This window comes from Maridesulfovibrio sp. (assembly GCF_963677005.1).
GTDB lineage: Bacteria > Desulfobacterota > Desulfovibrionia > Desulfovibrionales > Desulfovibrionaceae > Maridesulfovibrio.
This window is the reverse complement of sequence record NZ_OY781616.1, coordinates 3,287,741-3,403,083: the sequence shown is the minus strand read 5'-3', so window position 1 is coordinate 3,403,083 and position 115,343 is coordinate 3,287,741. Positions and strand designations below refer to the sequence as shown.

83 protein-coding genes (2 of these 83 running past the window's edge) are annotated in these 115,343 nt (G+C 50.0%); 34 read left to right on the top strand and 49 right to left on the bottom strand.

Annotated features, from left to right (window positions below):
* Positions 1 to 1,214, top strand: partial view of a hypothetical protein gene (locus tag ACKU4E_RS14995; protein WP_320171893.1) — the 3' portion only. The gene continues 19 nt to the left of window position 1, outside the view; only the last 1,214 of its 1,233 coding nucleotides appear in the window; the start codon falls outside the window, past its left edge; its stop codon occupies positions 1,212 to 1,214.
* Positions 1,215 to 1,223: 9 nt separating this feature from the next.
* Here ACKU4E_RS14995 and ACKU4E_RS14990 read toward each other — a convergent pair whose 3' ends face one another.
* The 3 genes from ACKU4E_RS14990 to ACKU4E_RS14980 form a co-directional block, all read right to left on the bottom strand.
* Complete coding sequence (locus ACKU4E_RS14990) at positions 1,224 to 2,285, bottom strand: GNAT family N-acetyltransferase (protein WP_320171892.1); 1,062 nt, start codon at positions 2,283 to 2,285, stop codon at positions 1,224 to 1,226.
* Positions 2,286 to 2,443: 158 nt separating this feature from the next.
* Positions 2,444 to 3,553 carry an aminotransferase class I/II-fold pyridoxal phosphate-dependent enzyme gene (locus ACKU4E_RS14985; protein WP_320171891.1) on the bottom strand — a complete coding sequence of 370 codons (1,110 nt, stop codon included), beginning with the start codon at positions 3,551 to 3,553 and terminating at the stop codon, positions 2,444 to 2,446.
* On the bottom strand, positions 3,537 to 4,934 hold the full coding sequence (locus ACKU4E_RS14980) for a hypothetical protein (RefSeq protein ID WP_320171890.1): 1,398 nt from the start codon (positions 4,932 to 4,934) through the stop codon (positions 3,537 to 3,539). The genes ACKU4E_RS14985 and ACKU4E_RS14980 overlap by 17 nt, the downstream gene beginning before the upstream one ends.
* Positions 4,935 to 4,985: 51 nt before the next feature.
* Here ACKU4E_RS14980 and ACKU4E_RS14975 point away from each other — a divergent pair, with 51 nt between their 5' ends.
* Positions 4,986 to 6,170 carry an MFS transporter gene (locus tag ACKU4E_RS14975; protein WP_320171889.1) on the top strand — a complete coding sequence of 395 codons (1,185 nt, stop codon included), beginning with the start codon at positions 4,986 to 4,988 and terminating at the stop codon, positions 6,168 to 6,170.
* Between the two features lie 121 nt (positions 6,171 to 6,291).
* Here the strand turns inward: ACKU4E_RS14975 and ACKU4E_RS14970 are convergent, their stop codons facing one another.
* The 7 genes from ACKU4E_RS14970 to ACKU4E_RS14940 form a co-directional block, all read right to left on the bottom strand.
* Positions 6,292 to 7,155 (bottom strand): YitT family protein, encoded by an 864-nt coding sequence (locus ACKU4E_RS14970; protein WP_320171888.1) that lies wholly within the window; start codon positions 7,153 to 7,155, stop codon positions 6,292 to 6,294.
* A complete protein-coding gene (locus tag ACKU4E_RS14965) occupies positions 7,148 to 8,092 on the bottom strand; it encodes a DMT family transporter (RefSeq protein ID WP_320171887.1) in 945 nt (314 codons plus the stop codon). Before ACKU4E_RS14965 ends, ACKU4E_RS14970 begins: the two co-directional genes overlap by 8 nt.
* 412 nt (positions 8,093 to 8,504) lie before the next feature.
* Positions 8,505 to 9,974 carry a sigma 54-interacting transcriptional regulator gene (locus ACKU4E_RS14960; RefSeq protein ID WP_320171886.1) on the bottom strand — a complete coding sequence of 490 codons (1,470 nt, stop codon included), beginning with the start codon at positions 9,972 to 9,974 and terminating at the stop codon, positions 8,505 to 8,507.
* A 160-nt stretch (positions 9,975 to 10,134) separates the two neighbouring features.
* Positions 10,135 to 10,416, bottom strand: coding sequence for a hypothetical protein (locus ACKU4E_RS14955; RefSeq protein WP_320171885.1), 282 nt, complete (start codon positions 10,414 to 10,416; stop codon positions 10,135 to 10,137).
* Between the two features lie 209 nt (positions 10,417 to 10,625).
* Positions 10,626 to 11,207, bottom strand: a complete 582-nt coding sequence (locus ACKU4E_RS14950) for a hypothetical protein (RefSeq protein ID WP_320171884.1) — start codon at positions 11,205 to 11,207, stop codon at positions 10,626 to 10,628.
* 178 nt (positions 11,208 to 11,385) lie between these two features.
* Complete coding sequence (locus ACKU4E_RS14945; protein WP_320171883.1) at positions 11,386 to 13,275, bottom strand: alkaline phosphatase family protein; 1,890 nt, start codon at positions 13,273 to 13,275, stop codon at positions 11,386 to 11,388.
* A 112-nt stretch (positions 13,276 to 13,387) separates the two neighbouring features.
* Positions 13,388 to 14,941 (bottom strand): BCCT family transporter, encoded by a 1,554-nt coding sequence (locus ACKU4E_RS14940; protein ID WP_320171882.1) that lies wholly within the window; start codon positions 14,939 to 14,941, stop codon positions 13,388 to 13,390.
* Between the two features lie 885 nt (positions 14,942 to 15,826).
* On the opposite strand from ACKU4E_RS14940, the gene ACKU4E_RS14935 reads away from it, so the two are divergent.
* The 3 genes from ACKU4E_RS14935 (at position 15,827) to gcvH (ending at position 18,226) form a co-directional block, all read left to right on the top strand.
* Entirely contained in the window at positions 15,827 to 16,255 is a 429-nt protein-coding gene (locus ACKU4E_RS14935) for an OsmC family protein (protein WP_320171881.1), read from the top strand.
* 45 nt (positions 16,256 to 16,300) lie between these two features.
* Positions 16,301 to 17,725 carry a dihydrolipoyl dehydrogenase gene (gene lpdA / locus ACKU4E_RS14930; protein WP_320171880.1) on the top strand — a complete coding sequence of 475 codons (1,425 nt, stop codon included), beginning with the start codon at positions 16,301 to 16,303 and terminating at the stop codon, positions 17,723 to 17,725.
* A gap of 111 nt (positions 17,726 to 17,836) precedes the next feature.
* Positions 17,837 to 18,226, top strand: a complete 390-nt coding sequence (gene gcvH / locus ACKU4E_RS14925; protein WP_320171879.1) for a glycine cleavage system protein GcvH — start codon at positions 17,837 to 17,839, stop codon at positions 18,224 to 18,226.
* A gap of 147 nt (positions 18,227 to 18,373) precedes the next feature.
* Here gcvH and ACKU4E_RS14920 read toward each other — a convergent pair whose 3' ends face one another.
* Complete coding sequence (locus tag ACKU4E_RS14920; RefSeq protein ID WP_320171878.1) at positions 18,374 to 19,282, bottom strand: cation transporter; 909 nt, start codon at positions 19,280 to 19,282, stop codon at positions 18,374 to 18,376.
* A gap of 4 nt (positions 19,283 to 19,286) precedes the next feature.
* Positions 19,287 to 20,447 carry an HlyD family efflux transporter periplasmic adaptor subunit gene (locus ACKU4E_RS14915; protein WP_320171877.1) on the bottom strand — a complete coding sequence of 387 codons (1,161 nt, stop codon included), beginning with the start codon at positions 20,445 to 20,447 and terminating at the stop codon, positions 19,287 to 19,289.
* Between the two features lie 398 nt (positions 20,448 to 20,845).
* On the opposite strand from ACKU4E_RS14915, the gene ACKU4E_RS14910 reads away from it, so the two are divergent.
* Complete coding sequence (locus ACKU4E_RS14910; protein ID WP_320171876.1) at positions 20,846 to 21,340, top strand: hypothetical protein; 495 nt, start codon at positions 20,846 to 20,848, stop codon at positions 21,338 to 21,340.
* Between the two features lie 91 nt (positions 21,341 to 21,431).
* A complete protein-coding gene (locus tag ACKU4E_RS14905) occupies positions 21,432 to 23,180 on the top strand; it encodes a hypothetical protein (RefSeq protein WP_320171875.1) in 1,749 nt (582 codons plus the stop codon).
* 171 nt (positions 23,181 to 23,351) lie between these two features.
* Here the strand turns inward: ACKU4E_RS14905 and ACKU4E_RS14900 are convergent, their stop codons facing one another.
* The 4 genes from ACKU4E_RS14900 to ACKU4E_RS14885 form a co-directional block, all read right to left on the bottom strand.
* Positions 23,352 to 24,065, bottom strand: a complete 714-nt coding sequence (locus tag ACKU4E_RS14900; protein WP_320171874.1) for a hypothetical protein — start codon at positions 24,063 to 24,065, stop codon at positions 23,352 to 23,354.
* Entirely contained in the window at positions 24,062 to 24,364 is a 303-nt protein-coding gene (locus tag ACKU4E_RS14895) for a hypothetical protein (RefSeq protein ID WP_320171873.1), read from the bottom strand. The genes ACKU4E_RS14900 and ACKU4E_RS14895 overlap by 4 nt, the downstream gene beginning before the upstream one ends.
* A 220-nt stretch (positions 24,365 to 24,584) precedes the next feature.
* Positions 24,585 to 26,327 carry a bifunctional aspartate transaminase/aspartate 4-decarboxylase gene (locus tag ACKU4E_RS14890; RefSeq protein ID WP_320171872.1) on the bottom strand — a complete coding sequence of 581 codons (1,743 nt, stop codon included), beginning with the start codon at positions 26,325 to 26,327 and terminating at the stop codon, positions 24,585 to 24,587.
* Between the two features lie 1,388 nt (positions 26,328 to 27,715).
* Positions 27,716 to 29,149, bottom strand: a complete 1,434-nt coding sequence (locus tag ACKU4E_RS14885; RefSeq protein ID WP_320171871.1) for a metallophosphoesterase — start codon at positions 29,147 to 29,149, stop codon at positions 27,716 to 27,718.
* A gap of 332 nt (positions 29,150 to 29,481) precedes the next feature.
* On the opposite strand from ACKU4E_RS14885, the gene ACKU4E_RS14880 reads away from it, so the two are divergent.
* The 3 genes from ACKU4E_RS14880 to ACKU4E_RS14870 are packed head-to-tail and all read left to right on the top strand — an operon-like array spanning position 29,482 to position 32,276.
* Positions 29,482 to 29,622 carry a hypothetical protein gene (locus ACKU4E_RS14880; protein WP_320172644.1) on the top strand — a complete coding sequence of 47 codons (141 nt, stop codon included), beginning with the start codon at positions 29,482 to 29,484 and terminating at the stop codon, positions 29,620 to 29,622.
* Between the two features lie 53 nt (positions 29,623 to 29,675).
* Positions 29,676 to 30,977, top strand: a complete 1,302-nt coding sequence (locus ACKU4E_RS14875) for a caspase family protein (RefSeq protein WP_320171870.1) — start codon at positions 29,676 to 29,678, stop codon at positions 30,975 to 30,977.
* A 27-nt stretch (positions 30,978 to 31,004) separates the two neighbouring features.
* On the top strand, positions 31,005 to 32,276 hold the full coding sequence (locus ACKU4E_RS14870; protein WP_320171869.1) for a caspase family protein: 1,272 nt from the start codon (positions 31,005 to 31,007) through the stop codon (positions 32,274 to 32,276).
* 64 nt (positions 32,277 to 32,340) lie between these two features.
* On the opposite strand, the gene ACKU4E_RS14865 is transcribed toward ACKU4E_RS14870, so the two are convergent.
* Complete coding sequence (locus ACKU4E_RS14865) at positions 32,341 to 33,228, bottom strand: DUF4384 domain-containing protein (RefSeq protein ID WP_320171868.1); 888 nt, start codon at positions 33,226 to 33,228, stop codon at positions 32,341 to 32,343.
* Positions 33,229 to 33,242: 14 nt separating this feature from the next.
* A complete protein-coding gene (locus tag ACKU4E_RS14860; RefSeq protein ID WP_320171867.1) occupies positions 33,243 to 33,692 on the bottom strand; it encodes a hypothetical protein in 450 nt (149 codons plus the stop codon).
* 478 nt (positions 33,693 to 34,170) lie between these two features.
* Between ACKU4E_RS14860 and ACKU4E_RS14855 the strand changes: the two genes are divergently transcribed.
* The 3 genes from ACKU4E_RS14855 to ACKU4E_RS14845 all read left to right on the top strand — a co-directional run bounded on the left by ACKU4E_RS14855 (position 34,171) and on the right by ACKU4E_RS14845 (position 39,674).
* Complete coding sequence (locus tag ACKU4E_RS14855) at positions 34,171 to 35,214, top strand: lipase family protein (RefSeq protein ID WP_320171866.1); 1,044 nt, start codon at positions 34,171 to 34,173, stop codon at positions 35,212 to 35,214.
* A gap of 584 nt (positions 35,215 to 35,798) precedes the next feature.
* Positions 35,799 to 37,937, top strand: a complete 2,139-nt coding sequence (locus tag ACKU4E_RS14850) for a molybdopterin-dependent oxidoreductase (RefSeq protein ID WP_320171865.1) — start codon at positions 35,799 to 35,801, stop codon at positions 37,935 to 37,937.
* A gap of 45 nt (positions 37,938 to 37,982) precedes the next feature.
* Positions 37,983 to 39,674, top strand: a complete 1,692-nt coding sequence (locus tag ACKU4E_RS14845) for an FmdE family protein (RefSeq protein ID WP_320171864.1) — start codon at positions 37,983 to 37,985, stop codon at positions 39,672 to 39,674.
* Positions 39,675 to 39,918: 244 nt separating this feature from the next.
* Here ACKU4E_RS14845 and ACKU4E_RS14840 read toward each other — a convergent pair whose 3' ends face one another.
* The 8 genes from ACKU4E_RS14840 to ACKU4E_RS14805 all read right to left on the bottom strand — a co-directional run bounded on the left by ACKU4E_RS14840 (position 39,919) and on the right by ACKU4E_RS14805 (position 51,259).
* On the bottom strand, positions 39,919 to 40,533 hold the full coding sequence (locus ACKU4E_RS14840) for a hypothetical protein (RefSeq protein WP_320171863.1): 615 nt from the start codon (positions 40,531 to 40,533) through the stop codon (positions 39,919 to 39,921).
* 72 nt (positions 40,534 to 40,605) lie between these two features.
* Positions 40,606 to 41,928 (bottom strand): FliG C-terminal domain-containing protein, encoded by a 1,323-nt coding sequence (locus ACKU4E_RS14835; protein WP_320171862.1) that lies wholly within the window; start codon positions 41,926 to 41,928, stop codon positions 40,606 to 40,608.
* 1,174 nt (positions 41,929 to 43,102) lie between these two features.
* Positions 43,103 to 44,332 (bottom strand): SEL1-like repeat protein, encoded by a 1,230-nt coding sequence (locus tag ACKU4E_RS14830; RefSeq protein WP_320171861.1) that lies wholly within the window; start codon positions 44,330 to 44,332, stop codon positions 43,103 to 43,105.
* Entirely contained in the window at positions 44,283 to 45,158 is an 876-nt protein-coding gene (locus ACKU4E_RS14825) for a hypothetical protein (RefSeq protein WP_320171860.1), read from the bottom strand. The genes ACKU4E_RS14830 and ACKU4E_RS14825 overlap by 50 nt, the downstream gene beginning before the upstream one ends.
* A gap of 91 nt (positions 45,159 to 45,249) precedes the next feature.
* Positions 45,250 to 47,793: a hypothetical protein gene (locus tag ACKU4E_RS14820; RefSeq protein WP_320171859.1), complete on the bottom strand. Its 2,544-nt coding sequence runs from the start codon at positions 47,791 to 47,793 to the stop codon at positions 45,250 to 45,252.
* Entirely contained in the window at positions 47,783 to 48,922 is a 1,140-nt protein-coding gene (locus tag ACKU4E_RS14815) for a hypothetical protein (RefSeq protein ID WP_320171858.1), read from the bottom strand. The genes ACKU4E_RS14820 and ACKU4E_RS14815 overlap by 11 nt, the downstream gene beginning before the upstream one ends.
* Before the next feature lie 18 nt (positions 48,923 to 48,940).
* Positions 48,941 to 50,035: a hypothetical protein gene (locus ACKU4E_RS14810; RefSeq protein WP_320171857.1), complete on the bottom strand. Its 1,095-nt coding sequence runs from the start codon at positions 50,033 to 50,035 to the stop codon at positions 48,941 to 48,943.
* A 276-nt stretch (positions 50,036 to 50,311) separates the two neighbouring features.
* On the bottom strand, positions 50,312 to 51,259 hold the full coding sequence (locus ACKU4E_RS14805; RefSeq protein WP_320171856.1) for an AraC family transcriptional regulator: 948 nt from the start codon (positions 51,257 to 51,259) through the stop codon (positions 50,312 to 50,314).
* Positions 51,260 to 51,362: 103 nt separating this feature from the next.
* Between ACKU4E_RS14805 and ACKU4E_RS14800 the strand changes: the two genes are divergently transcribed.
* Both ACKU4E_RS14800 and ACKU4E_RS14795 read left to right on the top strand, forming a co-directional pair.
* Positions 51,363 to 51,968 carry a LysE family translocator gene (locus ACKU4E_RS14800; protein ID WP_320171855.1) on the top strand — a complete coding sequence of 202 codons (606 nt, stop codon included), beginning with the start codon at positions 51,363 to 51,365 and terminating at the stop codon, positions 51,966 to 51,968.
* 37 nt (positions 51,969 to 52,005) lie between these two features.
* Complete coding sequence (locus ACKU4E_RS14795) at positions 52,006 to 52,431, top strand: DUF488 family protein (RefSeq protein WP_320171854.1); 426 nt, start codon at positions 52,006 to 52,008, stop codon at positions 52,429 to 52,431.
* A 164-nt stretch (positions 52,432 to 52,595) separates the two neighbouring features.
* Here the strand turns inward: ACKU4E_RS14795 and ACKU4E_RS14790 are convergent, their stop codons facing one another.
* A complete protein-coding gene (locus ACKU4E_RS14790) occupies positions 52,596 to 53,057 on the bottom strand; it encodes a hypothetical protein (RefSeq protein WP_320171853.1) in 462 nt (153 codons plus the stop codon).
* A complete protein-coding gene (locus ACKU4E_RS14785; RefSeq protein WP_320171852.1) occupies positions 53,041 to 55,212 on the bottom strand; it encodes a SpoIIE family protein phosphatase in 2,172 nt (723 codons plus the stop codon). The genes ACKU4E_RS14790 and ACKU4E_RS14785 overlap by 17 nt, the downstream gene beginning before the upstream one ends.
* Before the next feature lie 502 nt (positions 55,213 to 55,714).
* Between ACKU4E_RS14785 and ACKU4E_RS14780 the strand changes: the two genes are divergently transcribed.
* The 5 genes from ACKU4E_RS14780 (at position 55,715) to ACKU4E_RS14760 (ending at position 66,256) form a co-directional block, all read left to right on the top strand.
* A complete protein-coding gene (locus ACKU4E_RS14780; protein WP_320171851.1) occupies positions 55,715 to 57,091 on the top strand; it encodes a TolC family protein in 1,377 nt (458 codons plus the stop codon).
* A 13-nt stretch (positions 57,092 to 57,104) separates the two neighbouring features.
* Complete coding sequence (locus ACKU4E_RS14775) at positions 57,105 to 59,309, top strand: efflux RND transporter periplasmic adaptor subunit (RefSeq protein WP_320171850.1); 2,205 nt, start codon at positions 57,105 to 57,107, stop codon at positions 59,307 to 59,309.
* A 15-nt stretch (positions 59,310 to 59,324) separates the two neighbouring features.
* Positions 59,325 to 63,230 (top strand): efflux RND transporter permease subunit, encoded by a 3,906-nt coding sequence (locus tag ACKU4E_RS14770; RefSeq protein ID WP_320171849.1) that lies wholly within the window; start codon positions 59,325 to 59,327, stop codon positions 63,228 to 63,230.
* A gap of 126 nt (positions 63,231 to 63,356) precedes the next feature.
* Positions 63,357 to 65,654, top strand: a complete 2,298-nt coding sequence (locus ACKU4E_RS14765; RefSeq protein WP_320171848.1) for a tetratricopeptide repeat protein — start codon at positions 63,357 to 63,359, stop codon at positions 65,652 to 65,654.
* Between the two features lie 215 nt (positions 65,655 to 65,869).
* The gene (locus tag ACKU4E_RS14760; RefSeq protein ID WP_320171847.1) at positions 65,870 to 66,256 is read left to right on the top strand and encodes a GNAT family N-acetyltransferase; all 387 of its coding nucleotides are present in this window, start codon (positions 65,870 to 65,872) and stop codon (positions 66,254 to 66,256) included.
* Between the two features lie 294 nt (positions 66,257 to 66,550).
* Here the strand turns inward: ACKU4E_RS14760 and ACKU4E_RS14755 are convergent, their stop codons facing one another.
* The 8 genes from ACKU4E_RS14755 to ACKU4E_RS14720 all read right to left on the bottom strand — a co-directional run bounded on the left by ACKU4E_RS14755 (position 66,551) and on the right by ACKU4E_RS14720 (position 78,442).
* Positions 66,551 to 67,111 (bottom strand): flavodoxin domain-containing protein, encoded by a 561-nt coding sequence (locus ACKU4E_RS14755; protein ID WP_320171846.1) that lies wholly within the window; start codon positions 67,109 to 67,111, stop codon positions 66,551 to 66,553.
* 16 nt (positions 67,112 to 67,127) lie between these two features.
* Complete coding sequence (locus tag ACKU4E_RS14750) at positions 67,128 to 67,730, bottom strand: class I SAM-dependent methyltransferase (protein ID WP_320171845.1); 603 nt, start codon at positions 67,728 to 67,730, stop codon at positions 67,128 to 67,130.
* A gap of 20 nt (positions 67,731 to 67,750) precedes the next feature.
* On the bottom strand, positions 67,751 to 71,746 hold the full coding sequence (locus ACKU4E_RS14745; protein WP_320171844.1) for an acyl-CoA dehydratase activase: 3,996 nt from the start codon (positions 71,744 to 71,746) through the stop codon (positions 67,751 to 67,753).
* A gap of 102 nt (positions 71,747 to 71,848) precedes the next feature.
* Positions 71,849 to 72,340 carry a MarR family transcriptional regulator gene (locus ACKU4E_RS14740; protein ID WP_320171843.1) on the bottom strand — a complete coding sequence of 164 codons (492 nt, stop codon included), beginning with the start codon at positions 72,338 to 72,340 and terminating at the stop codon, positions 71,849 to 71,851.
* Positions 72,341 to 72,376: 36 nt separating this feature from the next.
* Positions 72,377 to 73,687 carry a hypothetical protein gene (locus tag ACKU4E_RS14735; protein ID WP_320171842.1) on the bottom strand — a complete coding sequence of 437 codons (1,311 nt, stop codon included), beginning with the start codon at positions 73,685 to 73,687 and terminating at the stop codon, positions 72,377 to 72,379.
* Positions 73,684 to 74,508 (bottom strand): outer membrane lipoprotein-sorting protein, encoded by an 825-nt coding sequence (locus tag ACKU4E_RS14730; RefSeq protein WP_320171841.1) that lies wholly within the window; start codon positions 74,506 to 74,508, stop codon positions 73,684 to 73,686. Before ACKU4E_RS14730 ends, ACKU4E_RS14735 begins: the two co-directional genes overlap by 4 nt.
* Positions 74,509 to 74,602: 94 nt before the next feature.
* Complete coding sequence (locus tag ACKU4E_RS14725) at positions 74,603 to 77,287, bottom strand: MMPL family transporter (protein ID WP_320171840.1); 2,685 nt, start codon at positions 77,285 to 77,287, stop codon at positions 74,603 to 74,605.
* A 321-nt stretch (positions 77,288 to 77,608) separates the two neighbouring features.
* Positions 77,609 to 78,442, bottom strand: a complete 834-nt coding sequence (locus tag ACKU4E_RS14720; protein ID WP_320171839.1) for an AraC family transcriptional regulator — start codon at positions 78,440 to 78,442, stop codon at positions 77,609 to 77,611.
* 1,027 nt (positions 78,443 to 79,469) lie between these two features.
* Between ACKU4E_RS14720 and ACKU4E_RS14715 the strand changes: the two genes are divergently transcribed.
* Positions 79,470 to 80,954 carry an ATP-binding protein gene (locus tag ACKU4E_RS14715; protein ID WP_320171838.1) on the top strand — a complete coding sequence of 495 codons (1,485 nt, stop codon included), beginning with the start codon at positions 79,470 to 79,472 and terminating at the stop codon, positions 80,952 to 80,954.
* Positions 80,955 to 81,259: 305 nt separating this feature from the next.
* On the opposite strand, the gene ACKU4E_RS14710 is transcribed toward ACKU4E_RS14715, so the two are convergent.
* The 3 genes from ACKU4E_RS14710 to ACKU4E_RS14700 all read right to left on the bottom strand — a co-directional run bounded on the left by ACKU4E_RS14710 (position 81,260) and on the right by ACKU4E_RS14700 (position 90,256).
* Positions 81,260 to 82,000, bottom strand: coding sequence for a 4'-phosphopantetheinyl transferase superfamily protein (locus ACKU4E_RS14710; RefSeq protein ID WP_320171837.1), 741 nt, complete (start codon positions 81,998 to 82,000; stop codon positions 81,260 to 81,262).
* Positions 81,997 to 88,743 (bottom strand): non-ribosomal peptide synthetase, encoded by a 6,747-nt coding sequence (locus ACKU4E_RS14705; protein WP_320171836.1) that lies wholly within the window; start codon positions 88,741 to 88,743, stop codon positions 81,997 to 81,999. The genes ACKU4E_RS14710 and ACKU4E_RS14705 overlap by 4 nt, the downstream gene beginning before the upstream one ends.
* A 187-nt stretch (positions 88,744 to 88,930) precedes the next feature.
* Complete coding sequence (locus ACKU4E_RS14700) at positions 88,931 to 90,256, bottom strand: threonine ammonia-lyase (protein ID WP_320171835.1); 1,326 nt, start codon at positions 90,254 to 90,256, stop codon at positions 88,931 to 88,933.
* Positions 90,257 to 90,953: 697 nt separating this feature from the next.
* Here ACKU4E_RS14700 and ctlX point away from each other — a divergent pair.
* Complete coding sequence (ctlX, locus tag ACKU4E_RS14695; protein ID WP_320171834.1) at positions 90,954 to 91,979, top strand: citrulline utilization hydrolase CtlX; 1,026 nt, start codon at positions 90,954 to 90,956, stop codon at positions 91,977 to 91,979.
* A gap of 478 nt (positions 91,980 to 92,457) precedes the next feature.
* Here ctlX and glmS read toward each other — a convergent pair whose 3' ends face one another.
* From glmS to ACKU4E_RS14680, 3 genes are all read right to left on the bottom strand, one after another.
* Positions 92,458 to 94,281: a glutamine--fructose-6-phosphate transaminase (isomerizing) gene (gene glmS / locus ACKU4E_RS14690; protein ID WP_320171833.1), complete on the bottom strand. Its 1,824-nt coding sequence runs from the start codon at positions 94,279 to 94,281 to the stop codon at positions 92,458 to 92,460.
* Positions 94,282 to 94,322: 41 nt separating this feature from the next.
* The gene (locus tag ACKU4E_RS14685; protein ID WP_320171832.1) at positions 94,323 to 94,931 is read right to left on the bottom strand and encodes an XTP/dITP diphosphatase; all 609 of its coding nucleotides are present in this window, start codon (positions 94,929 to 94,931) and stop codon (positions 94,323 to 94,325) included.
* A gap of 99 nt (positions 94,932 to 95,030) precedes the next feature.
* Positions 95,031 to 96,485 carry an ATP-binding protein gene (locus tag ACKU4E_RS14680; RefSeq protein ID WP_320171831.1) on the bottom strand — a complete coding sequence of 485 codons (1,455 nt, stop codon included), beginning with the start codon at positions 96,483 to 96,485 and terminating at the stop codon, positions 95,031 to 95,033.
* Positions 96,486 to 96,668: 183 nt separating this feature from the next.
* On the opposite strand from ACKU4E_RS14680, the gene rimO reads away from it, so the two are divergent.
* From rimO to ACKU4E_RS14655, 5 genes are read left to right on the top strand one after another with little or no spacing between them, the layout of a single operon-like run.
* Positions 96,669 to 97,982, top strand: a complete 1,314-nt coding sequence (gene rimO / locus ACKU4E_RS14675; RefSeq protein ID WP_320171830.1) for a 30S ribosomal protein S12 methylthiotransferase RimO — start codon at positions 96,669 to 96,671, stop codon at positions 97,980 to 97,982.
* A gap of 47 nt (positions 97,983 to 98,029) precedes the next feature.
* On the top strand, positions 98,030 to 98,263 hold the full coding sequence (locus ACKU4E_RS14670; protein ID WP_320171829.1) for a hypothetical protein: 234 nt from the start codon (positions 98,030 to 98,032) through the stop codon (positions 98,261 to 98,263).
* Positions 98,264 to 98,314: 51 nt separating this feature from the next.
* Positions 98,315 to 99,073, top strand: coding sequence for a glycosyltransferase family 2 protein (locus ACKU4E_RS14665; RefSeq protein WP_320171828.1), 759 nt, complete (start codon positions 98,315 to 98,317; stop codon positions 99,071 to 99,073).
* Positions 99,070 to 99,501: an FdtA/QdtA family cupin domain-containing protein gene (locus ACKU4E_RS14660; protein ID WP_320171827.1), complete on the top strand. Its 432-nt coding sequence runs from the start codon at positions 99,070 to 99,072 to the stop codon at positions 99,499 to 99,501. Before ACKU4E_RS14665 ends, ACKU4E_RS14660 begins: the two co-directional genes overlap by 4 nt.
* Positions 99,479 to 100,576 carry a DegT/DnrJ/EryC1/StrS family aminotransferase gene (locus tag ACKU4E_RS14655; RefSeq protein WP_320171826.1) on the top strand — a complete coding sequence of 366 codons (1,098 nt, stop codon included), beginning with the start codon at positions 99,479 to 99,481 and terminating at the stop codon, positions 100,574 to 100,576. The genes ACKU4E_RS14660 and ACKU4E_RS14655 overlap by 23 nt, the downstream gene beginning before the upstream one ends.
* 56 nt (positions 100,577 to 100,632) lie before the next feature.
* On the opposite strand, the gene ACKU4E_RS14650 is transcribed toward ACKU4E_RS14655, so the two are convergent.
* The 4 genes from ACKU4E_RS14650 to ACKU4E_RS14635 form a co-directional block, all read right to left on the bottom strand.
* A complete protein-coding gene (locus tag ACKU4E_RS14650; protein WP_320171825.1) occupies positions 100,633 to 101,115 on the bottom strand; it encodes a hypothetical protein in 483 nt (160 codons plus the stop codon).
* Positions 101,116 to 101,194: 79 nt separating this feature from the next.
* On the bottom strand, positions 101,195 to 103,039 hold the full coding sequence (locus ACKU4E_RS14645; RefSeq protein WP_320171824.1) for a C25 family cysteine peptidase: 1,845 nt from the start codon (positions 103,037 to 103,039) through the stop codon (positions 101,195 to 101,197).
* Positions 103,039 to 104,085, bottom strand: coding sequence for a lipopolysaccharide heptosyltransferase II (gene waaF / locus ACKU4E_RS14640; RefSeq protein ID WP_320171823.1), 1,047 nt, complete (start codon positions 104,083 to 104,085; stop codon positions 103,039 to 103,041). The genes ACKU4E_RS14645 and waaF overlap by 1 nt, the downstream gene beginning before the upstream one ends.
* 228 nt (positions 104,086 to 104,313) lie before the next feature.
* A complete protein-coding gene (locus ACKU4E_RS14635; RefSeq protein WP_320171822.1) occupies positions 104,314 to 104,712 on the bottom strand; it encodes a DUF202 domain-containing protein in 399 nt (132 codons plus the stop codon).
* A gap of 170 nt (positions 104,713 to 104,882) precedes the next feature.
* Between ACKU4E_RS14635 and ACKU4E_RS14630 the strand changes: the two genes are divergently transcribed.
* Positions 104,883 to 105,122: a hypothetical protein gene (locus ACKU4E_RS14630; protein WP_320171821.1), complete on the top strand. Its 240-nt coding sequence runs from the start codon at positions 104,883 to 104,885 to the stop codon at positions 105,120 to 105,122.
* Positions 105,123 to 105,199: 77 nt separating this feature from the next.
* Here ACKU4E_RS14630 and glpX read toward each other — a convergent pair whose 3' ends face one another.
* Positions 105,200 to 106,183 carry a class II fructose-bisphosphatase gene (gene glpX, locus ACKU4E_RS14625; RefSeq protein ID WP_320171820.1) on the bottom strand — a complete coding sequence of 328 codons (984 nt, stop codon included), beginning with the start codon at positions 106,181 to 106,183 and terminating at the stop codon, positions 105,200 to 105,202.
* Positions 106,184 to 106,473: 290 nt separating this feature from the next.
* Here glpX and ACKU4E_RS14620 point away from each other — a divergent pair, with 290 nt between their 5' ends.
* The 3 genes from ACKU4E_RS14620 (at position 106,474) to fliM (ending at position 110,140) form a co-directional block, all read left to right on the top strand.
* On the top strand, positions 106,474 to 108,219 hold the full coding sequence (locus tag ACKU4E_RS14620) for an N-acetylmuramoyl-L-alanine amidase (protein WP_320171819.1): 1,746 nt from the start codon (positions 106,474 to 106,476) through the stop codon (positions 108,217 to 108,219).
* A 36-nt stretch (positions 108,220 to 108,255) separates the two neighbouring features.
* Positions 108,256 to 108,726 (top strand): ATPase P, encoded by a 471-nt coding sequence (locus ACKU4E_RS14615; RefSeq protein ID WP_320171818.1) that lies wholly within the window; start codon positions 108,256 to 108,258, stop codon positions 108,724 to 108,726.
* Positions 108,727 to 109,159: 433 nt separating this feature from the next.
* The gene (fliM, locus tag ACKU4E_RS14610) at positions 109,160 to 110,140 is read left to right on the top strand and encodes a flagellar motor switch protein FliM (protein ID WP_320171817.1); all 981 of its coding nucleotides are present in this window, start codon (positions 109,160 to 109,162) and stop codon (positions 110,138 to 110,140) included.
* A gap of 83 nt (positions 110,141 to 110,223) precedes the next feature.
* Here the strand turns inward: fliM and ACKU4E_RS14605 are convergent, their stop codons facing one another.
* Positions 110,224 to 111,051, bottom strand: coding sequence for a M15 family metallopeptidase (locus ACKU4E_RS14605; protein WP_320171816.1), 828 nt, complete (start codon positions 111,049 to 111,051; stop codon positions 110,224 to 110,226).
* A gap of 156 nt (positions 111,052 to 111,207) precedes the next feature.
* On the bottom strand, positions 111,208 to 111,594 hold the full coding sequence (locus tag ACKU4E_RS14600; RefSeq protein WP_320171815.1) for a MucR family transcriptional regulator: 387 nt from the start codon (positions 111,592 to 111,594) through the stop codon (positions 111,208 to 111,210).
* A gap of 783 nt (positions 111,595 to 112,377) precedes the next feature.
* Here ACKU4E_RS14600 and ACKU4E_RS14595 point away from each other — a divergent pair.
* From ACKU4E_RS14595 to ACKU4E_RS14585, 3 genes are all read left to right on the top strand, one after another.
* Complete coding sequence (locus ACKU4E_RS14595; RefSeq protein ID WP_320171814.1) at positions 112,378 to 113,796, top strand: mannose-1-phosphate guanylyltransferase/mannose-6-phosphate isomerase; 1,419 nt, start codon at positions 112,378 to 112,380, stop codon at positions 113,794 to 113,796.
* A complete protein-coding gene (locus ACKU4E_RS14590; RefSeq protein WP_320171813.1) occupies positions 113,796 to 114,098 on the top strand; it encodes a hypothetical protein in 303 nt (100 codons plus the stop codon). Before ACKU4E_RS14595 ends, ACKU4E_RS14590 begins: the two co-directional genes overlap by 1 nt.
* Before the next feature lie 133 nt (positions 114,099 to 114,231).
* On the top strand, positions 114,232 to 115,343 hold the 5' portion of the coding sequence (locus tag ACKU4E_RS14585) for a response regulator (protein WP_320171812.1). 145 nt of this gene lie beyond the right edge of the window; 1,112 of the gene's 1,257 nt are visible here — the first part of the coding sequence; its start codon is at positions 114,232 to 114,234; the stop codon falls past the right edge of the window.

Genomic DNA, 115,343 nt, shown 5'->3' with positions numbered 1-115,343 from the left:
GATGGGTGGCTGTCAACATAGGCATGGGCATCGGGGCGGGAATCGTATTCCTGCCCATTCAGGCCGGGCTGGTAGGTCTGTGGACCTTTCTGCTGGCCATAATAATTGCCTATCCGGCCCTGTATCTGTTCCAGCACATGTATATCAATACATTGATTGAATCACGGGATGCATCGGATTACCCGACAACCATCAGCGAATATCTCGGCAGCAAGCTGGGGGCGACACTGGGCATCATCTATTTCGTGATGCTTCTGATCTGGCTCTGCGTGTACAGTGAAACGGTTACAAACGACAGCGCTTCATATATTCAGGCCGCAGGTCTGACCAAAGGACTGCTCTCCGCAAACCACCTCTATGCCCTTATTCTGATCAGCTTTCTGGTTTTTCTGGCTTTTGCAAGCAAAAACCTGCTCTTCCATCTCTCCAAGGTGCTGATCGTCGTCATCCTTTTATCATTGGTCACCCTCGGCGTGATGATCATTCCTCAATGGAGTGTGGAAAACATAAAGGATATATCATCAATCGGTAACATGCTGTGCCAGACCATTGTGACGCTGCCCTTCGCCATGACTTCGATCCTGTTTTTGCAGTCGCTGAGTCCGATGGTTGTCTACGTGCGGTCCGAATACAAGGATATCAATGTTGCCAGGAAAAAGGCCTTTCAGATCATGAACCGCGCCTTTCTGATTCTGGCCGGAGTAGTTTTTTTCTTCGCCTTTTCGTGCACCATGTCCATAACACATCAGGATGCCTACAACGCTTTTGTGGCCAACACGTCTTTTCTGGCAATTATGGCCAAGGTCATACCGGGAACCTTTATTCCGGCTCTGGGAGTGACGATAGATATCTGCGCCGTCACCACATCATTTTTCGGAGTTCTGCTCGGACTGCATGAAGCCTGCATCGGACTATACTTCAACCTCTTCGCCAGTGACAGGCCCAAGGAAACGGTCAACATGGCCAGACTTTCAGCCGGTGTGGTGGGTCTTATTGTGCTGCTAGGCTGGACCGCGACAATAGTCGATTTTCCGATTCTTTACTTCACCAGCATATGCAGCCCGATTTTCGCCGTCATAGGATGTTTTATCCCTGTTCTGCTTGTCTACAAGGTGGATGATCTTGCCAAATACCGGGGGCTGCAGCCGTGGCTGATCGTTTTGACAGGAATTCTGCTGGTACTGTCGCCATTGTTCGCTCTGCTTGGGAAATAGGACGGACAATCAGTCTCCGTACTGCACCGTTTTCCAGTCGGCTTCGACCATATCCAGCAACTCCCGGCTTCCATCCAGATAGAGGCATGGTTTGCTGAAATCCGGGGTTTCGGCCAGTTTCTGAAGGAGCAAGGCATCCCTGTCGAACCACAGGGGCAGCAGTCCGCCGAAGAAAAAACCTTCCCTGCGGGCGGCCTCTACAACCATCGAAGAACCGGGCCGCCACAGGGGAATAAAAAGATGATACGCGGACATGTCCCCGTGCTCCCGCAGCACCTCCGCAAGACTTTCGGCAAAGTCCCGCCCCACGGTCTCCACCTCAACCTTTAACAGCCCTACGCCATCGAAAGCATTGGTTGAAAGCGCGGTTTCCCCGTCGGCTGCAGCGGCTTTCTCTGCGTCCTGGTCCCGCTGAAGTTTCCGATCAAGTCCGGTAAATTCATAGAGATCGCGAAGCTGGGAATCATAGCGGTCAGGCAGATAGACCTCATCAGGGTGATTGTGCAGAAACAGGAAGCTGTCCAGCAGTGAAATACGGCCGTATGAATCTTCATCGCCCGGACGGGGAGGCATGGCTTCGATTTCAAAGGCACACGGCTTGGCGTTGAACCGCTTCACCAGCTTCTGCGGCGTAGCATAATCGCAGACGCTTTGGCCGAAAAGCGCCTCAAGCCCGATATGCTCCGGCGGGTTGTTGTGAATCTTGCTGACCAGACGCAGCCCAAGGGATGTCCCCCGGTAATCGGGGTGAACTATCCAGGAACCGCCTTCCATAATCTTGTTGCTGGGAGCTGATTTGAACAGGGCGTATAAACCGACCACGTCACCATTGGACGTTCGCCCGACGACCTGAAACATATCGTCGCCCTCGTTGATGCGGATCAGTTCATCAGCATCATAAACGGAATCCACGGGGAACATCTCGCCGTAAACGGCATGATACAGACGCGTAACACCTACCGCGTCCTCCGGTCTGAAATAATCCACTTCGAATTTCCGGCCCGGTTCAATAACGTAAGATTCTTCCCTCAGCCTGGCCAGATTCTGCTCTCTACTTCCGCTCACCTGCATTCTCCATTTGCTCAGCCGCCAAAACATGGCCGCTTTACTCTACGGCAGGAATATTTTCCTGACCGAAGGCGTGCGCAAGATACAAAATAGTCCCGGAGCACACAAGCGATGTCGGGAGAAAAAAACACTTCAACATGTTTTATTTACAGAATAAAAATCTATAGAAACAGACTCTTCAGGACAGAACTGAACTCTTCCAGCACCGGCTGTTGCACAAGGCTGACACGAATCCAGTTCGGAAAGCGGAACCCCGTCATGGTGCGCACAAGAAAACCGCAACGCAGTAGCTTTCGCTGCAGCAGAGTGTCCGAGATCGGCGTCCTGATCATGGCATAATTTCCCTCGCCGATAACATGTTCGAAACCGAGCTCAGAGCAGGTTCTGCGGATTATTTCGCGGCCCGTGCGCACCATCTGCCTGGTATCTTCCATGAAAGAAGACTGATCCAGCAGCGCGGCGCGTGCGGCCATCTGGGCAAGAGTGTTCACGGAATAGGCCACGTGTGCGCGGCTGATGACATCGGTCACTTCCTCTCCGGCGCAAAGATAGCCCACACGCAACGCAGCCAAAGCGTACATCTTTGAAAAAGTACGGAAAACCACCAGATTCGGATACTCGTCCAGCAGACGGATACAGTCCGGGTAATCGGGCTGCTCCACATATTCAAAATAGGCTTCGTCTGCCACCACGATGCACCGGCCGTCCACCGCGTCCAGAAAACGGCGCATGGTACTTTCGTCCCAGTAGCTTCCGGTAGGATTGTTGGGATTGCAGACAAAAAGAATCTTTGTTCGGTAGTCCATTGCGGCCAGCATGGCATCCGGATCAAAGCCATGATTTTCGTCCAGTTGGATCAGACGCGCTTCAATTCCGGAGAACTCCGCGACCCATTCATAGACCGCAAAGGTCTTGTCCGCGGTAATGATGTTGTCACCCGGTTCGCAGAAGGCTTTTACAACGCTCGAAATAAGTTCGCACGACCCGTTACCGACCAGAAACCGGCTGCTGTCCGGTCCGAGAACCTGAGAAAGGGTCTCCCGCAGGACCTTGCTGTCGCCGTGGGGATAGACCGGAACCATGCCGGAATCAATCCCCGCCAGCAGTTCGCGCACGGCAGGAGACGGCCCAAGAAAATTCTCGTTGTTGTTCAGCCTGTGCAGGCGGTCGAGTCCATAGCGCAGCATAAGCTCCGAGTCCGGTGGGCTCGGGCGATATGGTTCAAAAAGTCGAATATGTTCCGGGAGAAGGAGATCAAGCTTCAGCGACATAACGAAAAATCAGCGTATCGGACAGCCCGCCGTGCGGCAGCATAAGTTCCGGCCGGAACCCGCTCCGGAGCAGATGTCCGCCCATGGCGGCGTGCCATCTCTTGGACAGGTCTATTTCGAAAAAAATATTCCGGTAACCGGCACCGACAAGGGAGGAGACATGCCGGGCGATATTTTCACCTATGTCTGCGCCGTTCAATTCCGGGTAAAGAAAAACCTCACTGAGACGGGGGCTGAGACGCGCACCCAGAACCGAACTCTTCTGAACGGCCTCCCCTATCTCTTCAGCCGGACGCAGGTCGCGCAGCAGTTCCAGTTCATCATACCGACTGCGCAGAAAATCAGTAAAACCCTCGTGTGTCCATGACGTTGCACCGAAATCCTCCTGAAGCATCCTTCCCCAGACTGAATGCATCACCGGAGGAGCATACTTCTCGAAAGAGAAAGGGAATTCTGCAAGCTTCTCAAATCCCTGCTCAGCCAGAGACCTTGTTGCCAGACTGCTGAACACATTCCGGGCCTTGGTTCTGCCCACGGCCCGCAGCATGGCATTGACCAACTCCGCGGCAACGGAGCCGTCCACTGAAAAATCATAAGGGCCGAAAAATGTTATGCTCTGATCGGAACGCTTTTTCCAGAAAATAATCCCGCACAGACGCCCGGCAGCATCACGGGCTTCCATGGCAACCAGTTCTCCTGCCCGGATCATATCCGCTGCTCTGCCCGGACTGCTGCACCACTCGGGAACCACGCACTCCGCATACAACCCGGCTATGAAGCTGCACGCTTCCAGCAGCACTCCGGCTTCCACATCTCCGGTAAACACCGGCTGTCCCTGCACCCGGACCTTGTCCACCGGGAAAGGCTCCGGCTCAGGGTAAACCTTGTCCACCTGAAGGATTATTTCCATACGCCTTCCTTCAAGCCCCACGCGGAAGCCATCGGACATTCGCGCGGCCAGCAGCAGCGGTAAGGATGTCCAATCCTCTTCATTCCCTTTGGTATCGGGTGATGAAACAAGATTCAAGGCCGAAAGATCAACACCTGCCGAGACAAAAAGGAAGCCTATTTCAACTCCGGTGGAAATCTGCCGTACAGTCATTTCGGTTTCGTCGACTTCGGCAGCGGCAAGAAACAGCAGCAGTTCTTCAGCGCAATGAACAAGCCGCAGAGTCTTGGCACTATCCAGCCCGAAAGCATTCCCGGCCTGCTCGGCCGCAGCCTGTACAAGACCGGCCCAGGCAATACGGGCGGGAAGCTGTAACCGTATGCTCTGCGCAGTGTCAATCACGAAAAACCTCACGGACTGGTTTGAAAAAAACGTGTACCTGACGAACATCTTTACAAAAGTACCGCCGGAGCGGTAATCGCTGTCAGGCATTTGCATCTGCCTTCCGGCGAACCATCATTCCACACATCAAGAGTTGTAACTATGCTTCTTTTTTCCCGAAATGACAAATCCTTGTTTACCCCCGAGTTCTGCATACTCATGGGAGTCTCCTTTCTGGCCTTCTGCAATATCTCACTTTTCTACGGGTTGAACGCCTATCTTGAAACGCAGGGAATTACATCGTTCTGGCGCGGCGTGCTTCTGGGACTGGAACCCTTCACAGCACTGCTGCTCAGACCTTTGATCAGCCCGTTTCTGACCGTACGCAACAGTGTAACGGTGGTCGCAGCCTCTTTACTGATTCTCATGGGAGCGCTGTGTTCGTATTCCATAGCAGGCACAGTCTGGACGCTGGCCATGGTGCGCATTGCCCACGGACTTGGCGTTGTACTGCTGTTCTCCGCGCTGGCAACTCTTCTGGTATCTATACTCCCTCCCGCAAGAATCGGTCAGGGCTTCGGAATATTCGCCATTGCGGGGCTGCTCCCATATGCAGTGCTGCCTCCGGTGGTGGAAAAACTGGTCCCGCTTGTCGGCGGCGAACCGCGAGTCTACGCGCTTTTTTCCCCTGCCCTGCTTCTGGCCATGACCGCGCTGCCTTACCTGCGCAGATGCATTCTCCGGTCGGGACGCGAGGGAGTCGCCATGCTCCAGCGCCCGGGCTATGCTGAATTGCGAGAAAATCTCCGTGCACCGGGAGTAGGAAAACTGCTGATCGCAAACGGACTGCTCTTCACCGCCACCACCGTGGTATTCTTTTTCATGAAAGACAGATTGGTATCGCTCGAAACGCTCAACGCGGGACTGTTCTTCAGCGTATCCACGGCCGCCACCATCGGTGTGCGTGTATTCTGCGGCAGGCTTCTGGACCGTACCGACAGATTCGCAATGCTTTTTGCCATGCTGCTGGCTCTGGCTGCGGTTATCGCCCTATTCAGCTTCATCAATGGTGCAGCCGGGCTCCTGACTCTGGCCGGGGCCTACGGAATGGGTATGGGATTCGCCGTTCCACAGCTGAATGCAGCCATGTTCGACATTTCCCCTCCGCACCTGCGCGGATTCAATACCAACATGATGCTGTTCACAATGGATGCCGGATACGTATCAGGGCCGTTGCTGGCCGGGGGATTGCTGACTGCGGGACTATCCACGACCGGTCTTTTCGCCTGTTTTGCGGTCTGCCCGCTGTTGGGAGGATTGCTGGCCGGGAGTCTGCGCCGCCGTTAAACGGGACATTTCCAGTTGCTTTTACGGGACACCTGCGAAAAAGGAACTGCAACCCTCACGAATCCGGCACAGGCGGCTACCGCAACGCGGTTCGCATTGCCGAGGCAATGCTCTTCAGACATTAATACGCCTTGCGCCGATTGATATTGCTTCCGATGACGCTGAATGTGTTCTCCACAACAAAAATCGCCTGCGGATCGATATCGAACACCAATTGTTCAAGGGATCGCAGCCTCAGATTGTCGGTAATGGAATAGATCATATTCACTTCTTCGCCGGAATATCCTCCCTTGGCCGGAATGAGGGTGGCGTGCATTTTTCTGACTCTTATGATCTCGTGAATTATTTCTGCTGATTTGCGGGAAAGAATACGCACAGCCTTACGCTGGTTGAACATGGAAAGCACATATTCTGTGAGAATGGAACTGATGAACAGCATGACCAGCGAGGCCACGATCTTGTCCGGGGTGAAACGACTCAGGGCAAACCCCATGACCAAAGCGTTGATGACAAAATAAAATACACCGAACCGGACCCCGTAACGTCGATTGAGAATTATGGCGACAACGTCCAGTCCGCCGCCTCCTCCGTAGGATCGGAGAATCACTCCGCTACCGGCCCCCATAGTCGCCCCCGAAGCAATGGCGGCATACATCTCGTTACGGATTCCCAGATCCAGATGCACATAGGAAGTCATTACGGTGATCATGCCCATTGTCAGCAGGTTCAGCCAGAAGAATCGCCTGCTGACGCCTTTCCAGGCAATGACAAACAGCGGGATGTTCAAAAGAAAATACCACCGTGACAAGGATATGTCCGGTGATATTTTCTGCAGAACTACCGCAAGGCCGTAAAGAGCACCGGGCACGAAATCATGATAAGCCGCGATGCCGTTATAACCGACGATGAAAATGAATGCCCCTGCCGCGAGCAGGAAAATATTCCAGGGCAGGGAGTCCGTGATTTGTCTTATTCTGCTATCCATAATTGTTGGCCTTCTGCTTCATGAATTTCGGCGAGTCACCATATAAAGCGAAAATGATACCTGCAAGGATAATCATGCCGCTCACAACCTGATTGAGATTAACAGGTTCATGGATAACAAACCAGGCAACAACCGCACTTGCGGGAGGAAGGGCATAGTAAAAGAGTGCGGTTCTGGAAGCGCCGAGCACCTCCACAGCCATATTCCAGAAAAGATAGCAGAGAATGGAAGCAAATACGGACAGATATATCAGAGAAACAACCAGTCCGTACGTAAAATCAGGAACTACGATTTTGCCTCCGGTCTCCCATATATAAAGGGGAATGATGAACAGAGTTCCAAACATGCAGCAGGACATGAGCAGGGTTGTCTGGCTGATTTTATCGGTAACTTTTTTTACCACCGTGTTGTAGACCGCAGACATCATGGCCGTACAGAGGATGAGCAGATCACCCTGAGCAAAACGCATATGCAGAAGTTTGCCGAGACTTCCGTCAGTAACCAGCAGGGCCACGCCGAAAGTACTTATGACGATCCCCGCGTACATGCAGGTTTTCAGCTTCTCATGCATGAAAAACTGAGCCACAAGAGCCGTCAGAAGCGGAGACATGGTCGAAATAAGCGACATGTTCAGCGCCTCGGAAGTATTCCCGGCAAGAAAGACCAGAGTATCGTAAAGTGAAATGCCGCAAATTGCGATAATGGATAATTCCTTCCACAGCCGGGCGACCTGTGCACGTTCCCGCCAGAAACTCCTGATGCCGAAGGGCAGAAAAACAAGGGTGGCCAGGGACCAGCGCATAAGATTGAGTGTGGCCGGATCAACGGTTCCGGCCAGCCCCCGGGCTGCCACGAAGTTGCCGCTCCAGTTCAATACACCCAGTACTATAAACAGATATCCTGCATTCTCGGTTTTTTTAAATTCATTCCAGTTCACGGAACAACTCCTGAATATAAAATGATCCGCCGACATTCTCGCCGGGCAGACCGGATAGACGGAAAGACGGAGCCGACTGGACATGTATTTCCAAAGACCCCGCCGCATATTCCATTCGTAGTTGCCGGTGCTGTTATCCGGCCAATACGAAAGCTGCGGTTCAAAACAATTGGGAGGCTTTGTTTTGAAAGACCGGCAGCACAATCAGAACGCCCAAAAGCATACGGCGTGCCACCTAGTTAATATTCAGGAATAATTGATTTTTTTAAGAAGAGGATAAGAGGCAAAAAACAAGAAAGGCGACATCTCTGTCGCCTTTATAAAGCAGAATTCCGGGAACAATCCGGTTTCAGCAGAATTTAATAGATGCGACACAGAAGTCGCATACGATAAAAGTGTCGCCCCAATTTTACTATAGACAGTATTTCTTCAGTTTACGCTGCATTGTTCGCATATTAAGACCCAGTTGGGTTGCGGTTATCCCCTTCTTCCAATGATTACGTTCAAGGGCCTTGAGCAGCAGATGTTTTTCAAAGGAATCCATAGCTTCCACAAAAGTTCCGCAGGTCTGCACCATATTGACGGCATCTCCCACATCAACGCATACTTCAGCAGAATGAAAGCCCAGATCGCTGAAGACCATTTCTCCGAAAGTCAGATACCGTTCAAGCACGTTCTGCAGTTCACGCACATTGCCGGGCCAGCTGTGGTTGTCCATGGCCGCGCGTATTTTTCCGGGAATTCTGGGCAGGGAATCTGTCCTGCCCAGATATCTGCCGATAAATTCATTTATCAGCAGCGGAAGATCTTCAATTCTCTCACGCAGGGGCGGAACATGGATGGGCAGTACGTGCAGCCGGAAAAAGAAATCCGAACGCATGAGGCCCTGCCGGACAAGCTCGCTCAAATCGCGGTTGGTGGCGGCAATAAGCCGGAAATTGGATGACCGGGGCTCAGTTCCCCCGACCGGGGTATACAGCTTGCTTTCCAGAGCCCGCAGAAGTTTGACCTGCAGGGAAAGATCAATCTCCCCGACCTCATCAAGAAACAGAGTGCCGCCATCGGCCGCGGCCAGGTATCCAGGACGATCCGAAGTCGCCCCGGAAAATGCCCCCTTCACATGTCCGAAAAATTCGCTTTCCATTAGGTTGGAAGGTATGGCCCCGCAGTTGACCGGCACGTAGGACCCTTTTGAACCGCTCTGCTCGTGGATGGTCTGGGCAACCAGATCTTTGCCGGTTCCGGTTTCACCGAAAATAATTACATTGGAAGAACGTTTGGCAGCCTTCATGATCAATTTGAAGACTTCACGCATGCCGGCGCTTTTTCCGATAATACTTCCGAACTTGAACCGGTCGTCAAGAACTCCGCGCAACCGCTGGTTTTCCTGCTGCAATTCGTATTCACGCAGCTTCTGGGCGCTGACATCAATCATGATGCCTTCAAGAAAAATCGGTCGCCCTTCACTGTCGTAAATGCACTCGCCCTGATCCGAGATCCATTTCTGGCGGTCGGAATCTAGGCATACGCGGTAAAGGAGATGATAAGTTCGGCGGTCCAGGATAGCGGAATTCTGCTCCCTGCGCATGGAGGCAAGGTCGTCGGGATGGGCGAGAGTTTCCATCACGTTTGTTTTCTGGTCAGTGAAAAATTCCGGTTTGACTCCGAAAAGTTCATTGCTGCCCTTACTCACAAAAACAAGGGTGGGGTGCAGATCTTCCGAAAGCGAACAGCGGTAGACCATGCCGGGAAGATTATTGAACAGGCGGGTAAGCTGCAGCTTGCTTTCGCGAAGCTGCTCGTCAGTCTGCCGAAAAGAGCTTACCTGCTTTTCCAGCGTACGACATTGTTCCAAAAGATCGTCATAAGTAGGTCTGTCCATGCCAAACCCTCCATCATCGATGCGAAATGCAGCGACATCAGTGTCGCTTTTTTTGCGACAGTTATGTCCAAGAACATATTAGCGCAAGCAATAATGCATGCAGTACCGGTATTATTACATAGACACTCTGTTAAAGCACATAATTTCCGGATAGTTGCCGTTAACGGCATTCATGAAGACGCCCCAGCCCGAACTCGGAAATGCGATACAGCGAAACCGGCTCGCCTTCATCATTGATGTAGAAACCGTCACCGGAAAGCAATCCTTCTTCCTGCAGATCTCGCAATTGTTCCGCTATACAGGTCATGGAATATTCATTCCCGCCCGGATAACCGGCCGCGACAAGCTCGTGTATCCCTGTAACATCAAGCAGCTCACCGTTACCGAAAATCTTTGTGATAAAAAGCTTTAAGCTGTTCTGTTCATCTCTTAGTTTATTCATGGCCTGTCTCCTTCAAACCGTTGCTGTGCACTGGCTGTAAACATACCCCGGAAGGTACTGAATATACGGAAAATCCGGTCCCGCCCAAGCATTGCATGAACGGGGTCCGGACTTTGAAAGCGAACCGTTACCGATATTCAGGAACAGGCGCACCAGAACCTGAAAAGGTATAAGACTTGGAGGTTTAAGTCTTGTATAAGGACAAACGACTAAGCGCAGTCGTGCTTGTCCCAGGGTTCACGGTTATCACGCTGCAAAGCATTTTCCATGCGGGCCAGAGCTTCTTTGAGCTTGGTCAGTTCCTTGATTTTCATATCGGGATCCTTGAGGACCTGATAAAGAACGGCACCTGTGCAGTCCGCCGGAACAGACTGGTCGGCAACGTAGCAGAGGGTTGCCACAACGTCCTGTGCAGCAACGGAACGTTCTGCTTTACCGGCTTTCTTGTTGATGCCCAGTCCGGCAAAATAGAGACCGTCGTTGGATGCAAGAACGATCAGGGTACGGCGATCAGCTGCTTCAGTAACCTGAGCAAGAGCAGCATCAAGAGCAGCGCCGTCAACGTCACCGAGTTCAACAACGGCAAGGGAGCCGTCCTCTTCAAACAGCTTTGCAATGCCTTCGGGAGCAACGGTGGTTGCGCCTTCGATCTTTGCAACTGCAGCGAGCACATCGCTATTGTTGAATTCTGCTACAGAGGCAGTCTTTTTCATGAATTTCGCAAGCGCTTCGCCGTCGGAATCAACAGCTGCGGAACCGCAGGAAATAAAAATTACTTTTTTATCAGCCATGTTGTTTTCTCCTGAATTAAATCGTTGCCGGGTCCGGTCCTGTCCTTATGAGAGTCAGGAAACGCTGCTACCTCCTATGCCGGGGAAGCAACAGCTACGGACCCTGCCGCCGGTGCGGCCCATAGGAAAGGCCGCACCGGTCACGAGTATTGGGTGTTAACCAATGGGGTGTTGAAAATTAAGATTTGTGGTCCTCGAAAATCTGGTAGCAGACAGCACCTTCGGTATCTGCGGGAACCGGGTTGCCGGTTGCGTGGCAGAAGGTGGGAACAACGTCGGCCAGCCAGCGGGGACGGTCGTATACGTAACCTTTTTTAACTCCGGGGCCACGCCAGATCATGACGTTCTTGAGGGAACCGCATCCGGATTCGCCGGTGGGGAAACCGTAGCCGTGCTCAGCCATGTATTCGGGTTTGAGAACGTACACAACGTCACCGGACTGCTCGCCGCCCATACCGAAGACCTTGGCGTCTTCCTTGGGAATGGCGCACATTACCGGACGTTCGCCGGTTTCGGGATGCTTGTAGTCATAAAGAGCATCGATGATTTCGTTACGTACCTTTTCATAATCTTCGTCCTCGACAATACCGCCGGGGTACTTGGACTTGAGGTTTACGTATACGAACATGTAGCGCTGGGGCACAGCCTTGGATTTCTCGGGAATGAGGTCGTAGTTGAAACCTTCGGATTCTTCCCAAACGGAACCGGCTGCATCGGCGTTGCGGGCCTCATATGCGGTGAGTCCGGCCTGCTTGAGAGCCTCGGCAGTGTTGAGGATCGGTCCGATGGGGGTGGCACCGTGGTCGGAAATGAGACAGGTCAGGGCGTCTTCCGGCAGGCACTCCATCATCTTACCGAGGAATCTGTCTTCGATCTGATAAATGGCGCGTTCAAGGTTGAAGGCGTGTTCTCTGATCTCCTCATCCGCGCTGTCCATTTTGTCGAGGAAGCCGTGATAGAACCAGTCGATGAGGTGAGTGTGCATGTAGAGCAGATCCCAATCGGGATTGTCCTTCATCAGGGTGGTGATAACTTCGGTGATCCATTCGGAGTGGAACTGAGCCAGTTCAATGATGGTTTCATCATCGATGATGCCGTTGGCAAAACCGACAAAGCCCATGTCGTTGGCAATGATGTTCTTGGTGAAATCAACGTTTTTCAGAGCGTCAGCAGGTGCGCAGTAGCCCTGAGTTCCGTTGATGCCGGAGATGTAGAGTTTGAAATCTTCAGCATCGTCGGAAAGCTCCATCAGCTTGCAGCGGAAGTAGCCGGGCTCGGTACGGCCGTCGGACTTGATGATGAAACTGTGTGCTACAACACCGCTCCACTCACGGGGCTTGATGGTGAAGAAAGCTTTGGAAAAGTCTTTTTCCGGGCAAAGTGCAAAGACGTCGTAACCGTCGTCATCGGATTCCCAGGTCAGGCCGTACCAGGTCTGGGGTTCAAGAGGATCCATGGCATGGCCGAAATGCATGGGGATGGCCATTTCCAGAGGTTCCTGATCTTCGATTTCTTCGGGGATATTCTTCCAGCCGTCTGCTTCCTCAAAACGGGCCTGTACGCCGACAGGATAAAAATCGGTGGATACGCAGGATTCGGCACACAGCCATTCCTTGTGTTCGTAGCCTTCGATCTGCCAGCGGTGCTCAGCGGGGGAAAGGCCTTCGCCCTGAACCATGATGCCGTTCTTGAGCTTGGAAGGCCAGGATGTGGGGTAGTTTACAACCAGAGATTTCTTTCCGGCCTTGTCCCATGCGTCCCAGATGGTTTCAGCAGTGAGCATCTCAGAGCCGAAAGCCTGAACGCACTTGGAGAAATGCAGGGATTCTCCCTCATTATAGTAGTAGTAATCCTCCACACCATGTGTGCGGGGGTAAGCACCGGTGCAGATTGTTGCCCAGGAAGGAGGTGTAACTGTAGGCATGTTGAATCCTTCAGTCATATAAGAACCTTCAGAGGCAAATTTTTTGAAGTTGGGCAGTGCACCTTCATCCATCAGAGCTTTGAGCCTTTTGGGGATGGCGCAGTCAAATCCGAGCAGGGCTACTCTTTTAGCTTTGTCTGCCATGACATTTCTCCTTTTAATTTGAATACTTATCTTTTTTAGCACCGCGTAGAGCAAGACCCCTGACCAATCACATCAGGTAAATAGGGGCCTAACCCCGTACGCGGTATTGTTTTTATTTTTTAGGGGTGCAGCACATCATCAGCGCATTGTCTTCCTTGATCATCCTGAACCAGGACACGACCACGAAGGCGATGGGGATGAGCATCAACGCTCCTGAGAAGTTAGCGAATATCTTTACCGGTCCGAGTCCGCCGAGAGTAATGGCCGCCAGAGCCAGGCCGGCCTGAATGGCGGCCCAGTAGAAGCGGTGTCCGCGGGTGGGTTCATAACCGGGAACAAGTCTGGTGGTTGCCGCACAGGAAATGACGTAGGCGCAGGAATCCACACTGGTTGCGAGGAAGATGGTGGAGAACACACAGTATCCGACCAGAACAAATGTTCCGGCGGGCAGAGTGTTGAGCACGGCCACTAGCGCGGCCGGTCCGCCGCTGGCCTTCAGAATGCCTACTGCGTCGACTATGCCGTTAAGCTGGGCGTAGATTGTGTATCCACCGAACACGGCGTGAATCATGTATGAACCTGCAATACCACCGGCCAGGCCCAGTCCGATAACCTGCCGCACTGTGCGTCCGCGGGAAATGCGGGCAATGAACAGGCCCATGAACGGACCGTAGGAAGCCATCCAGAGAGCATAAAAAATGGTCCAGTCCTGCGGAAAGGTTCCCTTGGTATAAGGATCGGTCCAGAAGATCATACCGAAAAAGTTGTTCATCATGTGACCGATTGAGTTGGTGAAGTTGTCCACGATGAACACGGTGGGACCGGCGACAAGGCAAAAGAAAACCATGGCAAGCGCGATGACCACGTTTGCATCGGATAGAATCTTGATTCCTTTCTTGAGCCCCATGGAAACACTGGCGGTAAAGATCACGGCGCTGATGCCAAGTATGATCATTTCCATTGTAAAACTGGGCTCGGTGCCGAGAGTCATGGCCAGGGCGTGGTTTACGATGGGCACGGAAACGCCCATAACCGCAGCATTGGAAAACATGAGGCCGATGATGAAGAACACCTCGATCCCCTTGCCGATGCCGCCGTTGACCTTGTTGCCGAGAACAGGCTCGGCAGCGGAGCTGATTCTGAGAACAGGTTTTTTGCGTTTGTAGAACATGTAGCAGATGGGCAGGGCCGTAACCACATACCAGGGCCAGGTGACCGGTCCCCAGTGCAGCAGCACATAGGACATTGACCACTCGAAAGCCTCACGGCTCAACGGATCTGCAAACTTGGGCGGATAAGCCAGGTTGAACAGCGGTTCCACTATCGACCAGAACATGACCGCTCCGGCAACACCGGAACAGAACATCATGGAGACCCATGAAAAGTTGTTGAACTCGGGCTTTTCATTCTCTTCGCCGAACTTGATATTTCCATAGCCGCTGAACATAAAGAAGCAGGCCAGAAACATCATCAGAACAGTCACCCAGAGATAGAAGGTGCCGGTGTTATGGGTGAAAACGGCATATGCCGTTTTGAGAACTTTTTCACTTGCCTCGGTAAACAGAATCGAACAGGCAATGATACCGATCAGTACCAGTGTTGCCGGGACAAGGATCTTCAAATCGGGGCGGAGATCTGCTCCTGCTCCATTATCATTTGTAGCCATACTTCCTCCCTAAGTCAGTACGCTTGCAACTATTGGTATACAGTCAGTTAATTTAACAGCATTGTTGATTGTGCCACCATCAGCCTTACGGCTGTCCGGTATTAATGCGCTGCAGCTGCATTCCGCCCCACTGAGCAATTTGCGGGCCAAAAATCGAATAGTTACGGAAACACGCGTACCGCTTGTGAAAGTAAGCGCAAAAGCTTATTGCCCTGTTCATGCCGAAATACGACTATAATGTCGTAAAGACCTCCGCAAAAAGCAAATTCCGGCTTTTTCAAAGGAAATACGCACAAACGACATTTCTGTCGGCACAGTGAAATAAATGTCATGTTTTAAAAAGCATGCACTCATGGATTTATACCTGACCGACAGTATCTTCAGTGACAATCAGGCATTATGATAACACCCTGCCGACAGAAACATCTATAATAAGATGGCGACAGGTCCACAGGAGCAACCATTACGAAACCGAGTCACTTTGGCCCACGTTGCGTCCACTTTTAGCTGCAACATGCAGGCTTTGACGCAGACTGATTACAGTTTGCACGGACAACTTTGTCGCTAAAAACAACACGCTGTTATCATTTAACTTTACCCAAAAATCAGGCTGCAGAAAAGCCAAAACCAAATACGGCAAGGCCGAACACGACACGCATGTCACCAGGCCGCAAAAGCATCTGTTCACTACGATATTCACATTTTCTCCAGCCATTACGCGACACAACTGTCGCTTACAACCCCTGATTCCTGTAAAAAAAAACCTCCGCTCTCAACTAAAGCGCGCTTAATTGCCTGCAATAATTAGATATAAGGCCATTGGCACGAATACTGTTAGTGAGGCGCCGACTGAAATTGTCTAAAAAATCACAATGGAGAACAGACATGGCTCAATTAACTGTTTCATATAACCGTGAAGGTGACAAACAGACCATCGACACCGGCTCAAAAGTTCTCGGCGAGATTGTCATCAATCATGAAGGAATACCTGAAGACGAACGCGGCGGCACCGCCAAGCAGTTGCTGGCCTCATCGGCCCTTTACTGTTTCTGCGGCGCGCTGGGCAAAGCTCTTGAAACCCGCGGAGCAGAATATGACCGCATTACCGGCACCGCCACCCTTGAAACCGGCATTGATGAAAAAAAACGCGCCCGTGTAGTCGGCATCACCCTTGATGTGACCGTGCACATGGACGAAGATTTCGGGTTCATCTTTGATCGCGTGGAAAAAATCATGCAGAAAGGCTGTCTGGTTACCGCTTCCCTGCACAATGCTTTCCCCATCACCTACAATCTGCATCTTGAAGAAGACTGATCCGGACCGGCTTTCAGGAACCGAGTTTTAAAAACAGGAGTAACAATGTCATCCATCACGATCATAGGTGCGGGTCCGGGCGGCTACATCGCAGCGTTTGAAGCCGCTCGCCGCGGAGCCTCCGTCACACTGGTCGAAAAGTCCGAAATGGGCGGAACCTGCCTCAACCAGGGCTGTGTTCCGACCAAAACCATCAAGGCCTCGGCTGAAGCCATGGAAACAGCAGGCCGTCTTTCCGAATTCGGAATCACTCCCGCATCCACGGATGAAGCGGTCAGCTTCAAGGCAGACATGGCAGCAGTGGTTGCCCGCAAGGAACGCGTACGCAAGGTTCTCTGCACAGGACTGGAAAAGACCTGTGCCTCCCTTAAAATACGCATTGTCCGGGGTGCCGCCGAATTCGCCGACAACTGTACAGTACTGGTACGCTCCGAAGAAGGCACGGAAGAAATCAAGAGTGACAAAATCATCATCGCCACAGGTTCCGGCATCCTTGATCTGCCTTCACTTCCTGTAGACCACAAACACATTATCAATAGCGATGACGCCCTGAATCTCGACCACGTTCCCGAAAGCATGATTGTTGTCGGCGGAGGAGTAATCGGTTGCGAACTGGCCTTCATCTATCGGGCCTTCGGAACCTCCGTGACCATAGTTGAAGGTCTGGACCGTCTGCTCCCCATTCCTTCGGTGGATGCGGACATGAGTCGCCTGCTCCAGCGCGAGGCCAAAAAACACCGCATCCGTGTAGAACTTGCAAAAACAGTGAAAAGCGCAACCAGTGCAGGCGGCAGGGTTTCCTGTGTGCTGGGACCGTCTCCGTTTGTGGAAGGGGCAACCGGCGAGGACTCCACCATGGAAGCCGAAGTCGTACTCGTCGCCGTTGGCCGCACCCCGAACACCAAAGGGTTGAACCTCGAAGCTGCCGGGGTTGAAACCGATGCCCGCGGCTGGATCAAAGCCGATGGCAAAATGCGCACTTCCGCCGAAAACATATACGCCATAGGCGATGTTCTCGGACCTTCCCGGATCATGCTGGCCCATGTGGCTTCCGCAGAGGGACTGTGTGCCGTTGACAACTGCTTCGGCGAGGAACGGGAACTCGATTACAGCGTAGTACCCGCAGGAATTTTCTCCTCCCCGGAAATCGGAACAGTGGGCCTTACCGAAGACGAAGCAACCGCTAAGGGTTTTGACGTCCGCTCGCAGGTATTCCAGTTCCGTGAACTGGGCAAGGCCCAGGCCATGGGCGAACTGCCGGGCATGTTCAAAATCATCTGCGAAAAGGAAAGCGGCAGAATCATCGGCGCACACATTGCCGGCGCTCACGCCACGGACCTTATCTCCGAAGCGGCACTGGCTGTAAACAAAGGGCTTACCGCAGAAGATCTGGCCCACACCATCCATGCCCACCCCACCCTTGCGGAAGGACTCTACGAAGTCTGCGAGGGCTGGCTCAGAGGCCGCTAGGCGAGCTTTAGCAAAAGCCTCCTGCAGGCAGCACCAAGCGTTTTGGAATCACGGCAACTTTTAACAGGTGATTTAAGATTATCGCCAACGTCCAAACCATAAGGAGACAACATGAGTGAACTTACTTTTCCGGATGACATCCTCTATCATTGTGAACATACATGGGTACGCATTTCAGATGACAACACTGCCGTAGTCGGCATTACCGACTTTGCGCAGGATCAGCTCGGCGAAGTGGCCTTTGTTGATCTGCCTTCCGCAGGTTCAGGCTTTTCGGCCGATGAAGAATTCGGAACCGTGGAATCCATCAAGGCTGTAAGCAGCCTGCACATGCCCATAACCGGAACCGTGACCGAAGTGAATGAAGCCCTTGAAGACGATCCTTCACTGGTCAACACCTCTCCTTATTCGGACGGATGGATGCTGCGCATCACCATCGCCGAAGACGCAGACAAAAGCCATCTGCTGAATCAGCAGGACTACACTGCCCGCCTCAAATAATCCGGGACCGGACCAGATAACAAACGTCTCAGGTTAACCCCCTTCCAGACGACAAAAAAAGGATCAGAAGCGGCCTTCCAGGTTAATGCCGCTCCTGATCCTTTAATAATTCAGGCTTCCACAATGCTCATGAAAATGGAGCCGCTATCACACTTTTGCAGCGCTTAGTTCAGGGGCTACGGTTACAATGGCTCCGGGCAGTTCCGTCTCCAGATCTCGCATGATCGGCAACGTTCTCTTCTGCACATCCGCCATTGTCCTTTCCGGGTGGAATGCAAGATTGATCAGTATAAACAAGTCCTTGCCCGAACGTCTGGCCTTGTATCCGTTGAACCCGTCATAATTATCGAAATATTTGGCCAGCACACGGATTATCTGAAAATGTTCCGGCTCCGGGATGGTCCGGTCCAGTATTTCCGGAAGACTTTCCCGGATCAATCCGTACGCGATAATCAGCATATAACCGATCAGAAAAACGGACCCGATAAGATCCACAATCCGTGCCGACCTGGGATCAGGCAGCCACAGGGTCAGCATCAACACGCCAAGCACCACCGCCGAAGCCACGCTCTTGGCGATGCGAGCGGCTATCTGCGAAGAAACGATGACTGATTTTTCCTTTTCATTGGAACGGATAAAGTCCACCGAGCAGTAATAGTTGATCATCATATTGAGAGTTCCGCCGATAATTGTCAGCATCAAGGCGGTTGTGGAAATAGGAGCGCCCTCATCCATGCTGATGATCCGGGAAAAGATATACAGACTGCTCAGAATAAGGCCGAACGCCACCAGCAGATTTGTTATGCGCTCTATTTTGCCTGTTCCGTATTCAAATTCACTGAATCCTTCCCGGTGGGCCCGTTTCAAAACCGCATAGGTGGCGTATTCAATGGTCAGCAGCAGGGCAAAACGGACTATTTCGGAGAGGGCGGTGAGCGAACCGGAAAGCAGACCTGCCCCTGTAAGCAGAAACAGGACAGAAGTATCAAGGATGATCGCCTTGAGTATGGCCTTTTCCTTGGATCGCTGGTCGGGAGTCAGATCGCATTTCCTCATCATGCTACCTCAGGAAAGTACCGAAATACTGTTCCACAAGCCCTATGCCCTCGAACTCAGCATAAGCGGTGCGCCCGACACAGCAGAATTTCTCAATGGAATTGAAAAGCTGTTTATCCTTGAACTCCACCAGCACATGACCGTCCCGTGCGGAACGTTCCCTTATGGCTGCGGCAAAAACATCATCATGCCAGACCGCCCCCGAGCCCATTACCCGAAAAACTGTCCCTTCGATAAAATCACTTCTTCCGAAGATGCGAATCCTGACTCCGCATCCGGGCTCGATAAGTTCAAGGGTTGCGTCGTCAACCGCTACTTCGACCATAAGGCGGCTGCGATCTATATAGGAAAGGAGCCTATCCCCTTTGGAAACCTCCATCCCGTTCTGCACGTTCACATCCCAGACAACACCACTTTCCGGAATTACAATGGACGCTCTGGACATACGGGCATTTACAGAATCCGCAGCACAGGAATTAGAAGCTGTTTCAGCTTCAGTCATGCGCCGCTTAGTTGCCAGAATGCTCAACTCCAGCTTATTAATCTGCTCCTGCACCTGAAGCACTCCGTCGGACATTTCCTGCGGGAAAAGCCCCTGGGACAACATTTCCCTGCGTTGCTCAAGCTGCTCTATCTCAAGAATAGTGGAACGTACTTTCGACTTGTCGCCGCTGTACTCCGCTTCAACCTGATCGGCCTCCTGCTGGGCGGCAACGGAAGCTTCTACCAGTTTGAGTGTCCGGGAACGCCGCTGTCCCGATTCTTTCAGGTCGGCTTCTTCGGCCGTAAGCCGGGCCTTAAGAATGGCAAGGCTCTGGTCGATATCCCGCGTCATTTTCCGGATGTAGTCCGCAAGTTGTTTTTTATGAGTTGCGAGGATTCCGTTCAGGGCATTCAATTCATGTTCAAGATTTTCATACTGGCCGGTCCTTCGCTGGTTGCCCAGCAGCAGGGCAGGTCTATTCGGACAGATACTGCCCGGTGTCACCGCAAGATCATTGACCGTACCGTCAATAGGAGCTTTCACATCGTACAGATATGCCGTGACTATGCCGTTTCTCACAACAAAACGCTGCATATAGCTAAGGATGGATGGAAGCGGTACCAGCGCAATAAGCAGCAGGACTATCCACGTTGTTTTTCTGCTAGTGAAGTCAATTTTCATAACAACAAAATAAATTTTACCAAGATCTCAGAGCAAATTGAATCGGCCATGGATTCTCCTAAAAAAACAGCCCAGTCGCATTTTCCACCTTACCGGCGACACCCATTGCCCTCCGTCTTTAAAACATCTCGCGCGTGCGCCTCAGAACAGTCAGGACACAGTTCTCCATCATGCCCACACATCAGATGCGATTTTCAGAAAATCCCACCCGGAAAGAGCCACGGCGCAACAGTCGGAATCGAAGGCTACCTTTTTCCGGCAGTTGCGTAAAGTAAGCTCCCCTTCTCGCTGGGCTCTTGGGTATAGAACTATTATTCAGAAAAACATTAAGAGAGTATAAAGAAATATTAATTAAAACCGATGCACAAAATAAGAATAAGTACTTAAGGAGGTGAAATATGGGTTTTGATATTAGAATCGGAACAACCATAGCTGAACAGCTTGACAATTCAGCATTCAAGCTTCCGCAGATAAAACCGGATGTCAGCGATGAAGACTCCGACAGGAAAAATATTGACGGCAAAATCGGCGACACTGTAAGCATCTCCGCAGAAGGTCTGGAAAAATCAAATGAATTGATTGAAAAATCTTCAAAGGAAGTACTCCAGGATGTGTCTAAAGAAGACCAGATGCTTAAAATGATACAGGAAAAAATCAAAGAGATAGAAAAAGAACTCAAAGAGCTGAAACAGAACCCTGAGCAGAACAAGGAAGCAATAAAAATGAAGGAGCAGGAGCTCCAACAATATCAGGGGATGCTTCTGGAAATTATGAACAAGAAAAAAGGCGCCGGAGGAACCCAGCTTGGGGCAGGCGGAGGCACACCGACACAAGGCTCGGCAAGTTCTCTGACAGAAGTTCCTGAAGGAATGCTGTGTGAAGTGCGCTTCTAGAATAAGTTAACATATTATGCAACAGCACTGCCTGCCTCTATTCCACAGCACCCATCGACATCTAAGAAATATAACCCCGGTGGCGGTGGGAGTGTATACATTTATCCTTTTCCTGGGATCACTCTTTACTTTTCCATTCTCAACCGAGCCGTCTGATCTCATGGGAGTTTTTTTCTTAGGGGTCGGTGCGGCCTTGATCATGGAGGCTCTGTCCTTCCTGGTGTTGGTGCCGGCTTACGGCATAGCCATGTTTACAGGGTGGCTTGCAAGGACCGGACTGGGGGGGCTTCTTGTCTGGGCTGCTTTTGATATGAATCTTGCCGGACAGGGAACCGCTATTGCCGCAGCTGTTTTTTATCTTTTGATTATCGGATTTTACGCGCTCACATTCAGCAAGTACAAACGGTTTAGTGTTGTTGCAATCGGCACTGGTGATTCTCTGGATTCCTTTATGAAGGAATTTGAGAATGCCGGGGCCAAGCGTTCCGAGATATTCAAAGATTCCGATGAGGGCCGTCATTATGAACTCAACAATTTTCTGGTAAATTTGAATGTGACTGAGACTGACCGGGATGGCTTTGTTTATGCGGTGGGAAATCTTATCCCCAAAAACCTCAAGTGCATGCAGAAAGTATTTGCGGCAACCAAAGGGATTACATCAATATGGGAAGGCCTTTATTTTCACACCAACTGCCGCGTCACCAATGGGAATATCAAACGGTTGTTTGATGAGCAGGCAGTTTTTGAAGATGCATATATTCTTGGCAACAGTCTTTTGTTTACATTACGAACGAAAAAAGTACTCACCGGGATTCATGGTTCTCCTGCAGAGGAATCCGCGCCCGGTGCCGGACAGGTACATCATGTTACTGTTAGCTTTAACCGGTTTCCTCAGAAAAAAGAATATTTGTTAAATCTAAATACGGCTGAACCGGATATTCTGATAAAGATTAATGTTGTTGAGTCGGAAGAAGGAGAAACCAAAAGAGCGTGCCCTGAATTGCTCGGCGGGAATATTTCCTTTTCCGTTGTCCACGAAGGCCCGCTCGATACCTTTGGAAGTAGATTGATTTTTAAGAAACAAGGTGAGCAGGGCCTGGAGTATTTTCTGATATCCTGTTCTTCTGTAAATGGGATAATTATTAAAGCGGTCAGTGAGTCCGAGGCAAAGAGCTTTCCAGCCGTCTCGGTTGATAAATATCTTGATTACTGGAGCAGTTTTACCCCTCTTGATGCCAACGCTGACAATGAAGAGGTAACTGTTGCGCGTCCCAATATTTTTATGGCTCCGAGAGGTAAAATCATTATTTTAGGGTATGACGAAAAAACGGATAAATACCAAAGAGTAGGCGTTTATAAGTCAGAAAGAAAAGCCGTTACCGAAGCTTTAATAAGAGCAGGTAAATTTCAATCGGAAGTAGGCTGCGGAATATATCAGACCTACAATGAAGATGGCGATCTTCTTTTTGCCACCAATCTGAATCAGCCTGTGGAAAGGCCGAATTTTATAACAAAAATGCTCCGCTATAGTGCCCCGTTTTGGAACGATTTTTTATATGAAGGGTACGGGAAGATAATCCTCGGAAGCTATGTTTTGGCCTTGATTACCGCGATTCCATTATTTTCTTCTTTTATGAAAGAGCACCCAGGCATTTTTTTAATTTATATGCTGCTTCCCCTTGGTTTGGGGACGACCTGTATAATGGCATGGGGGCATCTTTCATATAGGACGACGAGCCGAGGCGGACGTCTTGCATGTGTTTTTCTGGGGATTTTCGGGACAATAATTTTTACAGGGTTTCTGGGGCTTCTTGTTGCTTTACGGGTGAAATATCTCTGAGTACCCGGCCTATAAGCAATAATATTTGTTGCTAAACACTCAATCAGCACTTGTCAGGAGCCTTTTACCGGTCATGTCTCACTGTCTAATGTGTTTTTGAGCTGCAACGGTTCAAATCATCATACATGTGTCTTGTAAGATCACATCCAAATGATTTCTTTTTCGTTTATATTAGATTGCATAATGGATGTACAACTTCGCCAAGGATTCTCCGAGTTCTCCGGCCAGGAAGTATGATCCGATCCATAAAAACACTTTGCATACGACCCATGAAGAATTGACTATCGGCGCAAATCCGAAAAATAAAAAGGCCATGAAAAATGCGCCCACCATCCCAAACATCTGGTCATAAAAGACCTTTCCCATCCCGATACTGTCAGGGTAATATATTGAAACAGTATTTAAAATCTGAAGTACCAATGCAAATAGAAGCATCGAAAAAAACGGGGAGTACTTTGAAAAATGCCCAAAATAAAAATGTCGGTCTTTCAAGGAATATTTCAGACCGTTTTCAAATTTAGCGCTTACTCCAAAAATTTCAGTAACATGTCCGTAGTCAGATTCAACATTCTCTATGTTTATAGATAGTTCCTTAAAATCATCTTTGTCTATACAAAGCCAAAGTCTATGGGCGTTGGACTCGATTATATTCCTGTTTTTTTCTTCCCACATGTAGAGTCTTTTACTGGATCGGAATTTTTTGAACAGCGTTAACGCCATATAGTACAGACTAAATGCTGTAACAATGTCACCTTCTCTTTCCTTGATTATCCCCATTGCATTCAAGGATGAAATATCTCCGGACAGAGAGGCCGCCCTTAGTTGTTCGTAGTTACTTCGGCTATACTTTTTAAAGTGAGGTATATGTTTGTTCGCGAGCTTCATTGGGTGATGAGTCCGAGGATTATTCCAGCTAAAATTATTCCGGTGGGGGCTAGTGTAAGGAGAATAATGTTTTTAAGTCCATGTGTGTGGGTGTCTTCAATAATGTGCAGAACAACTGCTACCGCAAAAGCCCAGCCGGCCGGAACTACAAATCTATCCGGCGGGTAGTCTCTAACGGATAGAAAGGTAAACAAGAACAGTAGCGCAAACGATCCGAGTCTCAATTTTTGAAGTAAATTCGGTTTCAATTTGCCATTCTGAAATCCTATGAGCGAGTGATTTCGGTAGTTTTCTTTCATAGACTATCCAACTGCAACTCCATGATACAGACCTGAGTAAAACCTCTTACTATATAGTATATGTGATGAGTAGTAAGAGGTTCCTCAGGTCTTGGCATAGTCCGTATCGTGGATACCCATTCTCCGGCATTTGAAGAATTATTGATCTATGCCGTATTATGCTTGCGCTTAATAGTTTTGGTTTCAGGAAAACCGTCGTGTACCGCGATTAGTAATGGAACTAGCCGAGTTCCTTTTTGTATCCGGCCATGACCTTGATAATGTTTTCGCCGATGGTCGCGCAGTCCTTTTCGGAAATGTTGGCCAAAGCCACCCGCAGTGACCACGGCGGTCCGGCGAACCCGTCTCCGGGCAGGCAGACGGTCTGAAACTTTCCGGCCAGACGGAACAGGTATTCCAATGCATGCCCCTTGGTCAGCTTGGCCGCAAACTCTTTACCATACATTTGGACAGCAAGTTCCTCAAGATTAATGAGGGCGTAGTAGCGGGTGAGGTTGTCGCCTTTGGGCTCTTCCATTTGCAGCGCCTTGAACAGGGCGGTCCATCGTTTGCGCAGAATATCCATAATGGTTTTCTTGTAGACATATTTTTCATCAAGCAACTCAAACAGAGAGAACAGACACATAGCTGCCTGCTGCGGCCCGGAGAGTCCGCCGGTATGGGCCAGAGCCACCTGCCGGCTGTCCATTTCCAGCCGTTCATAGAATTTGATGGAGCCCGGTTTGGTGGAGGTCAACCGATACCGGATATCCAGTTGCGCTTGTTCTTTTTTGGGCAGTTTGCTGATGATCCTGTCGATGATGCAATTATCATGAACCATTATTGCGCCCAGCCGCCAACCGGTGACACCGAAATACTTGGAGAAGGAATACACTCCAAGAATATTCTCGGGCAACAGTTTGCCGAAGGTGTTGAAGTCGTCCACGAAGCTGGCGTAAACCGTATCCGAAATAATGACCATTTCCGGATTATGGGCCTTGATGGTGTCGGCCATACGTTTAACCGTGTCTGCATTTAGGGATACCGAGGTCGGGTTTGTCGGGTTGACCATGTACAGAGCCTTGACACCAGGGTCCTTGAGTTTGGCGACTTCCCTGTCCGGTATCTGCCACCTCATGGCCTCGTCACCCTTGATATAGACCGTTTCCAGTCCGTAGTCCCTGAGCATCGGCAGTTCCAGATAGGGTGAGAATATCGGGGTCACGATGGCCACCTTGTCTCCGGGCTTGAGGACCATGTTCTCCTTCAGGGAGTTGAAGATGTAGATCATGGCTGCAGTGGCCCCTTCAGTGGCGAAGAGATTGAATTTGCCTTTGGGTGGGTTGTTGGAAAAAACCACCCTGTCCAGGTAGCGGTTGACGATGGCTTCGGTTAGCGGAAAGATGCGCGGAGGGTCGGGATAAAAGTCGCCCTGAATGCCGTCGGTGAGTTGAAAAACAACATCGTCCGGGGGCATTCCGAGTTTTTCGGTAGCGTATTCCAATGCTTGTTTCAGAAAAGCCGCGCCAGGCTGCCCCTGCTTGCCCTTGATGAATTTTTTGAAGTCTGCGGCCACGCCCTTCTGGGCGATGCGTAGGCCTATATCTTTAGCCGGGCTTGTTTTTTCCGCCTGTTCGGCCGCGAAGAGAGTCAGCAGGGACAGTGAACTGCGTACTGTTGTATTGAGGAAATTGGGGTTGCCTCGCCCTGCGTTTATCATGCTGCCGCCATGTTCGGCGCAGGCCTCCTTAGCCATTTCGATGAGCCGATTCTTGATTTCAAAAGGGCTTTCCCGAGACAGCCCTTTCCAATCGGGAGCAGATGCCTGAGCTATTTCGGGTGCGGTCATGCCGATGAGTGAACCGGCCGTTATTGCTGTTACCCCAAAACAAGCGGCGTATTTGAAAAAATCGCGGCGGGAAAGCGCGCCTTTTTGAGTCTGATCAGCGGCTTCAAGAATAAACGGGTGTACGTTTCGGCCCATAACTGGTCTCCTTTTGGATGTGGTGATTCTGGGGAGAGTTGCATAATTGGAAGTTTTGTCAATGGGGTAATCTTATCTTGAGAATACTAAAAGTGTCTCGCAGGATGATCTCCGCTGAAAAATTTAATGCATGCGAGGTATTTTGCTTAATCGTTGAGATGATCCTCTGATATCTTTTTTTGAAGACGCGACCGGCAGCGGTAAAGTACTACAGAATGTGTAGCCAAAATTTTCATCATCCTTGAAGCTGCAGGTGTTATTTGTTATCAAATATTGCTTGGGTTTATTTGAAGAATAAGTTGGTGCGCGGGGGGCAAAAATTCCCCGATTATAAAATATGGGATTTTGCCGTTCAGATGATGAGCGGCCAATGAAGTGAGGTTATTTCTTCACAAGTACGGCGGTAGGAACGAGTCCCGGAGGATACAGATGGGGTGGAAGCTATTGTATCGGACTTTTCATGTTTCTGTAAAATAGTTCTAGTAGTTCTTCCCGTTCCTGTTTCGTTGAGTTTTTTATGAACTCGTTAAATTGTTCAATTGGATGTCCTGTTATCCCTCCACAAATTTTGCACTGACATATATAAAAAGAAATCGATTTGTCAGTGAAGCATCGATGAAGATGATCTGTTATTTGAATTGAACATTTATTTTGTGCAAAACAGGTGCAAAGAGGCAATCCTGTTTTTGCTTTTTTAAAAATTTTTATTATTTTAGACATCGAATTAATTGAGTATGTGTATATATTGAGCAGTTTCATGATTGTTAGAATTACAGCGTTGAGGTTGAAGGTCTTTCAACTTATACTTATTTTAATTGCTGTCAATTAAAACTTTAAATGTGTTAAGCATTCATATGTGTATAATAATGTATGGATGAATGTTTATAGTGCCAAGAATTAAAATAAGTCTTTTCTATATAAAGAAATGCTGTTCGGATGGTTGTAAAATGGGCAGGTTGATTCTCGGTTCCTTTATTTTACTGCGGTTTAGTACAGTTCAACATTGATTTTGTAGGGACTACCTGAAATAAAGATTGTATAAAGATGTTAACCAAAGCCGTTCCTGTTAGACTGTGAATCTGCTCTAAGGCTGGGGCGCACCGGGCATGTTTGTGCCCGATCCGGCTGTGAAAAAGGCTCAGGCCAGGATTTACCATGGAGTAGGTGAACAAAAGTTTGGCCGGGCCTTTCTTGGTCCGCATGGTGGAGTTCATACGCGGCAGGTCTCTCCCCTCAATTGTTCCGTGCGCCTGCGGCTTCCTTCCTATTCATGGATAGTTGCGGGTATACGTGCCACAGAAAAAAACGATTCCAGCAGCAATGTCATTGTTTTCAGTGTGCAGGGCAATGGTGTTCCGCTGAATGATTCAAGCCGGTACAATTCGTTTTTACCGGGCATCTGCATTGACGCTGGTTTGATAGGCCGAGGCACGAATATATTTTGTTGAACATCGGTAAGCCGGCCAGTTGGTTTCGGTGATGGGCGACCGATTGCTTTTTAGATAATAAAAATTGATGTAGTCGGTTTTGGCTGCCCCGCCTGCGACAAGATCATCCGTAAGAGTCTCCATATGCGAACTGTCCAGCGGGCTGAGTCCGTATTGCCTGCTGAATTGGTATTCCAGAGAAAATTTATCAGCGGAATCCAGAGGCAGGTAGTGAGTGGTGTAATCCTCAAGCTGCCATGTAGAGGCAGAAACATGGATTAATCTGTAGCCGGGATTGTTGCCGAAAATAGGTGAGACAGCCGGTTGACCGAGTATAGGGTCCGGGTGTGACGTTCTTGCCTCATCGTATAAAAGACGGAATTCATCCATGTGAGTATGTCCTGAAAAAAAGACCATATCCAGATCCTTGTAACTTTCCATTATCTCCAGAAAACGTTTCTGGTAGTCCGCGTGCCACATAAGGCTTACCCCGGAAATGCGACCATTCGCGTCCATGAAAGTTCTGACGGTCTGAAATACATCAACCCCCGGAGGGACATGGGTGACGACATAAACCTTTTGCCCGGCCTCCTTTGCGGCAGCAAGCTGGTTTTCAAACCAGTCCAGCTGGACGTAAGCAGCATCGCCGGAAGCCGGAGCCGGACGGCGGGTGGAAAAAAGTACGGAGTTGAGGCTGATCAGACGTATATTTTCCAATTCTGAGTCCACCTTATAATACCCTCCGGCTTTGTAGGTCGAGGTGAATTCATCTGCTTGAACCCTGCCTTCCAGCCATTGGTTCATAAAAAGAGAGGCCGTCTCGGACAGAAAGTCTCCGCCTGCGACCAGGTTGTAATCTCCGGCGTAAGCATCGTTGTTGCCCAGGGTGAAAAAAACGGGCTGATTAGGAAAACGGGACTTGATTTGAAGCACAAAAAAACGAACGGTTTTATAAATAAATGATTTCAGAGCCGCCGGGGCCACTGACCCGTAGAGATTATAAAAAGCCGTGTTGAAGCCGTGCCCGAGGATATCGCCCGGAAAAATGACCATAACCGGGGACTGGGCTTCGGACGCGGCAGAATCCAATGCCTTGCTCAACAGAGTGTAATTGGATTCCGAGCCGTATCCCGGCAGATTCGTTTTGCTGGAAGTTTGAAATATTTCGTTCCAATTCTCCGCCGGTTCCGCCACCAGCCGATTGAAAAGAGAGGTATCGCTGAACGGATTGAAGTGTACGTCACTTATTACTACGAAATCCGAAGATGCAACACCGCACCCGCTGTCCGCCCCAAGCAGTAATGGCGCCAGGCAAAGAAGAATTACCGGCACCAGACAGCTCGGAATAATCGGCTTTCTTGCCGCATTCGATAAATTGTATTTGTGGTTCGACATACCGGCTCAGTTACGGCAGCCTGGAGACCGCCGTTCATCCTTTTTATTGTTTTTTATGTCTGAGATCTCGTCAATACCGTGGCTGACTGCCGTCATGCATTTTAGTCCCCGACTTTCCAAATTGATCATTCCGTTTAAACAATCATCAACAGTTGTAATAAAATATTTATTTGAAAATTATTGATATTCTTCTGCTTTGGCGCAGCAAAAAATCAAGAGAAAAAGAACCGCATGCAAACTATCTCAACGCGTAATTAGCTGCAAGATAATAATTACAAAAATAACAAAGTGACACATGCGGCGAGCCCCACAAGAGTCTTGCCACCGCCAAACTGATGGAAAATATGTATTCCAATCCGTATTCAGGGGTGGGCAAGCTTGATGCTCTGCGCAAGGCTCAGCTTGAAGTCAGGAATAATCGGTTCGGGCATCCGTATTACCGGGCTGCGTTCCAGTTGACCGGGGCTCGGTAGTGATGCATATGATGTCTTGATCTATGTACACGATTTCTGCACAGGGAAATGCCATGAATATATTTAATCGGCTGCTTGTCGTTCTTATTCTGATCTTGGGACCTTCCGCATGCTGGAAGGCTTCTTATAACGGCGTAAAGTATGAATCCTATGATGCGGCTTTGGCTGCAGTTAAGCAGGACATCTCGACAAGGCTTGCAGGAGTAAGCTTGTCTGAAAAACGAACAGCTAATGAAATAATTGTTCTGATTCCTTCGGATGCAGAACTGGCTTCACTTTATAGTGATATGCAAGACGGTGCAGTGTCCTATTATGTGAGCTTTTATAAGGAATGGGTGTACGGATACGCCGAGGCCTTGAAGAGAAAAGGCTATTTTTCAAAGATTGAAATACGTGAAGGTGAGAGTCCGGATTTTATCCAATTGGACCCCACCCAACGGTTGCTATACATTGATCTGGACAGCACGGTCCAGAGCGAACGGAGAATGCGCAACAGCGCCGGTGCTGATGAAAAAGTTAATGAGACTGTAACGGGAGGCGGAAATCTTTTTGAGTCTTTTACGGCTTCTGTGATGGAGATAGATGCTAAATGGTCGTCAACTGAATCTTCATCCATGGTTGCGAGCAGAACACCTCCCGATATTCTTCCGGATGTAGCGAGAGGAAATCGCTACGCACTTGTTGTGGGTAATGCTCGGTACAAAAGTGTCCCTTTGCTCAATCCGGCAAATGATGCACGGGCCATGGCAGCAATGCTCAGCAAACTTGGTTTTGAAGTTGATCTCAGGCTTGACGTTTCCCTAAGTGATTTTGACCGTTCCATTGATCTTTTCTATGGTAAGCTGGCTGAGAACAAGGGCGTGGGATTGTTTTATTATGCGGGGCATGGGTTGCAGGTGGATGGAGAGAATTATCTTGTCCCGGTAGATGCCGTGATCAGGACCAGATCCGATGTGCGCTACAAATGCCTTAATGCCGGGAGGGTGCTTGGTAAGATGGAAGATGCTGGCAACCCGACCAATATCATTATCCTCGATGCCTGCCGCAACAATCCTCTTACCCGCGGTCTTGGCAGCGGAATGGCAGGTTTCAACCGCATGGATGCACCGCAGGGGGCCATCATCGCTTATTCCACCGCCCCCGGAAGTGTCTCCTCTGACGGAAACGGGGATAACGGGGTCTATACCAAACATCTTATTAAAAATATGGACATTCCGGGGTTGGACCTGAACAGTATTTTTATTGCCACCCGTTCGGAGGTGCTTAAAGAAACTGCTGGGAAACAGGTCCCGTGGGAATCTTCGTCTCTGACCGGGAAATTTTATTTCAGAAACCCCGAAGGGCAGAAAAAGTAATTTCAGGAAGCTGGGGAGGAGTTTGTAATGAGAAGATTGTCAGTTCTGTTTCCGATCCTGCTTCTTTGTCTGCTCAGTGCGTGCGGAAGTTCAAAAAATATAGGGCCTTCCACAAAGCTGCTTGATCAGGATGCAGCCAATGCCGGGTCGGTCAAGCTTTACATTGCAGATGCCGCAGTTCCGGCCAGTCTGAAATCCAGGATAGAAGGCGAAAAAATTACCGCCGCCACTCGCAATGCTCTCCTTTCAGCAGGTGCAGACCTTGTTGCCTCAAGGGATGAGGCCGATTATCTGGTGCAGAGCAAGGTAAGGAAGGTCTGGGATTCTTTTGACAACATGGTTGATGTTGCCTTGGCTGTCCGGTCAGTAAGGACGGGCAGGATTGTCTATATGGGATTGTATTCCGGAGACAGCCTGATCCAATCCGCTTCCATTTCCAAAATTTCAAGCATGATTGGGGAAAACACCCCGCAGATTTTCGCTTTGTTGAATACCGATTACGCCGAGACCAAACATCTGGCTGTTTTTAAAAAGGACGTGGCAGTACAGCCTGTGAAAATGCCGGTTCTAGAAAAGCCGGTTCCGGCTTGCAAGGAACTCATGCGAGTGCGCGGCAGGCGAACAGCACTTGTTATCGGTAATGGTGCATATAAGAACAGCCCGCTGAAGAATCCGGCCAACGATGCCGCCGATGTGGCCGACTCCCTGCGCAAGCTCGGTTTCAGCGTAATCCGTAAAAATGATGTGAGCCTGCGGGAAATGGATTCCCTTATGACCAGTTTTTATGAGTCCCTGTCCGGAGGCGGGATCGGGTTGTTTTATTACGCCGGGCACGGGGTTCAGGTTAATGGGGAAAATTATCTGGTGCCGGTGGATGCTTCCATCAATTCCGAGTCGGATCTGAAATATGAAGCCATGAATGTCGCAAGAGTCCTGAGCAAGATGGAAGATGCCGGGAATTCCATGAATATCGTGATTCTCGATGCCTGTCGCAACGATCCTTTTGCCAGAAGTTTCAGGTCCGGTACGCGTGGTCTTGCGCGTATGGATGCTCCTGCAGGTGCCATTCTGGCCTATTCAACTGCCCCCGGCCATGTGGCTGCAGACGGGGACGGAGATCACGGAATCTATACCAAATATCTGCTCCGGCACATGATGACACCTGATATAGACATCAACACCGTGTTTATACGCACAAGGACTGACGTTATCAAAGAAACCGGAGGAAAACAGATTCCATGGGAATCTTCCTCGCTGCTCGGCTCATTTTATTTCAGGGAAGAGCCTGAAAAGAAGTAGCCTTGAAAGATTAGGTTCACGGATTGAAGGCGTCACGGAATGGGGCTTTTTCAATCAGGACGGTTTAATTGCTAACCTGCACATCAACCTGTGCTTCGGCGAATTCTGCTTTTGCCGCTTCTTTTCGGGATTTGTTGCCCTTGAGCACTGCAAGTCCGCGAGTCTTTGCCCCGAGATCGCCCCCGCTTTGGTCTATGACCAGAAAACTTCCGGATCTTTGGCCCTGATATCCGGTCATGGGACTTGTGGAAGTGTAGAGAATCAACTTTTCCCTGCCCAGCGGAGGGGTGATCTGCAAGGTAAAGTTGTCATTGTTCCCCGGAATTTCATAGACAACCCCGCCCTTATAGTATCTGGCCTGGTTTGAGGGAGTTACCTCTATGAGATTGCCCTCGGCATCCTTGTATACTGCACGGGCGTAGAAAGGCTTGTTGCCCCTGAAGTAAAATTTCATGAAGTCGCCGGGCTTGTAAACGTCCCTGTCGGTCCACAGTTCAACTGTAAGCGGCGCACGGGGGTTGTTGATACTCTGCTCATGAATGGATTTTCCTGTTGAAGGATCTGCGGGAATAATTTCGGCCTTGATTTTAATCTTGTAGCATTGGTCAAGGAAACCGCCTTTGTCCTTGGACTGGGTCCATCCTTTTTCAAGCTCTTCAAGCACCCTTACTGTGGCCTGCGAATAGACATCGATCAGATCCTTGCTGACCATGCCTTTGTCCACACTGGTTTCCCTTGAGACATAGGTGCTGACCTGTTCGGTGGCGGTCCGTTTGGCATCGTCAAGTGCCATTTGGCGGACCTGGGTGCGGGTGCGGTCAAGTCCGAGACAGGCCATGCCTTCGGCCTCAATCAGTACCGAAGGCTTTGAAATCTGTTTTTCTCCCTCGGCATAGGCACTGCCAAGCAGCATTAACAAGCATGGGATTATCAGAAGAATCTCTTTTTTCATTCTTTCCCCGGACTTTACTTTTCTATCAGGTCTTCAACCAGGTCGCCCAGACCGCCGGTTTTGAGTGGCAGACGCAGGCATACTTCCGCATTGCCGGTTTCCGGGTTGTACTGTTCTCCACATATTGAGGAGAATTTTACAAATCCCTTGGCGCTGGTTTCTATGATATCCCCATGAACCTTGCCTTCCTTCACCAGTGTATTTCGTTTTACCTCGATGCCTTCCACTATTTCGACCATCCGAGCCTGCGCGACAGCCCTTGCAGCCAGCAAGGCCATGGATTCTGAATCTCCGTGTCCGCGTCCAACTGTCTGGAAATAGCCTTTGTAGAAGGCTTGCTCTTTGCTGGAAATTTCAGTGTAGGATGTTTTGAATTCCTGCTCCGGAGGAACAGTGTTCTTCTTGCATGCGGGCAGGACAATTAACAGCAACAGGATAATGCTGACATAGTGTGTAAATTTCATTGTTCGCTCTCATTTCTGTATGTGTAAATTCCCGGTTGAAATTAACTATATTCAGTATCGCGGGAATTGCTCGCAATCAAGCAACAAAATTATATGTGCAATAGAAATCAGCTGTAACTGCATGGAGATGAGTCCCGGAAGTCTTCATCCGGAGATAGCTTTGCGGATTGCAGAAGGTTTTTCCTGAGTTGCTGTCAGCTTGTCATTTTAAGCTTATTCTGTTTATAAATTATTTGTGGTAAATTAATATTATTTGTATGATTGTTTCCATATGTAGCGGTCTGCTTTTGGTGCGAAGGAAAGCCTGTTTTGATATTATCTCGTATTTTTTGTTTTTCTAGCTGAAAATCGCTTCAGGAATCACCTTGGACACAGTGTTCGGTTTGCTGATTGGTCAGCATTGGTTCTCTTCTGTCCCAAGAGGCAATGTCAATCCAAGTCGGAACTCTTATACGTGCAGCAAGCAAGGAGTATAGTTATGAATGCTTTTTTTAAACATAATCAGTTGATGGTAGCTCCGCCTGTCAAACGTGCGGCTTATTCCGACAGAACTGCATGGATCATGGCCGAGCTTTCCCGTCTGGTTTACGAGCGACTGCCCAATGAGCAGGAGCTTGAAGAGCTGATGAACAGGTTGGTTACGGCGATAAAATGTGATGCGAAGAAGTCTGAATTGCTCTCCATTATTTCGGAAACGGCAGCAAGCCTGAATGAAACTCAGGAAAGCCACACCGAAATAATCCTTAAACGCAATCAGTACGAACTTGTTAAGTCATATTCGGTAGGTGGAACGGAAGCCATGATCGTGAAAATTCCACCTAATCCAGAATTTGGTTTTGCCGGAATGTTTGTGATTGTTTTCCGTGGCACCGAGCCTAACTCTATTGCCGACTTGAAGTCGGATATCAAAGCTAATCTGGTCGATGCTCCTGACGGCGGTAGAGTGCATAACGGTTTTTTGAAGGCGTATGAAAAGGTTGCGGATCTACTCAATGAGGATATCAAGAAAGCAGACGGACTGCCTGTGTACATAACAGGGCATTCTCTCGGCGGGGCATTAGCATTGGTTGCAACCCGCTATCTCGGCAGTGACAGTGTCGGCGCGACCTATACCTTCGGAGGCCCAAGAGTTGGAGATGATAATTTTTTCAAGAAAATCAAGACGCCGGTCTACCGGGTTGTGAATGCTGCAGATGGAGTTGCCAGACTTCCCTTTGGAGCCGGGATGTCGATTTTTCTCTCTGTAATACGGTTGATTCCGCTTAACGGGACAAAATGGATTTCAGAGATGATCCGGAAGCATTTTGAAGGATTTACTCATTACGGCAATCTGGTCATGCTTTCTGCCAGTTCTGAACCGGACAAGGTTCAAGTGTATATGAGCCCCAGTATTTTCAAATCAGGACTCCAAATCGTCGTTCCCCGTATGGTGGCGACAATGGGTAAAGCGGCTTTGGCCGACCACAGCATGACCGGGTATTGCCAGAAATTGGGGGCTTATGCTTTGAAGAGAATCAGCTGAAGTGTTGTCTGTGCTCCGGGAATAAAGCCGGAGACCGAACACTAAAGAGTTCTGCCGGATACATCAGGTCGGCAGTTATAGCCGCTTCTGTTGGACTGAAATATCGTCTGATACAGGAGCGGCTTTTCTCTGTCTAAAGGATTGGATGTTTAACGTGCAGCAAAGAGCGGCTTGTGCTGCGAGAATCTCTTCGTTCTTAAATTATGTCTTCAATGTTATAATTTTGTTGCTTGTGCTGCAACAAAAACGCAGCGATGCAAACGTATGTACTTAACTGTATTGCAGCAGAAGGTGATAGCTGATGCATGATTATACTCATTTGTAGAAAAGAGATTTCTTTTTGTAGCGATTATTCTTTTAAAAAATATGGTATGGATTGGGTATGGATTTAAATTTTGCTGGATACCATCCGTGGATACGATTGGGAGAAACAGACACAGTTATTAATTTAATCAGAATTTGTGTTTCGCGTAAAGTTGAAGGCCGAATCAGATCCGCCAATAATGTTTGATGTCGACGACAGCCTTACCGGCCGTCATTGACGGAGTAATCGCAGGCGAATGCTGCGGAAGAAGGAGAGAGACATGGCGAAGACAACAGTTACCAGATCTTCTTGCAGAGGGTGCCATGGTGTGTGCCAGGTGCTTGTTCATCAGGATGAAACCGGGAAAATTGTTCGGATAACCGGCGATAAGGACAGCCCTACAAGCAAGGGGTACATCTGCCCGAAAGGAGCCCTTGCTGCCGATACATTGTATCACCCGGACAGGATAACCCGGCCTATGCTGCGCGAAAAAGGCCGGGGAGAGAAAGCGTGGCGGGCTATAGAGTGGGACGAAGCCCTTGATCTTATGGAAATGCATTTTAAACGCATTATTGAGGAGCATGGTCCCGAATATATTGCTATTGCTCAGGGAACCGGACGGCCCTATACGGAATTCACTCCCCGTTTCTGCAATGCGCTCGGTTCTCCGAATCATGTTTCTCCCGCGCACAACTGCTATGTTCCCAGAAATATCTGCGCCGGAATAACCATGGGATGGTTTCCGCAGCCGGATATATACGGCCGTTCCGGGGTTATGCCCCGTTGTGTCATGGTTTTCGGCAGTAACATAATGGAGTCCGGCGGAGAGGGCGGTTATTGCGGAAAAATGGTCTCCTCGGCTCTTAAGGGGGCGGAGAAGACAATAATTATTGACCCCCGCCGCATAAGGGCCTGCGAGGGCAGTGATTTTCATCTGGCACTGCGCCCCGGATCGGAATGCGCGCTTATGCTGGGCATGCTTAATGCCGTCATTGTCAATGAAGCCTACGACAAGGATTTCGTTGAAAATTATTGTTCCGGGTTTGAGGAATTACGGGCTCATATCCAACAGTTTTCGACCAAATGGGCGCAGGAGGTAACGGGTGTACCTGCCGAGATGATAGAACAGGCGGCCCTGACATTTGCCCGGACCGGTCCTTCAACTCTTATCTGGGGCAACGGAATAGACGAAAGCGTCTGTGCCTTTCAAACAGCAAGAGCGGTTTTTCTGCTGCTGGCCTTGTGCGGTTCCATTGATGTTCCCGGCGGCATGGTTCGCTGGGTTCCGCCTTCCAATCTTCGGGCCAAGTCCCTTATGGTTGACCCGACCATTCAGGGCGGTCAATTCCTTTCACCGGAACAGAAGAAAAAGTGTATCAGCCCCTTCCCTCTTTGTCCCGGCGCACATCCGCCGTCTTTCTGGCAGGCGTGTGTGGACGGCAAGCCTTATAAGCCGAAGGCCATCTGGCTGATAGGTACAAACCCCATCCTGACGCATACGCGTGGCGATATTGTCCGCAGTGCGCTTCGTGATCATATGGAATTCACGGTGACTTCCGACTTTTTCATGACGCCGACGGCTGCCGTTTCCGACCTTGTGCTTCCTACCGCCCACTGGCTGGAGCAGGATGATATCGTCTATTACCATAAGATATGGTGTGTGTTGTCGCGCAGGAAACTGGCCCAGATCGGTGAAACTCGCGATGACCGGGCCGTAATGCTTGATATGGCACACAGGTTGGGGATGGATGAAGCCTTTCCCTGGAAAGATTGGGACGAATATCTGAAGTGGATTCTCGAACCTTCCGGTATGACTTTTGACGAGTTTACCGAAAAGGAAATTCTGTTCGGTGACATGCGGTACAGAAAATACGAGGAAGAAGGCTTCCACACCCCGAGCGGCAAGTTCGAACTTTTTTCCAATGTCATGGCTCAGATGGGGCTGGACCCCATGCCCGTGTACACGGAACCGCCTCTTTCTCCTGTTTCCACGCCAGAGTTGCTTGATGAATACCCGTTCATTTTAATGACCGGATGCAAGTTGAAGCCGTTCTTCCACACGGAAGGACGCAACGTACCGGGCCTGCGCAAACTTCATCCCAACCCCATGGTGGATATGAATCCCGAGGATGCCGAGGCCCTTGGGCTGAAGGAAGGGCAGGCCGTTGAGGTCACCACTCCCCACGGGAAGCAGCGTTTTCTGCTGCATCCTGATAAGCGTCTGCAAAAGGGTGTGGTCCATGCCGAGCACGCCTGGTGGTTTCCGGAACAGGAGGAACCTGAGTTCGGCTGTTTCAAAAGCAACGCCAACATGCTTATCGGAAACGATAACTTCGATCCAATTTCAGGCGCACAGCCTTTGAAATGCGGATTGTGTGCGGTTCATCCTCTTTCGCAGTCCGAAGAAAACGCAACCTGATTGTACCGCATCTGATGATAATGACGGTTTTTATATGGAGAGAATATGGTTTTTGATTCTGCTATAAGCCTGGGAGACACTCAGGCTTCGGTCCGGGATGATTCAATCGGACCATACAGTTACGAAAAATTCATTGAAGCTGCGCGCAGGTTTCACGGCAGTCCTGCACCGGGGTTGATCCTCGGTGGTTATATGATGGAGGAGGCCCGCAGGCATCTTCCGGAGGGTACCGTTTTTGACGCAATTTCCGAGACTTCATGGTGTCTGCCCGATGCGATCCAGCTGCTGACTGTATGCAGCACAGGAAACGGATGGCTGCGGGTTTTAAATCTCGGTGTCTACGCCCTTTCGCTTTATGACAAGTACACCGGCGAGGGGGTGCGTATTCGGGTTGATCCTGAAAAGCTGAAAGAATGGCCGGAAACCGAATCTTGGTTTTTCAAGAAAAAATCCAAGCGCGAGCAGGATTCCGTGAAACTGCATACGGAGATTCGGGCGGCCGGAGCATCCATATGTTCCATTGAGGCTGTCCGGATCAAGCCGGAAACAATGATCAAACGCAGCAAGGGGGGCATCACCACCTGCCCCATCTGCGGTGACGCCTATCCCGGTTCGTTCGGCTCCATCTGCAGAAGTTGTCAGGGAGAAGGGCCCTATTCCAGCCGCAGCGGCAGAGTGAAGCCTCTAACAGCCCCGGTCCCTGATGGTTTGAAGGTTATTCCGGTGGATGAGATTGAAGGCAGATTCGCCGTTCACGATATGAGCCGGATTGTTCCCGGAGAAACCAAGGAACCGGAGTTCCGCAAGGATCATGGTTTTACCGCCCACGATATATGCAGGCTTCAATTGATCGGGAAAAATCATATATATGTTGACGAGGGGGATATTCCGGAAGGGGAGTGGGTGCATGAAAATGAAGCGGCACGGACTTTCGGAAGAATCATGGCCGGAGACGGGGTCCGTGTTAAAGGCGAGCCCAGAGAAGGCAAGGTTACTCTGGTCGCCGAGCATGACGGGGTTCTGGTCAGCAATCTTGAAATGATGAACAGGTTCAACCTTGTTCCTGATGTCATAGTTGCGGCCCGCAAGAGCGGTTCTCTCGTAAGGAAGGGCGCGCGTATTGCCGGAACCAGGGCTGTTCCTTTGTATCTTTCCAGAGAAAACTTTTCTCGTGCGGTTGCAGAGCTTAACGGGGACCACCTGTTCAGGATTCTTCCGCTGCAAAAAAGAAAGGTAGGTATCCTGATCACCGGGGACGAGGTCTTTAACGGATTGATTGATGACAAGTTTGAATCGGTCATTTCCGCAAAGGTAAAGGCGCTGGGCTGTGATGTTGTCCGTTCGGTCATAAGACCTGATAATCGTGACGAGATTCGCGATGCTGCCGTATCCCTTATGGAAGAAGGCTGCGACCTGCTCATTACGACTGCGGGAATGTCCGTTGACCCGGATGACGTGACCCGTCACGGTCTTGAGGATGCCGGAGTTTCGGATATCATTTACGGTGTCCCGGTACTCCCCGGAACAATGCTCCTGCTGGCTAAGGCCGGGGATGTGCGGGTTATCGGCGTACCTGCCTGTGCTCTCTTTTTCAAGACAACAAGTCTGGATCTTGTCTTGCCCGGAGTCATTGCAGGTCTGGAAATTACCCGCAAGGATCTCTCGTTATTCGCCGATGGCGGTTACTGCATGGAGTGCAAGGTCTGCACCTTTCCCAAGTGTCCGTTTGGGAAATAGTGGGCGGGCGACTGCGCGGTCATGCGTGGGCTCTGTGCAAAATTATGCGTAAAGCCAGTTCAATCAGCCCCCGGTTTTTCGGGGGCTGATATTGTAACATATTGAGGGGAGATATTTTTTAAGGAACTGCGGAGGTTACACCAAAATCTGGTTCTGAAATTTATGGGCTTGTTTTAACATAATAAAGGGCAAACGAAGATGTTCTGGTTATAACCTGAAATTGAAATTAATATTGAAGTCATCTCTAATTAATGAATTTATACTCAATCTGCCCCGAATCAATCCGTGAGCCAAACACTTTAACCCTGTAAATTCGCACTTCATCATCGGTAACTGTCCTTAGGACAATGTTGCGAGCCCGGCGGCCGGCAAAGACCTGATACCATCTGGTCCGCTTGGACATATCAATACGCTCCAGACGATAATGATCGGCCATGACTTCAATCACACCATCGTGCTTATTGCCGACTCGGTCATCGCCGTAGATCTGAACAGCATCGACGTTTGCCAAAAAATGCAAGGGGATAATGATCTCGTTGATCCCTTTAGGCCGGCACTTATCGCCACCTATACATGCTGCTCTTGCCGGATAGAACTCGGCGATCATGCCATTGGCAACGTCCAGTTCTCGCTGTTCAATTCTGGCAAGCTTGCGTTGCTCATTTCTTCTTTTCTCCTGTTCGACAGCTAATTCTCTAGCTTTCAAATCCAGTTCAGCCTGTTTTTCGCGCGCCTGCATCTTTTGCTCGGGAGTAAGGTTTGTCCACTCGTCGTCTGACATATCCAACGGATGTGAAGCGCACGCAGCGACCAGGCAAAGGAACACAACGCAAATGGCGATCATTATCTTTCGGATCATCCTTTCTCCAGAGAAATTAAGATAAAACAATTTATTACGGTAGATAAATCAAATAAGAATGAAATGCGAGGGTTAAAAAAGATCGTCTTCACCTTCGCTTTGATAAAGATTGGAGATAATCCGACGCACAATGCTTTTATTGCTTTCTCTCTGGACGCCACCATCTGCAGGCAAAAGTCCATATTCCAGAACCAGGTTCACCAGCCTCTGTCTGGCCTTTAGAACGTGTTCCCTACTAAAGCTATGACGACCTATTTCCATATCCTCCCGGATCATATTGCCAGCCCTTTCCGACATATTTGACATGAATTTTTCAATCAGATCCGTTGATCCGTTTATCAGCGCAAGGCAGAGGTCTTCATTGGAAACATATTTTAATAATTCACGGAGTTGTACATCGGACAATTCAGTCATCTGTTCAAAACCGAAACTCAAGGCTTTGGCAAACGTTGCTGCTTTTTTGCAATCTGACCGGGAAATTTTTTGCCGGAGGGCATTACGCTTTTCCTGATCAAGCTGAGGGAGCAGGCCGCATATCATTTCAAAATTATCTGTATAAGGCTCAAGTCCATACAGAAGATCAAAAATAATATTATCATGAAAACAATTGAATGCGGCGACTCCTGCACCTTCCTCCATTAAGGATAACCCGGCTAAAATCTGTTCGGAAAGTAACAGATCATCTGTAGTTACGTGCAAAGTTCCCTCAACAAAACCATCTGCATACTTTTTAACCAGCCGATCAAGAAGCTCAATAACGGAATCATTTTCAGCATGTCCTGCGGAGGCAGGAATCCTGAAATCGGCCGACTGAAGGGCAGTGTCTGCCAGCGCAGCCAACAAGCTGCTCCTGGCCTGGTCCCACGAACAATCATACTTTTCATACTTGTCCAAAGGCATTCCCATATTGACTGCAAAACTACCCCATGAAGAAGAGGACAGCCCGGCAACTTCCTGCGGGCTGAGGCGGGCTATGATCCTGGAAAAATCCTCCTGTTCCAGAAGTAGGGCGTCCCAGTATTTCAGATCCGTCAATTGCTGAAATATGTCCCTGTAATCGGCATAGCTGTCAGGCAATGCATCAAAATCTGGCTGCAGATTCCGGATCAGATTTAAGACATGTTTGCCATGGCTTTTTATACAGGCAGGTTTAATGGACTCAATGCCCAGTTGAAACGCCTGCAGACGGTCTCGGTCGGACAGCGGAAACCCACTCTCAATCATTTCCCAGCGGTCAGGAGGAATAACAGCCGCCAGCTCGGCAATAGCTGATATATTTTTCAGGATATCTGGATGATCAGACTTTATTTCATTAAGACATAGTCTGAAAACAAACCAGCCGAACGGAGTTGAAATGTCAGTGCCGGTATCCCTGGGTTGCCCGGAAACCGGCAACAGATCTTCCCGGTTATTCTCAGAACTCTTCTTTTTGTCGGTGGACTGGGTGATCAGACCGGTGTCTCTGGTTGAAGGTAACTCCATAAATGTATGAGCCTGCAGGATTGTTCTTCCCATACCGGACCAACATCCGTTCAGAATTATCCTACAGCCGGTTTCGATCACGTCGAAAGATCTTTCGGCATCCTGAATGAAAAGCCTTTTTCGTGCCTTGAGCCACATATCAAGATATTCAGGTTCAAAACCGCTGGTAACCACATTCAACCCTTCACGAAAAAAAACAGATGGTATTTCGGAAAAATATTGTTCTATTGAAAGAATTCCGTCCTGAATGGCTTTATCCGCCAGGCCGATCATTGAACTTATGGATTCCATGCTCTGAGGGCCTTCCATAATACTCCCTGGTACGATTTTCCCGGCATCAAGTTCCGTAGGTTCCAGATAAAATCTGGCCGCAATCGATCCCTTCAAATCTTCCGCGCTGTTACCGATACAAATGCCCCGAATGATCCCGGCCATTCCTTCAAGGGTATTTGTCACTTCACTTAAAAAGGACTCCCGTAAATCCTGCACGGTGAATTCCGCGCTGTTTGGCCATTGCATAGCTCGCACAAGGACCTTACGGGTATAGTTATCAATGTCTGATCCCAAAAGAGCCTCGAAAACAACTCCCGGATTTTCTCTAGCCGCATTCGTTATAAGCATCCAGCGCGCTATGGTCTCATCAGGATCTGCTGTGAACAAATCAAACGATTCTTCGGTCCAGATATATTTATGATCCTGAGCAGGACTATATGCCGGAGCAAAATCATCATTGCTGTTTTCCGGGAAAAAACAGGAATCACAGCCATAATATTCAAAAGCTTTCATCAAGAAACTTTCTACTTCTTCCGGTGAAGCTTGCGCCCCGGATTCAATAAGTCCGGATAAGCTGCTTCTCCTTGCTTCTGGAAGATTGGAGAAAAGACGCACTCGGGTAGCCGCGGAACTGCTCTTCAAAATTAAAGCCCAGTCAGCATCGGAAAAAGCCGGATAATCCCAGATCATCCCGTTCAACGAACTCTGCCGGACAAAAAGAAATAAATCCGGTCCATATTTTTTTATGAGTTTCTCGCACAGCTCGTTCATTTATCCTATCTTCCTGCTTATCCTATGGTTACAAATGAATCCGCTATCTTAACTGGCCGTTTTTACGGATCATCATTCCGGCCCACAGTCCCGCACGATATTCAGCTGTCCGTAATTCTTCTTCAGTCAGTCTGGACTTCATTCTTTTTATATCATCCTCAGCGTCAACATCATTGGCCGCATCCGCCATAAAATACCACTGATATGCTTCAATCAGGTTCTGCATATCGCCCGGCTGCTCATAAAGGCGTCCCAACCGGAGAAAGGAATAGTTATGTCCCAAAGCCGCAGCACTCTTGTATGCAATGCTTGCACTGCCGAGATTCTTTTCTCCAAGTTTTCCATTCTCGTACATATCTCCAAGGCTGTAATATGCAGCCGGGAAATTTTTCCTGGCTGCTAGTTTAAAAAGAAAGCCAGCCATGTCGTAATCTTTTTCAACGCCGATACCGCCGTAAAATTCAACCCCGAGATCGTATATATCGGAAGGCTTCATTTTAGCGGAAAGTTTTTTGAACCATTCTTTGGCCTTGGCGGGGCTTTTGCCGACTCCTTCCCCCTGAACGAGACGCATGGCGACTTCGTACTGTGCTCCCGGCAATCCTTTTTCCGCAGCCCGCAAATACCAATAAAAAGCTTCGGTGGTATTTCTGCCTTCCTGCATCCGGGCCATCTGATTCATGGCTCTGGCATCTCCAGCGGAAATGGCTTTCTGGAGCCAGTCCAATCCTTCACTCCTATCCTTGATGCCTATGCGGGGGTCCAGATACATGTATGACAACATGAACATTGCGTTGCCGTCATTTTCTGCGGCAGCTTTTTTAAACCAATGAATTGCCTTTTCGTAATCTTTCGCCACCGTTCCGCCCACCAGATAGGTCTCGCCAAGCAAAGACATGGCTTCTACATCGCCCATCTCCGCAGCAGAAGTGAACAGGCGCATAGCCTCAGAAATATCTCTTTTTACGAACTGTCCCTTTTCATAAAATGCACCCAGAATAATCATCAGGTCTGTACATTTCATTCCCTCAGCCTTTTGCAGACTTTCAATCATTTTCTGCTTATCTTCAGGGTAGCCGTGAATTCCATTGTAATAGTTTTTGACCTCTTGTTTCAGAGCGGCACAGTCTCCTGCGGCAAGCGAGGGGGATGTTGCGGCAACCAGCAACAGAAAACAACATATGGCCGAAACACATAATAAATATTTTTTCACAGCAACCTTCTTAATATGGTGAAACCAGTTTGCTTTCACGTTCTTTGATTTTCTGCTCAAGCTTACTCCTCATTTCTCGATGCAATTTTTGAAACTCGGGCCCGCTATAAGAATTCCGAAAATAGGGAGTACTACGTTTCGGCTTCTTGGGTTTTGGCTCGCTCCTGACCTTGGCATATTCAAGAATAGCTACGGCTTCACGGGTCAACCCTTTTAAGTATGCAGGATTGTCATGAAATTCATGAAACATTCTCAAAATACTCCTATCAATATCTCTACGTTCATCCGGAGTACTTAGCGGATATGCTTCATTAAGTGCACATATTGCTCCAGACCTTATTTCATCACTATTTCCAAGATTATGCGCAGTTATAGTTAAGACATATTCTTCGGTGCCGTAAAGATTCGGCAGAAACCATTCGGAAAGATCGTGGTAGAAATCAGTACCTTTTATGCCATTTTGACCGGCCTTATCAATCCAGTGCATAGCTGCAGGAAGAGCTTTCTCCCTGTCCGGTTCAAGAAGCAGAGTCCTAGTCGCCATGCGGATCTGGGCAATCGGGTCACCCCCCTTTGCTCTCTGCTTCAGCTTCCATGTGTCATAGACCCAGACAAGTCTGCCCTGCCCAGCCAGATAGGGGCTGAAAACCAGGAGCAAAACAAATATGCCCGCACAAAGGCAGCCTATCCGCATATTCCGTGGGCCGGCTTGTGCGGCCAGTCGGGCAAGGAAGTATAAATAACCGGCAAGGGCAAAAGAAAAGCACCCGACAAGAATTATCGGATGCTTTGCAATGATTGCCAGTGATGAGGAGTGCGGTACCGCGAATAGCTGGGGAATTATCACGACAGCTATCAGGCACAACAATAAAAATTTTAATCGCATTGATTTGCCCGGCTAGTTTGTCGGCTTCAACAACTCTTTTGAAACAAAAGCTGAAGCACCTACCGACACACCGCATACCTCCTGTAAATTACTACATATAATCGTGGTATGTTTTTCCATACATCTGTTTGAATCTTACTCCGTCCATGTAGTAATCCCAGTTCTTTTGTCTTAATTCGTCACGAGTCGGTTTTGTTCTTTTTATTTCGGACGACAATTTGCCTGCAACCTGGTTTAAAGTTACGGAGAGTTCTTCAGTATTGCGCCGGACTACGGAAATAAGGGAATCAAAACTTTTGCCCAGAAAACGTCTCATTTCTTTATCCCTGGACAAATCAAAAAAAGCCTTTGTTGAATGAAATTCCTTCTTTGATTCCAAGACAGCTCCCAACTGGCCTGCCAACAAAGTATTCCGGTCATCTTTTGCTTTTACCATATTATTGTATAGCTTGTAGACAACCCTCTCCATCTGGTCAGGATTAGAAGAGAATACCCCTTCAGCATCACCTATTTCATCACTGATCTCTTCATCAATAATATCCAAAGCTTTTTGATACGCCAACTCCAAGACCCTTTTGGGCGCAGTTTTAGCAAAAGTTATGCAAAACAGATTATACGAATCAACATCATTTTTGGGCTCAACAACTTTGGTAAAAACCTCCTGAGCAAGATGCTTCTCAAGTTCGGCAACACTAATACGATCGCCATACGTAGCAATGAACCAGGACAGGTTTTCAATGTTATCAGAAGCCAAACAGACCTGACGAAGAGATTTCAGCATTTCCGTTGCCATGGCGGGGTAAACCGGACTTAATCCATCAATAACTTGGGACATCATTTCAATATTTCCAGAGGAAATATATTTTTCCTTTAACCCGGCAGCCAACTTTTTCGACACTGCCGGATAATCATTGTTATATTCTTTGATGAACGCAATCTGCCGTGTTTCATCGGCATCTTGGATGCTGTCTTTGATCAATTCCCCGCATTTTTTCACATAACTTTTTGGAGGATTAAATTTTAAAAATTGGCTGACCTTGGCAATGGAGACAGATGAAAACATGCCGGACTTTGTATAGCGCTCAAAAACAATATCCCAGGCTTCTCCAGCCTTGGCATGCATATAAAATTCTTTTGCAAATGCTACTAGATGTTCAGAAGATCCGTCATTGGAAACCTTGTACAATCTCTCCACTATATCATTCCACTGCTTGGTATCCGGATTCAGGCCCAGAAAAAATCTGTATTCAGCTTCTGTATTTGCCGCAACTGCACCCTTATACAATAAATCCATAATTCTTTTGTAGTATGGATGATGTGCAGACATCTGCGTAACACACAGTTTCAACTTTGGAATATCGTTGCTTTCATAATACAGTCTTGCAAGCTCCGAAGAAGCTTCTGTACATAGTGTTGTCCCAGAAAAATTTTTCTTGAATCTTTCGAGAACAGGAATTCCCTTTTTCGTATTACAAAGTCCTATAACATATCTGGTCGCTTCATCATTGTTAGTTAAGTGATGGTGTGCTTTTAATTTTCTCTCTACTTGAGCAAGGTCGGAAGTCGCGAGTAAATCGGCAAGCTCAATTTCGACAATTCTGTTTTCAGCATCCTCGCTCAAACTACTGGAACTGTACCTGGATATAAATTTTTGATACCCGGACTTTCCACTGGCGGAATAATTTTCATATACAATTTTTTCAGCCGGCAACTTTAGTTCTGCAGGACATAGTCTTTGTCCTGCAATGAATTCAAATGCACCAAGGTCATTATATTTATTCCCGTAGAAAGAAATAAACTGGTATGGTTCAATGTTGTCAGGGCAACCAATGTCTGAAAAGTATCTGCTATAGTCCTTGGCTTCAGCGGAGGAAGATTTCGCAATCATGCTCAAATGTAAACGTTTGTTCCATTTGTTCTGATCGAATTGTCTGAATGCTTTGACAAGAGTGGCGTAATTGACCGATGGATTGATTTTCTCGACAAATTGATCACTGAACCGTCTATTGCGGGTTGCAGTAAATATAAGCACACCGGTCTCACCGCTTGGATCATTTCCGCAGATATCTAAAAGAAGATCCTCTGTCTTTTCGTGATAAAACGAGTTCGGGTAGGTCTGGTAGAACTCAAGCAATTGTTTCGTATTGCGTCCTGCAGCCAAATCATGCCACGAGGTCGCTCCATATTTCTTGAAAAAAAAACGTGCGTTACCTTGAGGTATAAATTTCTGCCTTCGCACATCACCCTGTATGCTGCCGCCCTTAAGTTCGCACTTGATTTTTGATACATTTGTCCTGTCAGCAGCAGTTACAGGGGAGATTTCCAAGGTGTAGCTGGCAGGAGGACACACATCATTACCTGCAACCACTTTTTCTTTGAGGACCAACTTGTTATCTTTGATCTTAACCTGAGAAAAAAGGGCAGCACACGGGTCATGGGGATACTCAACCTTACCGCCGAGGCAGTTGTTGTGATCGCCGATCTTAAACTTGAACACAACTTCCCATGGGCCGCCCGGATCTTTTATTACAGCATCAACCTGATACTCCCCCTGCGGGAAATATGCATGCGCAGGTGAGACATAGATCGCGGCAATAAGTAAGAAAAATAAAACCTTAAGAGCCTTAGAGGGCATCAATGTCTCCTAGCACTGTACTGTCGCCAACCCGCTTTGCTTCATCGTAGCTGAATGTCGCATAAGTCAAAACTTTTGCACGCAACTTGTCGGAAACAGAGTTAATTTTTTTACAATAATTATATATATTATCCATGTATGAAAACATTGCAGGCTCCCAAAAACCTCTTTGTTTTTGGCGGTTGATCAAAATCCTTCCAAGCATGCCTCCTTTACTTGTTGCATCTGTATAAACATCGTACACGTCAATTTTTTCGTAAGTAGCCTTTCCTTTCTCCACAAAAGAATCCAGTATTTTGCAAACTGTTTCTGTCTTAGTGAATCTTTGTTGATTGCTAAGGCCTTTACCAATTTCAAAGTACAATGTTTCTACCGCAAAATTAAATTTTTTAGGCATCTTTTGTTTACTGACGAACTTTTTGCTCAAGGACATTCTTTTTGGTGCGTATTGTTTATACCAGGCTCTAGCCGCCTCAACACTATTTCCATCATATTTACGGTACACATCGTGATAGCTATCGTAGTATTTCCAACTCTTGGGCAACCCCGAAGGAATCATCGGGATTACATATTTAGGAAAAAGCGCACTCAGTTTAATCTTGAACAACGCCTCAGCTTCTTTATCCAGAGCATCCAGCTTACCTAAAGCATTCTCAAAAGAGGCAAGGGCTTTTTTATATCCTTTTTTCTGTGGAAACATAGATGCAAAGTAATCTTGATACTCACTTCCTCCAAAATGTTCCTTATACAGCGCTCGCATAAAAGTTGATCTTGTAGGCATAAAGTAAGCGTTATAAGATCTGGTAAGAGGTTTTCGGACTTTCAGCTTTACATTTCCCAAAAGCCGGTAGCAGCGATCCCAGGTACATCTATTCAAACCCATTCTAAACTCGCCATTACCATACATCCACAGCATGGGGTCCCCTTCAAAAGTCCCTTTTATCATGCTGGCGTCATTATTGAGAGCTCGAGTCAACTCATTGAGTAAAGACATTAATAAATCATTTCTTTCTGCAGAGAGTTCTCTAATCTCATTAATTAGCGAGCCTGAATTTGAAGTTCGTCCTGCGTAGACGTTTATAGGAAGCAGACATATTACCAAAAAAAATACGAATATAATTTTCTTCATTATTTACACCTGTTTTTCTTAATATTTTTCGACGTATTTATGTCTGTTTACCTTTGGAAGAGGAAGCTCAGGTTGTAAATTTTCAGCTTTGGAAACCAATTTCGTCCATCTGGAATCAGTTTCTTTCGGAGCTTGCGTTTTCTTGGCTGCAGGTTTGGCCGGTTCCTTCTTCGGTGGTGCTGTCACCTTTTCTTCAGCGGTCTCCTTTTTCGTCTCTTTTTTGGCGGAAGGGCTGCTGGATGCATCGGTCATCACTCCGGAATTGGAGGCATAGAGTTTAGCATCATTCTTGCCCCCGGCATCTTTTTTCGGATCGACCATATTGGTTGCCTTTGTCCCTGTATCCTTACCTGTGGCGGCAGCAGCTTGTTTTGTCTGCTTCTCAGGGGCGGATTTTGTTCTGCTTGCAACCTGTACGGGTGAGCCCTCCTCCATTCCCGAAATATCAATAACTGTGTCTTCCTTTAAGGATATCCATTTGTCATAAATAATTTTATTTTCCCTGTAGACGGCAACGTGATATTTGCCGGGGCTCAATTGGATGCCGTCATGGTATTTGGGACCGATATTCAATATTTTAACAACAGCGCTTTCCGGAGTTTTCACTGTCACCCCGTATTTCACGGGTTCTTTGAGGCTGTCCGGCGTCAGTCTGCGGTCTTTATCCAAAGAAATCCAACCCTTAATTGCAGATTTGCCCTTAGGATAAATGGCCACATGATATTTACCTTCTTTCAACCATATCCCGTCATGATATTTGGGCTTAATATTTAAAATTTTAACAGCAGCACCGGTAGGTTTTTCCACTGTCAGCTGAAAATATGTTCTTTCTTTTTCAAGAAAATCCAGATCAACCCAGCCCTCATTAATCCGGACTCTGTTTTTGCCCAGTTCAAAGACGCTGACTTCTTGACCGATCAATATTGTATTGATCTGATTCGTAGCAGTTTCACTCGGATAGACTGGAGTATTTCCTGTAGTGTAATAAGTCACGGAGGTTTGCTCGGCAGGAGTTGTGACTTGATCAACAAAGTCATTGAATGCTTTTTTAGAATCAGCCAGACACCCGGTGCAGATAAGCAGCAGCCCAATCAAAATAATTTTTTTAAACATATAACAATCCCAGAGTTTCATATTAGAAAAACTCAAAAACAACTTTAGCATTTGATTTTGCTAACAAAAGAAAACAAACATGAAGATTTGTCATATAATAGATAAACATCATAGGTCAACGGTAAGAATTTAAAAAGACAGCCAACTTAAAACCGTAAAAAAGATGATGTGTTCGGATGGATTTATGCCCAAAAACCAGATGCTATCTTTGCGTGGAAGCAGCATCCCCAACTGGAATCCGAGGAGAGTTATCTCCTGTTGTAAACCAATAAACCGTCAATCTATTTCAGGACGGCTTAACTTTAATCTCCTAAACGCTCCCGGACTGATGCCAAACTGCTTTTTGAACCGGCGAGAAAAAGACGGCAACGACTTATAGCCACAACGTTCCGCTATCTCCTCTGTGCCCAACCCGGTGTCGGAAAGTAAAGTCCGGGCTCTCATCAATCTCCAATTCGTGAGATATTCAATGGGAGGAATACCAACAACTTTTGAAAACTTATCGGCAAAACCGGCCCTCGACATTCCGGCGAGAACTGCCAGTTCATCGACTCGCCAGCTTTTCTCCGGCTGGGTATGGATCACCTGCAGGGACTTGGAAAGGGCAGGGTCAGTCAATGCCGCTGTAAAGCAGTTACCCTCAACTTCATCCAGCCGCTCCAATCGTCGTGTTGCTTGAATGACAATGATTTCAATAAGGCGCTCAACGATTGCCGAGGTTCCTTGAGTATTCAACTTGGCTTCCAGGCTAAAGAGTTTCAGAGCTGCCGCAACCCAAGGTTCTTTTCCCAGATCTGAGACTCGTAAGACGATGATTGAAGGCAGATTTGTCAGCATTGGATGATCCAGGTCTTCATCAAACCTGCAGAACCCGCAGAGCAAAGCGGACTTCTCCGGACCCGAGCCGACATAAAGCGTACCATCTTTCAAGTTGCCATCGGCAATCACTTCCGAAAGCTCAGCACAGGGTTCCTCCGGTGTTGACGAAAGCACCTGGCTGGCCCCGTTGGGAACCAGCACTATATCGCCTTCCTGCATGAGCACGGATCGACCGGCTTCATCTGTAATCCAACACTCGCCGCTAAGAACCACATGAAACCTGATTCTCCTTTTTTCCCGCGGCACCCTGACGGCATAGTTCCCACTCATCCTTGTGCGAAAATAAAGCTCACTTTTAATTCGCAGGGTAGAAAATATTTCGGATATCAAATCGGTATTTTTCAATATACCAGCCCCCTTTAGACGATCGGATAAAAAATGCAGACGAATGAAAATTGTCTCACGCTGCCCGGTTTGTCAAATATACCGAAAAAAGATGGAGAGATTCATGACGCTCGAAACAGCATTATCTCTTATTGGATTTGCCTTTGTCATGTCCATTTCACCAGGTCCGGCAAACATCCTGTTATTAATATCCGGGGCCAACTTCGGATATAAAAAGACCTTGCCGATGGTCCTGGGCATCAGCGGAGGCTTTTTGACAATGGTATTCTTCATTGGAATAGGGTTCGGACAATTCATCGTCAACCACCCTTTCATCTACTCGGCACTACGAACAGTCTGTTTCAGCTATGTACTCTGGCTGGCATTTCAAATTGCCAGAAGCCGCTCCTTAGGCTCCGAAGACGGTGACGAAATGTCGAAACCTTTTTCCTTTACACAGGCTGCTCTCTTTCAGTTGGTTAACCCCAAGGCATGGGCTGTGGCGCTGATCCTGAATGTCAGCTACACGTCAGCTGAAAATTTCATACCAAGCCTTCTGCTTTTGCTGCTCATTTTTGCAGTAGTTAACATCCCGTCAATCAGTGTCTGGGCATTGTCCGGCGCAGCGTTTCGCCAGTCACTTTCCAAAGGAAATCGCATTACAATCTTCAACACAGGAATGGCTCTGCTGCTCGTCGGAGCTATGGGATCATTACTGCTGAAGTCATAATTATTTTACCGCACAGGACCCGAAGAAGGAATAAACGATGACAATGTATGTTGTAAGGCTTGGAACGACCAGAATAGACGATGAGGGGATTCGCATTGGAGCAGTAAGAAGACCTCCGCGAGGCGTCAAAAAGGAAGAATACGCATCGCAGAACTGGTATGACATATGGTTGCCTGAAATCGCACCGAGCCCGGAATTAATGAAGCTGGGAAAATCAGTAAAATCCGAAGCAGAATGGGCTAAGTTCAGTGGCAAATATAAAAAGGAACTTTCCAGCCCGGATAAGAATCGCATTCTTGATTTGCTGGCAGTCTTTTCTCACACAACGAATTTTTCAATTGGTTGTTACTGCGAAGATGAGAGCCGTTGTCACCGATCGACATTAAGAGACCTGCTAATCGATAAGGGTGCAAAAGTCAGGTTAGATATTCATATATATCAATACCATGAAGACAATGATTGATTCAATCCTGCAACAACTAGACTTAGTTTGTTCAAACCATCAAAATCATGCTCGCCTTGATTCTTTTATTTTCGGCAAACTAATTTTATTTTTTAAAACCCAAAAGGCTGCCCTCCATAACCGGAAGGCAGCCTCTTCATTTATACTTAAACAGTAAACAAAAGCTACATGCCCGACATACCCTTCACTTCTTCCAGAGATTTTTCCATCTTCTCAAGACCGCTGTCCATCATGGAAAAACCGTTGCTGTCGCCTTTCTTGACCAGGCCCATTCCTTTCATCATCTCCATCATGCCGTTGTTGGCTTTGCCCATAGAGCCTTTGACCATGGAATGGTGCTTGCCGCCCTCGGCTCCTTTTTCAATCATTTTCATTCCGTTATGCATGGGCATCATTTCCTTGTTCATGAGTCCCATACCTTCTTTCATGGTGGTAGGGTCGTGCATAAGCTCTGCACCATGCTTCATATGGGCAAGCCCTTTTTCCATCATGGCTATGCCGTCATGCATGGAACCCTTCATTTCGCCTTTGCCATGACCGGAATGGTCCATATCCATGGCCAATGCTGCGGTGGACATTATAAAAACAAAGGCCACAATAGTACTGATGTTAAATAACTTTTTCATGCTGCAACTCCTCTGGCGTGTTGTTGTTTTCTTTTTTTATGACCACGACGGTCAGATCGTCTTCCTGTTTGCTTCTTCCGGTAAAATCCTGCACAGCGGCGAAAATACCGGACACAATGGACTGTGCAGATGAATTCTTTTTCAGATCAATCACCTTCCACAGTCTTTCCTTGCCGAAAAGCTCCCCATCCTTGTCGGATGCTTCCCATATTCCGTCAGTACCCAGAACAAGAATCTGCCCGTCTTCCAACTCTGCGCAGCAGTTCTCCAGATACTCGCTGTCTTCGAAGGCACCGAGTACAATACCTTCACCTTCAAGACGGATAAAATCATTCCTGGCCGGGTCAAAAATCAGGGCCGGCTCATGCCCTGCCCGCACCCAGCGAAATTCGCTCTTAACAGGATCAAGCTCGACCATGAGCATAGTCATGAACTGCCCTGTCTTATAGGTGTCCTGTGCGACAAGCCTGTTGACATCGGTAACGATATCACCAAGTTGTCCTCCGCTTAAAGTCCGTGCCCGCAGGTATCCGCGCACCGATCCCATGAGCATTGCCGCCGGGACTCCGTGCCCGCTGACATCCCCGATGGCAAAACGGATATTCTCTCCATCCCGGTCCGGACGGATATAGTCGAAATAATCCCCGCCGAGTTCATCGCAATATCTGCTTTCGCCATGAATATCGTAGCCTTTTATATGCGGCGAAACTTGCGGCAGCAGGTTGGTCTGCACTTCCATTGCCACATCAAGGGCGCTTTTTATTTCAATGTGCTCCCTCAAGGCCGGAGCCATTGAGTTAAAATCCCGGGCAAGTTCGCCGACCTCGTCTTCTCCGCTCACTTCCACCCGTGCGGAAAAATCTCCCGAAGCTATACGTTTGACCCCGCGAGCAAGAATCAGGATATTTTCCGTAAATCTTCTTGAAAGCATGAACGCAAGCAGCGAAACCAGCACCACCACAAAAACCAGCACAAAAACGGTGTGGAGATACTGATCATTTATGACGCACTGCACATAGGACTTTGCCTTCTCGGCCGGGGCAACAACATCGGCATGCGGGAGTATCAGTACCAGCGAAACACCGCGCTCATCGGGAGAGGAAAATGCCCAGATACTGTCCCGCCCGTTATACGGCATGCTCAGGACTCCGGACTTCCCGTTCTCCAGAAATTTATGAAACTGCGAAAACTGATCGGCATCCGTGGAGGAAAGCAGCATCTGCGAAGTGGGAGGTTCCCAGGAATGCATCATGGTTTTGGGGCTTGGAGAGGTAACTTCCTTTGCCACCACTTCCACCCCGCCGATTCCATTGCCGTCTGTTCCACTACCTTCAGGTTCAAGGCGGACCAGCAGGGAAGCAATGTTGTGGGAAAAGGCATCAAGATGATTGTAACCGTGCAGAAGAGTCGCAAGGGGAACATCAATGGAGACGCTTCCGACCGCCGACTTATCAACGAAGACACTCAAGGAGGCTGTAAGAACGGTCTGACCGGTAAGGATATCTTTCCGGGGAAGAGACCAGGTGGAAACCGGGTTTTCATTTATAACCGGAACAGTCTCATGCATGTTCATTCTCATTGAGGTTGTTGCAGGGTAGACCAACTCTTCTCCGGAACGGAACACGGCCCTGATCCAGAGGGTCAGATCAGGATTTTTGAATGCAACGGCCTTCAACAACGGCAGCACAGCATCCGGGGAGCCGCTAGGAAGCAGTTTTTTTCCGCTGTCTGGAAAACCAGGGAAGTAACGGACCGAATCAAAATCCAATGCAGACATCCCCTGCATCATCATACCCTGGTCATGCCGCTGGTACTTCCGTTCAGGAGGATCAATGTCTCTCTGTCCTAAACCGCTACCAAGAAAAACCTCCGGAAGACGGAATCCGTTTCCGTCCTCAATCCATGCCGAAAGCTCGGCTGAAATCTGCTGCAGATTGAGTTCAACAATCCTGCGTTGCTTGGAAAGGACACGGGCATGGTCCTCAACGAGTCTTTTGAGTTCCACACTGCTCTTTGTAACCAACTCACTGCGCACCTCGCCTCCGATTTCTTCGGAAAGCGTGCGTAATGAGTCCAGCACCCCGGCCTGGACAAGAACAAGAGGAAGAATGGAGACAGTCAGCAGGAGCAGAAGCAGTTTAAAACGTATTTTCATTTATTGACCTTTTTGATGGGAGTTTGTCTGTGTTGCCCTTTCCGGCTTATTTCAGAATACACTTTTTCAAGCATTACTCCCAGAATTCACGACGACAATTTCACATTGTATTCCATCATAAAAAAAATCCTCCATATCAAAGAGTTAATGAATTTTATCTGTACCCTATCCAAAACACAGACGTTTTTTGTGAAAACTTTTGCACTAACCCCGAGTGGATATTGAGCTGTCATGAGTTTCATACTTTTTTAGTATGATTTTTCTGCAAGTTACGAAACAGCCTTGTGCAACACAAGTGCAGAATCAGTCTGCAACAAACTGGAATAATTGAACCTGCGCCTCCCAAAAATTGCACATGATGGTCTGGAAACAAAAACATGACCGGAAATGGATGAATTATACCCGTTCTTAAAGTATAATAACCAGCACCACTATTGATATGGAATAGTACTTGCTCAGCGCAAAACACACTAAAGTCCTATTCCGCTTACAGGAGAGATTCATGGCCCATGCATCCGGAATCAAATATACATTGATCATCATTTTCTGCGCTCTCATATTTACACAATCCGCGCCTGCGTCTGCTCAGTATGCGGAAACCAACAGCACGGCAGACATTGATGCCGCCCACGGCAAAATTGAAGAGCTGACCGGATATCTTGTGGAAGCAGCCCGTAACAATGACGACCTTTACTCCGCCTTTTACGGCTGGAAGGCGGCGTTGCAGCGTGAAGCCAGCGTATCCAGCCTTCCGGACCCCAGATTCAGCTTCGCATGGTTCATCCAGCCGGTGGAAACCCGGACCGGGCCGCAGGAATTCAAGTACGGACTGAGCCAGACTCTTCCATGGTTCGGAAAGCTGGGGCTTAAAGGCGAACAGGCCCTGCGTGATGCGGACATAAAAAAAGCACGTTTCGACAATCTGAAGCTGAAGATATTCACCGAAGTCAAAAAAACATATTACGACTATGCATACCTTGCACAGGCCATCCGCATCACCAGAGAAAATATTGCACTTATGAAGTATCTCGAAAGCGTTGCCCGGGCCCGCTACTCTACCGGTGCAGGCGCTTATGACGGTGTTATCAGGACTCAGGTGGAACTGGGCAAACTGGAAGAAAGGCTACACTCGCTGGAAGAACGCAAAGGACCGACCGTAGCCAGACTCCTCGCCGCAATGAACCGGCCTGACGGACAATCCCTGCCCCTGCCGAAAACTATCCCGGTTATGGAAATCAGCATGACCCCGGACGAATTGAAGACCGAATTCAAGACCGGGAATCCCAGACTGAAGGAACTGGGACATGCCGTGGAGCGGGAGAAAATCGCTGTGGAACTGGCGCATAAGGATTACTACCCGGACTTCTCATTCGGAGTCGAATACATCCAGACAGGGAAAGCAAGAAGCCCGAATGTGACCAACGCTGACAAAGACCCGATTGTCACCGCAATGTCCGTTAACCTGCCAATCTGGATGGATAAACAGGATGCACAGGTGAACGAAGCCGAGAACAAGGTCAAATCAGCCTCCCGTAAAAAGGCTGGGCTTGAGCGGAACCTCACAGCTGAACTCGACCTTGAAATTTACAAATATCAGGACGCCATCCGCAAAGTCAGCCTCTACAAGGACAGCCTTACTCCCAAGGCCGAACAATCCCTTGGAGTATCCATCGAAGCTTTCCAGTCCGGAACAGCTTCTTCAAGCGATCTTATAGACGCGGAAAGGACTCTCATCGAATTTCAGTTATCCTATTTTCAGGCTCTGGCGGAACAGGCCAAACGGGTAGCGGCAATAGAATATCTGGTGGGCAGGGAAATACCCTGCACAATACACGGGCAGATTCTCCCGGAATCTTCAATATCAATTCCAGCCCAATAACCCGGACACTACCATGAGCAAGACTGAAAAAATAAAATCGCTTCTTATCCCGGTCATTATCGTTGCAATCGCGGCCTTTGCCGCCGGATACCTGCTTTCAGGCGGAGAGGAACACAAACCGGCCAGCAGTCTGGTCGATGGGCACAAGGATCACGGCCTTGAGGGTTCGGTTACCACTGAAGGCAAAATCGTCTGGACCTGCTCCATGCATCCCCAGATTCAACTGCCGGAACCGGGAAAATGCCCCATCTGTTTCATGGACCTGATTCCGCTTGAAAAGGGCGGCAAGTCGGGTGAAGAAGCGGTCAGTCTCCGCCAGATAAGCCTGACCCCGCAGGCCCGCAAGCTGGCCGAGATTGAAACCACTCCGGTAAGCAGGCGTAACGTGAGCGTGGAAACCCGCATGCTCGGCAAGGTCGATTATGACGAGACACGCATGGGGAGCATCACCGCGTGGACCGGAGGACGCATAGACAAGCTCTACATTGATTACACGGGAAGCTCGGTACGCAAGGGGCAGGCGATGGCCTCCATCTACAGCCCCGAACTGCTGACCGCACAGGCGGAACTGATTCAGGCGGTCAAGGCCAAGGCTGCCCTGAAAGGAAACTCTCTGGAAGTAATAAAGAACACCGCAGCCCGGACCGAACAGGCCGCAAGGGAAAAACTGCGTCTGCTGGGACTTTCCGAAAACCAGATATCCGGCATCATCAAACGCGGAAAACCGTCGGAACACATTATCCTGTACTCGCCCATGAGCGGAATAGTGATAAAGAAGGATGTGGTGGAAGGTGTGTACGTAAAAACAGGCACCCCGATATACACTATCGCCGACCTCTCCCGTGTCTGGGTGGTTCTGGAAGCCTACGAATCCGACCTGCCCTGGATCAGAATGGGCATGAAAGTGGATTTCACCACCGAAGCCTATCCCGGAAAGGACTTCGAAGGGAGGGTCGTATACATTGATCCGGTGGTAAATGAAAAGACCCGTACGGTCCGGGTCCGGCTGGATGTTCCGAACAAAGGTCTGCAACTCAAGCCCGGCATGTTCGTGCGGGCAGTGAACAAGGGCGGAAAGCAGGACGATACGGAACTGGTCATCCCGGCCTCGGCACCGCTCATCACCGGCAAACGGGCAGTGGTCTACATTGCCGTTCCCGGAAAGGAAGGAGTCTTTGAGGGGCGCGAAATCGTGCTCGGCCCCAAGGCGGGAAACTTCTACGTGGTCAGGTACGGGCTGAAGGAAGGTGAACAGGTTGTCACCAAAGGCAATTTCAAGATCGACAGTGCCATCCAGATCATTGCCAGGCCCAGCATGATGAATCCCGAAAGCGGGATGAACACCCCGGTGCACAGCCACGGGGAATCCTCTGACGTCATGAAAGACATGAAGGCTGAGGACATGCCGGGCTACACCCTGCCGCCCATTTTTTCATCGAAACTCGGTTTTCTGAAAAAAGACTTCAACACCCTTATGGAAACGGCCGGGTCCGGAAACCTTGAACAAAGCCGCAAACTCTTTGCCGCCTTTTCCGAAGACCTGAAAAAGATAGACGGTTCCGGACTCAAGGGTGACGCGTCCCTTTACTGGAAGGAACTCTCCATGCTGCTCGGAAATGATGCCGTACTGGGCAGCGGAGTCAAGGACGCCGGCAGGTTGAAATCAATCACAACTGAAATGGAAGATCATTTCAAACGGCTGGATACAGCGTTCGGTATTTCAGCCAAAGCAGCAGAATCCGGAAGTGCGGAAGAGGCTCCGGAAGCATTTCAGATTCAGTTGGGCAAAGTCTATATGTCATATTCGGCTTTTACCGAGGCTCTTGCTGCGGACAACATGCAAAAAGCCCAGCAGCAGGCGGCATTGATGGGTGATGAACTGAAGAAGCTTGATGCAGCGCAACTCTCCACCGAGAGTCACAAAATCTGGATGGCCGCATTGAAAAACATCAATGACGGCATTTCCACCATCCGTGAAGCTCAGGATATCGTTGGCGCCCGAGCCGGGCTTGAGCCTCTTTCCTACGGGATGATTGATGCGGTTGAAAAACTGGGGATCAAATCCGGTAAGCCGGTCTATGAATTGTTCTGCCCCATGGCCTTTGACTTCAAGGGAGCCAAATGGCTGCAGTCCGATGAAGACATCCGCAACCCGTACTTCGGGGAGGCAATGCTGAAATGCGGAGAAGTGGAGCGGCAGCTCAAGGCCGGGGAATAAGGCTCGGAGACTGATATGAGCGCAAACAATACTCCCGGCATGAATCGTCCCGAGCCCCGCTCCTTAACTGAAAAAATCATCCTTTTCTGTCTGGAGCAGAAACTGGTCGTGGCCATACTCCTGCTTCTGGTTATCGGCGGCGGCATATATACCGCCCCGTTCAACTGGGACGTGGGCGGCATGGAGCGTTCACCGGTCCCGGTGGATGCCATCCCGGATATCGGCGAGAACCAGCAGATTGTTTTCACCCAGTGGATGGGTCGCTCACCGCAGGATGTGGAAGACCAGATCAGTTATCCGCTCACCGTGGCGCTGCTCGGAATCCCGGGAGTCAAGACGGTACGCAGCTACTCCATGTTCGGATTCTCCACCATTTACGTGATCTTCAGTGAAGATGTTGATTTCTACTGGTCACGATCACGACTCATTGAAAAGCTGAACAGCCTGCCGGCCGGAACACTGCCAGCCGATGTGAAACCGGCACTCGGACCCGATGCCACTGCGCTGGGACAGGTCTACTGGTACACGATAGAAGGCCGTGACCCACAGGGCAACCCCACGGGAGGCTGGGACCTCGACGAGTTGCGCTCCGTACAGGACTGGTACGTCCGCTATGCCCTGCTCTCGGCAGAAGGAGTGAGCGAAGTGGCTTCCGTAGGCGGTTTTGTCAAGGAATACCAGATTGATGTCGACCCAGACGCCATGCGGGCCGCAAAGGTTACCCTTAATGACGTTTACCGCGCAGTGAAAATGTCCAACCTTGATGTTGGCGCACGGACCATTGAAATTAACAACGCCGAATACGTTATCCGCGGCATCGGCTTTATCAAGAAACTGAGCGACATTGAAAGCTCGGTGGTCAAGGTGGTCAACAACATCCCCATCTACGTTCGCGACGTGGCCCGTGTTACCGAAGGCCCGGCCCTGCGCCGCGGAGCGCTGGACAAGGGAGGTGCTGAGGTTGTTGGCGGCGTGGCTGTTGTGCGCTACGGGGAGAATCCTCTTCAGGTCATTGATAATATAAAACAAAAAATAAAGGATATTTCTCCGGGGCTGCCTTCAAAGGTCCTGCCGGACGGGACTGAAAGCAAATTGACCGTTGTCCCTTTCTATGACCGCTCCGGACTGATCCACGAGACTCTCGGAACGCTCAATACGGCCCTCACGCAGGAAATACTGATCACGATAATAGTTGTCCTGATTGCGGTTATTCATCTCAAGAGTTCGCTGCTAATTTCCTCGCTTCTCCCCCTTGCCGTGCTCATGTGCTTTATGGGCATGCGGGTATTCAAGGTGGACGCAAATATCGTGGCCCTCTCAGGGATAGCTATCGCCATCGGCACCATGGTCGATATGGGAATCATAATCTGCGAGAACATCCTCAAAAAAATTGAAGAGGCAAAAGAGGGAGCAAGCAGACTGTCCCTGATCTATGAAGGAACGGCCGAGGTCGGCAGCGCGGTCATGACTGCCGTGGCAACAACAATTGTCAGCTTCATGCCGGTATTTGCCATGGACGGGGCCGAGGGAAAGCTGTTCAAGCCGCTGGCCTACACCAAAACCTTTGCCCTGCTGGCATCCATTGTCGTGGCCCTGACCATTCTGCCTCCGGCAGCGGAACTGCTTTTTTCCGCCCGCAGCAGATTCCGGAAAAGCAGGAAAACATACATCACCGCCGGACTTTACCTGCTCTGCGGTCTGGCTGTTTCCATCCTGCTCAAGTGGTGGCCCGGACTGTTTTTCATCTACGTGGGCATCAAGCATCTTGCGCTCCCCTTCGTACCGGGAAAATTACACCGCTACGCAAACTATGCGGAAACATGGATCATCGTCATCATGGTGGCTTATGTGCTTACCCGGTCATGGCTGCCGCTGGGGCCGGAAAAGGGCATGCTCAACAACTACCTGTTCGTTGCGCTTGTCATCGGCGGGCTGATGCTGTTTTTCGACTTTTTCCGCCGCGGATACACCGGAATGCTGGGCTGGTGCCTTAACCACAAACTGCTCTTCCTGTCCCTGCCCATGTTCATCATTGCACTGGGACTTTCCATCTGGCTTGGTTTCGCCAACCTGACCGGCTTCCTGCCCGAATCGATCAAATCCTCAGCGCCATATGTGAAACTGGCTCACACCTTCCCCGGACTCGGCAAGGAATTCATGCCCGATCTGGATGAAGGGGCATTCCTGTTCATGCCCACAACCATGCCCCACGCATCCATAGGGGAAGCCATGGACGTGCTCCGCAAGCAGGATATGATGATCCAGTCCATCCCGGAAGTTGAGTCCGCTGTAGGGAAACTCGGACGAGCTGAAACGCCGCTTGATCCGGCACCTATTTCCATGATCGAAACGGTCATCAATTACAAATCGGAATATCTGGTGGATAAATTCGGGGAAAGGCTGCGGTTCCGGTTTGACCCCGACCAGCAAGACTTTTTCCGCAATGTCGAAGGAAAGCTGGTTACCGCCAAGGACGGCTACCCATATCTTGTTCAGGGTTATTTCGAGCGGGATGATAAGGGAAAACTCATCCCGGACCCTGACGGCAAACCGTTCAGAATCTGGCGCCCGGCCCTGAGTCCCGGCCTGAACCCGGACCGAAAAGCATGGAAAGGGATATCCTCGCCCAACGACATCTGGGATGAGATTGTAAAAGCCGCCGAAGTGCCCGGTGTAACCTCGGCCCCCAAGCTGCAGCCCATTGCGGCGCGAATAGTAATGCTCCAGTCGGGTATGCGTGCGCCCATGGGCATAAAGGTCAAAGGTCCCGATCTTGAAACTCTGGAAAAAGTGGCCCTTGATCTTGAAAGACTGCTCAAACAGGTCGGCTCGGTTCAGCCGGAAGCGGTCATTGCGGACCGCATTGTCGGCAAACCATATCTGGAAATCGTCATCGACCGCGAGGCAATTGCAAGGCACGGCGTCATGCTGTCGCAGGTTCAGGATGTTATCGAAGTCGCAGTTGGCGGCAAGGTGGTCACAACCACGGTGGAAGGCCGGGAACGCTATCCCGTCAGGCTCCGCTATCTGCGGGAATTGAGGGATAACATTGATGCCATAGGCAACATTCTAGTCAGTGCGCCCGGCGGGGAACAGATTCCCTTAAGCCAGCTCGCGGAAATTAGATACGTACGCGGTCCGCAGGTCATAAAAAGTGAAGACACATTCCTTGTAGGCTATGTCCTTTTTGATAAAAAACCGGGATTCGCAGAAGTGGACGTGGTTGAACAGGCCCGGGCCTTTCTGAATTCCAAAATCAAGTCCGGCGAACTGGTCATCCCGGCAGGCGTGTCATACGAATTCGCCGGAAGCTATGAGAATCAGATCCGGGCCCAGAAAAAGCTGGCAGTAATTCTGCCGCTGGCCCTGCTCTTCATTGTGCTGATTCTTTACCTGCAGTTCAAATCCATGGCGACAACCATGATGGTCTTCTCGGGAATCTTCGTGGCATGGTCCGGCGGTTTTCTAATGATCTGGCTCTATGGCCAGCCGTGGTTCATGAATTTCACCATGTTCGGAACGGATATGAGAGAACTGTTTCAGGTCAGCCCCATCAACCTGAGCGTTGCAATCTGGGTCGGATTCCTGGCCCTGTTCGGTATTGCCTCGGATGACGGGGTAATCATGGCCACCTACCTTGATGAAAGCAGAAAAGACCGCAAAATTAACTCCATAGCTGAGATCAGGCAAGCTATAGTTTCAGGAGCACAACGCAGAATCCGTCCGGCCCTGATGACTTCGGCAACAACAATCCTGGCCCTGCTGCCGATCCTCACCTCCACGGGCCGCGGCTCGGACATCATGGTCCCCATGGCCATACCATCCTTCGGAGGCATGACCATCGCGATACTGACGGTCTTTGTAGTGCCTGTGCTTTATTGCGGAGTTGAGGAGATCAAATTCAAAAAGCTGCAGCTGTAGACTCTCCACACAGGAAAGCCTGATTAATATCATTTGGTTTTGCCATTTTCCGGGGACTGCTTTATTGTATGAATAAGCAAAATCATTTGCTTTATACGGTGCGGGCCACTACCGGAGGATGTCTTCATGAAATTAAATCTGCTGCAAACAATCCTGCTGATCTTCGTCCTGTCTTTTCTTGCGGGATGCGCAACTCCGCATCAGGCCGATCAGACTGAGGCCGCTGTTGCAACGCAGGAGCAGCCTGTTCCCGCACAACCCGCTCATCCGGTTGTAGAGGAAAAACCGGTCGTAGATAAGAAAAACGCTGAAACCGCTGCAGAACATCCTGCGGAGAAAACAGCCCGATCATCCATTTCAAACAGTAAAAAATCCGTAGTTGAAAAAACAGTTCGTCAGCACGTAACCGGGGAAATTTCACCGTCTCAGGCCAGAAAATTCGCAGTGGGAAGGGCCAAACGGGATGCGCTGGAAGAAGCCGGGACCTACCTTGAAACCATGACCGTTGTTAAAAACGGCAGGCTTGAGCAGAACGAAATCATGGCGCTAGCGGTCGGAGTGCTTAAAACAGAAGTTGTCAGCGAGCGCCAGTTCATGGACGGCAATGTTTTCTGCATGGAAGCAGTGGTCAGGATCGAAATAGACCCTTCAGCCCTTGAGGAGCGCATAAAAACCGTTCTCTCCGACCGTGCGCATCTGGAAAAGTACAGACAGATTCAGGAGCAGAACAAAAGACTGCTTGCGCGGATTGATAAGCTGGAAGAGGAAAACAGCGCGCTCAAGAAAAGTCCCGCCGAAGAACAGACCATCAAACAGAATTTTACGGAAGCCGGAAAGTCGCTCGATGCGGAAAGCTGGATTCTGAAGGCAGCGGCATTATGGGAGGGAGACAAATGCTCCGATCCCTATAGAGCCATCGGATATTTCAGCCAGGCCATTGAACTTGATCCCAAAAGTACTGTTGCCTACACCAACAGAGGGCTTGCCTATTCCGACCTTAAACAGCACGACCGGGCCATAAAAGATTATGACATGGCAATCAGGATCAATCCCGACGACGCCATCCCGTACAGCAACCGGGGCGTTGCCTTTGCCAACCTCGGCCAACTGGGCAAGGCCATGGCAGACTTCGAACAGGCCATTAAAATCGATCCTGAAAGCGCAGTGCCCTACTATAACCGAGGGACGGTCTATCTTGATCTCGGCCAGCCTCAGCAGGCTGTAAAGGACTACAATAAAGCTTTGCAGCTTGACCCGGGATATTTGAATGTTTTTATAAACCGGGGCCTTGCTTATGCGCGTCTTGGGAAAGCACAGCAGGCCGAAAAGGATTACAGGCAGGCGATTGAAATCAACCCGGCACTTGCAGGACCGCACAACAATCTTGGAAAGCTATTCCTTGAACAGGGGCGGACTCAACAGGCTGTTGAGGAATTCAACACAGCCCTTAAACTCGATCCCGAAAGCGCAAAAGCCCACTATAACCGGGGAACAGCCTTCTACGATCTTGGCCGGTTCAGTCAGGCTGTCGAAGATTTCAACAGGGCTCTTGAAATTAACCCCGGAGATGTCAGCGCCTATCAGAACCGTGGCTCCGCATTCGTCAGACTCGGGCAGCACAATAACGCGATAAGCGATTACAACCGCGCAATAGAACTTGCTCAGGATCTGGCCGAATGCTTCTACAACAGAGGTAATGTCTATCGTGACATCGGGCAGTACAATCAGGCTCTTCAGGATTATAACCGTGCCATCCAGTTGGAGCCGAACTATTCCAACGCATACACCAACCGGGGAGTACTGCTATACACCATGGGGCGTCCGGGGCAGGCAATAACTGATTACACGCGGGCAATAGAACTCAATCCGCAGGACATCTTCGCATACAGCAACCGGGCCAGCGCGTTTATGGATCTGCAGCAGTACGGCAAAGCCATCGAGGACTACAATCATGTGCTTGAAATTAATCCGGAATATACTCCTGCGTATAACGGGCTGGGCCTTGTCCATTTCAGGATGGGGCTGTACAAGCGTGCGATCGAAGATCTGACCAGGGCCATTGAAATTGACCCGGAATACTCAAGAGTCCATAACAACCGGGGCCATGTGTATACTGTTCTTAAGCGATTTCAGGATGCCATAAAGGATTACAGCCGTGCGGTTGAAATAGACCCGGAATACGCGCAGGCTTACCTGAACCGGGGGATTACATACTCTTTACTTAATCAGCGCCAGCAGGCCATACAGGACTTCAATCGGGCCCTTGAAATCAACCCCGAATACGCCGATGCATACTTCCGGCGGGGGCTGGCCTACCTTCTTTCCGGGCAAAAGGAATCCGGATGCCGAGATGCCCGCAAGGCATGTGCTTTGGGTAACTGCAAACTGCTGGAAATCGCCCGCAAGGAAGGTTACTGCCCCTGAGATTTGTTTTAGATACGGCAAGGATTGATCCTGCAAAGAAAAGACCGGAGCTGTAAATCTGTTGCAGATGAGTATGTAAAGCGGTTTCAGAAAAAGAAGAAAAATAAGAAGGATAAACCTGGTGTTAATACTCGGAAAAATTGGCAATTTATTCAGGCTGTACAAGCAGACAGGGCTATAAAACCGCAACATATTGAATTTAAACAGTTTATCATATGGACATTAAATTCAAGTACGACACTAAAGGTATTGACTGGACTGCAATAACTGAAACGTTGAAATCTGTTGACATGGCAAGCTATCCTCCCGAAATACATAAAAAAGCCTTTAAGGCCAGTTACTGTACTATTTTTGCGTATTCCGAGGGTAAAATGGTTGGTTTTAGAAGAGCTATTTCTGATGGTGCATATCAAGCAGCGATATATGACTGTGCGGTCTTAGAAGAATATCAAGGTCATGGTCTTGGAAAACTTATTGTTAAAGAAATACTCGCGAATATTTCAGGCATTAATACCATTCTGTATGCCTCGCCGGGAAAGGAAGGTTTTTATGAAAAAAATGGGATTCAGAAAAATAAAAACAGGTATGGCTTGTTTTGTTAATGGTGATTTGATGACAGAGAAAGGTTTTACAGAACAGTCGCGCCCTTCATTGATCCACTTATTGATCTTTGCCCTTGTTAAGCCACCACTTCTTTTTGCCATAAGAAAGCCGCTCCTGTTTTGACCGTGTTTTCAGTCCAGCAGAAGCGGCTTGAGTATACAACTTTATTGTTCCCCCACAAACCAATGCAGGAGAACAATAAAGTTAGAAAACTGAGAGTAGCCAAATATCTTCTGAAACCAACGCAAAGTTGCCTGACAGGATTGCCAACTTAACAAACGACTCTGCCTTCATCAGAATACGTTGGTCCCGCTTATTGATTGCAGTAACCCGGTTGTCTTTTCCCTGGCCTGCCTCAAATCCTCCGCATTGGGCCGTCCTTCGATATTCCCTAGTCGCCCGGTTGTGTTGAAATGGCGCATTTTTTCAGGGACAAACGCCCCGACAATACTCCATTCATCAGCAACAGTAATTCCAAGATGATCGAAAAGCTGACCCATATACCTGATGGCGGGAACAGCCTCGGCCTCGCCTGTGTGCGGCCCGGCGTAAGTGCAGTAAACGCAGGCGAATTTACCAGGAACCCGAGGTGAACCGGGCAGAATAAGAGAGTTTTTTCGGGCATAGTCCATCTGCTTTTCCATCCAGCCCAGCACGGATTTTCCCGGAAGCCAGGTGTAAACACCGGAACCGATAAATGTCAGGTCGAACTCAAACAGATCAATAACGGAATCATCATTTTTAAGGTTAACGGTTCTGACCTCATGTCCGGTTTCGGAAACAACCTTTGCAATTTCAAGGGCAACCTTTTCTGTCTGTCCGTTCAACGAACCGTAAAGATTGAGAACGTTCATTAAAATACTCCTGTAGTTATATTTTTTTAAAACGAATCAAGTAGTTGAAACCAAAATCAGCGTATAAAACCTGTCTGAATCCCAAAGGTTCAGCCACGGCTTTGATATCCTTATCGGAAATACGCATGTGCAGAGGCGGACCGGAATCGCTCTTCTCCTTTTTACACTCCAGCACCGCAACCTGTCCCGAGGGGCTCAGAATACGCCGGATTTCACTGAAAATTCCGACTCCATGTTCCTTGATATCCATGCAATGCAGGGAAGTACTCATCAGGCAAAGATCAATGCTGCCGTCCTCAAAAGGAAGTTCTCCGAGCATATCGCCCTGCACGGTCCTGATGTTTTGCAGCCCCTTTTCAAGAGCCTGGCTCTCAAGGACCCTTAGCCGATCAGCATTCAGGTCCAGCCCATAGACAACGCCTCGGGGGCCTATGATACCGGCCACCTGAACGCTGTAATCTCCAGGACCGCAACCCAGATCAAGAAAGGTCATCCCCTTCATCAGCCCCAGACCAATCAGAACCTTCTCCGGATCCTGCATCCAATAGCTTGACGGGCCGCGCCCATGCTTTCCATGTCCGCCTCGGCATCCCGTCTCGGCTTTATTTCCCTTATTCATTCAGTGCTCCCTTATCGCCATTAAAAATTATAGATGAATGACTCCACCTTGAGCCTGTTGTTTTCATTCCTATTACCGTCAAAAGTAAGCGAAAGGATCGGGGAGTAAGGTTTGTCGTCAAGACGGTCCTTGAGAATACCGAGACTTATCCCGGTATTTTCATACATGGAAGTTACGGAAATAACGCCATTTACTCCCTCTATCTCTTCCATTATTTTTGCGCCGCGATACCTCCCGAAACCTCCTGCGTAGTACCCAAGACCACGATCCGCAATTTTCTTGAGCGTTCCGAATTCGCGCTCGTAATGGCTGTATTCACCAAGCCTGGCAGAGATTCTTTCCATATACTCCCTGAGCAGTGCGATGTTGCTGCGCATTGACGGATGAGCTTCGGTCTTGTTGTAGTTGTAATAGTCATACCAGTGGTTCCAGACATATTCGCTCAAAGGAGCGTAGATCACCCGACGTCCACTTTCCTCCAGCCTTTTAAAAGAGTTGTCATTCAGGACACTGTTGAAAAGGACCAACGGTTCCCCGATACCCAGAATTGCCTTGGAACAACTGGAGCCGGCAAGGTTGTTACGAATTGTCCCGGCAATTAACTCCAGTCTCTCGATGGTAAGCAGCCCTGACGAAGCGAGGTCGAGAATGAACTTCAGCGATTCTGCGCGCAGCATCTCCGGGGTCAGCAGGACAAGATCACCGGCAAGCAGGCAGAGAAAAAACAATTCCGCGGTTCGGGTATCCATATCCCGCAGGTCCTCAAGATAGGGAGAAATGATCCGCACAGCCTCCCGTCCCTCATTATCCAGAACGCAACGCAGAAAACGGCTGTACTGACCATCCACTTCCGAGCCTTCATTCTGGGGAACGAACACACACGGCAAGCTGCCATCGGAATGATTCTTAAGAGAATAAAGGACATCACCGAGCAAAGCCGTAAGCGAGAAATATTCATTTCCTGATGAATATTTCCGTCCGAGGTCGATACTTTCCGGGCAGGTGGGGCCTGCCACTGCGGCATTCACTCCATTGGCCGTGAATATGGAGCAGGCTATTTCCGAGTACGGATGGATGTTGGGCAAAAGAACTGTTCCTGGTCCGAACCCTGAACACTCAATGGAAATGTTGACCGGGTTGGAAGTACCATTATCAACAAGCTCTTCGATGGACGGGGATTTCAGCACAGGAGTCTGACGCAGGCTGTTTACAAAAGCCTCCACCCTTGTCTGCACCCCGACACTTGATGAGTGTTCATCTACCTCAATCGTCAGGAAAGGTTTCTCCTTCATTATTTCTTCGTAGTAATGCGAAAAAACCGTATCCGGACCGCAGCCGTGGTGGGTCAGGAATATGGGGTGGAGATTGGGGTGCCCGGCAACCAGCTTCGCGGCCGCCAGCATATGCTGACCGAATGGCCAGAACATATTTGGGTGCTCACCGAATATATCGGATTCAGGCAGATCATAAAGCGGGATGGTTCTGTAGCCCATTTCCGCAAGTTTGTCCGGGATTCCCATATTGAGAACCGGATCGGCAATACCGTATATCTTCGAGATAAGCACAAAAGCCTTCTCATTTTGGCCGAGAGACTCAAACGTCTGACGGGCACGCTCTTCCATGCGCACCTGCAACTGCTTGTAGTTATTCATCCCGGCCTTGATGGCTGAAAGCGCCTCCTTAGGCGTCCGGCCCAACTGACGGCCCAACTCAACAAACTGTCTCTGCATGAAATCCGGCCCCTGGCTGAAGGCGATTGTCGGGGAAAGCAGCGTGATATTCTTTTCACTCAACCTCATGGCCTCATTGATAATTTTGAAGGCCAGCTGCATGTAGGGGCAGCCGTAAGTCTGGCGGGACTTTGAATTGGGATGGAACGCGGTAAAAAGATCCGGGAAGAACAGATAGTCCACATTCTGCTGTACCAGTTCGGCGGCATGCCCGTTGATGAGCTTGACCGGATAGCATGTTTCATCCAGCGAATATTTCTGCGCCCTGCTGATGGTCTCCCCGGATGTTGATTCCGAGAGCAGCACGTTCACTCCGAGTTCCTTGAAAAAAGTGTTGAACAAGGGGAACATTCCGAAGGTAAACAGGCTTCGCGGCATACCGACGGTCTTTTTCGCAGGGTCGGGCACCGGATCATAATCCCCGAAAATGAATTCCTGCACCTGCCGGTTGAACGAACCCGGCGCAAGCAGTTCTTCTGCGTCCTGTTCATGACCTGCGCGTTCCACGGAAATATCTTCACTTTCGTAATCAAATCCCTTGAACGTTGTTTCGGAGCCTTCCATTTCCTCCCGAGCCAGAATAGCGGCCCCCAGCGCACCGGTAACACTGAAAAACGGAGGAACGATTATCTCTTTTCCGGTAACGGATCGAAAAGCGTTCACAACGGCCTGGTTATAGGCCACACCGCCCTGCAGCAGAATCATGCTGCCGGACTTTTTCCGTCCCACCACTCTGTTGATGTAATTTTTCACGATTGAATAGCAGAGACCGGCAGCGATATTCTCCACAGGCTCACCCTGAGCAAGACAGGCCGCGATACTTGTTTCCATGAAAACGGTACAACGCTCACCCAGATTGATCGGATTTTCGCTTTTAGAGGCGGTGTCGGCGTAATCATCCAGGGCGATACCGATTTTCTTTGCCTGCTCCTCAATGAAAGAACCAGTACCGGCAGCGCAGACCTTGTTCATCTGGAAATCGGATACCACACCGTTTTTAATGGATATGAACTTTGAATCCTGTCCACCGATCTCGTAGACCGTTTCAACATCGGGAAAAAGACTGACTGCCGCCCGCGCCTGAGCCGTGATCTCGTCCCGGACGATGTCAGCCCCGATCAGTTTCCCGATGACATAACGTCCCGAACCGGTGACGGCCGATCCGGCAACTCGTACCCTTCCTCCGAAGTCCGCCCCCAGTTCTTTCAATCCTGTTCTCACAGCCTTGACCGGATCCCCGGCAGTCCGCAGGTATCTGAAACCGAGCACCCTGTTTCTATCATCTGCCAGTACAACATTGGTGCTGGTCGAGCCGACGTCCACTCCGAGCCAGCACTTAATGGGGTCTCCGTCGGAGGGAAGCAAAACGCAGCAATGCCTGTCCACGGCGTCCCCTGATCCGAATCCGGCCAGAGGAGCCAATGCGGCAGCTTCCTTAGAGGCATTCGGAATCAACGCACCCGTCCTGTTGAAGAAAAGCTTCTCGCAATCAAACTCCAGCTTTTCCCGAAGAGCAATTACAGCGGCGCCCACGGCTTTGGCCATCTGACTGTTTTCATGGATAAAAAGCTGTCCTTCACCAAGATCAAGCACCTTGCGCAAAGCTGAAACTACGGCACTGTTTCCAGCCACTCCACCCACAAAGAGAACCGGGGCGGCAACAGGAAGACCGCGCATAACCGAATTTCTGTAATTCCTGGCCACGGCATAGGCCAGACCACGCAGGATATCCGGAATCGCGACACCTTCCTGTTGGTGGTGGGTAATATCGGTTTTCGCAAAAACACTGCATCTTCCTGCAATTCTGGGAGTATATGTCGCAGCGCCCTCAAGTCGAGAATAATCCTCAATTTCAATACCTATACGCGAGGACTGTTCCTCAAGGAAAGATCCTGTTCCGGCCGAACAATCCGGATTCAGGGAAAATTCCAGTCCGGTTTTTTTCCGGCTTGAAAACCCGGTTATAAATCCGGCCTGCTGCCCGCCTATCTCGACAATTGAGCGGCAATCCGGGTTCAGCAGGAGTGCGCCTTCAACTACCGCGGCAATATCGTTTACGGATTCCACGGAACCTTTTACGGCCATGGACTTGCCCGCACTTCCCACCACTGCGCCGTACATTGCATTCCCGTCAAATCCGGATAAAAAATCCTCAAGAATCCGCTGCAACACCTTTTCCGGATTCCCCCGGTGCAGAACATACCTTCTGCGGATCACCTCCAGATTCTCGTTTATAACTGCCACTTTTACAGAAGAATAACCTATGTCTATGCCAAAACTGATCATATCTCTCTCCTGGCTATACAATATAGTTAAGTTACTTAACTATTCTTTCAAAAAATAGAACTGAAAGCTTTTAGCTTCCGATTCATGGGACATCTATTCAACTTATTGCTTATTTTTATTATTTCCGAACAGTTCTGCCAGCCGATCATCCACCACAGTCTCAACCACGGCCAGGACGGCCGAAGCTGTTGCCAACTGAGGATCGGTGAACTCATCCAGCCGGTCAAAAAGGTTGGCCATGTGCTTTTCATGGAACTGCTCATGAATTCTGAAGGCTTCCCAGCCTTTTTCAGTCAGTCCGGCCAGCAGTTCCTTTCTGTTGTCGGGAGCCGGGTCTTTGCGGGCCAGCCCGCGTTTTTCAAGCTTTCCTATCATCTGAGAAACAGCACTTTTGGTCACTCCCAGAACCATCGCAATATTCTTCAGATTGGTGCCCTCATTAAATCCGATGGCGTGCAGGCAACGGATCTCGTGCGGGGTAAGTTCAATCCCCTCGCCGATTGTAATAGGCTGTTCCTCAATACGACTGTGCTTATTTATGATCCGCATCAACCTTCCGGTCATGTTGCGAACCGCTTCTTCTTTACTGTTCATGTCAACTTAATAAAGCCGCTTAACCATACAGTCAAACTAAAAACTGTAACGCAATGAACCGTACACGTTGGAGTTGTCGGAGAACTGCCCGAAGAAGGTCTGCTTCCGTGCTCCGATAAACAGGTTGGCACCGAACCCCATGGTTGTACGGTCAGAAACCTTATACTGTATTCCGGGGCGCAGATAGGCGTCCTCATCACTTGGAGAATAGTATGAGTCCAGAACAAGTGTAAGGTTCTGGTTCAACATCTGCTGGGAGAACTGCACGGTTATGACGTGGCGAAACTCATCCTTGGGATATTCGGGAGCATGAACCGCCAGATAGTTTCCGTAATCCAGCATCTGCTCCACGTAATACTGCACCTCGCAACTGCTGTCCGTCCAAAGTTCCTGCGAATACCCCACAAGATACCGGATCTGTGAGTTATCCACTTCCGAATTGGTCCCTCCCCGGCTGTCCGTGGAATCGTACCATGCCACCTCCACATTACCTATGCCCTGACCGACCTGCCCCCGGACACTGGCTCCGTAAACGTTCAATCCCGGAAAAGTGGCCCGGTCCTCGGAATCCATTCCGGCAGGAGTCTTCCAGTTGCCCCAGTAACCGTAAAGAGCCAGTTCGAAGTTATTGACGTTGCGATAGATCCTTGCCGAAACCTCGTCGTCTTCAAACCACTTGTCTGGAATATCCGTATCAAGAAGATTATCCCGTCCGACAATACGGTCCTCGGTCCCGCTCCAGTAGGAAATGTACTCGCCGTCTATATAGCGGTCCGGCTCGAATTTCGGTGTATAGACCAGATCAAGATTGGCCGCTTCGGTAAAAAAACTGACCTTCGCGGAATTGCAGGGAGCTTTGAGGTATTCCGCATCCCTGCCCATGAAAAAGGAACGCCAGTCCTTGGGAAAAAGGTCGTTCAGAAACACCAGACCGCCCGTACCCCAGGTCAGGACCTGCCGTCCGATCTTCACGTCCATGTAGTCCGTGGGACGGGAAAACATCCACAACTCACGGGTTTCATATACGATTTTGTCGGTGACGCCATCGGCCCTGATATCTCCCTTGTACTTGAAATCAGCCCAGTCGGTATAAGTGAAAATCTCCCCCTGAAACCGGACCTCGGCCATTGAAACCTGCTTTTCTTCCGGATCGTTCCGGGTGCGTCCCCCTACCCTGGTTTCAATGAAACCGTTGAATTCAGGGGTGGCGAACTGGTCAAGGAACTCAGGCAGACCATATCCGCCTTCAGTTTTTTTTGATTCCTGCGCCATGGCGGGGGCGGAAAGGGCCGTGAACATCCACAGCCCTAACCATAAAATGACAGATACAATCTTCAGAAAGTTCATCGCATCAGTTCCCGTGGAGGCCTGCGCAGGTATCTTTCTCCGAAAACACTCTCCTTGACCTGAAGGTCGTAACTCACATCGGAAAAGGTCATCACGGTTTCGCTCCCGGTTTCATGGTTTTTCACCTTTGAAACCGTTACCGTGGGATAGACCTCGCCGGTTTTATCCGACACTATTTTTTCAACCCGGACAACTTCCATGGTACGGTAGGGAGTCTCCGCTCCCTTGAAATATTCCATTTTCATGGGCAGATAATTATTCATGTCCACGTAGACCACATAATGTGTGAACTCCACGTCATCCGGATTTCTGGGAGTATTCTTGAGGACGTAACAGCCGTTCTCCACTCCGATAAATTCGTGAACATCCTCAGACAGACTGCGCCCGGAGATATCCTCATAGAGAAAATCGGAACCGGCGAAACTGGTGCGCTTGTCACCGGCGGCGATTCTTTTGACCATATCCAGGCTGGGCATATACAGCCAGCGGGAATCATCCTTGCCTGGTTCGGTGGTCTTGTGGACCAGGAAAACCATTTTCCGGACATCCGCGGGAGCCATGAAATATGTCATGTACATCTGTTTCCCATCTCCTTCGCCGACATTTTTACGCAGGGTGTTCAGATCGCGAATGCGTTTTCTGCCCTGGCTGTCGGTTATCTCAAGGTGGACTCTGCCCTTGCATGTGTCACCCTGGTAGAGAGCCATATGGTTGGCGCGGTTGACTATGGTTGCCGCGTCCGGTGGTTCCGCGCCGGCCGGGGCGGCCAGCATGGTTAAACCGAACAGAAGCATCGCTGCTTTTAATATTAATGCTTTCATTTCGAACCTCTTTTCATTTGATGCACATTGCGTTTCCAAAGAATGATCATAATCCGGCGGACCTGCGGGATGTCCGTGCGGCCGCCGGTAATACCTACCTGTGAATCTCTACGGGGACAGTTGTTGCCGTTGTTTCCTCTTCGGGAGCAGAGACTTTATCCCCGGCAAAGAACCACCTGGGGGCCAGGGTGATGACTGCCGGCATGGCCACGAGAGTGAGGACACCGGAAAGCATCATGATGGATGAAAGCAGCAGACTTGTTGTGCGGTACGGAATAAGCGACGAAACGAGCATGGGCAGGAAACCGATGGAAATGACCAGCACGTTGCGGGTAATCGCCCTTGCCGGAGCACCGTACATTCTCGGCAGGGTCTCTTCCCACGATCCGGCTTCGGCATATATTTTCCTGCTGCGCTCCACAAAATGGATCGCGAAGTCAACGGACATCCCCAGTGTGAGTACGCCCAGCACCGCAACCGGCATATCATAGTCCTTGCCGATCAGGCCGATGAATCCGTAAATGAAGATGATGGTGATGGTCAGCGGAACCATGCACAACACGCCCCACTTAATCGAACGGAAAAGGAACACGGCCATGACCAGAACGATGCCGAAACTTCCTACAAATGAACGCAGCATCCCCTCGACCATCTGGTTCTGCCAGGCCACGTTGATGTAGGTCAGGCCGGCCCAGTTATGAGAGATTTCAACAGGAGGGGGATTCCTGGCAAAATAATCGGAAACGAAACCGGTAACGGCTTCCATCACCTTGTTGTCTCCGCTTGAGAGCATGAAAACCACGCAGGCCCCATTGTAATCCGGGGTTACGTAATGCCAGAGATCGTGGGGCCGATGGCTTTGCTGAAACTGCATATAACTTTCGCCGACACCCTGAAGGGTTTCGGGAACACGATAGTTGGCTTCCTTGCCGTCGGTAAGTTCCTTATGAATCTTGCTGACCAGGTCAGTAGGTCCGATACTCTTGCCTACAAGACCGGCTTCCTCGAGAGCCTTCTGCAATCCGCCAAGGTAGTTGAGCATCTCCGGGTTCTTGAACGGCTTTAACGCTTCTTTCTCAAGGTTGAAAAAACCGGCGAACTCGTCATAAAGGTAAAAGCCCTCATCCCCGGAATTCCGAGCTTTCGCTTCAGCCAACTCCACGGCCCTTTCGAGGAAAGGACGTTCCGCGCCGGACTGTGGCGACTCCATGAGTTCCATCATGAACTGCTCTGCGGCCACGTGCGCGGAAGGGAATTCCGAGCTAAGCTTATCGGAAAAGGACATGAACCTTTCGGCCAGCCCGCGCTTTTCGGATTCGGGAAAAAGAGCTCCCTCATCTTCGCCTTCAAGGATGAGATAAGCGGGATATGTACCTTTGAAATGCTCCTTCAGGGCGGTATCCGCCAACCGGATGGGATGGCTGGGGGCAAACCATTTCACAGGGTTGTCGTTGATCTGAATCCTGCTGATTCCCCATACGGAGACAACTATCAGGACCATAAACACCGCCAGCAAGGGCTTTGCATGGCGATATGAAACCCCTCCGATCTTCTGCAGAATTTTCGCCATGAATGAAATTTCACCCGGATCCCGCTTTGAGAATCCGAAATTGCTGAAAATACGTGCAGGCAGGACCATTATGTACGCGGGCACGAACATGATGGTCAGCAGCCATGCGACCATTATGCCCAACCCGACAAACACACCGAAAATCTGAACAGGCGGAATAGGGGTAAGGGCAAGAGAGATGAAACCGGCCGCGGAAGTAAGCGAAGTATAAAGCATGGGCATGAAAAGAGTGCTCATCACCTCGGTAATTGTGTTCTTCCTGCCCTTTTCGACTGAATAGTGATCAAAAAACTCTGAAAGAATGTGTATGGAGTCAACCACCGCGATGGACATCAGGAAAACCGGAATCATGGAACTCATGATGTGCACTTCATAGCCGCAACCGATCATGGCCCCCATGGTGATAACCACGGAAAGGGTGGCGATAATCATGGGCAGGAAGGTAAGTGACAGACTGCGGAAAAACATGAAAAGCAGCAGGAAGATGGTGCCCATTGCCAGCGGAGAGGCCAGGCTCATTTCGGAAAACATCTCAATACCGATGGCATCCTGCGCCACAGGAAGTCCGGTGATGTGATACTCATCATCGCCGCCAAGTTCCCTGATCTTCTCCTGCAGGGCTGTATAGACACGGTAGCTCTGGTATTTATCTGTCAGAGGCAGATACAGGCAGATGGCGCGGCCGTCTTCCGAGGCGAGGTGTCCGGCCAGCATGGGGTTGGAAAAAATCTTTTCGCGGATCGCGTCGGCCTGCGCCATGGTCTGCGGAGGGCGCGGCATGAGCCAGTCAAAGGAAATGGCTCCGGGGCCGTCCTGGCTGATATGTTCCACCATGGACGGAGCCACCATGTCCACTTCTATGACGCCGTCCATTCGGGAAGGATCATCCGGGGAATGCCAGCGAAGTGTTTTGGCGAAATCAGCAAGCTCATATACCCGCTTCAATGTGTCCGGGTTGAAAACTCCCGACGGATTATTTTCATTTATCACTCCCAGCACCACAATTTCGGAAAGGGCGAACTCCTTTTTCGCCTCATTATGGAAAACGCGGGATGGTTCATCGGCCGGAAGCATATGTTCCGGGTCCGTATCGATGATCACCTGCGGAAAGAATGATCCCGCCAAAAAAGTCAACACAATGAACATGATGATGGTGCTCCAGCTCCATCTGGTGGCAAATGAAATCAGTTTTTCTTTTATCTGGTTCATTATTTCCTCTATTCGGCCCAACTTTAGTTAAGCAGCTTAATTATACCTGTAAAAAAAATCCCTGAACGGATTCAACGCTTGAACACAACATACCCGGCCGCAACAGGCAAAACTACTCCGTGACGCATAAAAAATGCCCCAATCGCATTTACCGATCTGCAAATAAAAAGGGTTCCGCTGAAAAACAGCGAAACCCCGGATAATATCGGCCACAGCCCTGATCTTATAGTTTAAAACGGCTGCATTGACAGAGGCCGTTTGATCAAAAGCTTTACGGAGCTATTGAAACAGATTACCGCCGCCGCACGCTCCAGACAAAATTCAACTTAAAATCCTTTTATTACGTGCTGAAGTTAGAAATTTTTTAGGCAACACTCCGTACTTCTTCTTAAACGCGGCACTGAAATGGCTTAAATTGGTATACCCCAAGGCCCATGCGGCCTCGCTTACATTCATATCACCGCCCTGAAGAAGCAGCTTGGCTTTACTCATCCTGTATTCCTTCAGGAATGCAAAAACGCTCATTCCATAAAGCAAATTAAATCCGGTCCTGATCTTACCGATACTGATCATATGGGTCCGGGAAAGCTCGGTCATACTGGGAGGGCAATCAAACTTTTCCTCAAGATGTTCCCGTATATCCCTGATCTTATCCATTTCATCTGAGGAAAGTCCATAACCCTGTCTTCCTGCTGATTCTTCGCACTTCATCACCTGCAGCCCGATAAGCTCAAGGGCTTTGCCTTCCAGATAGACCCTGCCGCATCTGCCGCCGGCCAGCCCGTAAAACAATTCACTGGCGGCAGCCTGTACAACCGGTTCCAAAACGTCATGCAAAAGAAAATTATGACCGGTATTATTTTCAAGTGCCAACTTCAAATCATCATTTACGTAATCCATATCTGAATCAAGAAGCTCATGCAGTAATTCCGGGCTTGAATGAATATGAAGGCTTCTCACCCGCCCCGGCGACACCGGCTTGACCACACCGGAAATTTCATCCAGAAAACCGAATCCTCCGCTCCCGGCAACATTTTCAACATGCAACGGACCAAGCGGCGTATCGGAAAGTTCATTGACCATGCCGCCTTCAAGAAAAAAGCCGAAATCGATGTAGCGATTCTTTTTCTGATAACTGAAAGCCTTATCTCCCAAAAATTCAGTTTCAAATGAACTGACCCTTAATCCCGGCCTGAGCTCAAGTTCTCTCCAGCATGGTTCACATCCGAGTGCGCTAATGGAATCGTCATATCCATCAAACTTCCGAACTGCACTCAGCTTAGAAGCCTCATTTATGCCGCAACACACTTTGCTTACACCCGAAACACTATTCCCTGCCACTTGCATACCCCCGGAAAACATCAAAACTTGAATTTGAGAATCATTTGCTTTAGTGATATAGTTAACCAGCTTAACTGTCAATCCGGTTTTTTAGTTCGATAAATTTTTATATTTCAGTCTAGGGTAGTTTTCCTAAGGGATGGGGGATGACCGTTTTTTATTATGCATGCCCGATGCAATGGTCTGATTATGTGAAGAGCTCTGGCTTGAACGGTCTGTTCCGTCCTTCGTTGATCTTTGTCACTGTTAAGCTGTTACTTCTTTTAGCCATAAGAAAGCCGCTCCTGTTTTAGACCCAACAGAAGCAGCCTTAGATACAACTATTGTCTAGTATACGACTTTATTGTTCTCCAACAGGAAGGCGGTTTTTATCAAACTAATTTTCATTTTATCAGACTTTATTTTCAGCCCACAAACCTTGTGAGGGGGGGCAATAAAGCAGGAAGCAGAATTGTGTATAACAACTTGATTTTACAAAGCTAAAATTATGAGTATTAAAAATAAAGTTGGAAACTATACAGCCCTATTCATCCGCATCACCAGATGCTAATACTTGATCTACAAATTTTTTTAACTTTTCAGGCTGACGGACAAATGCGCCCAAAAGTCCTGCAGCTAGATAAGCGGCTTCAGAGATTTCGTCTGTGTCATTTTGTTTTCCAAATAAATATTATGAGAACCATCACCGCATACAACAAAAGCAGAATTCATAGTTCTTAAAAAAGAAGGAGCTGCAGTCCAAGACTTTGCTGCGAGGTGGTAATTAAATAGCTCGACTCCGAAAATGTCGAGATGAGACTTTATCGGGAAATTTTTAGCCGTCATTGACCGGAGAAAAAGCGTGAGCGAAACACAATTTATCCCCAGCGTATCAGTTCCGAATTCCAAGTTTTATGCGGACACGGTCACTAATTTTGTCCGCAACCTGTGTGAACTAGAAAAGCTTAACAGAGGTTCTGTTAACAGGCTTTGCCTTGTGGTAGAAGAGGCCTTCATCAACGCCGTGTCCCATGGTATTCCGGCGGGTCACGACAGCCTCCTCAAGCTTAGCGTTTTTTTTCAGTCAAACAAGACAATCGTCTCCCTGCACTATCACGGATACCCGCTTGACCCGGATATGCTGCCCAGTATCCCGGCAGCCGCCAACGGCGAAGCCGCCCCCGGTCTCGGCCTGCTGTTTATGTACGGAGTCGCGGAGCGGGTCGAATTCATCAATCACGGCTCCAAAGGTCAAGAAACGCGGCTCACCCTCCATATGGGAGATGAACTGGACGTTCCGCACTCTCCTGAAGCACCACCCGCAGTCGAAAAAAAAGTCTCGCCCCCACCCGCCTACTCCGTGCGCAAAATGCGGGACGAAGAAGCCGTGGAGGTGGCGCGTATGGCTTACCTTGCCTATGGCGACACGTACCCGCACGAGAATATTTATTTTCCTGAACGGGTGCGGGAGATGAACCGTCAGAAAAGCATGGTATCCCTCGTGGCCGTAACCGACAAAGGCGACGTCATCTCTCATGCAGCCCTCATCGTGAATGAAAAGGAGTACCCGGGTTTTGGGGAGCTTGGTCTCGGCTTCACTAAGCCGGAGAGCCGCGGCTCCGGGTGCGCCGGGCGAGTATGGAGCGCATTGCTTGCAGAGGCCCAGGCCATGGGGCTGTACGGTGCGTTCGGCATGGCTGTGACCAGCCACCCAATCACGCAGAGGTGTTGCCACAAGATGGGCCTCAAGGATTGCGCGTTTCTTGCGGCGGGGGCACCACCCGTGGACTTTCAAAAGCTAGCCAACCTGGAAAACCGGGAAAGCTTCCTGCTGCAATTTAAGCTTTTTAAAAAATTAAATCCGGCACCTCTGTACCCCCCTTCCGCCCACAAAGAGATGATTAGCACGCTTTGTGGCCAACTTGGCGTTATACCTACCTTCTCTTCCTCGGATCACGACCTCGTCCCCGAAGGCCCCGGAAGGATGAGCGTTGCCACTGAGCCAGCAATGGGCATCGGCCGGTTTTCGGTTCTGGAGATCGGAAAGGATACATTCTCCAGGGTCCGAAGCTTGAGCCTGTCCATGTTGATCTCGGGATGCGCGTCGCTGACAGTGCTCATTCCGCTCAATTCGCCGCATGCACCATGGCTGGTTGAGGCCCTGGAGTCCGAACCCGGCTGGTTTTTCGGCGGCGTCATGCCGGACGCTAAAGTTGGTTTCAACCTGATTATGCAGTGCACGGGTAAGTACAGAATAGACTATTCCCGTCTTGCCGTTGAGGGCAGGGACACAAGGCGTTTTTTGGAGTATATTAAAGAGCAGGACGAGCAGTCCCGGAAAATTTAGACTGCGCCCGGATCGTCGAACCCGAAGGGGTGTCGGGTATTGTGCCTCGATTTCAAGAGAGCAGTACGCAACCATCAAGAACGACAGCAAGTCTCTGGTCCGTGCTACGGTTTCCATGGTGGACGCACTCAGCCGAGGGAAAAGTACCGAAATAACCGACACTACAAGCTACAATAATGGTGTGAAGGTTGTACCGGCCCTGCTGTTGAAGCCTCAGATCGTGACTCCGGAAATGTGCATGAAGTATTTAAAGATGATCCCGTCCTGAAGGATGTGGTTAAATAGTCAGATATATCATCGGTAGTTTATATTTTCTGCATATGGTCGTTTTCCCAACACACGCACATATGAAGCCCGGAAGAAAAGCCGGAAGTGAAGCGCCAGCCCGGAAGAAAGTTTTTCTCAATTCGAGGGGTGTCCCCGTGAATATTCCATTGCAGATTCACGGAATTGGGGTTTTGCGACAACCCGGAGCCGATGGCTTTGAGATAGGCTTCCTTGGCCGTCCAGAGTTGATAAAAGGCATACTTCATTGCTGAGGGTGAAAGCGGCTTTAAAAAGTGCAATTCTTCCGGGGTACAGATGGTTTCAAGCATGGTGGTAATGTCCGGTAGTGTTCGTTCGTATTCAATATCAATCCCGATCCTTCCCGTGCGATGGGTGGCCAAAGCAATGCTGTCGGAACTGTGCGACATATTAAAGTCGGCCAGAGACGGATTGCTTTTTTGTTGAACTGAAAACGGTTTCCCGTACGAAGTACATCCAATGCGGATTTTTTCAGGAGGCTCGGCCAGTTCTCCCGCAAGCCAGAGACGAAGCAGGACCCTGCGCGCTGTATATTCTTCTCGATGCCGGGCGAACCGGTATTTTCCAGCTCGGGACATCTCTTGAGAGGACAGGAGATGTCCCAGCCTGAGCAGGCGGTGCCGATCCTCGGGCAAACGCACTACAATAACATCCACCCCTTCATCCGGTTGAAATAATGCCGACAGGTCGCACCCGGACTCAAGAGCCGTTTCGCTCATCCGGTCAAGGCAAGTATTCATTTTTTTTTAATGAATCCAGATTCAAGGTAGTAGTTCATATACCTCCTGAACAGTTGCGCAAGATTCGTATCTTCCTGAGTATGCGGAGTCGGGTGAAGTTTCAGGAAGTTGTTCTCCAGAGGATCCGGGAAGCACGGAGTTTCCCTGGTGTACAACCCCTTGAGCATATACAGCGCAGAGCCTTCCGGGGCTTTTTCCAGATACTCGGCATCCCACTCCTGATGGCTGATAATTTTGACCGGATATCCGTTGTTCTCGATGAGGCTCATCAATTCCTGCCAGGTTAGACGCAGAACTCCGCTCAAGTTCCAGTTTCCGTTTGCAGCCTGAGACATGTTGATCAACCGGGTGATTTCAGATGCCAGAAAATCCACCGGGGTAATTTCAAGTTGCCGCTCCCAGTCAGGAGCTACTCCGGTTTCAACGCTGGCCCGGATGAGCAGGGAAAGATGGTTCCGGCTGTGGTCAACCAGTCCGCTCCGGGAGTGGCCGGTCACATATCCGACCCGCAGGATGCGTGCATCGAAGCCGTGGGTGCGCATGCGTTCCGTCAGCCGTTCACCGGTCCATTTGCTCAACAGATAGCCCGACCAGTTCGGGTCAGGCTGATCCCCCGCAGCAACGGCTCCCGTGGTGGAGATGAAATCGAACCGTCGTATACCCGTCTTCACCGCAAGTCGGATGAGCTCCAGCGTCCCGAGTACATTGGCCTGTCGATGCTGGGCATAGCCATACAGATGATTGACCATGGCACCGCAGTGCAGGATATGTCCGACGGTGTTCGCAACAAAGTCCAGAGCCCGGTCTTCCAACGCAAGACCGGGAGCGGACAGATCCATGTTATAAACCTGCAACAGTCCGCGAGCTTCCGGCTCAAGGGTAATGCTTCGGGCGTTCAGGGCTCTTTCCAGTGTTTGTGCCGGATCAAGGCCGTCTCTTGGTCGGATCAGGGCCACGACCGGCTGTTTTTTATTGCAGAGCAGGTTCTCCAGAATGTGGGTCCCCACAAATCCGGCCGCACCTGTCAGTAACACCGCCTTTTTATCGGCATCAACGGGCAGTGACGGACCGGATTTCCAATCTATGGCCAGGCGTGAGTCACTGTATGCCTGATCAATGGACGAATCCTTTTGTGCTCCGTGTTCATCGTCTTTGCACAATTCTGCAAGGTATCCCAACGTCGGTTTCTGCAAAAAGATCGGCAAGTTTATTTCATGCCCCTTTTCTTTGCGCAACTCCACAATCATCTGCATGAGCAGGAGCGAATGTCCTCCGCACTGGAAAAAATCACTGTCCGGGGTGAATTGATCGGGTGCTTGCCCGAGCAACCGCGCCCAAAGTACCGCCAAATCCTGTTCCGTCTGATCAAGTTCTATTTGTTTCGTTGATTCGGGGGAGGATATTCCGGTCGGCTGGCCGAATTCCGGTTCCGGGAGAGACTTGCGGTCCACTTTTCCGCTCGGGGTGACCGGGAGTTGATCGCGCTTGAAAATTCTCGCCGGGACCATATAGCTCGGGAGTACTTTTTTAAGGGCCGTTTGGATTTCTTCCGGATCAGGAGAGGATGCATCCCCTGCGTAGTCCGCGATAATGCACGGTCCCTGCGGGCTTTGTTTAAAATAGCGCGCCGCAGCAAAACGAACTCCTTCCAGACGCATGATCGCCGATTCGATTTCGCCGAGTTCGACCCTGAATCCTCTTATCTTGATCTGGTGGTCTGTGCGTCCATGGTATTCCAGTAAATTATCCTGCCCCCAGGCAACGATATCACCGGTACGGTAAAGCCTTTTTTCCTGAACCAACTCCGAAGAGACAAACCGCTCGTCCGTTCTTTCCGGTTCGCGCAGGTAGCCGTCGGCCAGGCAATCTCCGGCAATGTGCAACTCTCCGCACAGCCCGTTCGGAACAGGCATTCCGGCCGGGTTGAGCAGGTAGTAGCGGGTATTGCTGATCGGGCATCCGATGGGCACAATATCCGGTCCTTGTCCGGGTTCTTTTTCCGGGCACGGTTGTGCGCTGCTTTCCCCTGTTTCTGTGGGACCGTACAGATTGTGGATTTCAACGTTAAGTTTGCGTTTGCAGCGGTTGACCAGAGTCTGGGGTAACCCTTCGCCGCTGCAAAAAATGCGTTTCAGATGCGGCAGTTCGATTTTATCGCCGCTGTCAAGGTAGTCGAGAAAAACAGACAGCATGGCCGGCACGAAGTGAACGTTGTTGATTCGTTCCGACTCAAGCATACCCAGTATGCAGGCCGGGTCCCGGTGGCAGTCCGGACCGGAGACAATCAAGGTTGCTCCGCAGGTCAAAGGCCAGAATATTTCGCCCACCGAGACATCGAAATGACAGGGGGTTTTGAATAAATATTTTTCCCCGGTCGTCAGTCCGTACTCTCGCTGCATCCAGCAGACTCTGTTTACCGCCGATCGGTGGCTTACCACCACACCTTTGGGCATTCCCGTGGTGCCCGATGTGTAGAGGATGTAAGCCGGAGCATCGGGGGAAATTTCTTTCAGGTTTACGGGCGAAGAGTTCGCGAGGCTGTCGAATCGCATGAGAACGCGATCAGGAATACCTTGAATATTGTTCGCATCTTTGCAAATCACCAAAGCAGGTCGAGCGTGGCTGTATATGCGGGACAGACGTTCGGCAGGCATGTCCGGGTCCAGGGGGAGGTAGGCGTAGCCCGCTTTGAGAATCCCCAGCATGGCCGGGACCATCTCAGGACCGCGCCTGAGATGGATTCCGATGCAGTCTCCCGTCCCCTGCGGGGGCCCCGCTTTTGAAAGCAGGCCGTATGCCGTCTGATCGGAGAGCACATCAAGTTCCGCATAATCGAGGACTTTCCCATCACAGACAAGGGCCGGACGATCAGGATATTTTTTTACGCAATCTTTAAAAAGCCTGCCGAGTGAAACTGCCGGGTACTCTGCCCCGCTTCGGTTGGCCTTTATCTCCGTCAGGTCAGTCGGCAGCAGGCCGGACAGCATGTTGCGCAGCTTCATATCCGCGCCTGCTCCTGCCTGTTCGGCCAGTTTTTTTGCTCCATGCACAAAAATATCCACAAGGACTTCTGCCGTATGCCGTCCCGGTTTTTCCTGATTGTATTCAAGAATGATCTCAAGTCCCTGTTCCTGCCTGTTAAAACAGAACAGCAGAGTATCGAATTTGGCGCTCCCATTGAAAAGCTGCTCCAACTCGTAATTCTGTCCCTGCCACGAGCCGTTCATGGACATGGAATTTTCCATCGCGAACAAGGCCCGGAACATGGGGTTGCCGCCCTGCCGATTTCGTTTGTCCAGCATTTCCGCAAGGGCATCCAGCGGAACTTCCTGCCGGTCGAGCATGGCCAGCGAATCGCGCTGGTTATTGTCCAGCAGGCTGTTCAAGGTTGTCGTGTCCGTAAACCGGGTGCGAAACGGAGCGGTCACCACCAGAAATCCGATCAGGTCGTCCGCGTGCGGAAATAAGGGGCGCGATGAAACCGGAACCCCGACGGTCAGGTCGTCCTGCCCGCTCAAGGCAAATATGGATGATTGGTACAGCGCCAGCAACAGGGCGAAGAGAGTCGCGTTTCTCTCCCTGGCGAGGCTGGAGAGGGTGCGAATTGTGTCGTGGTCGAGTTGACGGCGGATCAGGTTCTCCTCGGAGCGGCTTTTCTTCAGAACTGAGTGCGGCCAATGAATTTCAGAATCCATGTCCTTGAAATGCTCGGCAAGTTTTTGAAGATTTTTTTGTGACTGCGCGCTTTGCATGGACTCCCGCATGGCATGGGCATAGTGGCGGTACTGCATGTGCGGCACCGGCAGAGGAGGTCTGCCTGCGGATACGGCGGCATAGCTGCGTCCAAGCTCCTTGAGCAGGACATCATAGGAATTGCCGTCAAAGACGATGTGGTGGATATTAAAATAAACAGCACTTTTCCCATTATCGCTTTCAATCAATCGAATATCAAAAAGCGGATATTCTTCAAGGTCGAAAACCTGTTTTGCCCAACGGCTGCATGTTGCAGAAATATCGTTTTCAACCACCTTTTCAAGAGGGAGTGAATACGGTTGATGTGTGTTGATCCGTTGAAACAATTCGCCGTGTTCAAATAGGAAGGTGGTCCTCAGGCTTTCATGCCGTTCCAGCAGCCGGTTGAGCGCCTCTTCCAGGAAAGCATGATTCAGAGGACCGTCAAACCGCGCCAGAAACGGGACATTATATGTCGCAGGCGGTTCGGCATGATAGGTGTAGTACATGGAGCGTTGCGCCGGGGATGCCGGGACCGTTGTCACTTGGGTTTGCGGACATGTTCCGGGGAGTGGATCATGTCGAAATTCTTCATATTGCACAGCAGCGCGGGTTTCAATGCATCGGGCCAGTTCTTCAAGTACCGGGTGTTCAAATACATCCTTGATGGATAGATCCCGGGAAAACGCCTGCCTGCACAGCATGACCATGCGGGCGCCAAGCAGAGAGTCGCCCCCGAGCATGAAGAAATTGTCGCGGGCCCCCACAGACGTATAGTTCAACAGATCGGACCATATTCGTGCCAGCCGTCGTTCGGTTCCTGTTTTCGGCACCACCATATCATCGCGGTCCTGTTGATCCGGAACAGTGTCCGGCGCGGGAAGAGCCTTGCGATCGGTCTTGCCCGTGGGGGACAGCTTGAATTCATGCATGTGGATAAAGCGTGAGGGGATCATATATACCGGCAAGGTGCATGCGAGATGTTCCCACAGAACGCGTGTGGCGATGGGGTTGCCGTCGCCGGTGATATAGTAGGCGGCCAGTTTTTTTTCTTCCCCTTCTCCATAAGCCAGCACCACACTTTCACGGATGCCGGCATGCTTTTCCAGTACGGTTTCTATTTCTCCGGTTTCTATCCGAAAGCCTCTGATTTTGACCTGAAAATCAGCTCGTCCCAGATAGTCGAGGGTTCCGTCCAGCCGTCGCACCACAAGGTCACCGCTTTTGTACAATCGTGAGTGGGCCCCCGGGCCGATCTCCCTGGCAAAAGGGGAGTCGCTGAATCGTTCACGATTCAGGTCGTCTCTTTGAAAATATCCGCGCGCAACACCGGCCCCTCCGATATACAGCTCACCGGGAATTCCCGGGGGCGTCGGCTGCAGCCTGCTGTCCAGGACATAAAAAGAAAGATCGGACAACTTGTCTCCGATGGGGGAGAGCGCGCTTTTCCTCTTGAGATCATCAGGGGCGACTTCATGGAATGTGGCATGTACGGTGGTTTCGGTGATGCCGTACATGTTGATCAGTCGGGGCGCATCCCATGGATGGCGCAGCCACCATGATTCAAGTCTAGCGATGTTCAGGGCCTCACCGCCGAAAATCACATAGCGCAGGGTCGTGCAGGAGTGCTCCGCATGTTTGTCCGCCTCGGAAAATTGATAAAACGAGGAAGGAGTCTGGCTCATGACCGTGACGCGTTCCCTGCGAACCAGCTCATGGAAGCGATCCGGTTCGCGTGAGGTGTTGTACGGAACAAGCACGAGGCGTGCGCCGTGCAGAAGCGCCCCCCATATTTCCCAGACGGAAAAATCGAATGCATATGAATGAAAGCAGGTCCAGACATCCTTTTCATTGAAGTTGAACAGGTTTTCTGTTGTGTCGAAAAGGCGGACAGCGCAACCGTGTTCAAGCATGACCCCTTTGGGTTTTCCCGTAGACCCTGAGGTATAGATGACATAGGCCAGATTCGTATCCGTGGAGATGGGATCGGGCCTGGTCGCCGGGTAGGAGGACAGATGCTCCCAACCAGTGTCCAGAGAGATTATGCCGTAGTCCCCCTCCACCATGTAGAGCAGATTTTCCAGGTGGCGCTGTTGGGTCAGGATGATCCTGCAGCAGGCGTCCTCCGCCATGAATTTTAGGCGGTCTTCGGGATATCGGGGGTCCAAGGGTACGTAGGCTCCTCCAGCCTTCAGCACGGCGAGAATACCGATGATCATGTCCGAGCTGCGGTCGGTTGAAAGCCCGATCAACTCATCAGGCCGCATTTTTTCGCCGGTGGTGAGTTCATAGAGTGCGCGAATGGCGTGGGCTACTTTGTTGGAACGTTCATCCAGCTCCTGATATGTCAATTCCCGGCCTTGACAACTGACGGCAACCCGTTCGGGAAACGCGGCGGCCTGCTCCGCGAACAGTCCGTGCAGGGTGCGCCCGGTGCAATCGAACTGCTCCGCTACATTCCAATTTATCAGTGCATCCTGCCTTTCCTGTTCCGTGAGCAATGGAAATGCGAACAGACTTTGTTTCGGATTTTCAAGACAGTGTTCAAGCAGCATTGAGAAATGAGCAGCCATTTGTTTCAAAAAAATCAAACTGAGAAGATCCGCATTTGCTGCGATAAAAGGCGGTTCGTGCGATTCCGGTTTTTGAATAAAAAGAAGGGATTCGTCGTCCGAAAAAACGTCCACGTTGTCTGCAACCGCGATTCGAAGCGATTTCCCGTTGATGGGAACGGTGCCTGCTTCCGTTTCTGAATCGCGAAATCCGGGTGTTTCGGAAAGGAGGTTCAACAAATCCTTAAATCCGGTCTCTTGCGAGATGGATATTGACCGCCTGCCCGAAATACTGAGGGAGGCGTTGTATTCCAGCCAATCCAACTCTTCCTGCCCTGAATACCTGGCAATCAGAGCCGCCCATGCCGCAACCATGATCAAACGGGCATTGGTGTGCGGGAAAAGATCTTTTATTTTTTTTAAGGTTGCTTTCGAAAGGGTGATATCTGTTTTATGCATAGAAAAGTCTGTATTCGGCGACATGAAAAGTTCCTTCATGCGAAACGGAGCGGTTTCTAAGTGCCTTAAGCACATCCGGGCACCTTGTTACTTTTCCGATTTTGAGTGTTCTGCTGATGAAATCGAGCCCTAAAAAAAAATATGCAACCATTCGGTTGTTCAATCAAAAAGGAAGTCCAACATCTGTTTATTGCATGCGCTTCGCTTCAAAACCTGCCGCGTTAAGTTTCTTTACCACGGACTCCACATGCTTGTTGTCCCTGGTTTCGATGATCAGTTCATACGCTGTGGACATGGGCGAAGCCGCGTGGAAAATGGGATCGTACTCAAGATTGACCACCTCGGCACGGTTTTGCGCGATCACCTTTGCAATCTCCGGGTAAATGTCTCCGTGTCCGTTATGGGAAACCACACGAATCTGCGCCAACTGTCCCTGATGAAACATGTCGCGTTCCAGAAGAACGGCAAAAAGACGGGCGTCGATGTTACCACCTGTGATGGGCGTTGCTACCTTCTTACCGGAAAACATGCCGCCATGTTGCAGGAGTGCGGCCACACCTACGGCCCCGGCTCCTTCTGCCACCAGTTTCTGCTCGCTCCATATGCGGGTGATGGCATGGGCAATGTGCTCTTCGTCCACCACAAGCACATCCTCCAAAAGACGCTCGTCAATGGACCAGGGCAGCTTGCCCGGAGTATGCACGGCAATGCCTTCGGCCAACGTCTCGCCGCCGGTCCTGACCGGTTCATGGTGCATCATCTGATGCATAGCCGCATAATTATCCGCTTCAACCCCGTAGACTTTCAGTTTGGGATTGAAATTCTTGGCCGCAGTTGCGCACCCGGCAATCAATCCGCCTCCGCCTACAGGTACAAGCAGAATTTCCGTCTCGGGCTGATCCTGCATAATCTCCAGTCCCACTGTTCCCTGTCCGGCAATGACCAAGGGATCGTTAAACGGGTGAATGAAGGTCAGACCGTCTTTTTCGGCCTTCTGCAATGCAAACGCCAGAGAGTCGTCGAATTCCTTCCCATGGAGGATTACATCTCCGCCCAGGCTGCGTGTGCGGCGAATCTTGGTGTGCGGCGTTACTTCAGGCATGACGATTACCGAGGGGATTCCGAGCAATTTGGCATGGTAAGCCACGGCCTGGGCATGATTCCCCGAACTGGCCGCGATTACCCCGTGTTCCCGCTCTGCCCGGCTGAGTGTCACCATCTTGTTATAAGCTCCGCGCTCCTTGAATGCACCGGTATACTGCATATTTTCAAGTTTGAGATATAAATCCGTCCCGGTTCGTTTGGAGAGCATGCCCCCTGCCACCAAGGGAGTTCGTTGAACATGGCCCTGAAGCCTTTGTGCTGCTTCCTGAATTAACTTCGGAGTCACGCGCGGAGAGTCATTTTCGGCAAAGACCCTGCCGACCAGACCCGGCATTGTCAGTACCACCGTGCCTGCCAAAAGCGCACGAATACAATCTCTTCTATTGATGCCTGTGGTGCTGAAAGCCATTTTATTTCTCCGGGATAATGGGGCTTTATTTAGAGACGGGACCCGCATGTTCCCTGTATGAAACGTTCTGTTGGGAGTTCTTTTTTCTGTAATCTCAATTTTCAGTCGACTCAAGGATAAATCATTTTTTATGAATTCTATTAAGAAATTATAAATCGTTTCGGCCCCTTTAAAAAGGGCAATCTGCCGCTGTTCCAGCTTGCGGCAAAGGGCGAGGAGAAAACAGGAGCCGAGGAATTGGGAGGGCAGAGCATATAATGGCGGATGAATTTGCCGTGGACCGCGAGCTCGCTGTTCAGAGCGCTCCAATAGAGCCAGAAGCAGGGCACAAGAATGGAGCCTAAGGAGAGCATCCGTCTGGCGAACCAGTCAATCCGCTCTGGCGCTGTGCCAGGTAGACGCTCCAAAGATAGAACACGCTCCAGTTGATTCAACTGGGCAATGGGAGACACGAAAAAATAATTTGCGCTTTTGATGAGGAGCGAAGAGGATTGTAGACGCAGTATCTTGTCGCTGATGAGTTGGCGTGTTAACAGGACGGTGAAGCTTGGAAGAGGACAAAAAATTGCGCCTACGTTGTGGAGAGGTCCGCCGGAGAGTCTGGAAGCTCACTAAATTATTCAGGAGTGCAACCCTTGGCTCGACTGATGAAGCAGCCAGGGAGATCTAGCTTGTAACTTCAAAATCCGAGGGGAAAATGAAACGCATTTCCTTTAAATTATCAACATATTGTTTGGCTTTTTTATTACTGTTTGGGTTTGTTTGCCAAGCACAGGCAAAGGGTCTTGAAACCGTTGAGCGGGAACAAAATACCGATACCGTGCTTATGGTTTCTCCGGACGATTTCGGCTTTAACGCCCAGACCGCGGAAAGCAATGCATTTCAAAACAAGGACGACAACGCCTTGAAAGCTCGAAATCAGGCATTGGAGGAGTCGAACAACATGGCGGAAAAACTTCGCATGGCCGGGGTAAGCGTTATTGTTTTACCCAGCCGGAAAGATGTTAAAACGCCTGATGCGGTGTTTCCCAATAATTGGTTCTCGACTCATGAAATGAGTAACGGGGAACGGGTTCTGGTTTTGTATCCCATGCTGGCACCAAACCGCAGGGCAGAAAGGCGGCCGGAGCTTCTTGAAAAAAATCTCAAGACCGCGGGTTATGAAATAACCAAAGTGATTGATCTGACGCCTTGGGAGGAAAAAAACGAATTCCTGGAAGGAACCGGAAGCCTGGTCCTTGACCGGGTCAATGGAGTGGCCTTTGCCGTGCTTTCCCCAAGGACCTCGGGAAAGGTGCTGGATCAGTTTGATGAAGCCATGGGCTATGATTCGGTAAGGTTTCACAGCGTGGATAAGAACGGCAAGGACGTATACCATACCAATGTGGTTATGAGTGTGGGCAAGGAGTTCGCTGTTGTTTGTCTTGAATCGGTTAAAAATGAAAAAGAGCGAAAGGCGTTGGTAGAGGCTTTGGAAAAGCGGGGGAAGAAGATTATTCCCATCAGTTTGGAGCAGATGTATCACATGTGCGGCAACATTATGGAGCTGAACTCGAAATCCGGCGGAAAGGTTCTTTTGATGTCACGGACGGCGTTTAATAATTTTACGGATGGGCAAAAGAAAGAACTTTCAAAATTTTGTAAATTGCTTCCCGTTGATATTGAAACCATTGAAAGAATCGGCGGAGGAAGCGCGAGGTGCATGGTCGGTGAAGTTTTTTAAGGAATTTGGGGCCGTCGCGGTAATTTCCTGAAGGATATACACGCTGAACATTATATCATATGTTTTTGGATAAACACTGTTACAGGATTCCGCAGAAACCTGTTGCAGCGAGCCAGACGGAGTAAAACTATGAATCATCTGTAGTTTGTATTGCGTGTTTATGTGGATTCTTTTTCTGTGCGGAAATGTGTATGCTGACGGGCTTACAGTTCCGGTTAAATTTGAAAAAAAGTTCATCAGTGAAAACAAGAGTGTCTAGTTAATTGGTGACGCTTCAGAGCCAAGGCTTATAGTCAGGCCCATGGCCTTTCCCACGTCCTTCTTTGATCCACCTTTTGATCTTTGCCTCTGTTAAGCCGTTACTTCTTCTAGCCATAAAAAACCGCTCCTGTTTTTAGACCTATTTCAAGTCTAACAGAAGCGGCTCCAGTATACAACTTTATTGTTCTCCCACACCTACAAATTCCCGACACGCCCCCTATTCGACCGTGACGCTTTTTGCCAGGTTTCTGGGCTGGTCTACATCCTTGCCAAGGTAATCGGCTGTTTCGTAAGCGAAAAGCTGCAGGGCGGGCAGGGCCATGAATGTGTTTAAAGGCCCCCATACTTCGGGCAGGACCCAGCGGTGTTCCACATCCAGTTCCACTCCGGGGTTGGTCAGAGCTATGATTTCGCCGCCACGGGCCTGGACCTCTACAAGGTTCGATTTCACCTTTGGAAAAAGCTCGTCGTTAAGAGCCATGGCAAAGGTCGGAAACTTCGGATCAATCAGAGCTATGGGACCGTGCTTCATCTCGCCGGAAGCATAACCTTCCGCATGGATGTATGAGATTTCCTTAAGCTTAAGAGCCCCTTCAAGCGCCAGCGGGAAATACATCCCGCGACCGAGGAAAAAGAAACTTGCGGCCTCGGAAAACTCGCGGCTCAACTGCTGGGCCTTGCTGCGCATGGCCGGAAGTTCGGCCTCAAGTATGGATGGAATATTGCGCAGGTCCGCAGCCACCCGCGCACAAATTTCCGGATCAAGGGTTCCCTTCTTTTTGCCCCAGTAGAGCGCGAGGAGCAGCAAAGCGGTAATCTGGCTGCACATGGCCTTGGTGGAAGCCACACTTATTTCAGGACCGGCCTGAGTATAGACAACGTAATCGGACTCTCGGGCAACGCTGGAACCGACAACATTGCAAAGCCCGATAATCGGCAGTCCCTTGGCCTTGACCAGCTTGATCCCGGCCAGAGTATCGGCTGTTTCCCCGGACTGGCTGATTGCAAGCGCCACCCCGCCTTTGGGCAGAATGGGGTCGCGATAGCGGAATTCCGAGGCAATCTCCACCTCGACAGGGATTTTGGCCCACTGTTCAATGAGATATTTGCCCCACAGCCCGGCGTGATATGATGTTCCGCAGGCAATAATATGGAGGCGTTCCGGCGGAGTCAGTTCTTCAAGTTCAGACAGAACCACCTCATTACCGGACTGGTCGATCCGGCCTGCGAGGCAGTCGGAAATAACTTTGGGCTGCTCGAAAATCTCCTTTATCATGAAATGCTTGTAACCGCCCTTCTGCGCGGCCTGAACATCCCAGTTGATAACCTTGGTTTCCTTTTCAAGCGGCTCAAGGGTGTCACTCCTGAATACTTCCCAGCTTGAGGAAGTGATCCGGACCAGTTCCCCGTCCTCGATAAACACGACTTCGCGTGTGTAGGGAAGAAATGCCGGGATATCGGAAGCCACGAAATTCTCGCCGACACCGATGCCCATGACCATGGGGCTGGACACGCGGGCGGCATAAACGGTTCCTGGATCGTCAACGGAAACGAGGGCAATGGCGTAAGCGCCTTCAACCTGATTCAATGCCCAGGAAATGGATTCCAGCAGGGTATCGTTATGCTTGAGCCCTTCTGCTATCAGGTTGACCAGCACTTCGGAATCGGTATCGGACCGGAATTCGTATCCTTTAGCGCTCAGTTCGGCCTTGATCTCCTGATAGTTCTCGATAATCCCGTTATGGATCATGGCAAGCTTCTTATCCATATCCAGATGCGGATGGGCGTTACGCTCAACAGGAATACCGTGCGTGGCCCAACGGGTATGACCGATGCCGAAAGTGGAGTTGGTCACGTTTTTCTGAGCCAGTTTTTCCTCAAGGGCGGCAAGCTTTCCTTCTGCGCGGACAAGTTCAATGGCCTTGTTCTGCACAGTCGCTACACCCGCCGAATCATAACCGCGGTACTCAAGCCTTCTCAATCCTTCTACTATGAGAGGCACTGCAGGGCGATGCCCGGCGTATCCGATAATTCCACACATTATTAAATCTCCTGGTTGCTTTTCCTGCGGTCTTTTGAAATTTATCCGCCGATTTTCTTGAGGAAATCAGGCCACTGCTGCATTAGAGAACGCAGAGCCTTTCCGCGATGGGAACGGGAATTCTTTGTTTCACGGGTCATTTCAGCGGCAACGCATCCGAGTTCCGGATCAAAGAAAAGAGGGTCGTAACCGAACCCTTCATCTCCTGAAAGGGAAAAAGCTATACGGCCTTCCCACTCTCCCCGACTTTGTATACGGATGTTATCCGGAGTGGCGGCAACCATGACGCATACAAAACGGGCTCCGCGATCCTTTTCATCAACCCCTTCGAGGGCGGCCAGAAGCTTGATGTTGTTTTTTGCCGGGGTTGCACCTTCGCCGCTGTAGCGGGCGGAATAGACTCCGGGAGCACCGTCAAGGGCGTCCACTTCCAGACCGGAATCATCCGCCACGGCAACAAAACCGGTAAGGTTGGCCACTGTCTGAGCCTTGATTATGGCATTTTCCAGAAATGTTTCTCCGGGTTCAGGAATGTCACCGATTTCCGGGAACTCGTCCAATCCTTTGACTTCAAGCCCGAATTCCTTGAGGAGTTCGTCGAACTCGGCGATTTTGCCCTTGTTTCTTGTGGCAAGAACTACTGTTTTCAATTCTTTCTCCCGTACAAATATAAAATATGTGGGCGCTAACACGCCCACTTCCATAGGTGGCATAAAATTAATGGGAGAGTAATACGCTGTAGACGCTGTTTAGGCAACCGAATCGGCCCGCGGCAGCAGCAGAGCCACGCTTGTTCCCTTGCCCGGCTTGCTGGCCAGTTCCACATCGCCGCCGAATTCCTCCATGATCTTCTTAACCATGGACAATCCCAAACCGTTGCCGTTGACCTTGCTGGAATAGAACGGATCAAAAACCTGGGAACGGATATCGTCCGCAATGCCGGGCCCGTCGTCCCGGACTTCAAGCCATACATACTTGTCACTTACACCGCTAGAAATCATGATTCTGCCGCCGTCCGGCATGGCTTCCATGGAGTTCTTGACCAGATTTATCAGGCATTGCCGTATCTGCTCGGCCCCGCCTACTCCCATAGGGGCTCCGGGATCAAGATCAAGCTCCACATGAATACCCTGCAACCGGCAGCCTAGGGATAGCAGCTGCATTGCATCATCCGCCACCGTGTTTACATCAATACGGTCCTTTTCCACGTCCTTGGAACGCACAAATCCGAGAATGCTTTTCAGCAGGGTGTCCAGCCTTTGTGCTTCCTCGTAGATTATACGGATCTTCTCCCGGCCTTTCTCGTCAATGCTTTCGTTCTTGAGCAGCACCTTGGCGAAGCCGCCCATGGCCATAAGAGGATTTCGAATCTCGTGAGCGATATAGGCAGAGAGTTCTCCGACCATGGCCATGCGCTCGGACTGCTGCAACCGCTGCTCCATAAGCGTTCTTTCGGTTATGTCCCTGCGGATGACCACCAGTTGGATAATGCGCTCGGTTCCCTCTTCAGCAATAGGATAGATGTAGAGACGGAAATACTGCATCCGCCCTTCCTCATCCGTCTCCCGCTTCATGAGTTCGTTCCGGCGTCCGCCGGACATGGACTGCAGATCAATAACACCATCCTTTATGGGACAGAGCGAAACCAGACCTTCATAAAAATCGAGCGGATTCCTTCCGCGCAGCAGTTCCTGGCTTTCCCCGGTCCTCGTGCAGAAATGCCTGTTGCATTCCAGAATCATGCCGTCCGGCCCGATCAGGATGATATCCTCGGACATCTGATCAACCACGGATTTGAAAATAACCTGCGTTTGCATAAGATCGGCCTTGCAGGCGATCCACAAACGATCCGTCGCAAGAAGCCGAAGAAAAAAACGGGCGGCAGGCAGTTCAACCAGCGCCACACCGGCAGGCAGAGATTTCCTTAGGTCAAGAACCAGTCCGGGCTCGCCGGAAAGTTCAAAAACCATGGAAATCTCCGGATGCGAGGCAAGCATCTCCTCAACATTGCGGTAGAGGGGGAATTCAAAACCCGATTCAAGGGGTTCCCCCCCCTCGTCAAGAAGCACTCCGCCCATCAGATCAAACCCGGCCTCTTCCCTGTTGCTCTCGTTCAAAAGCACGGAAATGGAAGACAGGGCAAACGAATGTCCAACGATACCGATACAGTCTGTTTTATTTTCCAAGTTCAAATTATTCTGCATTTTCACTCCAAAACGAACCTAACCCTTAAAGCGACCCCAGAATAAACTATTTTAAGGTGATAAAACAATGCCCAATGTGGGAATTTACCGCTTTGCACTGTCGCATGAATACGGTATCCATTGGCCGTAGCACCCGGAACGGCTCCAGTTGTCCGGGACATAACCCTTTAACGGAACCATAAAATGACGGGAAACAAAATAAGAGTTTTCACCATAAGCCTGGGATGCCCGAAAAATAGAGTAGATACGGAAATAATGCTGGGAACATTCGGTGACAATCTCACAGCCGCCAGCGATCCGGCCGATTCGGATCTCGTACTCATAAACACCTGCGGTTTCATTGCTCCGGCCACGGAAGAATCCATAGACACAATTCTCGAAACCGCGGACGCAATATCCGACTTGAAAAATAGACCGGTACTGGCGGTAACAGGCTGTCTGGTCAGCCGTTACGGCGCTCTTTCCGAACAGATCCCGGAAGTGGACCTCTGGCTTTCCACACACGAACTCGACAGCTGGCCGAATAAGGTCAGAGCTGCGCTTAAGCGCGACTTTACCGCCGGAAAACATCGGGCAGTAAGCACGGCCCCGGCATACGCATATCTCAAAATCAGTGAAGGATGTTCACACTCCTGCCGGTTCTGCACCATACCTTCCATCCGCGGACCGCACAGAAGCCGTGCTCTGCCGGAACTGGTGGAGGAAGCAAAACATATCGTGAGCAGAGGAGTTCCGGAGCTGGTTGTCGTCGGACAGGATTCCACGGCCTACGGTTCGGACCTCGCCGACCCCGATACAAACCTGCGCACCCTGATTGAAAAGCTGCTCCCTATTGAAGGGCTGGAATGGCTGCGGCTGATGTACCTCTACCCGGCCGGACTGACCGATTCCATGCTTTCCTTTATGGCCGGCGCCGGTAAACCGCTGCTGCCCTATTTCGACATCCCCATTCAGCATGCCCATCCCGATGTTCTCAGTTCCATGGGCCGCCCTTTCGCCCGCGACCCCCGCAAGGTAATAGACCGGGTCCGCAAGTACATACCGGATGCCGTTCTGCGGACCACCATCATCGTGGGCTACCCCGGCGAAACTGAAGAACAGTTTGAAACACTGGTTGATTTTGTCCGGGAAACCCGCTTCCATCATCTGGGAGTCTTCGCCTATCAGGCGGAAGACGGCACCCCGGCCGGGGAAATGGAACAACTGCCCGAAGAACTGCGCGAAGAACGCCGGGAAAGGCTTATGGCGGTTCAGGCCGAAATCAGCCGGGAAATCCTTGACGATATGGTCGGCAAGACCGTCAGGGTTCTTATTGAGGAACCTAATGGGGAATGGGAAGGTCTTTTCAACGGGCGAACCTGGTTCCAGGCACCGGAAGTGGACGGCATAACCTACGTCAGCGCACCGGAAGACGGCCCGGAACTCCGCCCCGGAATGATGGTCGATGCTGAAGTGGACAACGTTACGGATTACGACCTCGTGACCCTGGTGAAATAATCAGGACCGAATCACCTGGCCCCTGAACAGAAACCTATCCGTGAAATATGCTGATATTGAAATGCGCGGCCTGCAGACGCAAGCTCTGGAAATACTACAAGATCGGTCAGGGTGAAGTTCACCGCTGCCACAAAAGCCGCATAAAAAAAATATGGAACGCGCAGGAACGGGACGGCAAGGTTTACTGCCCCTGCGGCAAGTCTTTCGGGATAGACCGGGGCAGCTATTGGACAATGGACAAAAAAGCGTTCACCTACTCTGGCACAAAAACCAATTCCTGAACTTAAAAATTCACGGATGAGCGGCCCCAAACCACTAACTGAACAATTTATATGAAATCCATAACCGGACTGATTCTCACATACAACGGCGCAAGGCTTCTTGACGAAGCATTGCAGAGCCTTTCATTCTGTTCCGAACTGCTAATCGTCGATTCCGGTTCCACAGACGGGACGCTGGAAATTGCCCGCAAGCACAATGCCCGTGTCGTTCATAACGACTGGCAAGGAGCCATTGAGCAGCACAAATTCGCGCAAACTCAGATAACAACGGACTGGGTTGTAACCATCGACCAGGATGAAATTCTTTCCCCGGAACTGAGTGAGAGCATCGGGTCAATGCTTGAAAGCACGGATGAGCAGCCGGACGGGTACTACTGTGCCCGCCGTTCGTGGTATCTGGACCGGTTCATCATGCACAGCGGCTGGTATCCGGACCGGCTTTACCGGGTGTTCCGCCATGGCAGGATAACCATAGGCGGGGTGCGGCCCCACGAGGAACTCCGGCCTGTGGGCAAAGCGGGCATCCTTGACGGAGACATCATCCACTATCCCTATGAGAATTTCTTCCAGCACATGGACAAGATAAACGAATACACACAGGATGCCGCCGAGGACCTGTATTCCCGGGGAAGGCGCGGCTCACTGGGGGCGGCCATAGGCCACGGTATTGGCAAATTTTGCAAACAGTATATACTCAAAGCAGGCTTCCTTGACGGAAGGGCCGGGTTCATCGTTGCAATACACGGGTTTTTCTACACTTTTCAAAAATACATCCGGCTGGTTGAACTGGAGAACAAGGACAGGAAATGAAGAACGAAGACAAACCGCACCTCATTGAGCTGCCTAAAATACACGACAACCGCGGCAACCTCACTTTTATCGAAAACAGCCGCCATATTCCTTTTGATATCAAAAGAGTGTATTATCTGTATGACGTTCCCGGCGGTGAAACCAGAGGGGGACATGCCCACAAAAACCTCAGACAGTATATCATAGCCGCGTCCGGAAGTTTCGACGTGGTTCTTGACGATGGAAAAAACAGAACCAAATTCTCATTGAACAGGTCATACTACGGACTTTACATACCGACCATGACCTGGAGGGAACTGGAGAACTTTTCTTCCGGTTCCGTGTGTCTGGTGCTTGCTTCGGAATTTTACGATCCGACTGACTACTACTACACCTATGAAGATTTCATAAAGGCGGTTAATGAAAATGAAACAGATCAGATTTCTTGATGTCGGCTGGACCTATCAGGCACTCGCTCCCAAAATGGACGCTGCGGCAAAACGCGTACTTGAGTCCGGATGGTTTATCCTCGGCGATGAAGTAAAAGCGTTCGAAAAGGAATTCGCCCTTTACACGGGAGCAAAGCACTGCATCGGCTGCGGTTGCGGTCTTGATGCGCTGGAACTGGTGCTGCGGGCCATTGGAGTAGGGCACGGCGACGAGGTCATCGTACCGTCCAACACATTTATCGCCACATGGCTGGCAGTAACCCGCACCGGCGCAGACATAATCCCCGTGGAGCCGGTTGAATCCACCTACACTCTGGACCCGGCAAAACTGGAAGCGGCCCTGACCCCGAACACCAAGGCGATTATTCCCGTGCATCTTTACGGGCAGCCGGCAGATATGGACCCCATAATGGAGTTTGCCGAAAAGCATTCCCTCTTCGTGCTCACGGATGCGGCGCAGGCCCACGGAGCAGTATACAAGGGGCGCATGTCCGGGACACTGGGACACGCAGCGGCCTTCAGTTTCTACCCCGGTAAGAACCTCGGCGCTTTCGGTGACGGCGGAGCCGTAACCACCATGGATGATGAAATTGCCGAAAAGGTACGCAGAATCGCCAATTACGGTTCCTCGCAGAAGTATGTGCATGAATCTCTCGGCTTCAACAGCCGTCTGGATGAAATTCAGGCCGCTTTCCTGCGCGTGAAGCTGGACAGGCTTGATAACTGGAACTGGACCCGCAAGACCATTGCCGGCATCTATCTGGAAGGACTGGCCGATACCCCGCTGATTCTCCCGGAAGTTCCGGCGCATATCCAGTCCGTATGGCATCTCTTCGTTGTCCGCTGTCAGGACCGCGAGGGACTCATAAAACATCTTGCAGACCACAAGATAGAGGCAGCCATTCACTACCCCATTCCGCCTCATAAGCAGAACGCCTACAAGGGAATGGCCGATATGTCCCTGCCCATAAGCGAGGCGATCCACCGCGAGGTGCTTTCCCTGCCCATGGGGCCGCACATGGATGAAGACGATGCCCACAGGGTCGTCGAGGTCATAAAATCCTTCTTCAAATAAAAAAAGCTCCCCCGGAAAAACCTCCGGGGGAGCTTTTAAAAAATCATAACCGAACCTTACATATCTACTATCGTAACATCCCTGTTCCGCAGGACTGGCTCGCTTGAATATCCGGCAAGCACACCTGCGCCCCGGTCCAGATAACGGACAATTTCTCCCACAAGCATGCTGCGCGGGCAGGCCGAAGGATCGTGTGTAAAGACCATACCGCTTTTGCCCACGATCTTCATGGACAACTCATAGTCGGCTTTACTCTCAGAGCGCCCCTTGCTGCTTCCACCTGCAGCCCCGGTAATTGTCAGGATCGTCTCTTTTATAATCTCACGATTCTTGAAAAGAGTCCTGTTCAGCTTACGCACCTCATTGTCGCTCAGCTTCAAATCCTTTGCCGGAATACTTTTGTAAAAGCTGAATCCTGCGGCAAGCACGGGTTTGGGCGGTCCGCCGAAACCAGCAACATAAAAAAGAGCTGTCCCCAGCAGGGCAAACCCGCCTAGTCCGACAACCAGTATAATCATTTTTTTGTTTATTCCGCTCACAAATCCACCTTTGTAGGAAAAGAAGATATTGATATGCAGGCATGTTTATAAAAAACAATTATAATCCTAAACAAAAGGGCTAGCTTCCCCCGTTGCAACGTACAATCTTTGCATCCGCCTGTTCTTTACGTTCATATGCAGCGGAAGCTTCCACTGCTGCAGACCAGGAATCAAACCGACCGAAACGCACACAATACCACTTCCTGCGTCCTGCTTCGGCCACTTCCACCACATAAGCGTCATATCCCTGTCCGTTCAGACGGCTGATCAGTTTGTCCGCAGATTCCTGCCTGCGGTTTGAACTGACCTGCACAGTATAAAGCACCGGCTTGAGCCCTGCGGTGATCCTGGGGTCTTTTCTGCCTTTCACCCCGGACTTTTCAGCAACCGCACCTTTTTTTGAAGGATTCCTGCGCACATCAAAAAACTGCCAGGCCAGCGGGCCGTCCAGCGGTCTCGAATAGATGAGATAACTCCCCTCCCCGTCCGCCGAAAAATTGAAGATATCGTCCTCGCCCACTTTCATGGCACTAACGGTCTTACCTGTGCTCCGGTCAATCACATGCAATTTTACTGCCGGATACACTCCTCCCTCTTCCATGGCGAAAGAGATGGTCGCATTTACCGGGAAAACAGCTACTCCGTTCTTGGTTGCCGGTTTGGTGACAGGGGAAAGCCCGGTGTAGGCCGGGGACTCGGTCCGAACCGGCAAAGGCAGGGACATTACCGGGTCTCCGTAAAACAGAAGATTGATCATGGGGGAAGAATCTGCGTCTTTTCCGGCATTTTCCACAAACTGCGCTCTGGCTTCGGACAGAGCCTCGCCGATGCGGTGTCTGCCCCCGAAATAAGCCTTATGGAATTCCATGAGCAGGCGGGCTGTGCCGCTGGAATCAACCCGCGTCACCCTTCCCTCATCAAGTTCCACGTTTATACCGGAAGCATCACTGCTGCCGGTCATTGCCGCAAGCCCGGCTCCGGGAGAAAGCACTATGGCCTGTGCCGGAGAAAGTCCTGTGAAAATGGAAAGATCCGGACCGCCGGAAGGAATCAGCACAACCGGAAGACCGGGTTTGTAATCCAGCCCCATAATTTCGGAGACCGCCATGGACCCGTTACCGGCGCGGAATCCGTCCTGTTCCGCATCAACAGCCAGCCACTGCACGGAAACATCATCTTCAGCCAGACTCTGGCGAAGCCGTTCCGGCTCGCAGCCTCCGGCTGATCCCAGATAACGGATCGCCTCAGGCCCGGCCATTCCTTCCTGCTGCAGATTGAAAAAAAGCAGTTCCGGATCGGAAAGCCCCTTTGAGCCGAATCCGTTGCCCCCTACAAATGAAACGGGCCACGCAGGTCTGAACGCACGGTCCTTGTACCAGCGCTCGAACTTGGCTGCCACGGCTTCGGCTTCCTCCGCACTACGGGCAGGAATCCTTCCCACCGGCAAAACGTTTTCCGGTGCCGAAGAAACTCCGCCATAGGCATAATCCGAAACATGCCTGACGGTTCCGTTGCCGGTGAAAAAGACTGCGCGCGGAACATCCGTGCTGTTGCCGAGAATAAGAACGGACATCAGCGAACCGTCTTTGTTCAGCTTCCCGAGGCTTTCCATTATGGCAGCGGATGTCCGCGAATCGGATTCCGCTGTTCCGTTGGAAGAAGGAGTGCGGATTATTATCGATGCGACCCCCTCGTATTCCCTGTGCAGATAACGAAAATATTCCGCAGCACGCATCAAGTCTGCGGTACAGACAATTACATTCTTCTTTTCTTCGGTTACCGGCGCGGAAGAAGTCTTTACCTCAACCGGAACAGGGACCACCGGCGCAGGTGCTGCGCCGCCCATGCCCTTGATCTTGCACCCGGAACAGATGCAGAGAACCGTCAGCAAAACGACCGGGAAAAATCTTCTCAATACTTGCATCAACCGACCGCTCCTGTTTTTCGCAAAATTTCAGACCAGACAGTCTCAACGCTTATGTCCGTCATGCATCTGTGGTGTTTTTCCGGGCAGGTTCTTCCCCCGTGCAGTCCGCACGGTCTGCACTCCAGATGCCCCGGAGCCTCAAGGACAGTGGAATTCTCCCCGCGCGGGAAAAAACCGAACCTCTTCACCGTGGGGCCGAACAATGCCAGAACCGGAACCCCCTGAACCCAGGCGATGTGCATCGGACCGGAATCGTTGGTCAGGTAAAGGTCAAGCATGCGTATATGCGCGGCGAGCTGCTGCAGGTTAAGCCTGCCTGCAAGATTGACAATCCGGTCTCCACAGCCTGACTGACGGGCAATTTCATCGGCAAGAGCGACTTCATCCGGTCCGCCGAAAAGAACGACCGCATATCCGTTCTCCACCGCTCTGGCTATGGTCAGCGCGAAATTCTGTCCCGGCCATTTCTTTGTTTCCCAGGTAGAGCCGGGATGAACACCGAGAACAGGGCGCCCGCTGAAGCTGCGGAAAAAGTTGCCGGCCTCTTCCAATGCCGCTTCATCCAATCCAAGATCAGTTTCGGGCGCAGATCCGCTGATTCCCAGAGGCTCTCCCAGAGCCATGAGCCGGTCAACTTCCTCCAGTTCCTCAAAACTCCGATCCACAGTCTGCGTGTATGCAAAACGGTTGTACCACGGAGCGCTGTAGCCGATGCGATCCGTTATTCCTCCGGCAACGGCAACCAGCGCCGAACGGATACTCGTGTGTGCCGAAATCCAGAGATCAAATCCCTGTCGGCCGATTTCCGCACCGAAACGGTAAGCGGACTTCATACTCCTGCCCGCGCCGCGCTTATCGAAACCGTACACGCCGGAAAGCTCGGGCTGAAACCTGAACAAAGGCTCCACTCCCTTACGCACGAAAAAATGGATTTCCGCATCGGGAAAACGCTGCGAAAGAGCTTTTATGAACGGCAGGGTAAGCACCGCATCACCGAGAAACGCGGTCTGCCACAAGGCTATCTTTTTGTAATTGTCTTTCATTTTGTTACGTGGATATTTCCCTTACTCCGCCAAAAGGCTTTCAAACGACTTAATTTGATGCGCTTTGCGCTTTTGACAACCTGATTTCGCCGCCGGCGGCCAAAGGAGATAATCTCCTTTGGAATCCTTAATAGTTTAAAACTTATGTCTAAAAATTATCACTCTAACCCAAAGTTATGCGGAGCTGGACCAATAACTGTATTCGGCTATAAATAAGCAACTGCAATATTATTTGAAAAACATCTTCCCGGCCAGGGTGCTTATCAAAAGGATAAGCCCGACCGCAATTGTTACAAGCATTTCCGGATAGGGAGTGGTCCACTTGATTCTGGCCCCGACACTTCTCTCAAAACGAATGAATCGGACAGCAGCACTGATAAGAATGACCACCCCGGACACCAACGTGAAAATGCTTAGAAAAGTCATTTCATTAAGCACGTCCTGCGGAGTCTCAGGGACAAATTTGCGCATGTATATTCCGGCCTTTTCAATCAGAAAGCCGAAGCCGATCAGCCCCAGCGAGGTCCTGCACCAGGCCAGAAAAGTCCTCTCGTTGGCCAGCAGCGTCCTCATCCGGGCCAGATCGTTATTGTCCAGCTGATCGTGTACTTCATTATTTTTAGCCATTTGCTACCCCGGATATTCTGTTCTACAGTTCTTGATCTCGGATATATAAGGCTATAATCTGGAACAGGCTTCCGGGCAACAGTCGGCAGGGCTGTACAGCCTTTTCGGCCAACGGCAACCTCATAAACCAATGAATCCCGGCGATCAGCCGGAATCGAAAAGGACCGACCATGAAATACATCATGTTTGAAGACTTCTCCGGCGATCCGCTGCCCATAATCTTTCCCAACCGCATAGGTTATCTGGAATTCAGGGAGCAGATACCATACACCAATGTAATTTCAGCAGGATACGTGCAGATGCGACCCGATGGAATAACATGCCACGGGGAAGCAAAGGAGCTTGAAAAAACGGCCCGGCCCGAAGACGCTGAAATCATATCCGAAAAACTGGATAAGCCTGAGAATTGAGCAAATAAAGACCTTGCAGCCGGAAAGCATCCGGGAGCAAGGTCTCATCTTATCCCAAAAAAATGAAAAACCAGTGATTAATCGTACTTTACTGCGCTTATCTTCATGAGTTTATCCCAGGTATGCACGGCTTCGATCAGGCGCACGGTCCCTGTTTTTCCGCGCATGACCAGAGAGGTGGTTTCCGCTCCGTATCCGAGATAACGGACACCGCGCAGGAAAGTTCCTCCGGAAATACCGGTAGCGGAAAAGAAAATATCATCACTTTTTACCAGATCGTTCACGGTCATGATGTTGCGCAGATCGTAACCCTGTTCTTCCAGAGCACTTTTTTCAGCTTCGGACTGGGGGTCGAACTTAGCGAACATCTCTCCGCCCATGATGCGGATTGCACAGGCCGCAAGCACGCCTTCCGGTGTACCGCCTGTCCCCATCATGACGTCTACCGGACAGCGGGGATCAACAACCATCAGCGCACCGGCCACGTCACCGTCGGTATGAAGCTGAATTCTGGCTCCGGCATCCCGTATTTCCTGAATCAGCCCGTGGTGTCTCGGTTTCTCAAGCACAAAAACCACCAGATCGTCCACATCCTTGTTCAGCGCTTGGGCTATCTTCTTAAGGTTGTCCTTGACCGGGGCATTGATATCAACCATGTTTCTCGCAGCAGTCGGCACAACCAGTTTGCGCATATAATAGCTCGCGCCGGGATCAAGCATCGTACCCGTGGGAGCGACACCCACAACAGAAATGGCATTCGGGCGGCCATAGGCAAGGAGGTTGGTTCCCTCAACGGGGTCCACGGCAACATCCATCCCGGGTCCTTCGCCCACGCCCAGTTTTTCACCGTTGTAAAGCATCGGGGCGTGATCCTTCTCACCTTCGCCGATCACAACAGTGCCGCTGATGGCCAGACTGTTAAAACTGAGACGCATGGCATCCACAGCCGCCTGGTCGCCTGCGTTCTTGTCACCACGGCCAAGCCACCTGGCAGAAGCCAGCGCTGCAGCCTCGGTGACCCTTACAAGGTCAAGAGCCAAATTTCTCTGGGGAGCTTCCATTTTATCTGTCTCCAAATGAGTGAATTGAATTGTTCAGATTGCCAAAAACAATGCACATGGCAATTACATAAAAAGGGCTGTCAGTCCAGCCTTCAACCCCGCATACCATGTCACACGCACAGCGTAAATTGCAAAGCTGATATTCAGTTTGCATCTCCGAGGTTGATTTTTGGACCGTGCAAGCTTATTAAGAGAACATCTAAACTTTTTTTAGATCGAAATTAGAAAGTAAACGTTATTTCAGGCCCCATACATTAAATACCAGTTAAAGCCTTATCATACACGAAACAATGCGCAAATTTTTCATCCCAAACCTGATCATGGCCCTGTTTCTGGCCGGACTCCTGGTATCGGCCATTCCTGCCGAAGCCTTCGGAGCCAGCATCAAGGATGATTTCACCATCGCCTGGAAACAGTTCCACGCCCTGACCAAGGATCATAAAAAAAGCCAATACAGATCCGAATGGGAGAAAGTGGGCAGTCGGTTCCGCAAGATATTCAAAAGATCCTCAAAAGGAGAATACGCCCCCAAATCCCTTTATTATTTAGGACGAACCTACGAGGAACTCGGGCAGCGCAGCGGGATGAAAAAGGATTTCAGAACAGCCGTGGACTACTACGGGCGTATGATTTCCAATTTTCCGACCCACCCGTGGACAGACGACAGCATATACAGGCGGGCTGAAATAAGACTCAACAAGCTCGGAGAAAAAGACCTGGCCTACTCGGACTACCTGACCATAGTGCACAGGTACTCCAAGTCGGACATGTATTCCAAAGCCCGCGCCAGACTGGACAAAATGGACCGCAGCGGAGCTCCAACGGCAGGCAAGGCTCACAAGAAACCTTCCGGAACTATCGTTGCCGCCCAGAAGAAAACCTCCTCAAGACGGGCCAAGCTCCTTTCGGTCCGTTACACCAGCAGTGAAACATATACACGAGTAGTGCTTGATCTGGATGAAGAAGTCAGCTTCCGCTACAACCTTCTAAACCCCAACCAGAGCGTAAACCGTCCTCATCGTCTGTACATAGACCTTGAAAACACAATACTCGGCAAAGGCGTACACAAGGCAACTCAGGTAGCCGACGGCATCCTGAAAGACATCCGGTCCGCACAGCGCGATCCCCGGACCACAAGGGTGGTTCTGGATTTCAACTCCATGCAGGACTACAAAATTTTTCCGCTTGAAAACCCTTTCCGCCTGGTTGTGGATGTCCAGGCCCCGGAAGAGGGAAAAGCTGCCGAAGCACTGGCTCCGGTACAGGCAAAACGGAACACCCCGAGTAAACCGCAGAAATACAAGCCGCCTAAAGGCAGCAAGAATATGGCCGGAGAACTGCTCGAACAGCTCGGCCTGACCTTCAAGACGATCATGATAGACCCCGGACACGGCGGCAAGGACCCCGGAGCTTCCGCCAACGGTCTTAAAGAAAAGGACATAAACCTGCGCTTTGCCAAGATACTGGCCGCAAAGCTGAAAAAAGCCGGTTTCTCAGTCCTGTATACCCGGTCCACAGACGTGTTCATCCCGCTTGAGGAAAGAACGGCCATGGCCAACGTCAAAAAGGCCGACATGTTTATTTCAATTCATTGCAACGCCCACCGCAGTTCCAAGATTAACGGTCTTGAAACATACACTTTGAACCTTGCGCGCAACCGTAATGCTGTGCGCGTGGCAGCCCGGGAAAACGCGATTTCCGCCAAGAGAATAAGCGATCTTCAGGTAATCCTCACAGACCTGATGCTCAATTCCAAAATGAAGGAAAGCAAAGACCTCGCCACCAGCATCCATACGGATTCCCTGGCAAGCATCCGCAAGAAATGGTCGGTCAAAGACCAGGGGGTGCGCGAAGCGCCGTTTTACGTGCTGATGGGCGCCAAAATGCCTTCCGTACTTATCGAGCTGGGCTATCTGACCAACCGCACCGAAGCGGGCCGCCTGAATTCGGATAAATACCTTTCGCGTATTGCCGACGGTATAGTTAACGGTGTACTGGAATACAAAAAACAGATAGAACGGTACGCCAGTCTCTAAAAAACCGGCCAACTGCAAATATACCTGAGGTTAAGCATGATAAGTCTGGATATTCCCGGATTCGGAAAGCTTGAAATCGAACACCTGGTACTTGATTACAACGGAACCCTGGCACTGGATGGAAGCCTGCTCCCCGGAGTGGGAAAACTGCTCAAGGAACTCGCCGAGGACGTCAATATCCATGTGCTCACTGCCGATACACTCGGGCAGTGCGAGGACGAGCTGAGCGGACTGCCGGTTACAATTCACATCATATCCGGAAGCCCGGAAGACCGCTCCAAACTCGAATACGTCAACTCCCTCGGTATGGATAAATGCGCCTGCGTAGGCAATGGGCGCAACGATATGCTTATGCTCAGGCATTCGGCTCTCGGAATTATCATATCCGGCTCAGAGTGCATGTCCATGAGCGCCGCCAGAGCCGCCGACCTTGTCGCCACGGACATAACCGGGGCACTGGGGCTCTTCACCCATCCGGTGCGGATGCTGGCCACATTGCGCAATTAAATTTCTCCCGGACAAGAACGGAATATGCGGGGGAGCATATCAAGTCTCCTGTGTTTTCTGTCGCGCAAAGCGTCCCCAACGTACGCCCCAACCTTTCAACTATATGGTTATTGCCTTAGTTCTGCAAAACTTTTTATTTAAGTTACTACTTTCAATGCAGCAGCCTTAAATTACAAGGGATTCCAAAGGGGATTATCTCCTTTGGCTGCCAGCGGCGAAATCCGCTTATCAAAAGCGTGAAGCGCATCAAATACAGTGTCTTAAATACATTTTGCGGAATAAAGGAAATAGCCACCTTCAGCTAAAGTTCCCGGCCCTGTTGAACGATAGAATATACATACGGAAAGAGTTGCGCGTTTACTTTGCCTTGAAAAATGGATAATTGTAGTCAATTGGCGCAAAATGAAAACGTAAACCGGGCGGGTTGGTCAGCATGAGTAAAATTCTGCAGCAGGATGAAGTCGATGCCCTGTTAAGGGGGCTTTCCGGCGGAGAGGTTGAAGCGGAGCAGGACATTCCGGATGATGATTCCGGGGTCGTCTCTTTTGACCTTGCCAACCAGGACCGCATCATCCGCGGCCGCATGCCCGTTCTTGAAATAGTTAACGACAGATTTGCCCGACTGGCCACGAACAACCTTGCCAACACCATGCGCAAGAGGGTCGACATCAACCCGATTTCCATCGACATGTCCAAATTCGGGGACTTCATGCGCTCGCTGCCGGTTCCCACCTCCCTGTCCATTTTCAAGATGGACCCTCTCCGGGGAAACGCCATCCTCGTGGTTGACTCCCGCCTCGTCTTCGCGCTGGTGGAAAGTTTTTTCGGTGGTTCCGGGTCTCAGCCCAAGGTTGAAGGCCGCGATTTCACTCCCATCGAACAGGCTATTGTGGACCGGGTGGTCAAGATTGCCCTGTCCAACCTTGAGGACTCATGGCGACCGGTGCATGAAGTGCACCTTGAACTGGTCCGCTCCGAAGTAAACCCGCAGTTTGCGGCAATTGTTCCGCCCTCGGACGTTGTTGTGGTCATCACCTTCGAAGTCGAGCTGGAAAATGCCATCGGCTCGCTCATTGTCTGCCTGCCCTACTCCACACTGGAACCTATCCGCTCCAAACTGCATGCCTCCTTCCAGTCCGAACGACTGGAAATCGACCATGTCTGGGTCAGCCGCTTCAAGGAAAGACTGCTGGAAACCCCGGTGGAACTACTGGTGCGTCTCGGCAAGACCAAAATAACCGGCCGCCAGCTCCTCAACCTTGAGGAAGGCGACCTTCTGCTTCTGGACACGGACGAGGAAGATCTTCTGGAATGCGAGGTAGGAGGAGTGCTCAAATACATGGGTTCTCCGGGCCGCGTAAAGGCCAACAGAGCCTTTCAGATAGTCAAAGCCATAGAACCCAAGATGAACTGATTTTCCCTAGATGAAACGGCTAAAAGACAATTGCTGAAACTACGCAGCAGACCTGCGCGGGTCCTGTATCATATTGCCGGACTTTATACCTTGATGTGCCAGGGTTCAAAACGGACCCCCAGCAGGTTGTTTTCCGGGTAACGGAGCTTCAGATAGCCCAGTTCCTGCAAGCGGGCGCAAGTAGCGGAACAGGCGAACATGGAGCTGAAGTTTGCTGCCCCCAACCCTTTTTCGCCGACATCAAAATCGCTGACAGCATGATAGGAATAGCCGGGAGGAGCCAGTGAACGGGAAGCCAGCGACATGTTTCCTTCGTTGGCCGCAGCCTTTGAAAGAAAGAGTATGAACTGCTTCATTATCCCGCGCACTCCGGATGTCAGATAAACGCTGTCACCCAGTTGCTTCTTTATCTGCAGATATTTTTCCTGCGGCTTTCCTCGAAAAAGATAGTTACCGGTCCGGGGTATTTTGACCAGTTCATTGCTTGATGCTTTGGCCGTCAGGATTTTCACCGGCTTGTCCCCGTAAAATCCGTATGTAGCCGCATCAATGTGGAATATTTCGTCCAGAAAATCGGTTTCCGCCCGTGTGAACTTTCCGACAGCCGAATAATTTCGTGCAACTGCCAGGGCTCCATCAAAGCTCAGCACACAGAAATTACCGAATCCGACCGTCCGCTGCACACGTTTCAATCGCTTGAGGGCACTGTCCAAAAGAATTTTCCGCTCAGCGGAGAGGACAATGTCCGAGGGCTGCGGTTTATCGAAATTGGCCATGATATGAAGATAATCCTTGAGATCATCTTCATTCACCTGCGGCACATGTTCCCCGGAGTACGCATATTGCGGAAGACCGAATAATGCGACAGAGGCTGCAGCACACATATTTTTAAGAAACGATCTTCGATTCATCTGTTAAAATCCGCTTGAGAAACTCACTACAATCATTAACACAACGAGGTAATGTTATAACAGATTCATGGCTTAGCAAAGCGGAATAGACAGCCCCAAAAACAAAACGGCCTCGCGCATAGCGGGAGGCCGTTTCTCAGTCGTTGGAACTTCAGCTTATTGACCGCGTTTGGTCCAGAGCTTCATTTCCTTCATCTTCTTGCGGCGCTCACGCTGCAGGGATTTGCAGACCAGAGGAGACTTTTTCTTGAGGCCGTGTTTTTCGCGGTATTCATCAGGGGTCAATCCATGGGAAGCAAGGTGCTTCTTGGTGATAATCTTGAAGGACTTTCCGCATTCGCAGCAGACAATGGATTTTTCCTTGATGGATTTTTTAGGATCGCATACCGGAGACTCCTCCTGAGCCGGCATTACATTTTCGGCTATAGCCTGAATGCCTGCAGACAATTTGCGTACCATGGAAGTCATTTCCTCTTCATTCATGGTTCTTACGCTGGCCTGGGCTTTCACAATCTCCAGGGCTTCTTTCAAATAATCTTCCACGTGATATCTCCTTATGTGTATTATTATCAAACTAACTTATTGTCTGAAAAACTATGGATAAGGCAGTTTGCTATACCTGTCAAACATATTGATTATTTTTTTTACCGCTTTCCATGCAAAGGGTATGTATTAACGCCTAAATTCGAACATAAGCTTAAAGCATTTGCTGAAAGCATATTCATATACAACCTGTTTCAAGTTCCGCTTTGCACAATTACAATCTTTTTTATACATTTCTAATTTACAACCGGAATATAACATAAGCTTTCACAGCATAATCATCACCGGTAATCATTTTTTTATGAACACATGATTTGCTGGTTCAATAGCTACAATATATTATTTGACAGTGACACAGCACACTGTTCTGCATATTTTAGCATAATGGCCCGCTATTTCAGAAGGATATAAATAAACCGGCAAGACAAAAGCATACATGTAAAGTCTGTCGTCTTTGGCTAAAAAGGTTTCGATTCGCACAAAATTTGATATTTTTATACTTTAAAAGAGTATAAAATTTATTTTTATGCAACTGCACCAAAAGTGTGCATGATCATATTTCAAGCTGAACTGAAATTACCACTCCGTACTCTCAAACATGGGGATTTCTCTTCGCCGGAAAATGAAACCAAGGGTCTTTCCGAACCTTTCATGCAAGCATGAACAAAAGCGGTAATGCCGATGTTTGCATAGGCGGGCAGGAAAGTGTACTTCTCTGATTCAGACGTAAAAGAAAGGACCGGACAATATCTGCACACATAAACAGCTTCGGCGGTAAACAGGATGATCGTACCCGTGATTTTATCAGGGGGCAGCGGAACGCGCCTCTGGCCGTTATCCCGAAAAATGTATCCAAAACAGCTGCTCAGCCTTACCGGAGAACATTCACTTCTACAGGAAACAGCCTTACGGAGCAGCATGCTGAAGGATGCAGCCCCGCCGGTGGTGGTGTGCAATGAGAGCTACCGTTTCATGGTGGCAGAACAACTACGCCGGATATCAATTGAACCGGATGCAATCTTTCTTGAACCGGAAGGAAGAAATTCGGCCCCAGCAATAACCGCAGCGGCTTTCCATGTACAGCAGAAATATCCGGATGCTGCCATGCTGGTAATGCCTTCAGACCATGTGCTGACCGAGCTTAACGAATTCGGCAGGGCTGTGGAGCGCGGTCTTGTCGCGGCAAAACAGAACAGATTGGTACTGTTCGGCATTGCCCCGGACAGACCGGAGACCGGCTACGGCTATATTTGTATAAACCGTGGATTGAAGACCGAAAATTTCTGTCCGGCCGCCGGATTTGTTGAAAAACCGGATGCAGCAACTGCCGCGGCTTATGTCGAATCCGGAAAATATCTATGGAATGCCGGAATATTTCTTTTCTCCCCGACCACTTTCCTGGAAACACTGGAAAAGCTGGAACCCGAAATTCACAACTGTTGTCGGGAAGCAGTAATCAAAGCCCGCAGTGATCTCGATTTCATCCGTCTGGACCCAAAAAGCTTTTCAGCCTGCCCGTCGAAATCCGTGGATTACGCTGTAATGGAAAAAACGGACAACCTCTGTGTTGTTCCTTTCAGCGGAAGCTGGTCCGATATAGGTTCCTGGGATTCCCTGATGAGGGAAAGGAAAACCGATGAAGCTGGTAATGTAATCACCGGCGACGTGGTGGCCAGCAATGTAACGGACAGCTTCCTGCACTCGTCAGGCAGACTTATCGGCGTTGTCGGCATGCAGAATGTGGTGGTGGTTGAAACAGCGGATGCAGTCCTTGTCGCAGACCGGAACAGCGGGCAGGAAGTATCGCAACTGGTGGAGACTCTACGCAGGCAGGGAAGAGAGGAAGTTTCCGTTCACCGCAGGGTTTATCGGCCCTGGGGAACGTACGAGACCGTGGACAACGGGGAAAGATTTCAGGTCAAACGGATTGTCGTCAAACCGGGCGGGGTTCTCTCCCTGCAGATGCACCACCACAGAGCGGAACACTGGATTGTGGTAAAGGGAACAGCCAAGGTAACCATAGGGGACGCTGAAATAATGCTTCGGGAGGACCAGTCCACGTATATACCTCTGGGAACGAAGCACCGTCTGCTCAATCCGGGGAAAATAAACCTGGAACTGATTGAAGTTCAGACCGGCAGCTATCTGGGCGAGGACGACATACAAAGATTCGAAGACGTCTACGGACGTTCGGAAGATTGATGAAGGATATGAAAAAGGCTTCGCCATCCATATGCGCAGCCCTGCTCTGTCTGCTTTTATGCTTATCTGTTTCCGGGTGCATGTGGGGAGCTGCCGCAGCAGCAGGAGTTGCCGTGGTAACCGCTAATATTGACGAATATCAGGAATCCCAGCATCCCACGAATTCAACAGAAGATCTGGACGAATATCTTGCGCACCGCAAGAAGGTCCATGATAAACTGGAAAAAGGCTCCCCGGAAACAGAGGCGATAGACATCAACGAGATTATAGACACTTACGACACAGATTTACCCCCAAACTAGAGCGGCTCCCTGTAACAAAATATAACCGGTTTATAACACAGTACGAACAATTTGACTTGCCTATTTCTTCCACGGAAGTATATTCTGCAACGGCTTACAAATACATCCACATAGAACTGCGAAGGAGCGGAAAATGTCCGGAAATGGAACAAAAAACACTGTACTGATAGTGGAAAACAGTAACACCCAGGCCAGGATAATCACCGAACATATCGAGTCAGTCACTCCTTTTGATTCCATAGTCGTAAATTCCATGGACGGACTCGAAGATGTTTTTGCGAATAATGCCGAAGATATTTTCATAGCAGTGCTGAACCTGAACATCAAAGGTGCTCCGGACGGGGAAGCTGTGGATTATGTACTTGCCAGAAAAATACCCTGCATTGTTCTCACATCGACCTTTGACGAGGATATCCGCAACAGATTCATTGAGAAGAATGTTCTTGATTACTACAACAAATCCCGCAGGGAAGATCTGGAAGAAATGGTGGACCTTATACGGCGCATCCATTCCAACCACGAAATAAAGGTTGTAGTGGCCGAAGACAACTCCACGGCGCGCAAGATAATGAGCAATCTGCTTGAGAGGTTGAACTTCACCGTGCTTGCAGCAAATGACGGGGCCCAGGCTCTGGAGATAATCAAATCCACCCCGGACATAAAAATGCTGCTGACAGACTATGAAATGCCCAATCTTGACGGCTTTGAACTGGTTTCCGAAGTCCGCAAAATGTATTCGCGCGATCAGCTGTCGATTCTTGGAGTTTCCGCACATGATTCCGGGGCGATAACCGCTAAATTCCTGAAACGCGGAGCCAACGACTTCCTGAAAAAACCGTTCGAGGTGGAAGAATTTTCATGGAGGGTGACCAACAACCTGAATGAACTGGAACGCATTCGTTCCATAAAGGATGGTTACAGCCGTGACCCCCTGACCGGATTTCCAATTCTGTCCGCTTTTCTCGAAAAAGGTCGTGAAGTTTTCAAGGAGATGATTCGCAGCGGCAAGACTCCGGCCCTTGCGGCTTTCAACATAGACAGTCTGCTGGAAATTAACGCAGCGCATGGGTGGGACGCAGGTTCGGCCGCAGTAAAAAAAGCTGCTTCCCTGCTTGAGCAGCACTCTTTCGGATGGGTTCTCTCGGCTCGCTGCGACAGGGGATTCTTTATCCTCGCTGAAGACGGAAATGTTTTGAGGGATGATCTTTCGGCAGTTAAAGCCGCCCTTGCCAGTTCCCAGATCGT

Excerpts from the sequence above, each read along its gene's own strand:
- ACKU4E_RS14990 (WP_320171892.1), bottom strand. The coding sequence starts at position 2,285 with ATGCAGGTGAGCGGAAGTAGAGAGCAGAATCTGGCCAGGCTGAGGGAA.
- ACKU4E_RS14985 (WP_320171891.1), bottom strand. The coding sequence starts at position 3,553 with ATGTCGCTGAAGCTTGATCTCCTTCTCCCGGAACATATTCGACTTTTT.
- ACKU4E_RS14980 (WP_320171890.1), bottom strand. The coding sequence starts at position 4,934 with ATGCCTGACAGCGATTACCGCTCCGGCGGTACTTTTGTAAAGATGTTC.
- ACKU4E_RS14975 (WP_320171889.1), top strand. The coding sequence starts at position 4,986 with ATGCTTCTTTTTTCCCGAAATGACAAATCCTTGTTTACCCCCGAGTTC.
- ACKU4E_RS14970 (WP_320171888.1), bottom strand. The coding sequence starts at position 7,155 with ATGGATAGCAGAATAAGACAAATCACGGACTCCCTGCCCTGGAATATT.
- ACKU4E_RS14960 (WP_320171886.1), bottom strand. The coding sequence starts at position 9,974 with ATGGACAGACCTACTTATGACGATCTTTTGGAACAATGTCGTACGCTG.
- ACKU4E_RS14955 (WP_320171885.1), bottom strand. The coding sequence starts at position 10,416 with ATGAATAAACTAAGAGATGAACAGAACAGCTTAAAGCTTTTTATCACA.
- ACKU4E_RS14950 (WP_320171884.1), bottom strand. The coding sequence starts at position 11,207 with ATGGCTGATAAAAAAGTAATTTTTATTTCCTGCGGTTCCGCAGCTGTT.
- ACKU4E_RS14945 (WP_320171883.1), bottom strand. The coding sequence starts at position 13,275 with ATGGCAGACAAAGCTAAAAGAGTAGCCCTGCTCGGATTTGACTGCGCC.
- ACKU4E_RS14940 (WP_320171882.1), bottom strand. The coding sequence starts at position 14,941 with ATGGCTACAAATGATAATGGAGCAGGAGCAGATCTCCGCCCCGATTTG.
- ACKU4E_RS14935 (WP_320171881.1), top strand. The coding sequence starts at position 15,827 with ATGGCTCAATTAACTGTTTCATATAACCGTGAAGGTGACAAACAGACC.
- lpdA (WP_320171880.1), top strand. The coding sequence starts at position 16,301 with ATGTCATCCATCACGATCATAGGTGCGGGTCCGGGCGGCTACATCGCA.
- gcvH (WP_320171879.1), top strand. The coding sequence starts at position 17,837 with ATGAGTGAACTTACTTTTCCGGATGACATCCTCTATCATTGTGAACAT.
- ACKU4E_RS14920 (WP_320171878.1), bottom strand. The coding sequence starts at position 19,282 with ATGAGGAAATGCGATCTGACTCCCGACCAGCGATCCAAGGAAAAGGCC.
- ACKU4E_RS14915 (WP_320171877.1), bottom strand. The coding sequence starts at position 20,447 with ATGAAAATTGACTTCACTAGCAGAAAAACAACGTGGATAGTCCTGCTG.
- ACKU4E_RS14910 (WP_320171876.1), top strand. The coding sequence starts at position 20,846 with ATGGGTTTTGATATTAGAATCGGAACAACCATAGCTGAACAGCTTGAC.
- ACKU4E_RS14900 (WP_320171874.1), bottom strand. The coding sequence starts at position 24,065 with ATGAAGCTCGCGAACAAACATATACCTCACTTTAAAAAGTATAGCCGA.
- ACKU4E_RS14895 (WP_320171873.1), bottom strand. The coding sequence starts at position 24,364 with ATGAAAGAAAACTACCGAAATCACTCGCTCATAGGATTTCAGAATGGC.
- ACKU4E_RS14890 (WP_320171872.1), bottom strand. The coding sequence starts at position 26,327 with ATGGGCCGAAACGTACACCCGTTTATTCTTGAAGCCGCTGATCAGACT.
- ACKU4E_RS14885 (WP_320171871.1), bottom strand. The coding sequence starts at position 29,149 with ATGTCGAACCACAAATACAATTTATCGAATGCGGCAAGAAAGCCGATT.
- ACKU4E_RS14875 (WP_320171870.1), top strand. The coding sequence starts at position 29,676 with ATGAATATATTTAATCGGCTGCTTGTCGTTCTTATTCTGATCTTGGGA.
- ACKU4E_RS14870 (WP_320171869.1), top strand. The coding sequence starts at position 31,005 with ATGAGAAGATTGTCAGTTCTGTTTCCGATCCTGCTTCTTTGTCTGCTC.
- ACKU4E_RS14865 (WP_320171868.1), bottom strand. The coding sequence starts at position 33,228 with ATGAAAAAAGAGATTCTTCTGATAATCCCATGCTTGTTAATGCTGCTT.
- ACKU4E_RS14860 (WP_320171867.1), bottom strand. The coding sequence starts at position 33,692 with ATGAAATTTACACACTATGTCAGCATTATCCTGTTGCTGTTAATTGTC.
- ACKU4E_RS14855 (WP_320171866.1), top strand. The coding sequence starts at position 34,171 with ATGAATGCTTTTTTTAAACATAATCAGTTGATGGTAGCTCCGCCTGTC.
- ACKU4E_RS14850 (WP_320171865.1), top strand. The coding sequence starts at position 35,799 with ATGGCGAAGACAACAGTTACCAGATCTTCTTGCAGAGGGTGCCATGGT.
- ACKU4E_RS14845 (WP_320171864.1), top strand. The coding sequence starts at position 37,983 with ATGGTTTTTGATTCTGCTATAAGCCTGGGAGACACTCAGGCTTCGGTC.
- ACKU4E_RS14840 (WP_320171863.1), bottom strand. The coding sequence starts at position 40,533 with ATGATCCGAAAGATAATGATCGCCATTTGCGTTGTGTTCCTTTGCCTG.
- ACKU4E_RS14825 (WP_320171860.1), bottom strand. The coding sequence starts at position 45,158 with ATGCGATTAAAATTTTTATTGTTGTGCCTGATAGCTGTCGTGATAATT.
- ACKU4E_RS14820 (WP_320171859.1), bottom strand. The coding sequence starts at position 47,793 with ATGCCCTCTAAGGCTCTTAAGGTTTTATTTTTCTTACTTATTGCCGCG.
- ACKU4E_RS14815 (WP_320171858.1), bottom strand. The coding sequence starts at position 48,922 with ATGAAGAAAATTATATTCGTATTTTTTTTGGTAATATGTCTGCTTCCT.
- ACKU4E_RS14810 (WP_320171857.1), bottom strand. The coding sequence starts at position 50,035 with ATGTTTAAAAAAATTATTTTGATTGGGCTGCTGCTTATCTGCACCGGG.
- ACKU4E_RS14800 (WP_320171855.1), top strand. The coding sequence starts at position 51,363 with ATGACGCTCGAAACAGCATTATCTCTTATTGGATTTGCCTTTGTCATG.
- ACKU4E_RS14795 (WP_320171854.1), top strand. The coding sequence starts at position 52,006 with ATGACAATGTATGTTGTAAGGCTTGGAACGACCAGAATAGACGATGAG.
- ACKU4E_RS14790 (WP_320171853.1), bottom strand. The coding sequence starts at position 53,057 with ATGAAAAAGTTATTTAACATCAGTACTATTGTGGCCTTTGTTTTTATA.
- ACKU4E_RS14785 (WP_320171852.1), bottom strand. The coding sequence starts at position 55,212 with ATGAAAATACGTTTTAAACTGCTTCTGCTCCTGCTGACTGTCTCCATT.
- ACKU4E_RS14780 (WP_320171851.1), top strand. The coding sequence starts at position 55,715 with ATGGCCCATGCATCCGGAATCAAATATACATTGATCATCATTTTCTGC.
- ACKU4E_RS14775 (WP_320171850.1), top strand. The coding sequence starts at position 57,105 with ATGAGCAAGACTGAAAAAATAAAATCGCTTCTTATCCCGGTCATTATC.
- ACKU4E_RS14770 (WP_320171849.1), top strand. The coding sequence starts at position 59,325 with ATGAGCGCAAACAATACTCCCGGCATGAATCGTCCCGAGCCCCGCTCC.
- ACKU4E_RS14765 (WP_320171848.1), top strand. The coding sequence starts at position 63,357 with ATGAAATTAAATCTGCTGCAAACAATCCTGCTGATCTTCGTCCTGTCT.
- ACKU4E_RS14760 (WP_320171847.1), top strand. The coding sequence starts at position 65,870 with ATGGACATTAAATTCAAGTACGACACTAAAGGTATTGACTGGACTGCA.
- ACKU4E_RS14755 (WP_320171846.1), bottom strand. The coding sequence starts at position 67,111 with ATGAACGTTCTCAATCTTTACGGTTCGTTGAACGGACAGACAGAAAAG.
- ACKU4E_RS14750 (WP_320171845.1), bottom strand. The coding sequence starts at position 67,730 with ATGAATAAGGGAAATAAAGCCGAGACGGGATGCCGAGGCGGACATGGA.
- ACKU4E_RS14745 (WP_320171844.1), bottom strand. The coding sequence starts at position 71,746 with ATGATCAGTTTTGGCATAGACATAGGTTATTCTTCTGTAAAAGTGGCA.
- ACKU4E_RS14740 (WP_320171843.1), bottom strand. The coding sequence starts at position 72,340 with ATGAACAGTAAAGAAGAAGCGGTTCGCAACATGACCGGAAGGTTGATG.
- ACKU4E_RS14735 (WP_320171842.1), bottom strand. The coding sequence starts at position 73,687 with ATGAACTTTCTGAAGATTGTATCTGTCATTTTATGGTTAGGGCTGTGG.
- ACKU4E_RS14730 (WP_320171841.1), bottom strand. The coding sequence starts at position 74,508 with ATGAAAGCATTAATATTAAAAGCAGCGATGCTTCTGTTCGGTTTAACC.
- ACKU4E_RS14725 (WP_320171840.1), bottom strand. The coding sequence starts at position 77,287 with ATGAACCAGATAAAAGAAAAACTGATTTCATTTGCCACCAGATGGAGC.
- ACKU4E_RS14710 (WP_320171837.1), bottom strand. The coding sequence starts at position 82,000 with ATGAATACTTGCCTTGACCGGATGAGCGAAACGGCTCTTGAGTCCGGG.
- ACKU4E_RS14705 (WP_320171836.1), bottom strand. The coding sequence starts at position 88,743 with ATGCATAAAACAGATATCACCCTTTCGAAAGCAACCTTAAAAAAAATA.
- ACKU4E_RS14700 (WP_320171835.1), bottom strand. The coding sequence starts at position 90,256 with ATGGCTTTCAGCACCACAGGCATCAATAGAAGAGATTGTATTCGTGCG.
- ctlX (WP_320171834.1), top strand. The coding sequence starts at position 90,954 with ATGAAACGCATTTCCTTTAAATTATCAACATATTGTTTGGCTTTTTTA.
- glmS (WP_320171833.1), bottom strand. The coding sequence starts at position 94,281 with ATGTGTGGAATTATCGGATACGCCGGGCATCGCCCTGCAGTGCCTCTC.
- ACKU4E_RS14680 (WP_320171831.1), bottom strand. The coding sequence starts at position 96,485 with ATGCAGAATAATTTGAACTTGGAAAATAAAACAGACTGTATCGGTATC.
- rimO (WP_320171830.1), top strand. The coding sequence starts at position 96,669 with ATGACGGGAAACAAAATAAGAGTTTTCACCATAAGCCTGGGATGCCCG.
- ACKU4E_RS14670 (WP_320171829.1), top strand. The coding sequence starts at position 98,030 with ATGCTGATATTGAAATGCGCGGCCTGCAGACGCAAGCTCTGGAAATAC.
- ACKU4E_RS14665 (WP_320171828.1), top strand. The coding sequence starts at position 98,315 with ATGAAATCCATAACCGGACTGATTCTCACATACAACGGCGCAAGGCTT.
- ACKU4E_RS14660 (WP_320171827.1), top strand. The coding sequence starts at position 99,070 with ATGAAGAACGAAGACAAACCGCACCTCATTGAGCTGCCTAAAATACAC.
- ACKU4E_RS14655 (WP_320171826.1), top strand. The coding sequence starts at position 99,479 with ATGAAACAGATCAGATTTCTTGATGTCGGCTGGACCTATCAGGCACTC.
- ACKU4E_RS14645 (WP_320171824.1), bottom strand. The coding sequence starts at position 103,039 with ATGCAAGTATTGAGAAGATTTTTCCCGGTCGTTTTGCTGACGGTTCTC.
- waaF (WP_320171823.1), bottom strand. The coding sequence starts at position 104,085 with ATGAAAGACAATTACAAAAAGATAGCCTTGTGGCAGACCGCGTTTCTC.
- ACKU4E_RS14635 (WP_320171822.1), bottom strand. The coding sequence starts at position 104,712 with ATGGCTAAAAATAATGAAGTACACGATCAGCTGGACAATAACGATCTG.
- ACKU4E_RS14630 (WP_320171821.1), top strand. The coding sequence starts at position 104,883 with ATGAAATACATCATGTTTGAAGACTTCTCCGGCGATCCGCTGCCCATA.
- glpX (WP_320171820.1), bottom strand. The coding sequence starts at position 106,183 with ATGGAAGCTCCCCAGAGAAATTTGGCTCTTGACCTTGTAAGGGTCACC.
- ACKU4E_RS14620 (WP_320171819.1), top strand. The coding sequence starts at position 106,474 with ATGCGCAAATTTTTCATCCCAAACCTGATCATGGCCCTGTTTCTGGCC.
- ACKU4E_RS14615 (WP_320171818.1), top strand. The coding sequence starts at position 108,256 with ATGATAAGTCTGGATATTCCCGGATTCGGAAAGCTTGAAATCGAACAC.
- fliM (WP_320171817.1), top strand. The coding sequence starts at position 109,160 with ATGAGTAAAATTCTGCAGCAGGATGAAGTCGATGCCCTGTTAAGGGGG.
- ACKU4E_RS14605 (WP_320171816.1), bottom strand. The coding sequence starts at position 111,051 with ATGAATCGAAGATCGTTTCTTAAAAATATGTGTGCTGCAGCCTCTGTC.
- ACKU4E_RS14595 (WP_320171814.1), top strand. The coding sequence starts at position 112,378 with ATGATCGTACCCGTGATTTTATCAGGGGGCAGCGGAACGCGCCTCTGG.
- ACKU4E_RS14590 (WP_320171813.1), top strand. The coding sequence starts at position 113,796 with ATGAAGGATATGAAAAAGGCTTCGCCATCCATATGCGCAGCCCTGCTC.